Annotated in this window: 95 protein-coding genes and 8 pseudogenes (1 of these 103 only partly in view); 60 read left to right on the top strand and 43 right to left on the bottom strand. The window is 69.6% G+C overall.

The window, feature by feature from the left end; genetic code table 11:
- Window positions 1-279: 279 nt before the first annotated feature.
- Window positions 280-1,717, top strand: a pseudogene (locus tag ACZ4UV_RS32430) (MFS transporter); the annotation flags it as partial.
- Between the two features lie 216 nt (window positions 1,718-1,933).
- Here the strand turns inward: ACZ4UV_RS32430 and ACZ4UV_RS32435 are convergent.
- Together ACZ4UV_RS32435 and ACZ4UV_RS32440 are read right to left on the bottom strand one after the other, a co-directional pair.
- Window positions 1,934-3,517, bottom strand: a complete 1,584-nt coding sequence (locus tag ACZ4UV_RS32435; protein ID WP_467842672.1) for a serine/threonine-protein kinase — start codon at window positions 3,515-3,517, stop codon at window positions 1,934-1,936.
- Between the two features lie 212 nt (window positions 3,518-3,729).
- A complete protein-coding gene (locus ACZ4UV_RS32440) occupies window positions 3,730-5,250 on the bottom strand; it encodes a catalase (RefSeq protein ID WP_451017059.1) in 1,521 nt (506 codons plus the stop codon).
- Between the two features lie 311 nt (window positions 5,251-5,561).
- Here ACZ4UV_RS32440 and ACZ4UV_RS32445 point away from each other — a divergent pair, with 311 nt between their 5' ends.
- Window positions 5,562-5,768, top strand: coding sequence for a hypothetical protein (locus ACZ4UV_RS32445; RefSeq protein ID WP_451017058.1), 207 nt, complete (start codon window positions 5,562-5,564; stop codon window positions 5,766-5,768).
- Between the two features lie 129 nt (window positions 5,769-5,897).
- Here the strand turns inward: ACZ4UV_RS32445 and ACZ4UV_RS32450 are convergent, their stop codons facing one another.
- Together ACZ4UV_RS32450 and ACZ4UV_RS32455 are read right to left on the bottom strand one after the other, a co-directional pair.
- Window positions 5,898-7,514 carry a sodium/solute symporter gene (locus tag ACZ4UV_RS32450; RefSeq protein ID WP_451017057.1) on the bottom strand — a complete coding sequence of 539 codons (1,617 nt, stop codon included), beginning with the start codon at window positions 7,512-7,514 and terminating at the stop codon, window positions 5,898-5,900.
- A complete protein-coding gene (locus ACZ4UV_RS32455) occupies window positions 7,511-7,948 on the bottom strand; it encodes a DUF485 domain-containing protein (protein WP_467842676.1) in 438 nt (145 codons plus the stop codon). The genes ACZ4UV_RS32450 and ACZ4UV_RS32455 overlap by 4 nt, the downstream gene beginning before the upstream one ends.
- Window positions 7,949-8,620: 672 nt before the next feature.
- On the opposite strand from ACZ4UV_RS32455, the gene ACZ4UV_RS32460 reads away from it, so the two are divergent.
- Window positions 8,621-9,805: a beta-ketoacyl-[acyl-carrier-protein] synthase family protein gene (locus tag ACZ4UV_RS32460; RefSeq protein ID WP_451017055.1), complete on the top strand. Its 1,185-nt coding sequence runs from the start codon at window positions 8,621-8,623 to the stop codon at window positions 9,803-9,805.
- 33 nt (window positions 9,806-9,838) lie between these two features.
- Here ACZ4UV_RS32460 and ACZ4UV_RS32465 read toward each other — a convergent pair whose 3' ends face one another.
- On the bottom strand, window positions 9,839-11,980 hold the full coding sequence (locus ACZ4UV_RS32465) for a SpoIIE family protein phosphatase (protein WP_451017054.1): 2,142 nt from the start codon (window positions 11,978-11,980) through the stop codon (window positions 9,839-9,841).
- 390 nt (window positions 11,981-12,370) lie between these two features.
- Between ACZ4UV_RS32465 and ACZ4UV_RS32470 the strand changes: the two genes are divergently transcribed.
- The 3 genes from ACZ4UV_RS32470 to ACZ4UV_RS32480 all read left to right on the top strand — a co-directional run bounded on the left by ACZ4UV_RS32470 (window position 12,371) and on the right by ACZ4UV_RS32480 (window position 18,040).
- Window positions 12,371-12,874 carry a DUF1203 domain-containing protein gene (locus tag ACZ4UV_RS32470; RefSeq protein WP_451017053.1) on the top strand — a complete coding sequence of 168 codons (504 nt, stop codon included), beginning with the start codon at window positions 12,371-12,373 and terminating at the stop codon, window positions 12,872-12,874.
- Between the two features lie 108 nt (window positions 12,875-12,982).
- A complete protein-coding gene (locus ACZ4UV_RS32475; RefSeq protein ID WP_451017052.1) occupies window positions 12,983-13,198 on the top strand; it encodes a DUF4177 domain-containing protein in 216 nt (71 codons plus the stop codon).
- A 567-nt stretch (window positions 13,199-13,765) separates the two neighbouring features.
- Window positions 13,766-18,040 (top strand): galactose-binding domain-containing protein, encoded by a 4,275-nt coding sequence (locus ACZ4UV_RS32480; RefSeq protein WP_467842681.1) that lies wholly within the window; start codon window positions 13,766-13,768, stop codon window positions 18,038-18,040.
- 244 nt (window positions 18,041-18,284) lie between these two features.
- Here the strand turns inward: ACZ4UV_RS32480 and ACZ4UV_RS32485 are convergent, their stop codons facing one another.
- Window positions 18,285-19,859: a phosphodiester glycosidase family protein gene (locus ACZ4UV_RS32485; protein WP_451017050.1), complete on the bottom strand. Its 1,575-nt coding sequence runs from the start codon at window positions 19,857-19,859 to the stop codon at window positions 18,285-18,287.
- A 337-nt stretch (window positions 19,860-20,196) separates the two neighbouring features.
- Between ACZ4UV_RS32485 and ACZ4UV_RS32490 the strand changes: the two genes are divergently transcribed.
- Together ACZ4UV_RS32490 and ACZ4UV_RS32495 are read left to right on the top strand one after the other, a co-directional pair.
- The gene (locus ACZ4UV_RS32490) at window positions 20,197-20,937 is read left to right on the top strand and encodes an SDR family oxidoreductase (RefSeq protein WP_451017049.1); all 741 of its coding nucleotides are present in this window, start codon (window positions 20,197-20,199) and stop codon (window positions 20,935-20,937) included.
- Window positions 20,938-20,997: 60 nt separating this feature from the next.
- Window positions 20,998-21,906 (top strand): SDR family oxidoreductase, encoded by a 909-nt coding sequence (locus ACZ4UV_RS32495; protein WP_451017048.1) that lies wholly within the window; start codon window positions 20,998-21,000, stop codon window positions 21,904-21,906.
- A 121-nt stretch (window positions 21,907-22,027) separates the two neighbouring features.
- Here the strand turns inward: ACZ4UV_RS32495 and ACZ4UV_RS32500 are convergent, their stop codons facing one another.
- From ACZ4UV_RS32500 to ACZ4UV_RS32510, 3 genes and pseudogenes are all read right to left on the bottom strand, one after another.
- Window positions 22,028-23,755: a ricin-type beta-trefoil lectin domain protein gene (locus ACZ4UV_RS32500; protein ID WP_467842914.1), complete on the bottom strand. Its 1,728-nt coding sequence runs from the start codon at window positions 23,753-23,755 to the stop codon at window positions 22,028-22,030.
- A gap of 60 nt (window positions 23,756-23,815) precedes the next feature.
- Window positions 23,816-24,231 (bottom strand): annotated as a pseudogene (locus ACZ4UV_RS32505) (hypothetical protein); the annotation flags it as partial.
- A 269-nt stretch (window positions 24,232-24,500) separates the two neighbouring features.
- Window positions 24,501-27,116 (bottom strand): PA14 domain-containing protein, encoded by a 2,616-nt coding sequence (locus ACZ4UV_RS32510; RefSeq protein ID WP_467842687.1) that lies wholly within the window; start codon window positions 27,114-27,116, stop codon window positions 24,501-24,503.
- 158 nt (window positions 27,117-27,274) lie between these two features.
- Between ACZ4UV_RS32510 and ACZ4UV_RS32515 the strand changes: the two genes are divergently transcribed.
- The 7 genes and pseudogenes from ACZ4UV_RS32515 to ACZ4UV_RS32545 form a co-directional block, all read left to right on the top strand.
- Entirely contained in the window at window positions 27,275-28,288 is a 1,014-nt protein-coding gene (locus ACZ4UV_RS32515) for a LacI family DNA-binding transcriptional regulator (RefSeq protein WP_451016070.1), read from the top strand.
- Window positions 28,289-28,430: 142 nt separating this feature from the next.
- Window positions 28,431-29,528: an ABC transporter substrate-binding protein gene (locus ACZ4UV_RS32520; protein ID WP_451016069.1), complete on the top strand. Its 1,098-nt coding sequence runs from the start codon at window positions 28,431-28,433 to the stop codon at window positions 29,526-29,528.
- 1 nt (window position 29,529) lies between these two features.
- Window positions 29,530-31,047, top strand: a complete 1,518-nt coding sequence (locus ACZ4UV_RS32525; protein ID WP_467842691.1) for a sugar ABC transporter ATP-binding protein — start codon at window positions 29,530-29,532, stop codon at window positions 31,045-31,047.
- Window positions 31,040-32,002 carry an ABC transporter permease gene (locus ACZ4UV_RS32530; protein WP_451016067.1) on the top strand — a complete coding sequence of 321 codons (963 nt, stop codon included), beginning with the start codon at window positions 31,040-31,042 and terminating at the stop codon, window positions 32,000-32,002. Before ACZ4UV_RS32525 ends, ACZ4UV_RS32530 begins: the two co-directional genes overlap by 8 nt.
- Window positions 31,999-33,027 (top strand): ABC transporter permease, encoded by a 1,029-nt coding sequence (locus ACZ4UV_RS32535; protein WP_467842694.1) that lies wholly within the window; start codon window positions 31,999-32,001, stop codon window positions 33,025-33,027. The genes ACZ4UV_RS32530 and ACZ4UV_RS32535 overlap by 4 nt, the downstream gene beginning before the upstream one ends.
- 74 nt (window positions 33,028-33,101) lie before the next feature.
- Window positions 33,102-36,317, top strand: coding sequence for a TIM-barrel domain-containing protein (locus ACZ4UV_RS32540; RefSeq protein ID WP_467842917.1), 3,216 nt, complete (start codon window positions 33,102-33,104; stop codon window positions 36,315-36,317).
- Between the two features lie 609 nt (window positions 36,318-36,926).
- Window positions 36,927-37,253 (top strand): annotated as a pseudogene (locus ACZ4UV_RS32545) (carbohydrate ABC transporter permease); the annotation flags it as partial.
- On the opposite strand, the gene ACZ4UV_RS32550 reads toward ACZ4UV_RS32545, so the two are convergent.
- From ACZ4UV_RS32550 to ACZ4UV_RS32560, 3 genes are all read right to left on the bottom strand, one after another.
- Complete coding sequence (locus ACZ4UV_RS32550; RefSeq protein ID WP_451016077.1) at window positions 37,199-37,327, bottom strand: hypothetical protein; 129 nt, start codon at window positions 37,325-37,327, stop codon at window positions 37,199-37,201. The pseudogene ACZ4UV_RS32545 and the gene ACZ4UV_RS32550 overlap by 55 nt on opposite strands.
- Window positions 37,328-37,560: 233 nt before the next feature.
- A complete protein-coding gene (locus ACZ4UV_RS32555; RefSeq protein WP_451016065.1) occupies window positions 37,561-38,883 on the bottom strand; it encodes an epoxide hydrolase family protein in 1,323 nt (440 codons plus the stop codon).
- A 364-nt stretch (window positions 38,884-39,247) separates the two neighbouring features.
- The gene (locus ACZ4UV_RS32560; protein ID WP_467842698.1) at window positions 39,248-39,820 is read right to left on the bottom strand and encodes a TetR/AcrR family transcriptional regulator; all 573 of its coding nucleotides are present in this window, start codon (window positions 39,818-39,820) and stop codon (window positions 39,248-39,250) included.
- A 179-nt stretch (window positions 39,821-39,999) separates the two neighbouring features.
- On the opposite strand from ACZ4UV_RS32560, the gene ACZ4UV_RS32565 reads away from it, so the two are divergent.
- On the top strand, window positions 40,000-41,019 hold the full coding sequence (locus ACZ4UV_RS32565) for an alcohol dehydrogenase catalytic domain-containing protein (RefSeq protein WP_467842701.1): 1,020 nt from the start codon (window positions 40,000-40,002) through the stop codon (window positions 41,017-41,019).
- Window positions 41,020-41,182: 163 nt separating this feature from the next.
- Here ACZ4UV_RS32565 and ACZ4UV_RS32570 read toward each other — a convergent pair whose 3' ends face one another.
- Both ACZ4UV_RS32570 and ACZ4UV_RS32575 read right to left on the bottom strand, forming a co-directional pair.
- Entirely contained in the window at window positions 41,183-42,082 is a 900-nt protein-coding gene (locus ACZ4UV_RS32570; protein WP_467842703.1) for an NAD-dependent protein deacetylase, read from the bottom strand.
- A 217-nt stretch (window positions 42,083-42,299) separates the two neighbouring features.
- Window positions 42,300-42,941, bottom strand: a complete 642-nt coding sequence (locus tag ACZ4UV_RS32575) for a hypothetical protein (RefSeq protein WP_467842706.1) — start codon at window positions 42,939-42,941, stop codon at window positions 42,300-42,302.
- A gap of 846 nt (window positions 42,942-43,787) precedes the next feature.
- On the opposite strand from ACZ4UV_RS32575, the gene ACZ4UV_RS32580 reads away from it, so the two are divergent.
- From ACZ4UV_RS32580 to ACZ4UV_RS32605, 6 genes are all read left to right on the top strand, one after another.
- Complete coding sequence (locus ACZ4UV_RS32580) at window positions 43,788-45,860, top strand: glycosyl hydrolase family 28-related protein (protein WP_451016061.1); 2,073 nt, start codon at window positions 43,788-43,790, stop codon at window positions 45,858-45,860.
- A gap of 272 nt (window positions 45,861-46,132) precedes the next feature.
- Entirely contained in the window at window positions 46,133-46,663 is a 531-nt protein-coding gene (locus ACZ4UV_RS32585; protein ID WP_467842710.1) for a hypothetical protein, read from the top strand.
- 368 nt (window positions 46,664-47,031) lie between these two features.
- Window positions 47,032-48,021 (top strand): tyrosine-type recombinase/integrase, encoded by a 990-nt coding sequence (locus tag ACZ4UV_RS32590; protein ID WP_467842713.1) that lies wholly within the window; start codon window positions 47,032-47,034, stop codon window positions 48,019-48,021.
- The gene (locus ACZ4UV_RS32595; protein WP_467842716.1) at window positions 48,018-48,380 is read left to right on the top strand and encodes a helix-turn-helix domain-containing protein; all 363 of its coding nucleotides are present in this window, start codon (window positions 48,018-48,020) and stop codon (window positions 48,378-48,380) included. Before ACZ4UV_RS32590 ends, ACZ4UV_RS32595 begins: the two co-directional genes overlap by 4 nt.
- Entirely contained in the window at window positions 48,352-49,653 is a 1,302-nt protein-coding gene (locus ACZ4UV_RS32600) for a hypothetical protein (protein ID WP_467842719.1), read from the top strand. Before ACZ4UV_RS32595 ends, ACZ4UV_RS32600 begins: the two co-directional genes overlap by 29 nt.
- 15 nt (window positions 49,654-49,668) lie before the next feature.
- Window positions 49,669-50,766 carry a hypothetical protein gene (locus ACZ4UV_RS32605; RefSeq protein WP_467842722.1) on the top strand — a complete coding sequence of 366 codons (1,098 nt, stop codon included), beginning with the start codon at window positions 49,669-49,671 and terminating at the stop codon, window positions 50,764-50,766.
- Window positions 50,767-51,015: 249 nt separating this feature from the next.
- Here the strand turns inward: ACZ4UV_RS32605 and ACZ4UV_RS32610 are convergent, their stop codons facing one another.
- From ACZ4UV_RS32610 to ACZ4UV_RS32630, 5 genes are all read right to left on the bottom strand, one after another.
- Complete coding sequence (locus tag ACZ4UV_RS32610; RefSeq protein WP_467842725.1) at window positions 51,016-51,963, bottom strand: PDR/VanB family oxidoreductase; 948 nt, start codon at window positions 51,961-51,963, stop codon at window positions 51,016-51,018.
- Between the two features lie 176 nt (window positions 51,964-52,139).
- Complete coding sequence (locus tag ACZ4UV_RS32615) at window positions 52,140-53,051, bottom strand: metal-dependent hydrolase (protein ID WP_467842728.1); 912 nt, start codon at window positions 53,049-53,051, stop codon at window positions 52,140-52,142.
- A 91-nt stretch (window positions 53,052-53,142) separates the two neighbouring features.
- Window positions 53,143-54,075: an alpha/beta fold hydrolase gene (locus tag ACZ4UV_RS32620; RefSeq protein ID WP_467842731.1), complete on the bottom strand. Its 933-nt coding sequence runs from the start codon at window positions 54,073-54,075 to the stop codon at window positions 53,143-53,145.
- Window positions 54,072-55,208 (bottom strand): MBL fold metallo-hydrolase, encoded by a 1,137-nt coding sequence (locus tag ACZ4UV_RS32625; protein ID WP_467842734.1) that lies wholly within the window; start codon window positions 55,206-55,208, stop codon window positions 54,072-54,074. The genes ACZ4UV_RS32620 and ACZ4UV_RS32625 overlap by 4 nt, the downstream gene beginning before the upstream one ends.
- A gap of 4 nt (window positions 55,209-55,212) precedes the next feature.
- Window positions 55,213-56,124 carry an SDR family oxidoreductase gene (locus ACZ4UV_RS32630; RefSeq protein WP_467842736.1) on the bottom strand — a complete coding sequence of 304 codons (912 nt, stop codon included), beginning with the start codon at window positions 56,122-56,124 and terminating at the stop codon, window positions 55,213-55,215.
- Window positions 56,125-56,271: 147 nt separating this feature from the next.
- On the opposite strand from ACZ4UV_RS32630, the gene ACZ4UV_RS32635 reads away from it, so the two are divergent.
- The 4 genes from ACZ4UV_RS32635 (at window position 56,272) to ACZ4UV_RS32650 (ending at window position 60,028) form a co-directional block, all read left to right on the top strand.
- Window positions 56,272-56,913: a TetR/AcrR family transcriptional regulator gene (locus tag ACZ4UV_RS32635; RefSeq protein WP_467842739.1), complete on the top strand. Its 642-nt coding sequence runs from the start codon at window positions 56,272-56,274 to the stop codon at window positions 56,911-56,913.
- Window positions 56,914-57,701: 788 nt separating this feature from the next.
- Entirely contained in the window at window positions 57,702-58,514 is an 813-nt protein-coding gene (locus ACZ4UV_RS32640) for an oxidoreductase (RefSeq protein WP_467842742.1), read from the top strand.
- A 65-nt stretch (window positions 58,515-58,579) separates the two neighbouring features.
- Window positions 58,580-58,846: a nuclear transport factor 2 family protein gene (locus ACZ4UV_RS32645; RefSeq protein WP_467842747.1), complete on the top strand. Its 267-nt coding sequence runs from the start codon at window positions 58,580-58,582 to the stop codon at window positions 58,844-58,846.
- Between the two features lie 24 nt (window positions 58,847-58,870).
- Window positions 58,871-60,028 (top strand): L-dopachrome tautomerase-related protein, encoded by a 1,158-nt coding sequence (locus tag ACZ4UV_RS32650; protein ID WP_467842749.1) that lies wholly within the window; start codon window positions 58,871-58,873, stop codon window positions 60,026-60,028.
- Between the two features lie 398 nt (window positions 60,029-60,426).
- Here the strand turns inward: ACZ4UV_RS32650 and ACZ4UV_RS32655 are convergent, their stop codons facing one another.
- Window positions 60,427-61,260 carry a PIG-L family deacetylase gene (locus ACZ4UV_RS32655; RefSeq protein ID WP_467842919.1) on the bottom strand — a complete coding sequence of 278 codons (834 nt, stop codon included), beginning with the start codon at window positions 61,258-61,260 and terminating at the stop codon, window positions 60,427-60,429.
- Between the two features lie 288 nt (window positions 61,261-61,548).
- On the bottom strand, window positions 61,549-62,184 hold the full coding sequence (locus ACZ4UV_RS32660; RefSeq protein ID WP_467842752.1) for a TetR/AcrR family transcriptional regulator: 636 nt from the start codon (window positions 62,182-62,184) through the stop codon (window positions 61,549-61,551).
- Between the two features lie 265 nt (window positions 62,185-62,449).
- On the opposite strand from ACZ4UV_RS32660, the gene ACZ4UV_RS32665 reads away from it, so the two are divergent.
- On the top strand, window positions 62,450-64,627 hold the full coding sequence (locus ACZ4UV_RS32665; protein WP_467842756.1) for an MMPL family transporter: 2,178 nt from the start codon (window positions 62,450-62,452) through the stop codon (window positions 64,625-64,627).
- A gap of 91 nt (window positions 64,628-64,718) precedes the next feature.
- Here ACZ4UV_RS32665 and ACZ4UV_RS32670 read toward each other — a convergent pair whose 3' ends face one another.
- The gene (locus ACZ4UV_RS32670; protein WP_467842759.1) at window positions 64,719-65,429 is read right to left on the bottom strand and encodes a MerR family transcriptional regulator; all 711 of its coding nucleotides are present in this window, start codon (window positions 65,427-65,429) and stop codon (window positions 64,719-64,721) included.
- 272 nt (window positions 65,430-65,701) lie between these two features.
- Here ACZ4UV_RS32670 and ACZ4UV_RS32675 point away from each other — a divergent pair, with 272 nt between their 5' ends.
- The 6 genes from ACZ4UV_RS32675 to ACZ4UV_RS32700 all read left to right on the top strand — a co-directional run bounded on the left by ACZ4UV_RS32675 (window position 65,702) and on the right by ACZ4UV_RS32700 (window position 71,695).
- The gene (locus ACZ4UV_RS32675; RefSeq protein WP_467842762.1) at window positions 65,702-66,316 is read left to right on the top strand and encodes a DUF6230 family protein; all 615 of its coding nucleotides are present in this window, start codon (window positions 65,702-65,704) and stop codon (window positions 66,314-66,316) included.
- Between the two features lie 118 nt (window positions 66,317-66,434).
- Entirely contained in the window at window positions 66,435-66,920 is a 486-nt protein-coding gene (locus ACZ4UV_RS32680; protein WP_467842765.1) for a DUF6114 domain-containing protein, read from the top strand.
- 766 nt (window positions 66,921-67,686) lie between these two features.
- Window positions 67,687-68,130, top strand: coding sequence for a hypothetical protein (locus tag ACZ4UV_RS32685; protein ID WP_467842768.1), 444 nt, complete (start codon window positions 67,687-67,689; stop codon window positions 68,128-68,130).
- Between the two features lie 201 nt (window positions 68,131-68,331).
- Window positions 68,332-68,985, top strand: a complete 654-nt coding sequence (lipB, locus tag ACZ4UV_RS32690) for a lipoyl(octanoyl) transferase LipB (protein ID WP_467842771.1) — start codon at window positions 68,332-68,334, stop codon at window positions 68,983-68,985.
- Window positions 68,986-69,579: 594 nt separating this feature from the next.
- Complete coding sequence (locus tag ACZ4UV_RS32695; protein WP_467842774.1) at window positions 69,580-70,878, top strand: SNG1 family protein; 1,299 nt, start codon at window positions 69,580-69,582, stop codon at window positions 70,876-70,878.
- Between the two features lie 247 nt (window positions 70,879-71,125).
- Window positions 71,126-71,695: a TetR/AcrR family transcriptional regulator gene (locus tag ACZ4UV_RS32700; RefSeq protein ID WP_467842777.1), complete on the top strand. Its 570-nt coding sequence runs from the start codon at window positions 71,126-71,128 to the stop codon at window positions 71,693-71,695.
- Window positions 71,696-71,783: 88 nt separating this feature from the next.
- On the opposite strand, the gene ACZ4UV_RS32705 is transcribed toward ACZ4UV_RS32700, so the two are convergent.
- A complete protein-coding gene (locus ACZ4UV_RS32705; protein ID WP_467842780.1) occupies window positions 71,784-72,317 on the bottom strand; it encodes a TetR/AcrR family transcriptional regulator in 534 nt (177 codons plus the stop codon).
- Window positions 72,318-72,616: 299 nt separating this feature from the next.
- Between ACZ4UV_RS32705 and ACZ4UV_RS32710 the strand changes: the two genes are divergently transcribed.
- The 4 genes from ACZ4UV_RS32710 (at window position 72,617) to ACZ4UV_RS32725 (ending at window position 76,903) form a co-directional block, all read left to right on the top strand.
- The gene (locus ACZ4UV_RS32710) at window positions 72,617-73,432 is read left to right on the top strand and encodes an oxidoreductase (protein WP_467842922.1); all 816 of its coding nucleotides are present in this window, start codon (window positions 72,617-72,619) and stop codon (window positions 73,430-73,432) included.
- A 663-nt stretch (window positions 73,433-74,095) separates the two neighbouring features.
- Window positions 74,096-74,797, top strand: a complete 702-nt coding sequence (locus tag ACZ4UV_RS32715; protein WP_467842783.1) for an SDR family oxidoreductase — start codon at window positions 74,096-74,098, stop codon at window positions 74,795-74,797.
- Between the two features lie 29 nt (window positions 74,798-74,826).
- Window positions 74,827-75,861 (top strand): alpha/beta fold hydrolase, encoded by a 1,035-nt coding sequence (locus ACZ4UV_RS32720; RefSeq protein WP_467842786.1) that lies wholly within the window; start codon window positions 74,827-74,829, stop codon window positions 75,859-75,861.
- Window positions 75,862-75,928: 67 nt separating this feature from the next.
- A complete protein-coding gene (locus ACZ4UV_RS32725) occupies window positions 75,929-76,903 on the top strand; it encodes an NmrA family NAD(P)-binding protein (protein WP_467842789.1) in 975 nt (324 codons plus the stop codon).
- A 440-nt stretch (window positions 76,904-77,343) separates the two neighbouring features.
- On the opposite strand, the gene ACZ4UV_RS32730 is transcribed toward ACZ4UV_RS32725, so the two are convergent.
- Together ACZ4UV_RS32730 and ACZ4UV_RS32735 are read right to left on the bottom strand one after the other, a co-directional pair.
- Window positions 77,344-77,739: a hypothetical protein gene (locus ACZ4UV_RS32730; RefSeq protein ID WP_451016059.1), complete on the bottom strand. Its 396-nt coding sequence runs from the start codon at window positions 77,737-77,739 to the stop codon at window positions 77,344-77,346.
- Window positions 77,740-78,212: 473 nt separating this feature from the next.
- Window positions 78,213-78,863: a dihydrofolate reductase family protein gene (locus ACZ4UV_RS32735; protein ID WP_451016058.1), complete on the bottom strand. Its 651-nt coding sequence runs from the start codon at window positions 78,861-78,863 to the stop codon at window positions 78,213-78,215.
- A gap of 319 nt (window positions 78,864-79,182) precedes the next feature.
- Here ACZ4UV_RS32735 and ACZ4UV_RS32740 point away from each other — a divergent pair, with 319 nt between their 5' ends.
- The 5 genes from ACZ4UV_RS32740 to ACZ4UV_RS32760 all read left to right on the top strand — a co-directional run bounded on the left by ACZ4UV_RS32740 (window position 79,183) and on the right by ACZ4UV_RS32760 (window position 85,422).
- Window positions 79,183-81,198, top strand: a complete 2,016-nt coding sequence (locus tag ACZ4UV_RS32740; protein ID WP_467842925.1) for a galactose-binding domain-containing protein — start codon at window positions 79,183-79,185, stop codon at window positions 81,196-81,198.
- A 15-nt stretch (window positions 81,199-81,213) separates the two neighbouring features.
- On the top strand, window positions 81,214-81,804 hold the full coding sequence (locus ACZ4UV_RS32745; protein ID WP_467842793.1) for a TetR/AcrR family transcriptional regulator: 591 nt from the start codon (window positions 81,214-81,216) through the stop codon (window positions 81,802-81,804).
- Window positions 81,805-81,922: 118 nt separating this feature from the next.
- Window positions 81,923-82,555: a hypothetical protein gene (locus ACZ4UV_RS32750; RefSeq protein ID WP_451016056.1), complete on the top strand. Its 633-nt coding sequence runs from the start codon at window positions 81,923-81,925 to the stop codon at window positions 82,553-82,555.
- A gap of 184 nt (window positions 82,556-82,739) precedes the next feature.
- Window positions 82,740-83,915, top strand: a complete 1,176-nt coding sequence (locus ACZ4UV_RS32755; RefSeq protein WP_451016055.1) for a cytochrome P450 — start codon at window positions 82,740-82,742, stop codon at window positions 83,913-83,915.
- A gap of 79 nt (window positions 83,916-83,994) precedes the next feature.
- Entirely contained in the window at window positions 83,995-85,422 is a 1,428-nt protein-coding gene (locus ACZ4UV_RS32760) for an MFS transporter (protein ID WP_467842798.1), read from the top strand.
- Between the two features lie 12 nt (window positions 85,423-85,434).
- On the opposite strand, the gene ACZ4UV_RS32765 is transcribed toward ACZ4UV_RS32760, so the two are convergent.
- Both ACZ4UV_RS32765 and ACZ4UV_RS32770 read right to left on the bottom strand, forming a co-directional pair.
- On the bottom strand, window positions 85,435-86,853 hold the full coding sequence (locus ACZ4UV_RS32765) for a glutamate decarboxylase (RefSeq protein ID WP_467842801.1): 1,419 nt from the start codon (window positions 86,851-86,853) through the stop codon (window positions 85,435-85,437).
- A 187-nt stretch (window positions 86,854-87,040) separates the two neighbouring features.
- Complete coding sequence (locus ACZ4UV_RS32770; RefSeq protein WP_451016052.1) at window positions 87,041-87,841, bottom strand: DUF5995 family protein; 801 nt, start codon at window positions 87,839-87,841, stop codon at window positions 87,041-87,043.
- Between the two features lie 215 nt (window positions 87,842-88,056).
- Between ACZ4UV_RS32770 and ACZ4UV_RS32775 the strand changes: the two genes are divergently transcribed.
- Genes ACZ4UV_RS32775 through ACZ4UV_RS32785 form a run of 3 tightly spaced genes read left to right on the top strand, consistent with a single transcriptional unit; the run spans window position 88,057 to window position 88,885 of the window.
- Entirely contained in the window at window positions 88,057-88,302 is a 246-nt protein-coding gene (locus tag ACZ4UV_RS32775; protein ID WP_467842804.1) for a hypothetical protein, read from the top strand.
- 15 nt (window positions 88,303-88,317) lie between these two features.
- Entirely contained in the window at window positions 88,318-88,701 is a 384-nt protein-coding gene (locus ACZ4UV_RS32780; RefSeq protein ID WP_467842927.1) for a DsbA family oxidoreductase, read from the top strand.
- Window positions 88,694-88,885 (top strand): hypothetical protein, encoded by a 192-nt coding sequence (locus tag ACZ4UV_RS32785; protein WP_451016051.1) that lies wholly within the window; start codon window positions 88,694-88,696, stop codon window positions 88,883-88,885. The genes ACZ4UV_RS32780 and ACZ4UV_RS32785 overlap by 8 nt, the downstream gene beginning before the upstream one ends.
- Window positions 88,886-88,983: 98 nt before the next feature.
- Here ACZ4UV_RS32785 and ACZ4UV_RS32790 read toward each other — a convergent pair whose 3' ends face one another.
- Window positions 88,984-90,318: an NAD-dependent succinate-semialdehyde dehydrogenase gene (locus ACZ4UV_RS32790; RefSeq protein WP_467842808.1), complete on the bottom strand. Its 1,335-nt coding sequence runs from the start codon at window positions 90,316-90,318 to the stop codon at window positions 88,984-88,986.
- A 175-nt stretch (window positions 90,319-90,493) separates the two neighbouring features.
- On the opposite strand from ACZ4UV_RS32790, the gene ACZ4UV_RS32795 reads away from it, so the two are divergent.
- Window positions 90,494-91,117 (top strand): TetR/AcrR family transcriptional regulator, encoded by a 624-nt coding sequence (locus ACZ4UV_RS32795; RefSeq protein WP_467842811.1) that lies wholly within the window; start codon window positions 90,494-90,496, stop codon window positions 91,115-91,117.
- A gap of 73 nt (window positions 91,118-91,190) precedes the next feature.
- Here ACZ4UV_RS32795 and ACZ4UV_RS32800 read toward each other — a convergent pair whose 3' ends face one another.
- Entirely contained in the window at window positions 91,191-92,897 is a 1,707-nt protein-coding gene (locus tag ACZ4UV_RS32800; RefSeq protein ID WP_467842813.1) for an MFS transporter, read from the bottom strand.
- Window positions 92,898-93,075: 178 nt separating this feature from the next.
- Window positions 93,076-94,131 (bottom strand): MBL fold metallo-hydrolase, encoded by a 1,056-nt coding sequence (locus ACZ4UV_RS32805; RefSeq protein ID WP_451016047.1) that lies wholly within the window; start codon window positions 94,129-94,131, stop codon window positions 93,076-93,078.
- A 1,012-nt stretch (window positions 94,132-95,143) separates the two neighbouring features.
- Here ACZ4UV_RS32805 and ACZ4UV_RS32810 point away from each other — a divergent pair.
- Window positions 95,144-96,061, top strand: coding sequence for a class I SAM-dependent methyltransferase (locus tag ACZ4UV_RS32810; protein WP_467842816.1), 918 nt, complete (start codon window positions 95,144-95,146; stop codon window positions 96,059-96,061).
- A 14-nt stretch (window positions 96,062-96,075) separates the two neighbouring features.
- Here the strand turns inward: ACZ4UV_RS32810 and ACZ4UV_RS32815 are convergent, their stop codons facing one another.
- Window positions 96,076-96,519, bottom strand: a complete 444-nt coding sequence (locus ACZ4UV_RS32815) for a LysR family substrate-binding domain-containing protein (RefSeq protein ID WP_467842819.1) — start codon at window positions 96,517-96,519, stop codon at window positions 96,076-96,078.
- On the opposite strand from ACZ4UV_RS32815, the pseudogene ACZ4UV_RS32820 reads away from it, so the two are divergent.
- A pseudogene (locus tag ACZ4UV_RS32820) lies at window positions 96,442-96,898 on the top strand (CoA-transferase); the annotation flags it as partial. The gene ACZ4UV_RS32815 and the pseudogene ACZ4UV_RS32820 sit on opposite strands and share 78 nt — an antisense overlap.
- 57 nt (window positions 96,899-96,955) lie before the next feature.
- Here ACZ4UV_RS32820 and ACZ4UV_RS32825 read toward each other — a convergent pair.
- Window positions 96,956-97,363 carry a RidA family protein gene (locus ACZ4UV_RS32825; protein WP_451016045.1) on the bottom strand — a complete coding sequence of 136 codons (408 nt, stop codon included), beginning with the start codon at window positions 97,361-97,363 and terminating at the stop codon, window positions 96,956-96,958.
- A 146-nt stretch (window positions 97,364-97,509) separates the two neighbouring features.
- Here ACZ4UV_RS32825 and ACZ4UV_RS32830 point away from each other — a divergent pair, with 146 nt between their 5' ends.
- Together ACZ4UV_RS32830 and ACZ4UV_RS32835 are read left to right on the top strand one after the other, a co-directional pair.
- Window positions 97,510-97,890, top strand: coding sequence for a winged helix-turn-helix transcriptional regulator (locus ACZ4UV_RS32830; RefSeq protein WP_351496314.1), 381 nt, complete (start codon window positions 97,510-97,512; stop codon window positions 97,888-97,890).
- 268 nt (window positions 97,891-98,158) lie between these two features.
- Window positions 98,159-98,650: a GNAT family N-acetyltransferase gene (locus ACZ4UV_RS32835; RefSeq protein ID WP_451016044.1), complete on the top strand. Its 492-nt coding sequence runs from the start codon at window positions 98,159-98,161 to the stop codon at window positions 98,648-98,650.
- 211 nt (window positions 98,651-98,861) lie between these two features.
- On the opposite strand, the gene ACZ4UV_RS32840 is transcribed toward ACZ4UV_RS32835, so the two are convergent.
- Together ACZ4UV_RS32840 and ACZ4UV_RS32845 are read right to left on the bottom strand one after the other, a co-directional pair.
- Entirely contained in the window at window positions 98,862-99,200 is a 339-nt protein-coding gene (locus tag ACZ4UV_RS32840) for an alpha-L-rhamnosidase C-terminal domain-containing protein (protein WP_451016073.1), read from the bottom strand.
- A 27-nt stretch (window positions 99,201-99,227) separates the two neighbouring features.
- Window positions 99,228-99,673, bottom strand: a pseudogene (locus tag ACZ4UV_RS32845) (alpha-L-rhamnosidase-related protein); the annotation flags it as partial.
- 293 nt (window positions 99,674-99,966) lie between these two features.
- On the opposite strand from ACZ4UV_RS32845, the gene ACZ4UV_RS32850 reads away from it, so the two are divergent.
- Window positions 99,967-100,506, top strand: coding sequence for a hypothetical protein (locus tag ACZ4UV_RS32850; protein ID WP_390035387.1), 540 nt, complete (start codon window positions 99,967-99,969; stop codon window positions 100,504-100,506).
- Between the two features lie 69 nt (window positions 100,507-100,575).
- Here ACZ4UV_RS32850 and ACZ4UV_RS32855 read toward each other — a convergent pair whose 3' ends face one another.
- From ACZ4UV_RS32855 to ACZ4UV_RS32865, 3 genes and pseudogenes are all read right to left on the bottom strand, one after another.
- On the bottom strand, window positions 100,576-101,046 hold the full coding sequence (locus tag ACZ4UV_RS32855; RefSeq protein WP_467842825.1) for a fibronectin type III-like domain-contianing protein: 471 nt from the start codon (window positions 101,044-101,046) through the stop codon (window positions 100,576-100,578).
- Window positions 100,991-101,207: pseudogene (locus ACZ4UV_RS32860) on the bottom strand (IS701 family transposase); the annotation flags it as partial. The gene ACZ4UV_RS32855 and the pseudogene ACZ4UV_RS32860, both read right to left, overlap by 56 nt.
- Window positions 101,208-101,244: 37 nt before the next feature.
- Complete coding sequence (locus ACZ4UV_RS32865) at window positions 101,245-101,724, bottom strand: SRPBCC family protein (protein ID WP_451016043.1); 480 nt, start codon at window positions 101,722-101,724, stop codon at window positions 101,245-101,247.
- Between the two features lie 94 nt (window positions 101,725-101,818).
- Between ACZ4UV_RS32865 and ACZ4UV_RS32870 the strand changes: the two genes are divergently transcribed.
- The 4 genes from ACZ4UV_RS32870 to ACZ4UV_RS32885 all read left to right on the top strand — a co-directional run bounded on the left by ACZ4UV_RS32870 (window position 101,819) and on the right by ACZ4UV_RS32885 (window position 106,820).
- Complete coding sequence (locus ACZ4UV_RS32870; RefSeq protein WP_390035384.1) at window positions 101,819-102,526, top strand: TetR/AcrR family transcriptional regulator; 708 nt, start codon at window positions 101,819-101,821, stop codon at window positions 102,524-102,526.
- Window positions 102,527-102,787: 261 nt separating this feature from the next.
- The gene (locus tag ACZ4UV_RS32875; RefSeq protein WP_390035383.1) at window positions 102,788-103,651 is read left to right on the top strand and encodes an aminoglycoside phosphotransferase family protein; all 864 of its coding nucleotides are present in this window, start codon (window positions 102,788-102,790) and stop codon (window positions 103,649-103,651) included.
- 924 nt (window positions 103,652-104,575) lie between these two features.
- Window positions 104,576-104,902 (top strand): effector-associated constant component EACC1, encoded by a 327-nt coding sequence (locus tag ACZ4UV_RS32880; protein ID WP_351502426.1) that lies wholly within the window; start codon window positions 104,576-104,578, stop codon window positions 104,900-104,902.
- Window positions 104,892-106,820, top strand: coding sequence for a caspase, EACC1-associated type (locus ACZ4UV_RS32885; RefSeq protein ID WP_451016041.1), 1,929 nt, complete (start codon window positions 104,892-104,894; stop codon window positions 106,818-106,820). Before ACZ4UV_RS32880 ends, ACZ4UV_RS32885 begins: the two co-directional genes overlap by 11 nt.
- Before the next feature lie 148 nt (window positions 106,821-106,968).
- Here the strand turns inward: ACZ4UV_RS32885 and ACZ4UV_RS32890 are convergent, their stop codons facing one another.
- The gene (locus ACZ4UV_RS32890; RefSeq protein WP_451016040.1) at window positions 106,969-107,181 is read right to left on the bottom strand and encodes a hypothetical protein; all 213 of its coding nucleotides are present in this window, start codon (window positions 107,179-107,181) and stop codon (window positions 106,969-106,971) included.
- Between the two features lie 131 nt (window positions 107,182-107,312).
- Window positions 107,313-108,248, bottom strand: coding sequence for a glycoside hydrolase family 3 C-terminal domain-containing protein (locus ACZ4UV_RS32895; protein WP_467842832.1), 936 nt, complete (start codon window positions 108,246-108,248; stop codon window positions 107,313-107,315).
- A 101-nt stretch (window positions 108,249-108,349) separates the two neighbouring features.
- On the opposite strand from ACZ4UV_RS32895, the pseudogene ACZ4UV_RS32900 reads away from it, so the two are divergent.
- Together ACZ4UV_RS32900 and ACZ4UV_RS32905 are read left to right on the top strand one after the other, a co-directional pair.
- Window positions 108,350-108,712, top strand: a pseudogene (locus tag ACZ4UV_RS32900) (SDR family NAD(P)-dependent oxidoreductase); the annotation flags it as partial.
- Between the two features lie 40 nt (window positions 108,713-108,752).
- Window positions 108,753-109,289 carry an SDR family NAD(P)-dependent oxidoreductase gene (locus ACZ4UV_RS32905; protein WP_467842941.1) on the top strand — a complete coding sequence of 179 codons (537 nt, stop codon included), beginning with the start codon at window positions 108,753-108,755 and terminating at the stop codon, window positions 109,287-109,289.
- A 20-nt stretch (window positions 109,290-109,309) separates the two neighbouring features.
- Here ACZ4UV_RS32905 and ACZ4UV_RS32910 read toward each other — a convergent pair whose 3' ends face one another.
- Both ACZ4UV_RS32910 and ACZ4UV_RS32915 read right to left on the bottom strand, forming a co-directional pair.
- On the bottom strand, window positions 109,310-109,588 hold the full coding sequence (locus ACZ4UV_RS32910) for an alpha/beta fold hydrolase (protein ID WP_467842835.1): 279 nt from the start codon (window positions 109,586-109,588) through the stop codon (window positions 109,310-109,312).
- Between the two features lie 148 nt (window positions 109,589-109,736).
- Entirely contained in the window at window positions 109,737-110,102 is a 366-nt protein-coding gene (locus ACZ4UV_RS32915; RefSeq protein ID WP_467842837.1) for a VOC family protein, read from the bottom strand.
- A 92-nt stretch (window positions 110,103-110,194) separates the two neighbouring features.
- Here ACZ4UV_RS32915 and ACZ4UV_RS32920 point away from each other — a divergent pair, with 92 nt between their 5' ends.
- A complete protein-coding gene (locus ACZ4UV_RS32920) occupies window positions 110,195-111,088 on the top strand; it encodes a helix-turn-helix transcriptional regulator (protein ID WP_467842840.1) in 894 nt (297 codons plus the stop codon).
- Here ACZ4UV_RS32920 and ACZ4UV_RS32925 read toward each other — a convergent pair.
- Window positions 110,997-111,411 (bottom strand): annotated as a pseudogene (locus ACZ4UV_RS32925) (cytidine/deoxycytidylate deaminase family protein); the annotation flags it as partial. The gene ACZ4UV_RS32920 and the pseudogene ACZ4UV_RS32925 sit on opposite strands and share 92 nt — an antisense overlap.
- On the opposite strand from ACZ4UV_RS32925, the gene ACZ4UV_RS32930 reads away from it, so the two are divergent.
- Together ACZ4UV_RS32930 and ACZ4UV_RS32935 are read left to right on the top strand one after the other, a co-directional pair.
- Window positions 111,398-111,862 carry a hypothetical protein gene (locus ACZ4UV_RS32930; RefSeq protein ID WP_467842843.1) on the top strand — a complete coding sequence of 155 codons (465 nt, stop codon included), beginning with the start codon at window positions 111,398-111,400 and terminating at the stop codon, window positions 111,860-111,862. The pseudogene ACZ4UV_RS32925 and the gene ACZ4UV_RS32930 sit on opposite strands and share 14 nt — an antisense overlap.
- Window positions 111,859-112,140 (top strand): HU family DNA-binding protein, encoded by a 282-nt coding sequence (locus tag ACZ4UV_RS32935; protein WP_390035373.1) that lies wholly within the window; start codon window positions 111,859-111,861, stop codon window positions 112,138-112,140. Before ACZ4UV_RS32930 ends, ACZ4UV_RS32935 begins: the two co-directional genes overlap by 4 nt.
- A gap of 419 nt (window positions 112,141-112,559) precedes the next feature.
- Here the strand turns inward: ACZ4UV_RS32935 and ACZ4UV_RS32940 are convergent, their stop codons facing one another.
- A protein-coding gene (locus ACZ4UV_RS32940) for a type 1 glutamine amidotransferase domain-containing protein (protein WP_467842846.1) crosses the window boundary here: on the bottom strand, window positions 112,560-112,843 show its end. The gene runs 406 nt beyond the window's last position; the window shows 284 of its 690 coding nt (coding positions 407-690); its start codon lies beyond the right edge, outside the window; its stop codon occupies window positions 112,560-112,562.

Consider the following 112,843-nt stretch of genomic DNA (forward strand, 5'->3'; position numbering starts at 1 on the left):
CCTTCGAGGCTGGAGTGGGGGAGGCCGCACCGGGGTGCGGCGGCACAGCTCTCAGATCGGCTCGGCCCGGAACTTACGCACGCTGTTCGAGTGCGTCAATATTTGTTTCCTTTTTTGGTTCAGACCAAGCCTGCGGGGTGGCGGTTGCAGGAGCACAGAACGCCCGTGTGACAGCGCCGTTCCGGGGCAGCCGGTTGTGGTGGGAGGTGGTCACGTCCAGGAATTCGCTTCGGTGAATATCCGAGGGTGGAACCTCTGATTGCGGAACGGGGAGGCAGCGTGTCCAGAGCCGCACCTGACGGTCTCTGTGAACCCGCCCCGGCCACCCCGCCGGCGCCGGTCGTCGAACTTCCCCGGCAGGTCCGCGAGGAGCTCGTACGCCGGCTCCGGCGACGGCGACGTCCAGATCGTCGAACCCCCGCTGCTACCTGGCCGCCACCATCGGCAAGGTCTTCTTCCCCGGCGCCTCCCCCGCGGCCCAGGTGATCTCCTCGTTCGCCACCTTCGCGGCCGCTTTCGTCGTACGGCCCCTCGGCGGACTCTTCTTCGGGCCGCTCGGCGACCGGGTCGGCCGGCAGAAGGTGCTCGCCACCACCATGATCATGATGGCGCTGGGCACCTTCGCCATCGGACTGATCCCCGGCTACGCCACGATCGGCATCGCCGCGCCGGTCCTGCTCCTCGTCGCCCGCATGGTCCAGGGGCTCTCCACCGGCGGCGAGTACGGCGGCGCGACCACGTTCGTCGCGGAGTACTCACCGGACCGGCGCCGTGGCTTCCTGTCCGGCTGGCTCGACTTCGGCACGTTCGTCGGCTACGCCCTCGGCTCGGCCCTGGTCACCGTGCTGAACGTGCTCCTCACCGACCAGCAGATGCTCAGCTGGGGCTGGCGCCTGCCGTTCCTGATCGCCGGTCCGCTGGGCGTGATCGGCCTCTACATGCGGCTCAGGCTGGAGGAGTCCCCGGCCTTCCAGCAGCAGCTCGACGCACACGAGAAGAACCTCGCCCAGGAGTCGGCGCACGGCGAACTGCGGACCATCGTCACGCGGCACTGGCGCGGGCTGCTCGTCTGCATGGGCCTGGTGCTGCCGTACAACGTCACCAACTACATGGTCACCGGGTATCTGCCGACGTACCAGACCGAGACGCTGCACCGCTCCAGCGGCTCGGCCGACCTCCTGGTGCTGATCGGCATGGTCTGGATCGTCGTACTGATCACCTTCGTCGGGCGGCTCAGCGACCGGATCGGACGGCGTCCCGTCTACGGGGTCTCCGCGGCCGCCGTGATCCTGCTCGCGTGCCGTCCTCCCAGCTGATCGAGATGCACGGCACCTGGCCGCCCGTCCTCGGCGTGCTGCTCCTCGCCACCCTGCTGGCCTGCTTCGCCGCACCGAGCGCCGCCACCCTCCCGGCCCTGTTCCCCACGGCCGTCCGCTACGCCGCGATGGGCATCGGCTTCGCCATCGCGGTCGCGGACTTCGGCGGCACCACACCACTGGTGACCGCGGCCCTGGTCAACGTCACCGGCGACGACCTGATGCCCGCCTACTACCTGATGCCGGCCGGCGCGATCGGCCTGCTGACCGTCCGCTTCCTGCCGGAGAGCGCCCAGGTCCCGCTCGACGGCTCCCGCCCCATGGTCGGTTCACGCGCGGAACAGCGCCGGCTGATCAACACGTCGAGGGAGCTCTACGTCGCCTGCCTGCGGGACCGGGCGGGTGTCAGGAGCTCAGAAGGCGGTCCGGGCCGAGCGGGACCTCGTGGAGCAGCAGGCGGCTGCGCGCCTCCCCTGCCCCGAGGTCGGCCTTGAGCCGGTCGACGACGGTCTCGAACTCGCGAGCGTCGGCGCGGGCGACGCACGTACGGTCGACCCGCCGCGCTCGCCTTCCTGCTCCTGCTCTGCACGGCGCTGTGAACAAGCTGCGGCAGTCGGTCAGGTGACGCGCTCGAGGCGGGCCGGTGATCCCGCCGTCTGACTGCCTTCGTCTCCGAGCGCCAGGGTGTCCGCCCCGTCCATGGACAGGGTGTAGACGTTGCCGGGCCTGCACACCACACCCAGCGAAGAATCCGTGGGGGTACTGGTGACCGCCTGGAACACCATCGACGTCCCGTGTGTCTCCTGCAGCCGCAGCGTCTCGGTGCAGCCGATGTCGTCCCCGCTGCCCGCCTCGGTCACATGGCTGACCTGCCGGCCCACCAGATCTCCCCGCTCGGCGGCATGCAGGGTGAGGGTCACGGACACCTTCGTCGTACGGGCGTTGAACACGCCGTCGCCCGCGGTGCTGCCGGGGCCGGTGCCCTGCCAGGTCCCCACCCAGGACGCGGGCAGCGCGTTCGCCGCGGCCGGGCCGGACGAGGACGCGGACGGAGAAGCCGTTGCCGGCGGAGACGTACCGTCAGCGGCCTTACCGTCCCCGGATCCGCCCCACCAGACCGCCACGGCGACGGCCGCCGCGACGACCGGCACCCCGACGGCCACGATCGCCGTCCGGGAGCGCCCCGACCCGCTCCGGGGGGCACGGGGACGGGTGCCGGTCCCGGCCGGAGGACCGTATGCCGGCGGCGGACCGAACCCCGGCGGCGCGGGCGCGATCCGCGGCGGGACGGCGGCGGTCGACGCCTCCAGCAGGGCCCGCAGCTCGGCCTCCCGCGCGGCGAGGTCCTCGGCCAGACCCGGCGGCGGGACGGTGACCCACTCCGGGGAGCCGGTTCCGAGCCGCTCCAGCAACTCCTGCGCGGTGGGCCGGGACTGCGGTGCCTTGTGAAGACAGGCCGCCAGGACCGGCAGCAGGGACGGCGGCACGCCGTCGAGCCGGGGTTCCTCGTGCACGATCCGGTAGAGCAGCTGCGCCGCCGAGGGCTCCTCTCCACGGCGCAGGAAGGGCCCTGCACCCGTGGCCGCGTACACCAGGACCGCCGCCAGCGCGAAGACGTCGCCGGGCTCCGCCGCGGCCCCGCCCGTGACCTGCTCGGGAGCCATGTACCCGGGCGAGCCGATGACGCCGCCCGTGCGGGTGTGGCGGGTGTCGTCGGCGGCCCGGGCGATACCGAAGTCGATGAGCAGCGGACGGCGGCGCCCGAGCAGCACGTTGGACGGCTTCACGTCCCGGTGCGCGAGCCCCGCCCGGTGCACGGCCAGCAGACCCTCGGCGAGTTCGGCTCCCAGGGCCAGGACCGAGGCCTCGGGCAACGGTCCGTGCCGGTGCACCCGGTCGGCGAGGGTCGGCGCTGCGACGTACTCCGTGGCCAGCCACTGCGGCCGCTGCCCCGGCGCGCTGTAGTCGACGACCGCGACCGTCCACGGCGAACGGACCTGGTCGCTGCTGGCGATCTCACGCGCGAACCGCTCCTCGAACCCCGGATCCAGGCCGAGTTCGCTCCGCACGGTCTTCAGCGCCAGCGGCCGGCCGGAGGAGGTACGGGAGAGGAAGACCTGACCCATGCCCCCTTCCCCGAGCCGCGCCAGCAGCGGGTAGCCGCCGACGGCGGGCGGATCCGTGGGATCGAGACTTCTCATGAACGTCTCCGGGCGGTGAGCGCGTCGTGACCGGGCGGCCCACCACCTGCGCACGGAGCCCCCCTTGGCATCCGCGTGGACATGGCCTGCGGTGAGGTATTCATATCAGTCGGTGCGGTGCGTACGGGGAAGCCGGGCACGCGGAGGTGCCGTGCGAGCCCTGGGCCCGCACGGCACCCTTCCCGTGCGCCGTCCGCTGCTCGCGGACGGGGTCAGGCCTTGTCCTGCATGGAGCGTCGTGCCGGACTGCCCTGTTCGGCGGCCTTGGGGTCCTTCTCGTCACCCTTGGCGCGGACGCCGTCGGCGATGCGCTTGCCGATCGTCTCGTCGATGTTCGACCAGTACGTGAACGCGCGCTGGAGGACCGGGTCGGTGACGCCGTTGAGCAGATGCCCCACGACGTTGTCGACCAGACGGTCGCGGGCGGCGTCGTCCAGCACCTCCCGGACCATGGTGCCGGGCTGGCCCCAGTCGTCGTCCTCGGGATGGGAGACGTACGCGGCGCGGACGATCTCGCCGTCCGCCTCCCAGGTGGGCGGCGGGCCGAAGCGGGCGGGGTCGGCGACGGGGCCGCCCTTGGAGTTCGGGGCGTACACCGGGTCGGACGTCTTGCGGTAGGCCATCGCGCCGTCCTTGGAGTACGTGTGGACGTCGACGACGGGGGCGTTCACCGGGAGCTGCTGGTAGTTGGCGCCGATCCGGTGCCGGTGGGCGTCCGCGTAGGAGAACAGCCGGGCCAGCAGCATGCGGTCGGGGCTGGGGCCGATCCCGGGAACGAAGTTGTTCGGCTGGAACGCCGCCTGCTCGATCTCGGCGTGGTTGTCGGTCGGATTGCGGTCCAGGGTCATCCGTCCGACCGGGACGAGCGGATAGTCACCGTGCGGCCACACCTTGGTGAGGTCGAACGGGTTGAAGCGGTAACCCGCGGCATCCGCGTACGGCATGAGCTGCACGTACAGGGTCCAGCTGGGGAACTGGCCGTCACGGATGTGCTCGAACAGGTCGCGCATGTGGTAGTCCGTGTCGACGGCGGCCATCTGGTCCGCCTCGTGCTGGGTGAAGAACTCGATGCCCTGGTCGGTCTTGAAGTGGTACTTCACCCAGAACCGCTCGCCCTTGGCGTTGATCCACATGTACGTGTGCGAGGTGTAGCCGTTCATGTGGCGCCAGGTCCGGGGGATGCCTCGGTCGCCCATCAGCCAGGTCACCTGGTGGGCCGACTCCGGGGAGAGCGTCCAGAAGTCCCACTGCATGTCGTGGTCGCGCAGGTTGCTGTCCGCACGGCGTTTCTGGGACCGGATGAAGTGCTGGAATTTCATCGGGTCCTTCACGAAGAACACCGGCGTGTTGTTGCCGACCATGTCGTAGTTGCCCTGGCTGGTGTAGAACTTCACCGCGAAGCCGCGGGGGTCGCGCCAGGTGTCCGGACTGCCCCGCTCACCGGCGACCGTCGAGAAGCGAATGACCAGGTCGGTGCGGGTGCCGGGCTGGAAGAGGCCTGCCATGGTGTAGGCGCTGACGTCCTCGGTCACCTCGAAGTGACCGAACGCGCCGCTCCCCTTGGCGTGCGGCTGGCGCTCGGGGATCCGCTCCCGGTTGAACTGTGCCATCTGCTCGATCAGATAGGCGTCCTGCAGCAGGATCGGTCCCCCGGGCCCCACGGTCAGCGAGTGCTCGTCGCTCTCGACGGGGGCACCGGAGTCGGTCGTGGTGAGGGGTGGCTTCTGCGTCATGACTCTGCCTTTCTCCGCACGGAGCAGTGGGTGCCGGTCCTTGCGGGGCCTGGGGTCCTTGCGGGGGCCGCCGACCGGTCGGGACACCCGTGGCCGTGCCCCTGAGTGGCGGGTGACCCGGCGTGAGCGAGACAAACACCGAGCGCCCCGCGCCCGGTGCCCGAGCCGTGTGCCGAGGGCCGCCCGGCCCGGCTCTCCGGCATCCAGCCTGGTCCCGGCGGGCCGGAGCCGCCACTCGGGGCCGGGGACGCTTTTTCGGGGAGAGCGGCAGCCGGTCGTGTCCCCGGCTGGGGACGGTCGTTCCTCAGGGCATGAAGAGGATCATCACTGCCGCCGCGCTCGCCCTGACGGGCGTGGCTCTCGCCGCCCCTGCCCACGCGGACGGAACCGGCCCCGGTCCCTCCCGTGACCTTGCCACCAAGGTCGCCGGGGCGCTGCCCAAGGCCGCGGTGGCGGGTCTCAACGCGGCTGCCGCGTCCATGACCACCGGCCTCCAGGACCGGCCCCCGGCCACATAGGTCCGTCCGTCGAACGGGTCTGTCCCGTGGAACAGGCCCGTCCGTCCGGCCCCGGCCCGGTCGGTCTTTCTCGGCGGCCCGGGTCGGGGGGCGACCTCCCGCGCCCCTCCAGCCGTGCCTGACGACTCCCTACCGGGGCGAATGGCGCGGGGGTGCACCGGTGAGCAGGTGGCGCTCGTGGGACGCGTAGCGGCTGCGTTCACGGTCGGCGGACCGCCGGCCCGCCAGGACGGTGGTGAGCCAGCCGGTGAGGAATCCCGCCGGCACGGAGACGAGGGCGGGTGTGTTGTAGGGGAACCAGGCGAAATCGGCCTCCGGGAAGGCCGACAGCGGTGTCCCGGAGACCAGGGTGGTGCCCGGGGCCAGGGCGAGCACGGTCAGCGAGCCCACGACGAGGGTGGCCAGGAGCGCCGTGCGCGTGTAACGGCGCCAGAAGAGGGTGTAGAGGAGCGCGGGCGCGATGGCGGAGGCGCCCAGGGTGAAGGACACCGTCGCCAGGGGCTGGAGACTGCGGTGCTGGGCGAGGACGGCCAGGAGGATGGTCGGGATGCCCACGGCGAGGGCACTGCACCGGGCGAGGGCGAGTTCCCGGGCCGGTGCCGGGGGAGTGGCGCGGGACGCCGTCAGGTCGTGGGCGAGGGTGTTGGCGCAGGCCAGCGTCATGCTCGCGACGGAGGCGAGCAGGGTGAGGAAGACGGCGGTGGTGACGGTGGCGAAGAGCAGGCTCTCCGGCCGGGACAGGGCGGCTCCGAACGCGGCGCGGGCACCCAGCAGGTAGGCGGTCGTCCCGTGTGCGTCGGCGGCGGCGATGCGGTCGTGACCGACCAGCGCGGTCGCGCCGGCGCAGATCACCGTGAGCATCAGGATGAAGAGGGTCACCGAGGAGACCGCCCAGGACATCGCCCGGCGGACCTGGCGCGGCGTGCCCGCCGTGTACATCCGCATGGTGACGTGCGGCAGACAGGCGCCGCCCAGCACGATGGCGGCCTGGGTACTGGCCATGTCCAGGGCCGGATGCGGGCTGCTGGAGTACTGCAGACCCCAGGTCAGATAGGCGTCACCCGCCCCGCTCCGTCCGGCCGCCGCGTGGAACAGCGCCTGGGGCTGCCAGTCGAACGCGCGCAGGATCAGCACGCTCACGACCAGCCCCGAGCCGAGCAGCGCCACGGTCTTGATGATCTGGACCAGCGCGGTGCCGGGCATCCCGCCGAGCGCCGCGTAACTGATCATGAGGACACCGGCCCCGGCCACGCACCCGTTCTTCATGCCGGTGTCGGCGAACCCGAGGACGTACGCCAGGAGTTCGCCGACACCGGCGAGCTGGACGACCATCATCGGGACGAGTGCGGCGAGGGTGACCAGGCAGGCCGTGACGCGGACCGACCGGGCCGGGTGGCGGCGGGCCAGCGCGTCGCCCATGGTGTAGCGGCCGGTGTTGTGGAGGGGTTCGGCCAGCAGGAACATCAGCAACAGCAGGGACAGCAGGGCGCTGAGGGCGAGGACGACGCCGTCGTAGCCGCACAGGGCGATGATCCCCCCGATGGTGAGGACGGTGGCGGCGGAGATGTAGTCACCGGCGACGGCCAGCCCGTTGCGCAGCGGCGACAGGGACCGGTAGCCGGTGTAGAACTCGGCGAGGTCGTCCGCCTCCGGGCCGGTGAGCACGCACAGCAGCAGGGTGAGGGCGACGACCGAGCAGAACGCGACGAGGGACCAGGACTGGGCGGAGCCGCCCAACCCGGTCACGGCGCCTGCTCCCGGTCCGCGACGGCCACGCCCGTCTGACGTCGGGCGCGTCGCGCCAGGGGGTCCACGAAGCGGTGCGCGGCGGCTTCGTAGAGCAGGACCGCCAGCCAGGTCACGGGGATCTGGACGAGGGCCAGGAGCAGTCCGGTGGGCAGGCCGCCGGGGCCGGGGCGGGCCATCAGCGAAGGCGCCTTGACGGTCAGGGTCAGGAAGGCGGCGAAGTAGCCGAGTGCGGTGATGGTCGCCACCCGCCGGTGCCAGCGGTACGAGCGCCGCAACAGGCGCAGGGTGCGGTGGGCACCGGAGCGGGGGCTCGCGGGGAGGGTGTCGTACGGCACCTCGCCGGTCGACCAGGTCGGGGACGGGCGGTCGTACGGGGACGGGCGGCCGTACGGGGACCGGTCCGAGGGTAAATCGGGCACATCATAGGACATTTCGGCAACTCCTCGGTGGGGACCGGGTCCGGTCGTGACGGGCCGCGAGCGGGGAGGGAGGTTCGGCCGGCCGCACGGCGTGCGGCCGGGAGTTGATGGGAAGCCGTGTGCGCCGGTCGTCCAGGACGTCGTCTCATGGGGGAGCGGTCGGGTGAACAGGGCGCCATGGTCCCCGGCGTGGGCGCTGTCCGCCAGAGGTGCGGTCGGAGTCGATGGGAGCGATCCGCGGTGCGCGGGGCTGACGTCGGGATCTCCGCCAGGAGGTGCTGAAGCATGGGCGGAGTGCGCGGTGGCGCGATTGCTTCGAAAAGTGCGCCGTCGCACACCTCATGAGCCCTGGGGTGCCCGCCGGTTGACCCACCCGTGCGCGGCGCGGCTGTGACGCACTTCATGGGTGGCGTAGGTCTCGAACGCGGGCCCCGACCAGTGCGTCGTTCAACTTCCTGAAGCGGCAAGGAGTTTGCTCGGCAACGATCTCGCCCGGGCGGCCTCGCGTCTCCGCCGGACAGTCTCCGTAAGGAACCGCCATGACTCCGTTGGCACATGGAGCAGCTCGGAAGTTGTCGAATGCGAAGTACATTGCAATTACAGCGTCTTGGCCCCGCTCTGGATAACGGGGCAGATATCGGACACTTCGCACGATTTACAAGCTTTCTGCGAAAGATGCGTGCTATGAGCGCCTATCTGACTCCTCCAGCCGTAGTACAAGGTGAACATGCCGTGACGACCGGCGAGATCCTCGCGGAGGTCCGCGGCCGGCAGCCACAGGCGCCGTGGCTGCCGCGGATGGACGGCATCGCCGCGAGCACGGGGATCGACGACCGCGGCTGGATGCTGCCGCTGGAGACGGCCGCCGCGCCCGGCAGCGGCACGGGCCTGCGAACTCCGGGCGCAGGCCCGGCCCGTGCGGCACTGGCCGGCAACGGGTTCACCGAGCACGAGGTCGACCGCGCGATCGCCGCCCTGGAGGCGATACCGGCGCCGCAGACCATCCAGGAGCGCACCGCGCCGGCCTGGGCGGCCGTGCAGACGTACGGGGAACGCGCGGCCCGCGACGCCCTCCGGGCCGCCGGACTGGACACCGCCGACGTCGACTGCCTGATCACCAGTCACTCCACGACCCCGGCCCTGCCAGGGCTGGACCTCTCCCTCCTCAACCGCCTCGAACTGCGCGACGACGTACTGCTGCTGCCGGCCACCCAGTGGGCCTGCATCGCCGGCACCCGCTCGCTGGCCCTGGCGGCCGACCTGGTCGCCGCGGACCCCGACCGGGTCGTGCTGGTCGTGATATCGGAGGCGCTGAGCACCACCTACCAGCCCGCCGACGACACGCTGGAGTCACTGATCGTGCGGCTGCTCTTCGCGGACACCGCCGTCGCCGTGGCGGTCACCGGCCGCCCCCGGCCGGAGTCGGTCCTGCGGCTGGACGCGGCCTGGCACCACACCCTGCCCGGCACCACCGACCTGCACCGGCTGGAGACCCGGGAGGACGGCACGCATTTCGTGATGGACCGCCGGGGGCCACGCGCCGTGCAGGAGACGGTGGCCGCGATGTGGGAGTGGCTGCGCGCACGTCACGAGGGCGACGGGCACTCCTGGCATCCCGACCTGCTGCTCGCGCATCCCGGTGGGACGCGGGTGCTGGAGTACATGGAACAGACGATGCCCGACGGATGGCCGGAGGGGCTGCTGGCCTACAGCAGGGACAGCTACACCACGGGCAACCGTGGCGGTGCCGCCGTCCTCGACATCCTGCGCCGTGCGCACGACGCCGGCCAGAAGTCGGGCAGCCGTACGGTGCTGTACGCGGCCGCGCCCGGGCTGACGGCCACGGCGGTGGAAGGGGAGTGGCTGTAGCGGAAGCCCGCCGCTCTCAGCCCGGCGCAGGCGCTATCCCTCCAGTTCCGCCCAGACGGCTTTGCCGGTTTCCGTCCACCGCACCCCCCAGCGCGTGGTCAGCTTGTGGACGACGTACAGACCCCGCCCGTCGTCGTCGAGCGGGTCACCGCGGCGCAGGCGCGGCCGGCCGTTGCCGGTGTCGCCGACCTCGCAGGTCAGCCGGCTTCCGGCCCGCACCAGCCGCACCGTGACGGGCCCGGTGCCGAACCGGACGGCGTTGGTGACCAGTTCGCTCAGCACCAGCAGCGCGCTGCCCCTGGCCTGATCGCCGAGGTGCCAGCGCCGCAGGAGGGGCGCGGCCAGGGCGCGGACGCGGGCCGCGGTGTCGTCCCGGGCGGGCAGCCGCCAGGTGGCGGTGTCCCGGCTGCGCCGCCCGGCCATCCGGGCCAGCAGCAGGGTGACGTCGTCGCGCAGCGGCTCCTGCGGGCCCAGCCGGGCGACCACGCGACGCGCGGCCTGCTGCAGATCGTCCCAGGGATGCACCTCGCGCACGACGTCCGTCAGCCGGCCGATGCCGTCGTCGATCGAGGCCGCCGGATCCTCCACCAGGCCGTCGGTGTACAGGACGAGAAGCGAACCGGGCGGCGCGCGGAACTCGTGCACCTCGAACGGCTCCCGTACGACGAACTCCGCGCCGAGGGCCGGGTGCGGCTGTGCCGCGACGGTCTCGGCGGAACCGTCGGGATGCACCAGGACCGGTGGCAGGTGGCCGGCGTTGGAGATCAGCACCCGGTGGTCGACCGGGTCGTAGACCGCGATGCAGCACGTCGAGCCCAGCGCGCTGTATCCGGCGGCGAGGCCGGCGTCCGTGTCGTCCAGCAGGGTGACGGTCTCGTCCAGACGCTCCAGGACCTCCCCGGGGCCCAGCCCCGCCGACAGCAGCGCGCGTGCCTCCATGCTCAGCTGGCCCATGGCCGCAGCGGCCCCGAGACCGTGGCCCACGACGTCACCGACCACCAGCGCGGTGCGGTCCCCCGGCAGCGGAAAGCTGTTCACCCAGTCACCGCCGACGCCCGCACTGTCCGGCGTGGTGGGCTCGTAGACACTGGCGACCTCGATGGTGTCGCTGCCGGTCCGCGGCAGCAGCCGGCGCTGCAGCGCCAGGACCTGGGCGTGCTCACGCTGGTGCTGGCGGGCCAGGTCGACGTGCCGGGCGGTCTTGGCCACGAGCTCCTGCAGGTCGAGCAGTTCGCCGTCGCCGAAGAGGCACTCCGGCCGCCGCCAGACCTCCGTCACGCCCAGCACGATGGGCCCCGGCGTGCCCGCCGGTCCTTCCACCACCAGCGGTATGCAGGCGACACTCACCGGCCGGTTGCCGGGCACCAGGGCGCGCACCAGACGCGGATCGTCCAGCGCCTGCTCGATCGCCGCGCGGTCCGGAATGACGACGGCCTGCGGAACGTCGTCGCGCATGACCGCACCGGCCAGCAGACGGCTCGCCTCGAGGGGGAGGTTGTCCCCGGGCGTCAGGTATCCCTCGGGCCAGGCCCGGTCCGGCACCAGGGCCGCCCGCCGCAGCCGGATGCGCTCCTGCGCCTGCTCGGTGACCGCCTCGCCCGTCCACACGGCGTAGTCGAGGTTGACGGCGGCCACGTCCCCCCAGGCCAGCAGGGACTGGGCCAGGGACTGTGCGGTCTCCCCGATGTCCAGGGACGTCCCGATCGCGGTGGCCGAGGCGTACAGGTGCAGCCGCTTGGCCATGGCGATCAGCGAGACCGTCAGGCCCTCCTGCGGTGGGGCGGCCGGCAGGATGCTCATCGAGACCACCAGCTCCGACCTGTCGGCCCGCCGCAGGCGCTGGACCCGGGCGACATGCGCCTCCCGCGTCTCGAGGACCCGTCGCAGCCGCTGTGTGACCGTCGGTACGTCCTCGGGCGGCAGCAGGTCGGCGAAGGCGGCCCCCGGTGCGGCGCGGACCCCCGCGAACGGAGGGGCGTCCAGATTGGCGCCGCTGATCCTCAGGTCCTGGTCGAGAGTGACCACCCCGAGGATCCGTTCCCCGTCCTCGGAATCGCCGTCGGCCCCAGAGGCGCGCTTCTCACCCACCGCCGTTGCTCCGCCCTTCGGGATGTAGTCCCCCAGGGCGCCGCTGACCGTGTCGAACGGCGAAGCAGAGGAGGGTGTGGGGTCCATACAGCTCACACAGTTCGGTGACTCCGGCGCGTACCGGCAGACCTTCCCGAGTCCATGCGGGCAGGTCTCGAGCACCCTCTCCCGCACATCTCATGAGTAACACAAATACCCTGCTCACCGAAGGGGTAAAAGTGATCAAAACGACACAAGACGTGAGTGGCGCGGATGATGCTCCCGTGTAACCGACCCGCGCGCTCCGGGCGTGCGCCCATCCGTTTCGCCCGACGCTCGGCGGGCCGCTGCGCGGGGAGGGCGCGATGACCGCCACCAGGGCGGCCGAGCTGACGGGCGCATCCGTGGTCGGCTGCCCGTATCACCTGCGGATGCCGGCCGAGTACGGGGTCCGATACCCGCCAGCGACCCGCGTCGTACCGCGTCACGCTGGACGGCATGACCACCGCCTTCCCGCCCCTCCCCATCTCCTCCGTCGCCCTCAATGAGCTCCGGGTCCGTGACGACGCCGGGAATCCGCCGCGCCCGTACCCGGACGGCGAAGGCGGCGCGCCCCTGCGCTGCTGCCTGCGGTCCAGTACCTCGGGCGAGCGGATCGCCCTGCTCTCCTACGCCCCGCTGCGCCGCTGGGCGTCACGGACCGGTGCCGACCCCGGGGCCTACGACGAGCAGGGGCCGGTCTTCGTCCACGCCGAGGACTGCGGCGGCCCGGCCGGCGAGCACCTCGGCTATCCGTGGGCCCGCCCCGGCGCGCTGCGCGTCCTGCGCCGCTACGACAGCCGAGGGCACATCACGGGCGGCCGCCTCCTGGAGCTTCCCGACGACGCCCAGGCGGCGTTCGCACATGCCCTGGCCGAGGCCTTCGCCGACCCCGGCACCGCCCAAGTACACGTGCGTGCCGTTGAATACGGCTGCTACCACTTCCGCGTGGACCGCCCCTGAAGCAGAAAGACGGAGGCCCGGCGGTGCGCCACGGCACCCGGGGATGATTGGCTGGCCCCGGCCGATTCCACACCGACCCGGCTCCGCCGGCAGGAGGACCCCGCAGTCATGAGCAGTGCCTACGCCTACGAATACAAGGTCGCCACTTTCCGGGAGTCGCTGATCGGCGACGCGCTGGACAGCGACAAGCTGGAGAAGGTCCTCAACGAGCACGCCGAGGACGGCTGGGCCCTCAAGGCCATCACCTCCGCCGACGTCAAGGGCCGCATAGGTCCCGGAGCCGTCGAGGGCCTGCTCCTGACCTTCGAGCGTCCCCGCGGCTGACCGGAACGCAGCCGGCAGCAACCGAACGCCCCCGACCCACCGAGGTCCGGGGGCGTTCGCCGTCCTCCCCGACGTTGACTCGCGCGCAAGCGGCCGAAAGGCGACGTGATGATCGTCCAGACCCGGTGGGCCGCGGTCGGCCACCGGGCCCCCACCGGCAGGAACACGAGCGTGCCGGCGCTTTGCCCGTCGGGTGGTGCGGCATCCGAGGCGGCCCGTCCTTCGCTCTGAGCCGTTCTTGACTGTCGGACCGAGGCGTGCGGAAGCGCAATAATTTGCGCTCCTTGCGTTCACTTGCGCTGAGCGATGCACGTACAGCATGCACAGTCTCTTGGTCTCGGGCGCGGCGCGTACGCCGTCTTCACCCCCCGATGCATGCGTGCTTCTGGTGAAATTTGTGCAGTCCTGGTAGTAGACGGGTCCGCATCGCTCTGCAATATTTCGATGAAACAATGCAAAAGTCTGCGCGGCGCTGTTCCGTGCCGCACCTTTCTGCACCACTCCGCCAGGAACGAGCCGCCCTCGCCGCCCCATCGGCGCGCGAGCCTCCGCAGGAAGTGACCCCGCATGACTCGACACAAGCCGAGATCCTGGAGACGGCGCGCGGCGACCGCTGTGCTCGCCTCCGCCGTCATGGTTCTGGGCCTGCCGGCCGTCGGCGCACGCGCGGCCGGCGGCCCGAACGCCGCCGCGGACACCGCGACCACGGCAGGCAGCGCCCGCTCCGCACACGCGGCCGCCAACGTCACCGACGGCGACACCGACACCTACTGGCAGGCCGGAAAGAAGTCGGCCCAGTGGGTCCAGACCGACCTCGGGCGGACCAGGCGCGTCCGCGAGGTCGTGCTGCGGCTGCCCGAGCAGTGGCAGACCCGCAGGCAGACGCTGGCGCTCCAGGGCAGCGCCGACAGCAAGAGCTTCGCCACGCTCAAGTCGACGGCGCAGTACGTCTTCGGCCCGGGCAACGACAACACGGTCAAGGTCTCCTTCCCTGCCACCCTCGCCCGGTACGTACGGGCCGACTTCAGCGCCAACTCGGCCGCCGGCACCGCCCAGCTCGCCGAGATGCAGGTCCTCACGACCGCCGCCGCGACCCCGAACCTCGCCCTGGGCAAGCCCTTCAGCGAGAGCGGCCACGCCGACGTCTACGGCGCGGCCAACGCCGGTGACGGCAACCGCAACACCTACTGGGAGAGCACCAACAACGCCTTCCCGCAGTGGCTCAAGGTCGACCTCGGCTCCTCGGTCCAGGTGAACCAGGTGACGCTGCGCCTGCCCAGCGGCTGGCCGAGCCGCAACCAGACGCTCAAGATCCAGGGCTCCACCGACAACCAGAACTTCACCGACCTGACGGCGTCGAAAACGTACGCCTTCAACAGCTCCGACGACCAGTCGGCGACCATCACCTTCGACACGACCACCACGCGGTACGTACGGGCGCTGTTCACCGCCAACGACGGCTGGCCCGCCGGGCAGGCGTCCGAGCTGGAGGTCTACGGACCGGCCACCGGCGACACCCAGGCGCCCACCGCGCCCGCCGACCTGACCTGCAGCGAGCCGACCACCGGGCAGATCAAGCTGACCTGGAGCGCGGCGACCGACGACACGGGCGTGACCGGCTACGACGTCTACGCCAACGGCCAGTTGCGGGCGAGCGTCGCCGGGAACGTCCTGACCTACACCGACACCCAGCCGGCCGGCACCGACATCACGTACTTCGTGCGGGCCAAGGACGCCGCGGGCAACGTCTCCGCCAACAGCAACAGCGTCACCCGCAAGGGCGCGAGCGGCGACACCCAGGCCCCCACGGCGCCCGGCAACCTCGCCTACACGCAATCCGGCAGCGACGTGAAGCTCACCTGGCAGGCGTCCAGCGACAACGTGGCGGTCACCGGGTACGACGTCTATGCCAACGACCAGCTCGTGAAGACCCTGGCGGGCGACGTGACGACGTACACCGACACCCCGTCGGCGACGGCCACCGTCACCTACTACGTGAAGGCGAAGGACGCCGCCGGAAACGTGTCGGTGGCGAGCAACAGCGTCACCCGGCCCGGCTCCGGTGCAGGCTCCGACCTCGCCCAGGGCAAGCCCGTCGAGGCCTCCTCGTACACCTTCACCTACGTCGCCGCGAACGCCAACGACGGCCAGATCGGCACCTATTGGGAGAGCGCGGGCGGCGCCTACCCGGCCACCCTCACCACCAAGCTGGGCGCCAACGCCGACCTCGGCCAGGTCGTCGTCAAGCTCAACCCGGACCCGGCCTGGTCCACCCGCACCCAGAACATCCAGGTGCTCGGCCGCGACCAGGACGCGACCACCTTCACCAGCCTCGTCGCGGCGAAGGACTACACGTTCAACCCGGCCACCGGCAACACTGTGACCATCCCGGTCTCCGGCGCCGTCGCCGACATCCAGCTCAAGTTCGCCTCCAACACCGGCGCCCCCGGCGGACAGGTCGGCGAGCTCCAGGTGATCGGCACCCCGGCCGCCAACCCGGACCTCAAGGTCACCGGCATCACCAACTCGCCCGCCGCGCCCGTAGAGTCGGACGCCATCAGCCTCTCCGCGACCGTCACCAACAGCGGCAGCAAGGCGTCCAAGGCCACCGACCTGAACTTCACCCTCGGCGGTACCAAAGCGGCCACGGCCGACGTCCCCGCCCTCGCGGCCGGCGCCTCGGCGACGGTCACCGCGAGCATCGGCACCCGGGACGCGGGCAGTTACCCGGTCGGCGCCGAGGTGGACCCGTCCAACAAGGTCATCGAGCAGAACGAGGGCAACAACACCTTCACCCGCTCCGACGCCCTCGTCGTCAAGCCCGTCTCCAGCTCCGACCTGGTCGCCGCGCCGGTCGCCTGGACGCCCTCCAGCGCCTCCGCCGGTGACACCGTCGCGTTCACGGTCGCCCTGAAGAACCAGGGGACGGTGGCCTCGGCCTCCGGCGCCCACGGCGTCACCCTGACGGTCCAGGACGCCAACGGCGCCACCGTCAAGACGCTTTCGGGCTCCTACAACGGCACCATCGCCTCCGGCCAGACGACCGCACCGGTCAGCCTCGGCTCCTGGACGGCCGTCAACGGCAAGTACACCGTCAAGACGGTCATCTCCGACGACGCCAACGAACTCCCGGTGAAGCGCACCAACAACGCCACCACACAGAACCTGTTCGTCGGCCGCGGCGCCGACATGCCGTACGACATGTACGAGGCCGAGGACGGCACGGTCGGCGGCGGCGCCAAGGTCGTCGGCCCCAACCGCACCATCGGCGACTTCGCGGGCGAGGCGAGCGGCCGCAAGGCGGTCACGCTCGACGCCACCGGCCAGTACGTCGAGTGGACCACCCGCGCCGCCACCAACACCCTGGTCACCCGCTTCGCGATCCCCGACGGCACCGACGCCACCCTCGACGTCTACGTGGACGGCCAGTTCCTCAAGGCGATCGACCTCACCTCGAAGTACGCCTGGCTCTACGGCAGCGAGACCGCACCCGGCAACTCACCCGGCTCCGGCGCCCCGCGCCACATCTACGACGAGTCGAACCTGCTGCTCGGTAAGACCGTGCCCGCCGGTTCCAGGATTCGCCTCCAGAAGGACGCGGCGAACACGGCCGGTTACTACGCCGTCGACTTCATCAACACCGAACAGGCGACGGCGAACCCCAACCCCGACCCGGCCGCCTACACGGTCCCGGCCGGCTTCACCCAGCAGGACGTGCAGAACGCCCTCGACAAGGTCCGCATGGACACCACGGGCAAGCTCGTCGGCGTCTACCTGCCCGCCGGTGACTACGACACCTCCAGCAAGTTCCAGGTGTACGGCAAGGCGGTCAAGGTCGTCGGAGCCGGGCCGTGGTTCACCCGCTTCCACGCCCCCGCCTCGCAGGAGAACACCGACGTGGGCTTCCGCGCCGAGGCCACGGCCAACGGCTCGACGTTCGCCGGCTTCGCCTACTTCGGCAACTACACGTCCCGGATCGACGGCCCGGGCAAGGTGTTCGACTTCTCCAACGTCTCGAACGTCACCATCGACAACATCTGGGCCGAGCACATGGTGTGCCTCTACTGGGGCGCCAACACCGACAACATGACCATCTCCAACTCCCGTATCCGTGACACGTTCGCCGACGGCATCAACATGACGAACGGCTCCACGGACAACCACGTCGTCAACAACGACGCCCGCGCCACGGGCGACGACAGCTTCGCGCTCTTCTCGGCCATCGATGCCGGCGGCGCCGACGAGAAGAACAACCTCTACGAGAACCTGACCTCCACCCTCACCTGGCGGGCGGCCGGCATCGCCGTCTACGGCGGCTACGACAACACCTTCCGCAACATCCGCGTCGCCGACACTCTCGTCTACTCCGGCATCACGATCTCCTCGCTGGACTTCGGCTACCCGATGAACGGCTTCGGCACCGATCCCACGACGATCGAGAACGTCTCCCTGGACCGGACGGGCGGCCACTTCTGGGGCTCCCAGGTCTTCCCCGCCATCTGGGCGTTCTCCGCCTCGAAGGTCTTCCAGGGCATCCGGGTCAACGACGTCGACATCGACGACTCCACCTACGGAGGCGTCATGTTCCAGACCAACTACGTCGGCGGTCAGCCGCAGTTCCCGGTGAAGGACACCATCTTCACCGACATCTCCATCACCAACTCCAAGAAGAGCGGAGACACCTTCGACGCCAAGTCCGGCTTCGGCATCTGGGCCAACGAACTGCCCGAGCCCGGCCAGGGTCCTGCCGTCGGCGAGGCCACCTTCCGCAACCTGCGGATGAGTGGGAACGCCCAGGACATCAGGAACACGACCAGCACCTTCAAGATCAACATCGAGTAGGTCCCGAAGGGCGGTGAAGGGAAGGGGCGTCCCGGCGGGGAGGCCCCTTCCTGCCGTGTCCGGCACTACCCGATCGTCTGGCCGAAACGGGCGTCGGGGTCGGGGGCGTGCAGTGTGCCGCCGTCGAAGGACCACGAGCGGCAGGGTTGCGCGAGGTCGTCCGCGGCCCTACCGGAGCGCTCTATCTCCGGTGAGACGGGGCCGCCGACGGGCCCTCGGCGAAGAAGGTGCCGCGCTCGCGTGGTCAGTCCTGTCCGGCGCGCGGCAGGACCTGGACCGTGTCGCCGACGGCACGCTCGCCGGTGGCGTCGGACGTGGTGTTGACGAGGCTGCCGTCGACGGCCATGGCGGTGGAGCCGCCGCCGTCCAGGTTGAGCGCCTGTACCGCGCCCAGTGAGCGCATGAACCGGGCCGCCTCGGCGAGCGTGAAGCCCTCGCTCACACCGGGCTGCCGGCCGTCGATGGTCACCAGGAGCAGGCGCCCGCGAGCGTCGACGCCGGCCAGGGTGCGGGGCTGGCGCACGTTGGACCAGGCGAACCCGAAGGAGAGGTCGAGCGGGTCGAGTGTGCCCTCGGCGGCGGCGTCGATGTGGACGCGGCCGTCCTCGACCAGGGTCGGGGCCGCGCTGACGATGCTGTCGTCGGGGCCGAGCGGGACCTGCCTGCCCGAGGTGTCCCGGACCGTCTCCCGCAGCTCCAGCCGGCGGCCCGTCGCGGCGTGTTCGGCGAGCCAGGCGGCTGAGGTCCCGGTGCCCTGGAGGACCGAGCCGCCGGCGGGCACGGAGCCGCCGCGGTCGCCCTGGGAGAGGACGACGCCGTGCCGGTCGAGGACGACCTGGACACCAGGGCCGGTCGGCAGGGGCGCCCCGAACTCGGAGGTGAACCTCACCAGGTCGTCCGGGAGCGAGCAGGTGAGGTCCTGGCGGGGGAGTTCGGTGGGTACGGCGCCGGGGCGGCCGCAGTTGCGCACCTTGCCCGGGACCCGGTTGACGCCCTGCACCGCGTGGACGACGGAGCCGGAACGGACGGTCACGGTGGTGGACAGGTCGGCGACCCGGATGTGCCGTCCGCCGTCGGCGAGGATCAGCGCGGCACGGGAACCGGCCGCCATGGACTGCAACTCGCCGCGCACCGCGGACAGCCCGGCCGAGGTGCCCTGGACGCCGTCCGCGTCGGAGGTGACGAAGAATCCGCCGTTGACGCCGACCAGGGAGCCCAGACGGGCGGCCACGGTCGAGGTCTTCTCGCGGTCGGCGGCGTCCCCGCCGTCACTCACCTCGACCGTGCCGCGCAGCCGGGCCGGATCGACGACGGCGACGTGGACGCGCTCCGCGTCGGCGGGGCGGCGTCCGTCGTAGCCCGTCCACTCGACGGAGGCTCGGAAACCGGCTGCCGACATCGCCGAACCCAGCGTCCCCGCCTCGGCCTGCGTGGCGTACTCGCCGACCCTGACCTGCCAGCCCATCGTGCCGTGCGGCGTGTCGGCGTACTGGTCCCAGGTCACCCGCTCGACGCGCGGCGCGAACCCGGCGGCCCGCAACTGCCCGGCGGTGGTGTCGGCCCACCCGCGGTCACCCAGCGGGGCCCAGGTGGCGGCCCCCGTGAGGCGGTTGACGGCCGGGGCCTGGACGGTGACCGTCCACACACCGGCGGCCCGCGGGTCACTGAGCACCCCGGTACGGACCTCGACCCCGGGCGTCACGTGCCGAGTGGTCCACGCGACGGTGTTCGTGGCGGTGTTCGCGGCGGCGTTCCCGGTCAGGGTGCTCGCGCCGGCCGGCGGAACGAACGCGACCAGGGCCAGCACGGTCGCCGGCACGAGACCCCGTCCCGCCCTCCGGCGCCCACCCCGTATCGCGTGCCCGAACGTCTCGGCTCTGACAGACATGCCTCTCCCGACGTACGACTCGACGTGTGCGGCGCCACCCGTCATACCTGCACCGCCCCGCCATCCCAGGCCGGCTCCAAGACCCCTGCGTGAAGCGGCGGACACCTGGCGGAGAAGCCTGTACGACATTCGACGGGGTGGGGCCGGGTGGCCCGCCGCCGTGCGTCCGTGGCCCTGGAGAGATCCCCCAAAGATATGGACGGCACGTTCATTTCATGGTTATATGAACGTGTCGTTCATTTAGACGCGCCTGAAAAAGGAGACCCCCATGAGCACCCCCACCACCGTCCGTGTCGCGCTGGTCACCGGAGGCTCGGGCGGCATCGGCCGCGTCGCGGCCGAACGGCTCGCCGAGGACGGTTTCGCGGTCGCCGTGCAGTACGAGGGAAACAAGGCCAGGGCCGAGGACACCGTGGCCGCGATCACCGCCGCCGGCGGCAGGGCCCTGGCGGTGGGCGGCGACGTCGCCGACGAGAGTGCGATGAGCGCGGCCTTCGACGCCGTCGAGTCGGCCTTCGGCGGCATCGACGTGGTCGTGAACACCGCCGGCATCATGATCCTGTCCCCCGTCGCGGAGCTCGACCTCGCCGACCTGGACCGGATGCACCGCACGAACATCCGCGGCACCTTCGTCGTCTCCCAGCAGGCGGCACGCAGGGTCCGCCCGGGTGGCGCGATCATCAACGTCTCGACCTCGGTGGTCCGCACCCAGCTGCCGGGCTACGGCGCCTACGTAGCCAGCAAGGCCGCGGTCGAGGGCCTGACCCTCATCCTGGCCCGTGAGCTGCGCGGCCGGAACGTCACCGTCAACGCCGTCGCGCCCGGCCCCACCGCCACACCGCTGTTCCTGGACGGCAAGGACGACGCCACCATCGCGAACTTCGCCAAGGCGACCCCGCTGGAGCGGCTCGGCGGGCCCGAGGACATCGCCGAGGTCGTCTCGTTCCTGGCCGGTCCCGCGCGCTGGGTCAACGGACAGGTCCTCTACGCCAACGGAGGACTCGCCTGACCCCCGCCGCACACGCACCACCCCGCCCCTGCACCGTCATCGCGGAAAGGAACCACGTCCATGTCCACCACCGGCACCACCGGCACCATCGTCGTCATCACCGGCGCCTCCAGCGGTTTCGGAGCACTCACCGCCCGTGCGCTGGCGGACGCCGGCCACACCGTCTACGCCGGCATGCGCCGGACCACCGGCCGCAACGCGCCCCAGGTCCGGGCCGCCGCCCACTACGCCGACGAGCACCACGTCGACCTGCGGTCCATCGAGCTCGACGTGAACTCCCAGCTCTCGGTCGACACCGCCGTCGCGCAGATCGAAGCCGAGCACGGCCGCGTCGACGTGCTGATCCACAACGCCGGGCACATGGTGACCGGGCCGGCCGAAGCCTTCACTCCCGACCAGCTCGCCGAGCTCTACGACGTGAACGTCCTGTCCACCCAGCGCGTCAACCGCGCCGTGCTGCCGGGCATGCGTCGGCGCCGGCGAGGACTGGTGCTCTGGGTGTCCAGCACCAGCGTCAAAGGCGGTACCCCGCCCTACCTCGCCCCCTACTTCGCGGCCAAGGCCGCCATGGACTCCCTCGCGGTGTCCTACGCCGGTGAACTCGCCCGCTGGGGCGTGGAGACCTCGATCGTCGTCCCTGGCTCGTTCACCAGCGGTACCAACCACTTCGCGCACTCCGGCCACCCCGAGGACACCGCCGTCGAGGCCGAGTACGAGAGCCGGTACCCCGGCCTGATGGACCAGATGGCGACCAAGCTCGCCGCCCTCGCCCCCGAGGAGGCGCCCGCGTCGCTCGTCTCCGACGAGATCGCCCGCATCGTCGCCCTGCCCGCCGGAAAGCGCCCGTACCGCGTACACGTCGACCCCGCCGACGACGGATCCGAGGAGGTCTCCAAGACCGCCGACCGCATCCGCCGCGGCTTCCTCACCCGCATCGGCCTTGCCGACCTGCTCACCGTCCAGAGCTGAGACATCCACCATGAGCTGGACGGAGTCCGCCGGAAGCAGTCCGGTGGTGTCGGTCGGCGGTGTCCAGGATGGGGCGGGCAGGTGCGGGCCCCCGCCGGCTGCGGGGGTCCCGCACCTTCGGTCATGCCAGGGCGAACTTCTGGGCGCCGGAGCCGTTGCAGTCCCAGATCTGGAGGCGGGTGCCGTTCGCGGTGGCGCCCGAGGGGGAGTCGATGCACCGGCCGCTGGTCGGGTTGTACATCGAGCCGTCGGCGTTGACGACCCAGTTCTGGTACCCCCCGCCGTTGCACGTGGCGAGTTGCAGCTTCGTGCCGGCCACGCTGACACCGCCCGCTATGTCCAGGCACCTGCCCAGCGTGCGGAGGGTCTGGCCGTTCCAGGTCCACTTCTGGTCGAGCGACGTCGCCTGCTGGCAGTCCCACAGCTGGACCGCGGTGCCGTCGCCGCCGGTGTCGTCACCGGCCACGTCCACGCACTTGCCGCCGGGACCGTAGATCGGGGTGCCGATGGCGAAGTTCTGGGCGCCGGAGCCGTTGCAGTCCCAGATCTGGAGGCGGGTGCCGTTCGCGGTGGCGCCCGAGGGCGAGTCGATGCACCGGCCGCTCGTCGGGTTCCGCAGCGAACCGTCGGTCTGCCGCACCCATGACTGGTAGCCGCCGCTGTTGCACGTGGCGAGCTGCAACTTGGTCCCCGCGGCGCTGTTGCCGCCGGCGATGTCCAGGCACTTGCCGAGGGTCTGCAGGGTCTGGCCGCTCCAGGTCCAGTGCTGGTCCCTGGCCGCCGACTGGCAGTCCCACAGCTGGACCGCGGTGCCGTCGCCGCCGGTGTCGTCACCGGCCACGTCCACGCACTTGCCGCCCGGTCCGGTGATCGTCTGGCCGGTCACCGAACCGCCACCGCCGCCGGAGCCGGGACCCTTGTTGTACACGGCCACCGAGTCGACGACCAGCTTGCCGCCGGAGAGCGTGGCCGCGTTCGGGCCCCCGCCGAACGCGTCCGGGAATCCGCCGCCGATCGCGAGGTCGTAGATGATGAAGAAGGGGTGGTCGATCGCGTCGGACCAGGTCGTCGCGTCCACCTGGTTGGCGTTGACCGTGAAGAAGTTGTTCCCGTCCAGGTAGAACCGGATCTGTTCTGGCGACACCGAGCGGTCGATCTCCACCGCGTAGTCGTGGAAGCCGGTCTGGCAGCCCGCGCACGCGCGCTCACCCGAACCGATACCGGTCGACTCGTTGCACGGCCCGCCCGGGTTCACGCCGCAGTGGATGGTGCTGAAGTCGGAGCTGCGGCCGTTGATGTCCTCCATGACGTCGATCTCGCCCGACTTCGGCCAGACCACACCGTCGCGCAGCGGTGCGCCGAGCATCCAGAACGCCGGCCAGTAGCCCGCGCCGTTGGCGGTGGTGACGTTGGGCTGCTGCAGGACGGACTCGATGCGGACGACGCCGCCGGCCGGTGCGCCGAAGGAGGCCGACTGGGTCTCCACGCGCCCCGAGGTCCATCCGCTGCGCGGGTCGGAACCGGAGTGCAGGGCCTGGAGCACCAGATGGCCCTGGCCGTCGTAGTAGACGTTCGAGGTGCTGCTGGTCATGGTCTCGATCTCACCGGTGCCGAAGCTGCTGCCCGGCCCGGTGTCGTACTTCCACAGGCTCTGGTCGATGCCGGTGCCGGACGCACCGTTGAAGTCGTCGCTCCAGGTGAGCGAGAAGCCCGCCGGCGTCGGAGGCACGGCCGCCCGGGCGGTGAACGACGCGCTGACGGTGGCCGCCACCGTCAGCGCGACGACGGCAATCAGGTTGAGGGTTCTTCGCCATCCGCCGCGCAGTGGTCTTGTGGGACTCAATGACATGTACCTGACCTCCGAGTGAGGGGAATGACGGCAGCGGAACAGGGCGAGTACTCGGCCCTGGATCTTGTCGGCGAGGGCGAGAAGGAACGAGTCGCCGGTGCGGTTGTAGAGCCAGAAGACGCTGTCCAAGCCGTCGCCCCAGCGCACCGACACCCAGCTCTGGCATCACCAGGAAATGCGAGATCGCCGCGTACTGGCCGCACAGACCCGGCCAGTTGCTGCCGCAGCCGGTTGTCGAGCCAGCCGCGTGCGGTGACCGCGCCGGGCGGCAGGCGCAGAAAGGCGGTGGGGGAGAGGGGCGCCGCGTTGGGCGAGTAGAGGCCGCCGGGGGCGGGCGCCACGCGCGACGATGCCGCGGTGTGTGCGAGGCGGGTGCCGCGCGCCGCCCGGGCGGGACCGGCCATGGCGAGGGGGATACCGCTCGCCCCGGCCACGGTGAGGGCGCCGGCGACGAGGTGTCCGCGGTTCAGGGGCATGGGGGAGCCTCCTGGCACGATCCGGGGCGTGCGGGAACCAGGGCGCGCGAGCTGGTCACCGGGGCGCCTGGGGCATTTCAACGGTGGAAGGTACGGACCAATCGGCATGACGGCACGGTTCGGGGGCCGTGTCCAGGGGGTGTGCAGGGGCCGGGCGGTCCGTGCGGTCCGCCGCCGTCACTTGTACGGCGGCGGACCGCATCCTTTTCAGGGCCGGCGCAGGAGACTCGGCGTGGCGCGGGGAGGCGTTCGCCGGCTCCGGGCGGGCGTCAGGGAGTGCACCCGGCCGGGGTGGCCCGAGAGGCGTCCGAGATCAGCGCCTGCTGGGCCGTCCTGAGCCGCTGGACGTCGGGCTTGACGACCCTGCGGTCATACGTCAGCAGGCCGTTGAGCTCACCCTCGACGTCCGTGATCTGGGTGTACACCGCTCCGTTGCCACCCTGGCAGGCCAGCGCGTGGACCTCGGCGAGCTTGGCCAGGTAGTCGTCGGTGTAGGTCGCGGGGTCGACGTCGACGTACGACTGCTGTACCGACCAGGCGTGTCCCGGTACGGCCAGGCCGAGGCCGCCGTACTCACCGCTGACCAGGGCACGTCGGCCGTCGGGGTGGGGCGGCAGGGCCGGACTGGGATAGCCGTGCTCGTCCATGATGTCGCCGGTGCCGCCGTCCTCGCCGAGGTTGAGCCCGGACATGGAGTCGACCAGCCGGGTCGGGTCCCAGGACTTGGCCTGGTCGGCGATGCGGGCCATGTCGTACTGGCCCCAGCCCTCGTTGAAGGTGACCCACATGACGACCGACGGGCTGCTGTAGTGCTCGTCGATCATCTGCTTCATCTCGCGCTCGTACTCGGCGCGCGCCTGTGCGGACGGGTTCACCCCGGCCGTCATCGCGGGCATGTCCTGCCACACCATCAGCCCGAGCCGGTCGGCCCAGTAGAACCAGCGGTCGGGCTCGACCTTGATGTGCTTGCGCACCGCGTTGAAGCCCATGCTCTTGTGCATCTTCAGGTCGTGGGCGAGCGCCTCGTCCGTCGGGGCGGTGTACAGGCCGTCCGGCCAGAACCCCTGGTCCAGCGTGGCCATCATGAAGACCGGCTTGCCGTTGAGGAGGGTGCGCGGAACGCCGTTCACCTTCTCCACGCTGACCGACCGCATCCCGAAGTAGCTGCCGACGCGGTCGGCTCCGACGCTCACCTTCAGGTCGTAGAGGTACGGGTCGTCGGGCGACCACAGCCGCGGGTTCCGGATGTGCAGAGTCAGGGGCCCGCCGCTGCGCCCGGTGACGGTGGCCACCTTGCGCTTGCCCTCGTAGGCGGTCGCCGTGACCGGCAGGCCGTCGCGGACTCCCTGCGGCTCGACGGTGAGCGTGCCGGCGTCGACGTCCGGGGTGAGCTTGAGCCGGTCGACGTGGTCGGCGGCCACCGGCTCCATCCACACCGTCTGCCAGATCCCGGAGGTCGGCGTGTACCAGATGCCGCTCGGGTCCAGGCGCTGCTTGCCGACCGGCGGGTTCTCGCCGTCGGCCGCGTCGGTGGGGTCGTAGACGCCGACGATCAGCTCCTGGGTGCGGCCGGGCTTCAGCGCGTCGGTGACGTCGGCGCTGAACTTGTCGTACCCGCCCTGGTGTTCGGCCACCTTGGTGCCGTTGACGTACACCTCGGCCCGCCAGTCGACCGCGCCGAAGTTCAGCTGCAGCCGCTTGCCGGAGCCGATCTTCCAGCCGGCCGGGGCGGTGAAGGTACGCCGGTACCACATGCGGTCCTCGTGCCGTTCGAGCCCGGACAGCTGCGACTCCACGGGGTACGGGACGAGGATCTTCTCGCCCAGCTTCTTGCCCACCGGCGGTTGTTCGCCCGCCGTGGCGGCGGCGAACTGCCAGGTGCCGTTGAGGTTCTGCCAGTCACCGCGCGTGAGCTGGGGGCGCGGGTACTCGAGGTGGGCGTTGTCCGGCCCGACCTGGTCGGCCCACTTGGTGCGCAACTCGTACGTCGATTTGTTGGCACCGCTGCTCCAGAAAGGGCTGACAACGTTGCCATCGGTTCCGGCCAGGCCGCCTTGACCGTCGTAGCGCACGTCGGCGAGACCCGACGCGGTGCCGGTCTTGTTGCCGACGACGGGCTCCTTCAGTGCGATCAGCAGCTTCCGGGGGGCGGCGGGGTCCAGCCGGGCATCCGCCAGGGGCCAGGTGGCGCCCCCGATCACGGCGTCGAGATGCTCGCCGAGACCGGCCGGCGGCGCGCTGAGCGGCTGTGCGAACTCCAGGGCGAGGGTACGGCCGCTCGCCTGGACGGCGGTGGAGACGGCGCCGTCGTAGTCGAAGCCGTCGGGCAGGCGGAACGCGGACTGCGGTACGGCTGTCTTGGCGCCGCCGGGCGGGGTCCAGCGCAGGTGGAGGTTGGAGCCGCCGTAGTGCTCGAAGTACTCGACCTTGATGTCGTAGGCCGTGTTCGCCGTCAACTCGACGGGCTGGCCCGTCTGTTCGATGTCCCAGTCGTCCACCCAGTGGTCGATGACCAGCCGGCCGTCCACCCACAGCCGGAAGCCGTTGTCGCCGATGATCGAGAAGGTGGTGGGGCCGGTCTTCTCCGGGACGATCTTCCCGGTCCAGCGGACGCTGACGTCGTCCGACTGGCCGGTGGCGAAGTTCAGGCGCGGCTCCAGGGTGTCGAAGTCGAGGTTCGGGTCGAACCCGGTGGCCTTGAGCTCGTGGAAGTCGAAGGCGCCGGGGGCGGACTGGGTGTAGTAGTCGCCCTTGAGGCCATGGACTTCGACGGGATCGTCGGCCGCGGAGGCCGCGGAGGCGGCGGGTGGAGCGGTGAGGCCGGCCAGGCCCAGGGCCGCGGCGAGCAGTAGGGCGAGGCGTTGCCCGAGAGGTCTGATGCGCACGAATCCTCCTTGGGTGAGGAAGGGTGGCGGCTCGTTGCTTCTGTCTGTACAACGTTGGAAGGAACGGCAGTTGGCATGAGAGCACGGCTCTCGGCCTGTGTCCAGGGACATGACAAATCCCCGGGGCGCGGGGCACTCATCGACGCTGAGGAGATCCCTTGCGGGTCAGCCTGAGGGACGTGGCGGAACGCGCGGGCGTTTCGATCAAGACCGTGTCCAACGTGGTGAACAACTATCCGCACGTCACCCCGGCCATGCGCGCCCGGGTGCAGGCCGCGATCGACGAGCTCGGCTACCGGCCCAACCTGACCGCGCGACATCTGCGCAAGGGCCGGACGGGGATCATCGCGCTCGCCGTTCCCGAGCTCGGCAACCCGTACTTCGCGGAGCTGGCCGGCGCGGTGATCGACGCGGCCGCGGAGCACGAGTTCACCGTCCTGCTCGACCACACGCGGGGCGAGCGCGAACAGGAGATCCTGGTCAGCCAGGGCTTCCGCGGCGGGGTGATCGACGGACTGATCCTCAGCCCGCTGACCCTGGAGGCTTCGGACCTGCGGGGCCGGCCGGGAGATGTGCCGCTGGTGCTGCTCGGGGAGCGCGAGTACGGCCTGCCCTTCGACCACATCGCGATCGACAACGTGGCGGCGGCGCGGTGCGCGGTGCGTCATCTGCTGGGTCGCGGCCGGACCCGGATCGCCTACCTCGGCGTGCGCACCGACTCCGTCAACCAGCCCGCCCACCTGCGACTGGACGGATGGCGCGCGGAGCTGGCCGCGGCCGGGGTCCCCGCGCCGGACAGCCTGGTGGTGCCGGTCGGCGGCTGGGACCGGGACGACGGCGCGCGTGCCATGGCCGAGCTGCTGGACTCCGGCGTGCGTCCGGACGCCGTCTTCGCCTTCAACGACCTGATCGCGATCGGCGCGATGCGGGTGCTGCACGAGCGGGGTCTGCGGGTGCCCTGGGACGTGGCGGTGGTGGGTTTCGACGACATCGCGGAGGGGCGCTTCGGTGCCGTCACCCTGACGACGGTGTCACCGGACAAGCAGGCCATCGCGAAGATGGCCGTGGCCTCGCTGCTGCGCAGCCTGTCGGGCCGCGCGGAGCCCGGCGGCCGCGAACTGACCGCGGAATTCGAGCTGGTGGAGCGGGAGAGCACCTTGGGCCGACGGTGACGAGATTTCGGACGGAAGGCTTTACACGACCCTTCCAACGATGTAAAAACCTCCCCTGAACGACGAGCACGCCGAGTTGACGCAAGAGCAAGCCTCCCCGAGAGCGCTCTCAGCTCCGGGGCCGTGCCGTTTGGGGACACTCATGAAGCCCACCGCACTTGCCCGTCGCACCTCCGCTCGAACGCTTCTCGCCGCCGGCCTCGTGACGAGCCTCGCGCTCGCGACCGGATGCACCAAGTCCGAGGACGACTCGGACACGAAGCCCTCCGCCTCGCAGCAGGACGACGCCGGCCAGGTGGTCGCCTCGCCCGGCACCGCCTCCGGCCCGACCTGCACCATCGACGCCTACGGCGGCAGGAAACTCGACCTGAAGACCGCCACCGTCGGCTTCTCCCAGTCCGAGAAGGAAGCCAACCCCTTCCGGATCGCGGAGACCGCCTCCATCAAGGCCGAAGCCAAGGCACAGGGCGTCAGACTGCTCACCGCCAACGCCCAGTCGCAGTTCTCCAAGCAGATCAGCGACGTCCAGGACCTCCTCGCCAAGGGCGCGAACCTGCTGGTCATCGCACCGCTCAACTCCGACGGCTGGGAGCCGGTGCTGCGCACCGCGGCCGCCAGGCACATCCCGATCGTGACCGTCGACCGCAAGATCAACGCGACGGCCTGCAAGGACTACGTGAGCTTCATCGGCTCCGACTTCACCGAGCAGGGCAGACGGGCCGCCGACCAGATGATCGCGGCGACCGGCGGCAAGGGCGAGATCGCCGTCCTCCTCGGCGCCGCCGGCAACAACGTGACGACCGAGCGCACCAAGGGCTTCGAGGACCGCATCAAGGAGAAGGCACCCGGCCTGAAGATCGTGTTCCGCCAGACCGGCGAATTCGCCCGCGAGAAGGGCCAGTCGGTCACCGAGAACCTCATCCAGGCCAAGCCCGGCATCACCGGGATCTACGCCGAGAACGACGAGATGGGCCTCGGCGCCGTCAACGCCCTCAAGGGCGCGGGCAAGAAGCCCGGCGACGTCAAGATCGTCACCATCGACGGGACCCGCAACGCCGTACAGAGCATCGCGGACGGCTGGATCTACGCGGTGATCGAGTCCAATCCGCGCTTCGGGCCGCTCGCCTTCCAGACCCTGGACACCTTCACCAAGGGCGGAAAGGTCGGGCAGGACATCGTTATCAAGGACAGCGCCTACGACAGGGGCAACGCCCGGTCGGACCTCGGCAAGGCCTACTGACGTGCTCTCGGTCACCCGGCTGTCCAAGACTTTTCCCGGCGTGCGCGCGCTGTCCGACGTGGACTTCACCGCGCGCGCCGGACAGGTGCACGCGCTCGTCGGCGAGAACGGCGCCGGCAAGTCGACGCTCGTCAAGGTGCTCACCGGCGTGTACCCGCCCGACCACGGCGAGGTGACGTACGGCGGAGAACCGGTCCGCTTCACCACGCCGCTCCAGGCCCAGCAGGCGGGCATCTCCACCATCTACCAGGAGGTCAACCTCGTCCCGCTGATGAGCGTGGCCCGCAACCTGTTCCTCGGCCGCGAACCGCTCGGGCGGCTGGGCCTGATCGACTTCCGGCGCATGCACCGCGAGGCCGACGAGGCGCTCCGCGGACTCGGCATCCGGGTCGACGTCCACCGGCCGCTGCGCGAACTCGGCGTCGGCGCCCAGCAGATGGTCGCGCTCGCCCGCGCCGTCACGGTGGACTCCCGCGTCCTCATCATGGACGAGCCGACCTCCTCCCTCGAACCACGCGAGGTGCGGACCCTGTTCGAGGTGATCCGCATGCTGCGCGAGCGCGGTGTCGCGGTCGTCTTCGTCAGCCACCGCCTGGACGAGCTGTACGAGATCTGCGACACGATCACCGTCCTGCGCGACGGCCGCGTCGTGCACACCGGCCCGCTCGCCGACCTCGACCGGCTGCGGCTGGTGGCCATGATGCTCGGCCGGGAGATCGGCGCGGTGCGCGCGGAAGGGCTGACCAAGTTCTCCGGCTCGCACGACACCGACGCCGAAGCGGTCCTGACCGCAACCGGCCTGACGGCACGTCACCATCTGCGGAACGTGTCGCTGTCGGTCCGCCCCGGCGAGGTCGTCGGCCTGGGCGGGCTGCTCGGCTCCGGCCGCAGCGAGACCGCGAAGGCCATCGCCGGGGCCCTGCCCACCGACACCGGCCGGGTCGTCGTCGACGGCGTCCCGGTACGTCCGGGCTCGACCGCCGCAGCCATCCGCGCCGGCATCAGCCTGCTGCCGGAGGACCGCAAGAGCGAGGGCATCCTGCCGGGTCTGTCGGTCCGCGAGAACATCGCGCTCGCCGCACTGCCCGGGCTGTCCCGCTTCGGCCTCGTCGACGACGCCCGCGTCGACCGGATCGTGGAGACGTTCACGAAACGGCTTCGCATCAAGGCGGCGGGCCCGCACCAGAAGGTCGGCGAACTCTCCGGCGGCAACCAGCAGAAGGTCCTGCTGGCCCGCTGGCTCGCCCTGCACCCCAAGGTCATGCTCCTGGACGAGCCGACCCGCGGCATCGACGTCGGTGCCAAGGCCGAGGTGCAGGCGCTCATCGACGAACTCGCCGGGGACGGCCTCGCCGTACTGCTGATCTCCTCCGACACCGAGGAACTGATCGAGGGCAGCGACCGGGTGGTCGTCCTCAAGGACGGCGCCGTGGTCCGCGAGCTGACCGGTGACGCCGTCACCGAAGGCGAACTGATGCGTGCCATCGCCGCCGTACCCACTGGAGGGAGCGATGACTGAACTCACCCTGGCCCGCGGCACACTGGACCGCGCCCGGATGCTGCGCCTGCTGCAGGAGTACGGCGTGTACAGCGGCGTGCTGGTGCTGCTGCTGTTCAACTTCGCCTTCACCCCCCACTTCGCCTCCGCGGAGAACTTCCGTACCCAGGCCGTCCAGGTGGCCCCGGTGCTGATCGTCGCGCTGGGCATGGCACTGGCGATCGGCACCGAAGGCGTCGACCTGTCGGTGGGTTCGGTGATGGCACTGGCCACCTCCCTGCTCTCGCTCTACCTCGGCTACGGGCCCTGGATCGCCACGTTGACCGCGGTGATCGCGGGTGCCGCGGTCGGTGTCGCGAACGGCGCGCTGATCGCGTTCGTCGGCGTCCAGCCCATCGTCGCCACCCTCGCCCTGATGGTCGCCGGACGCGGCCTTGCCCTGGTCCTGCTGCCCCAGCTCAAGGACGTACGCGATCCGGGCCTTGCGGCACTCGGCTCCGGTGACGTCCTCGGCGTGCCCTACCTGGTCCTCATCGCCGCGGCGCTCGCGATGCTGGTCGCGTTCGTGATGCGCCGCACCACCTTCGGACGGCAGGTCCTGGCCATCGGCGACAGCCGCCCGGCGGCCCGGCTCGCCGGACTCCCGGTCCGGCGGGTGCTGGTCGTGGTCCACGTCTGCTCCGGCGCGCTCGCCGCGATCGCGGGCGTGCTGGCCACCGCCCGCCTCGCCGCGAGCGACCCCACCTCCCTCGGCACCCTGATGGAACTGTCCGCCATCACCGCGGTGGTCGTCGGCGGCACCCCGCTCAGCGGCGGGCGGGTGCGCATCGGCGGCACCGTCGCGGGTGCCGTCCTCATCCAGCTGCTCACCACCACGCTCATCAAGCACGATCTGCCGCCGTCGTGGACCCAGATCGCCCAGGCCGTGGTGATCGTCCTCGCCGTCTACGCGGCCCGGGAACGAGGCAGGCGATGACCACGCAGACCGAAGAGGCCGGAACCCCGGCCGACGTCGCGAGCCGCAAGAGCGCCGGTGCCGGGCGCACGAACCGCTCCGAGCGGCTGAGCGGGCTCGCGCAGCAACACGGTGCCCTGGTCACTCTCGTGATCGCCATGACCGTGGCGTCGCAGAGCTTCGACACCTTCCTGACGGGCGACAACCTGGAGAACATGGCGCTGTCCTCGGCGTTCCTCGCCGTGGTCGCCCTGGGCATGACGTTCGTGATCGTCACCGGCGGCATCGATCTGTCGGTGGGCTCGCTGTTCGCCCTCGGCGGTGTCCTCGCCGCCTGGGGCTCGCGGTACGGCACGGCGGTGGCCCTGCTGCTGCCGCTCGCCGTCTGCGGACTGATCGGCCTGGTCAACGGCGTGCTGATCGCACGGGTCCGGCTCGCGCCGTTCATCGTCACCCTGGCGGCGATGCTGGGCGCCCGGGGCCTCCTGCTGGCCGTCACCGACGAGGGCTCGACGACGTATCTGGTCGACAAGGACTCCTTCTTCGCCACCCTCGGACAAGGCTCCCTGCTCGGCATCGGTGTGCCCGTGTGGATCACCGTGGCGCTGTTCGTGCTCGGGGCCGTCGTGCTGCGCCGGACCCGATTCGGACAGTACGTGTACGCGGTCGGCGGGAACGAGGACGCGGGGGCCCTGATGGGCGCGCCGGTGGCCCGTACGAAGATCTCCGTGTACACGCTCTCGGGCCTGTGCGCCGGGCTCGCCGGCGCGCTCAACGCGGCCTGGCTGCTGTCCGTGACGATCCTCGGCAGCGGCATGGAGCTGGAGGCCATCTCGGCCGTGGTCATCGGCGGCACCCTGCTCAGCGGCGGTTCCGGCTTCCTCAGCGGCTCCCTCGTCGGGGTGCTGCTCCTGAAGGTCATCCAGAACGTGATCAATCAGATCGGCTCGCTCGACTCCGCCTACCAGCAGGTGGTCAGCGGGGCGTTCCTGGCCGTGGTGGTGGTCGCCCAGACGTGGCTGGGCCGGAGACGGAGAGTGCTGTGAAACCTTACGTGCCGAGATCCCGCCGCAGGCTGGGCACTCTCGCCGTGGTCCACCTGGCGGCTGTGGGGCTCTGCGTGGCCGGCCCTCGCACGGCAGCGGCGGACACCGGGAGCCGGCCGGCCCGCCACTCCGCCGTGACCGTGGGGGACGCCCGCTTCGAAGTCCTGTCCCCGACCCTGATCCGGACGGAATACGCGGGAGACGGCCACTTCGAGGACAGCCCCACCTTCAACGCCGTCGGCCGTGACTCCTTCACCCCGTCCCCCTACACCTCGTCCGTCAGCGGCGGCGTCCTGACCATCACCACCAGCGCCATGAGCCTGCGCTACCGCATCGGCTCCGGCCCCTTCGACGCCGACAACCTGGCGACGTCCTTCAAGGCGGGGCCGACGCCGGTGCTCGCGGCTCCCTGGCGCCACGACGTGTGCACCGTCGGCGCCGTGTGCGAGGCGGAGGACCAGCAGTACGACGGTCCCGGCCTGGCCACGGACCACAAAGACTTCACCGGCAAGGGCTTCCTCGCCGGGTTCGAGGTGGACGGCAACTCCCTCGCCGCGGACGTGCGGGCACCATCCGCCGCCACCTACGACCTCGCCGTGCGCTACGCCAACGCGGTGGGCAGCGACGGCCACCACGAGGCACGCACCCTGAGTCTCGGCGTGGACGGCGGCAGCGACCGGACGTTCACGCTTCCGGCGACCCCGGACTGGAACACCTGGGGTGTGGCCCGCCTGCCGCTGACGCTCGGCGCCGGCCCTCACACCGTCAGGCTCCATCGCGCCGCCCCCGACTCCGGAAGCGTCAACATCGACAGCCTCGCCCTCCTCGATTCCGGTGCCGCTTATCCCGACAGGGCCGCGACCGTGGTCAACGGCTGCCGTTTCGGCACCGGTTGCGAGGCCGAGGACGCCCTCCTGTCGGGCTCCGCCGTCATTGCCACGGATCACCGGGGCCATGCCGGCTACGGCTTCACCGCCGAACTCAACCAGGGGTCCGGTGTCTCGGACCGCATCACCGGCGTGCCCGCCGACGGTACCTACCTGCTGAACCTGCGCTACGCCAACGGCACCGGCGGCGACGGCCTGCACCGGCCCCGCACGATCGACGTCGGCACCGGCGACGGGACCTCCCACACCACCCTCACGCTCCCGGCCACCGACAACTGGGACACCTGGCAGACGGCCTCCGTGCCCGTCGAGCTGAAGGCGGGCACCGACCAGGTCACCCTGGCCTGCCCGGAGTCCGTCAGCTGCCACGTCAACCTGGACACCCTGGCCGTGAGCCGTCCAGGAGAGCCCGCCCCCGCACCCCACCTCGCCCTCGGCGGCTACCGCCGCAGCCTCGACGGACTCAACGGGGACAACGACCCCACCCCCTGGACCACGCCCGGTCTCCTGCACCGCGACGGCTGGTACCTCCTCGACGACACCCCCTCCGCGGTCTACGACCCCAGCACCGAGAAGGCCACTCCACGCCCCACCCACGGCGGCCGGGCCTACCAGGACGGCTACCTCTTCGCCTTCGGACACGACTACCGGCAGGGCCTGTCCGACCTCGCCACCCTGACCGGCCCGTCACAGCTGCTGCCCCGCTGGGCCTACGGCGTCTGGTACTCCGAATACATCGACCGCACCGCGAGCGACTACGAGAACACCATCCTGCCCGCGTTCCGCGCCGCGGACGTCCCCCTGGACGTGCTGGTGACGGACACCGACTTCAAGTCGCCCAACACCTGGAGCGGCTGGAACTTCGACCCGGCCAAGTTCCCCGATCCCAAAGCCTTCTTCGACTGGTCCACCGGACAGGGGCTGCACAACACCCTGAACGTGCACCCGAGCATCCTCGGCACCGACCCGCAGTTCGCGCAGGCCCAGAGCACGGCCAAGGGCAAGCTGCGCAAGGGCGGTTGCGCGGGCAGTGCCGGCTCGGACTGCTACACCTTCGACTTCGGCGACCCCGACCAGCTCAAGGCCTACCTCGACCTGCACCGGCCGATGGACCAGGCCGGCAACGACTTCTGGTGGCTCGACTGGTGCTGCGACGCCTCCCGCTCCTCCCGGTCCGGAACCACCCCGGACGCATGGATCAACCAGCAGTACGCCGACCTCACCTCCTCCGAGACCGGCGACCGAGGCTTCGTCCTGTCCCGGGCCTACGGCTCCCTCCAGGCCGGCGGCTACAGCGGCGGCGTGGGCCTGCCCACCGGGCCCTGGGCCGACAAGCGCAGCACCCTCCACTTCACCGGTGACACCACCTCGAACTGGGGCACCCTGCGCGCCGAGGTCGGCTACACGCCGGGGGAGTCGGCCGCCACCGGCCTCGCCGCCGTCAGCCATGACATCGGCGGTCACAACGACGGGTACGGCATCCCCGGAGCCGAGACATACACGTCGAACGGCGAGACCCACCGCACCACCAGACTGCCCGACGACCTGTACGCACGGTGGGTGCAGTTCGGCACCTTCCAGCCCGTCGACCGGCTGCACAGCAACCACAGCGACCGCCTGCCGTGGCAGTACGGCCCCGAAGCACAGAGGTCCGCCGAGCAGTTCCTCCGGCTCCGCGAGGCGCTCGTGCCGTACACGTACACCCTGGCGCACGAGGCCGAGACCACCGGCACCCCGATCGTCCGCCCGCTGTACCTCCAGTACCCGGAGGAGGAGAACGCCTACACCGAGGCGGACAGCGAGTACCTCTACGGCCCCGACATGCTGGTCGCCCCCGTCACCACCCCCGGCACCGACACGACCACGCGGGTGTGGTTCCCCCAGGGCCGGTGGACGGACTACTTCACCGGCCGCACCTACACCGCATCCGCCGGCGGAGCCACGTACGACATCACGACCACCCTGGACACCATGCCGGTCTTCGTCCGGGCGGGCGGCATCGTCACCACCCGGTCGGGCAACGTGCCGAACGACAGCCAGAGCCCGCTCGACAAGGTCACCGTCACCGTGGCCCCCGGAGCATCCGGTGCGTTCTCCCTCTACGAGGACGACGGCACGACCGCGCACCCTGGACGTACGGCAACCACCCGGATCCGCTACGCCGAGCACAAGGGCACCCGTCTGCTGAAGATCGCACCCGCCAGGGGAACCTTCCCCGGACAGGCGAGCCGCCGCACCTGGACCGTGTCCTTCCTCGGCGTCGGCGCAGAACCGAGCCGAGTGAGCGCGAGCGGTGCCCGGTTGGCGGCCTCGGCCTGGCACTGGGACGCCGACACCCACGTACTGCGGATCACCATGCCCCCGCAGAGCATCCGAACCGCCACGGCCATCTCGTACAGATAGGCGGGCCGGCCCGGCAGACCTCGGCGCGGCCGGCGTGCCGAGGTCTGCCGCCGGTCACTGCTCCTCGTCGGCCGGGGCCGGGGACTCGGGCTTCTCCTCGGGGCGGCCGCGGTGCCGGTGACGATACGGCGGATCGTCTCCAGCGGCAGCTTCGGCGAACCGTCCGCGTAGAGGAGGCCGTTGGTCTCCTGGGCGGTGTCCATGAACTGCGTGTAGCAGAGGCCGGCGACGACCGGGCTCCGGTGCAGCACCCCGAAGACGTCGTCGAGCAGGGCGGCGTACTGCGTGTCCGAGCTGGTCCGTGTGTAGGAGAACTCGTCCTCCTCGGCGCCCACGGACAGTCCGCCGAACTCGGTGACCATCAGGGGGACTTCGCTGGCGCGGTAGCGCTCCGTCTGCCGTGCGTTCAGGGAGAGGGTCCGCCCGGCCGGGCCCGGCGAGGCCAGCAGCGCCTCGAACCCCGCGGCGTCGCCGTAGCGGCGGTCGAGCAGTCCGGGGTCGGAGGAGTAGTCGCGCGACCGCCTGGGACAACCATCCGATCGGCACCTGGTACCTCAACAGCCTGGTGATCTCGGCACTCGCCGTGATCTTCACGTGGCCTTCTGCTCGATGGCCGGATTCGCCCTGGCCTTCCTGCGCTTCCGTGGCCGGGCCCAGGTCTTGGCCGTCGTCACGGCCGGCCTGATGCTGCCGACCGAGGCGCTGGTGCTGCCCCAGTTCATCGAGTACCGGTCGTTCCACCTGCTCGGCACGTTCTGGGCGCTGGTCCTGCCGTCGGTCGCGGCACCGATCTCGGTGTTCGTCTTCCACTCCTTCTTCCGCGGCATCCCCACGGCGCTGATCGAGGCGGCCCGCATCGACGGCGCGAGCTGGTGGCGCGTCTACGCCACCGTCTGCACGCCGATGTGCCGCCCGGCGGTGTCCACGGTCGCGATCCTCACCTTCATCGGCTCCTGGAACTCCTTCCTGTGGCCGCTGCTGGTCCTCAGCCAGACCAGGTCCCAGACCATCCCGGTCGGCCTCGCCTCACTGGTGGACCCACCAGCCCACAGTGCGCCGAGATCATGGCCTCCTCGGTCCTCGGCTTCATCCCGCTCATCGCGGTCTTCCTGGTCTTCCAGCGCCAGATCGTCCAGGGAATCGCCACGACGGGCATCAAGTGACCCACCCTCGGGGGGCGCCGCGGGCAGCTGCCTCGTCCGGCGGTCCGCAAGGCGGTGTCCGCTCTGTGCCGGGCGGGCGCCTACTTGCCGGCGGACTGCCGCGAGGCACGCAGCGGTGAGAACGCGGTCCGTAGTTCGTCCGTGAAGATGCCCGGGACTTCCCAGGCCGCGAAGTGGCCCCCGCTGCGGGCACGGTGGTAGTAGAAGAGGTCGTGGTATGCGCGTGACGCCCAGCTGCGTGGGGCCTGGTAGATCTCGCCGGGGAACACCGTGACGGCGGCCGGGACGGACACGGACACGGCGTTGAAGTTGTTGGCGTTGTTCTCCCAGTAGAGACGCGACGAGGAGACCGCGGTGTTCGTCACCCAGTAGAGGGTGATGTCGTCGAGCATCTCGTCCCTGGTGAGGACGCGCTCGGGGTGGCCGCCGCTGTATGTCCATGCCGCGAACTTGTCGTACATCCAGGCGGCCAGTCCGACGGGCGAGTCCGTCAGTCCGTATCCCTCGGTCTGCGGACGGGTGACCATCATGGCCGAGTAGCCGGATCCCGTCTTGTAGAAGGCGGCCAGTTGGCCGTAGGCCGCCTTCTCGTCCGGGCTGAGGCCGGCGGGTACCGGGTCACCGCAGGCGAGCTTCTTCGCGATGTCCGGCGGGACGGTGGCCGGGAAGTTGACGTGGATTCCGAGCAGTCCGGGGGGCTTCTGCACGGCCATCCTGTCGGAAATCACAGCACCCCAGTCCCCGCCTTGGGAGACGTAGTGCCGGTATCCCAGGCGCTCCATCAGCACGGCCCAGGCACGCGCGATCCGGTCGGGATTCCAGCCGGTGGCCGTCGGCCGTTCCGAGAAGCCGTATCCGGGCATCGACGGTATGACGAGGTGAAACGCGTCCTCGGCACGCCCCCCGTGGGCGGTGGGGTCACTGAGTGGCCCGATGACCTTCAGGAACTCCAGAATGGAGCCCGGCCAGCCGTGGGTCAGGATGACCGGGAGGGCGTCGCTGTGGCGAGAGCGGACATGGATGAACTGTATGTCGAGTCCGTCGATCTCTGTTATGTACATCGGCAGGGAATTGAGCGTCTTCTCGATCTTCCGCCAGTCGTATGCCGTTTCCCAGTAGTGGGCGAGCTCCTTCATCGTGGCCAGCTGGACACCCTGGGACTGATCATGGACGGTTTCGCGGTCGGGCCATCGTGTCGCCTTGATACGCCGACGGAGATCGACCAGATCCCGCTCCGGGACGTTCACGTGAAAGGGGCGGATGCTCTGCCTCTCGCTCGGCGACTCAGGCTTTGCGGAATTGCTCCAGGCTCGCAGACCGAAAGCCCCTGTCGCGGCGGTCACCGCGGTCGCGGATGTGGAGATGAACTTCCTGCGGGAGTACGAACGAAGAAATTCGGACATAATGGATCTCCCTGAAGAATTTCCTGGGCGGGTCCGTAGTCGCGAGCGTGCGACGGGAGTTCTGCTTCAGTGAGCGAGCCGTCGGCACGGAGATGAAATGCGCGCATCCGCGATAGTGCGTCACAGGTGGAGCGGAGCGACTCCCGGGCTCTGGAACGACATCGCGCGCCGCCGGGCCGTGGGGCGTCGGCGTCATTTCGCTGCCAGAAACGCTATCTATCTGTGTGTGACCGTGCAACTCGTGAGAGTGACGACGTATACGCCGTTTGCAGCGCCGCGGCCGCTTTCTCGAACGCAGGTCTCGGCCGGGTGGCGGACGACCCTGTCGACCCCCGACGGGCGGCCGTACCGGTCACGGGCGGGCTCAGCGCAGCACGACGTCGAACACCGTGCGGAAGAACGCGTCGATGGGGGCGGAGGACTTGTCGGCGCGGGCTGCGATCAGGGCGCCTTCCCAGGCGCTGAGGATGAAGAGCGCCGTCGCCGACATGTCGAGCGAGGCGCTTACTTCGCCCGATTCCTGGGCTTCGGTGAGTACGCGCTCGATGCGCGAGGCCCACTGCCGGAAGCCGCGCTGGACTGCCGAGCGGATCTCCTCGGAGTGGTCGGCCACCTCGGCGCCGAAATTGCCGACCAGGCAGCCGCGGGCGAGGCCGCTGTCCACCGTGTCCGAGCCCATGAACTCGAAGTGCGCCCTGAGGCGTTCCAGTGGAGGACGCCCGGCCGCGTCGAGCATGTCGAAGCGCAGGCCGGCGGCATAGCGGTCGAGCGCCTCCAGGGCGCTGCCCTCCTTGCTGGCGAAGTGGTTGTAGAAAGAACCCTTCGGGGCGCCGGCGGCCGAGGTGATGTCGCTTATGCCGGTGGCGTTGAAGCCCCGGGTGCGGAACTGCTCCAGTGCCGCCTGCGCGATCTCCTCGCGCTTCGACGCACGTGCCATTCGGATCACCTCTCCTTCAATATGTCCGGTCGTCTTGGATGCTGTCAAAGCCTGGGACGCGGGCCAGGGCACCCTCGGCAGCCGTGCTTGACGCCAATTAAGACGACTGGTCATGTTGATTACACCGTCACACCGAACTCCGTCGGCGCACACGCGACGGGCGGTACCTAGGAGCCACCATGTCCACCACCTACCGAGCCTTCGAAGCCACCGGAGTCCGCAACCTGCGGCTGGTCGAGCGCGAGCTGGCCGACCCGGCGCCCGGACACGTCCGCCTCCGGGTGGAGACCTGCGGCGTCTGCCACTCCGACGTCCTCGCCGTGGAGGGCCTGCGCGCCGACCCGTCGAGTCCGATCGTGCCGGGCCACGAGATCGTCGGAGTCATCGACGCCGTGGGGCCGGGCGTCACCGCCTGGCACCCCGGCGACCGCGTCGGTGTCGGCTTCCTGAACGGGCACTGCGGGGAGTGTGAGCAGTGCCGCCGAGGCGACTTCGTCAACTGCCTCGACCAGGGGCAGACCGGCACGGACGTCGACGGCGGCTACGCCGAGGTGACCTGCGCGCGCGCCAGCGGACTGGTCCGCATCCCCGACGGCATGTCCGCGGCCGAGGCCGCACCGCTGCTGTGTGCCGGACTGACCACCTTCTCCGCCCTCCAGCAGGACTCCGTCAGGGCGGGCAGCCTGGTGGCCGTGCAGGGCATCGGCGGGCTGGGACACCTCGCCCTCCAGTACGCGCGCAGCCTCGGCTACCGGGTCGCCGCCGTCGCCCGCGGCAAGGACAAGGAGCCGCTCGCCCGTGAGCTGGGCGCTCACGAGTACATCGACAGCTCGGAGACGGACCCCGGCGCGGCGCTGGCCGGCCTCGGCGGCGCCTCGCTCGTCGTCGCCACGGCGTCGAGCGGAGCGTCCATGAACCCGCTGCTGCGCGGCCTGGCGCCCGGCGGGAAGCTCGTCGTCGTGGGTGCGGCGCCCGACCCGTTGTCGGTGGCCACCGCCGACCTGATCTTCGGCACCCGGAGCATCGTCGGCAGCCTGACCGGTTCGTCGATCGAGAACGAGGACAACCTCGGCTTCAGCCTGGCCCACGGCATCCGCCCCTCCATCGAGACGATGCCCTTCGAGCGGGCCATGGACGCCTACGAGCGGATGCTCTCCGGCAAGGCGCGGTTCCGCGTCGTCCTCGACGTCGCCGCCTGATCGTCCGCGCTCTCGCCACCCCTCCGCCGGCCGGACACCGGCCTCGCGGCGCGTGGCCGTGAGAAGACGGGACCCGCGGCAGGCGTGTGCGGACACCGCAGGGTGCGCGACTTCGCCTTCCTTCCACGGCAAACGGCTGTGGCGCCCAGCGGTGGGCGCCGCCTCAGTCCGCGGACCCGCCGCCCACCGCAATGCCCAACCGGTGGGCCACGGTGGTCAGGGCCGACCCGAGGGGGAGCGCGACCCTGGTGAGGGCGAGTGGGTCGCCCCGGGTCGGGTCCTGGTTGACGATCAGCACCGGCTTGCCCTCCTGGTGCGCCTGGCGGACGAACCGGAGCCCGGACATCACCGTCAGCGAGGAGCCCAGGACCAGCAGAGAGGACGCTTCACGGACCAGCCGCCGGCAGTGCTCGACGCGCTGCGACGGAACCGCCTCGCCGAAGAACACCACGTCCGGTTTGAGGACGCCGCCGCAGTGGGCGCAGGGCACGACGCGGAAATCCCCGACCTGCGCGTCGGTGAGGTCGGCGTCACCGTCCGGGTTGATCCCCGCGGCCACCGGGTCGAAGCCCGGGTTCTCGGCCTCCAGCCGCCGGGCGAGTTCGCTGCGCGGGCTGAAGACACCGCAGGAGAGGCAGACGACCCGGTCGAGGCTGCCGTGGAGTTCCACGACGCCCTCGCTGCCGGCGGCCTGGTGCAGGCCGTCGACGTTCTGGGTGATCACAGCCGAGACATGGGCGTGCCGCGCGTAGGCAGCCACGGCCAGGTGCCCGGCGTTGGGGGTGGCGCGGCCGAAGGTACGCCGCCCGAGGTGGCTGCGCGCCCAGTAGCGGCGCCGCGCGTGGGCGCTGCCGGTGAAGTCCTGGTAGGTCATCGGGGTGTGCCGGCTCAGACTCCCGCCCTTGCCCCGGTAGTCCGGGATACCCGACTCCGTGGAGATTCCCGCGCCGCTGAGCACCAGCACACCGCCGGTGCTCAGCGCGTGGACGACCGGTTCCAGGTCGGTGGTGCCCGGCGGCAGATCGGCGGCAGGGGTCCAGCTCAGGGTGGGGCGCATGCGCATGCCGCCAGGGTACGGAGTCGACGGCGCTCCACGGCGTCGGTGTACGTCGGCTGCTCACAAGAGACGCCGCGGTCTTCCAGACGGGGCACCACCCAGGAGCGCGGACGTTACGCCTCGGGCCCGGCCCAGGAACTTGTGGAATGCGGCGGCAGCCGACTGGCCGTCCGGGCGCTTTCGAAGTCGGCGCGGTGCGCCGGGACTTTCGCAGAGCGCATCGTCAGCAGTGTCTGCTGGTGAGCCAGAAGCAGGTGCCGGCCCCCAGTCCGAACACGAGGTGTGCGCTCAGGTCTTCGGCCAATGTCTTCGGGCTGTACTTCCAGATCGGCTGATAGAGCCCGGCCTGCGGCAGGGTCAGATACGCACTGGCCCACACGGCCGCGCCGAAGGGAATGCCGAGCAACGGGTTCGGACGCCGCACCGATCCGGCAGCGATTCCGTACAGCGCACCCCAGGCGGAGCCGTACGACCAGTGCATCGCGGTGCTCGTGAGCCACGCCCACCGGTCAGGGATCTCGCGCTGGGTGAACCCTTCCAGCACCCGCTTCGCCACCTTGCCCGGATCCGGGGCTTCGTCCCAGCCTTCGACCGGTGCGAACTCCCACTCCTTGGGGTTTTCGGTGCCTCCCGTGCGGCGATATCGCAGGTAGCGCGTGGCATCCATGCAAACCGTCCCCGCGGCGCCGGCGACGATGCCGTCGATAACGGCGGCCACCGGCGTGAGAGGCCGTCGTCGTGGACGTCCAGTTCTCATGATGCCCATCACCTCGACCACCTCGGGCAGCTGCCGGTGCCTAGGGTCGCGCTCTCGCGTGTTGGCTTCCAGGAAGTACAGAATCCCACTCGCCACCTGCGCCCGCACCCCAGGAACGCACCACCGCGGCGCCTCGGCCCCGGGCAGCCAGGCCCGACGTCAGATGTCGTCCATGCTCGCCGGGCCTGCGACACACGTCCCGGTTCTGTCCACTACGTAGATGACGTCCCGGGTACCGAGTGCGCCGTCTGCTTTGACGGGCTCCGGGTCGATGACCGGGCAGACCGACTCGACTCCGCGGACGATCACCTTGTACGTCACAGGCCATGCGCGTTCTTCGGTCCACCCGACGTAGGCACCGCCGCCCCCGTCCGACGTTCGGTCAGGGTCGCCCTGGACCGTGGCACCGCGCTCTCCGCATGACGGACAGCCGAGCACGTGAGCACCCCAGGCCGACTCGTTGACCAACCGCACCGGCAGTCCTTCATCGCCGGAACGTCCGCACCCCGTAAGGAAGACGGTGATGATGCCCAGTGCCGCCAGGAGCGCGATACGTGGTCGTCCCACGCTCCGACAGGACACGGAGTTGTGACTGGCCGGTCTCAAAGGTCGCATGCTCGGACTCCCCCGTGATCACGACTGGCGATTGGATCATCGCAGGTCACAGGCCGATGAGCAATGTTCCGGGGCCGCCTGCTGCTTCTGCCGCCGGCGGGGGAGGGGAACACTGACCGGCGACCTCTGGACGTGCTCCGGACTGGATGGCTGGCTGCAAGTAATCGACGATCTATTGCAGAATCCATACTGGAAGGCGAAAAGAAGCGTCCACTGTCTTGTCCGGCTGTGCTGTCGCGCCCTAATGTCCCGGTACGCAGCAACACGGCCCGCTCCCGTCGTGCTGCCGCGCGCCGAGCTGCCCTCGGTGACCTCCGCTCCCAGAGAAACGAGAAGCCGATGGCGCGGCACACCGACCACGTGACTGCGGAGCGGCTGAGAGGCCGCGCGCGAAGGCCGGCTCGGACCCTGGTGGCGCTGACCGCGGTCACCGCCGGACTCGTGCTCGGCCTCGGGGCCCCCGCCCCGGCGGCAGCGTGGCACGGTGGCCGTGCGGGCTCCCCGGCGGTGACCCGGGCCGGGCTCGACCCCGCCCTCGTCGCGGGGCGGGGCGCCGCGGTGGACTTCGACGAACAGGAGGCGGAGAAGGCGGCGACGGACGGCACCGTCATCGGCCCCGACCGCACCGCCTACACGCTGCCCTCGGAGGCGTCCGGCCGCGCGGCGGTGCGCCTGAAGCCGGGCCAGTACGTCGAGTTCACCCTGCCGCGCGCGGCCAACGCTCTCACTGTGCGGTACAGCATCCCCGACGCTCCCGGAGGCGGCGGCATCACGGCCCCCCTCGATGTCTCCGTGGACGGCCGGCACCGCACCACGATGACCCTCACCTCGCGGTACTCCTGGCTCTACAACCAGTACCCGTTCAGCAACGACCCTCAAGGCGACCTGCTGCACCCCGACTGGTGGATCACCGAATGCGGTTGCGTTCCCGCCGCCACCACGCCGGTGCCCACCATCGACAAGCCGTTCAGGCCGAGCCACTTCTACGACGAGCAGAGACTGCTGCTCGGCAAGCGGTACGCGGCCGGTGACACCGTCCGCCTCACCGCGCCCGGGAACACCACGGCCGCCTGGACCGTCATCGACCTGCTCGACACGCAACTCGTCGGCGCGCCCCACGTCGAGACCCATGCCGTGAACGTCATCGCGTTCGGCGCCGACCCCACCGGCCGGCGTGACGCGGGCGACGCCTTCGACCGGGCCATCGCCTACGCCGAGAAGCGGCATCTCAAGGTGTACCTGCCGCCGGGAACGTACCAGGTGAACCGTCACATCACCGTCGACGACGTGAGGATCGTCGGGGCCGGCAGCTGGTACACGATCGTCAAGGGCCACGAGGTCACCCTCGCCACCCCTGCCCCCGACGGCTCGGTCCACACCGGGGTGGGCTTCTACGGCAAGGACACGGCGGACGGCGGCAGCCACGACGTCCACCTGTCGGGCTTCGCCGTCGAGGGCGACGTACGCGAACGCATCGACACCGACCAGGTCAACGCCCTCGGCGGGGCGCTCAGCGACTCGACGATCGACGGCCTCTACCTCCATCACACCAAGGTCGGCATGTGGTTCGACGGCCCGATGACCCGTCTGCGCGTCACCCGTACCCAGATCGCCGACCAGATCGCCGACGGCCTCAACTTCCATACCGGTGTGACAGATTCGAGTGTCTCCGACACTTTCGTCCGCAACACCGGCGACGACGGTCTGGCCATGTGGTCGGAGAAGACGGGCGACGCACGCAACGTCTTCGCCCACAACACCGTGCAGACCCCGGTCCTCGCCAACGGCATCGCCCTGTACGGCGGCACCGACAACACGGTCACCGGCAACCTCATAGCCGACCCGATCAGAGAGGGCAGCGCCATCCAGGTCGGCTCCCGGTTCGGCGCGCAGCCGTTCACCGGACATCTGAGGATCTCGGACAACACCACAGTGCGTTCAGGGCCGTTCGAGCTCAACTGGAAGATCGGCCTGGGAGCCATCTGGTTCTACGCCCTGGAACGGGACATCGACGCCGACATCCAGGTCACCGGCGACCACTTCCTCGACAACACCTACAACGCGATCATGCTGGTCTCGGACTTCCCGGTGAAGGACATGTACGCGATCCGGGGCGTCCGCTTCAAGGACATCCGCGTGGACGGCACCGGCACGTCCGTGCTCAGCGCCCGCTCCGCCGGATCGGCGTCCTTCGAGAACGTGGATGCCCGTAACGTCGGCGCGGTCGGCATCGACAACTGCGGATCCTTCAACTTTCCCCCCTCCGGCTCCGAGTTCGCGGTCGACGACCTCGGCGGCAACGACGGAGGGGGCACGACCGGCCCCTGGCTGGCGTCCTGGGAACTGCCGAACACCATCACCTGCGAGGACCGGCCCCCGGTGGTCCCGCCACCCGCCCCGGCACCTTGGTGAGGCACGACGTATGAACTGGCCGTGCCGTCGTGGCGCCCGCGCACGGGGGAGCGGCCCCGTCTCCCTGCGGGACATCTGCCGTACAACCCTCTGAGCGTCCAACGGGTCTCACCTTGCGTCCGAAGTGCTCCGGGAAGTCCGGAGGTGGCCGCTTCGCGCTACGGGGAACTGCGCTGACCACGCACGCCTCTTGGGGGTCCCCTGCTTCGGAGCACGTCTCAGCACGTGTCATGACACGTGGCTCAACCACGACGATCAGGGGGAAACGTCAGATGAGGCATCTCAAGACCGCCACTGCGGCGCTGGCCTGCGCCTTCGCTCTCGTCCCGGCCGGAGTGGCGACCGCCGGGACCGGCCCGGCGCCCGCGCCGGCCGCACGCACGGCCACTGCGGCGGCCTCCACCGCGCCGTCCGCCGACGGTAACCCGGCGAGCCTGCGGGCTCAGGCGGCCGGGGTGTGCGCGGACGCCTACCAGATCGGAACCACCGGGTACATCACGCGCGCAGGCAGGACCGCCGCCTCCGTCAAGCAGTTCTACTCGCCGTCCTGCGGCAGGAACTACGGCTACGTCTGGGTGTGGCAGAGCTTCCGAGACGCCGTCGGAGACTACGACGTGACGTCGGCCGTCTACAGCTACTCTCAGGACGAGGTCCTCGGCAAGCGCTCCTGGACCAACACCACCGCCCAGGAGTTCTGGTCCAACGGCACCAGCACCGTGAGCGAATGCACGGCCGGGTCGGGCACCGTACGGGCCGCCGGTGACCCCGCACCGGTGGGGGGCTACTCCGGCAAGCGCTGCTGAACCCATGCCCACGGTGGGGGAGTGACCAACGGATCCTCCCCCAAGCGCCGGAAGTTGCATCAGATGAGTGATCCAGATGTCCGCTACGTCGTCTGCCAGTGCATCTGCTGACGCTCCCCTTCGCTTCGAGCTCGCAGGATGGAGCCCGCTGACCTGCAGGACTAGCGTCACCCTCCCGTTTACTGCAAGATACTTGCGTTCTGCGGGAGGGGTTTGTGGCCAGGGACGTAGAAGCACCCATCGGGTCCGCGCGACTTGAGTTGGTCGAGGGCGTACGTCTCCTGCACCCGGCGGATGCGGTGCTTGAGGCGATGCTCACGGGGTGGGGCCGCCAGCAGCGAGGCGGCCGGCACCTGCAGGAGAAGACGGTGAACGACCGGATCGCTACCATCCGCAGGTTCGTGAAGTTCGCCGACGCCTTCCCATGGACGTGGGGTGCCGCGGACATGGATGAATGGACGACGCATCTGGTCGCAGAGAAGCACTTGCAGCCGTCGACGATCAGGGCGACGCAGGGGGCCGTCAGGCTGTTCTGCGACTACCTCCTCGATCCTCGCTACGACTGGGCCGTGGAGTGCGAGAGGCGGTTCGGCACCCATCCCATCCAGGTCTGCCACGAGTGGAACACCCTCGATCACCTGCTGGACTACGAGGGTGATCCCGACCGCCGGCCGATGACGCGGGGCGAACTGCAGCAGTTGTTCGACCACATCGACGAACGCGTCGACTTGGCGATCCGACGCGGCCGCAAGGGAGCCCTGACCGCCTACCGCGACGCGACCCTGTTCAAGGTGATCTATGGCTGGGGCCTGCGGCGGACGGAGACTGCCCGGCTGGACACCTTCGACTGGTATCGCAATCCCAAGGCCAAGGAGTTCGGACGGTTCGGCATGCTTGAGGTTCGCTATGGCAAGTCGTCCCGGGGCCAGCCACCGAAACGGCGGAGCGTCTGCAGCACGATGCCGTGGGCTGTCGAGGCGGTTGAGGACTACACCACCAACATCCGGCCGCGGTTCAAGGGGCACGACCGGAGCAAAGCCTTGTGGCTGAGTGAACGGGGCACCCGCCTGTCCGCGAAGGAGATCGACGAGCGATTCTCCGTCTATCGCAAGGCCCTCAAGCTCGACGAGGACCTGGTGCCGCACTGCTTGCGGCACTCGTACGTCACGCACAGCATCGAGGACGGGGCCGACCCGGTCTTCATCCAGCAGCAGGTCGGCCACGAGTATGCGTCCACGACTGCTCTCTACACCGGCGTGTCCGGCGACTTCGCGAACACCATGATGCGGAAGGCAATCGACTCAGCGCTCCAGCGCGATCTGCAGGACTTTGGCCCCGGCGGCAGGAGCAGACGATGACGGCAAAGCTCGACTACCGGTGGAAACTGCGCGAGGTCATGGCGACCCGCGGCATGTTTTCCACGATCTCCCTGCAACCTCTGCTGGCCGAACGCGGCATCGACTTGTCCTCCAGCCAGGTCTACCGGCTGGTGACTGAGCGACCCGAGCGACTGAGCCTGAAAGTTCTCATGGCCTTGCTGGACATCCTGGACTGCTCGATGGACGACCTCATCGAGCCAGTAGCCTCGGCCTCCTCGGCTGCCAAGCCGAAGCGTGCAGTCGGCGACGCCGACACCAGCGTCGGGTCGTTCCCCCCAAGCGGGCCCGGATCGTCCCCCGGTCAGAGCCGTGACCCAGCCCGACCGGATCCTCTCTGATCCCTGCGGCACCATCGTGGACATCGTCGCGCGGGTCGAGCCTGATCTGACTGTGGAGCAAATCCGGGATGCGGTGAAGCAAGCCGCCCGCAGCCGGACCGCACGCCGGAGCCTGGCAAAAACATTGACGGCCGATCCCGCACTGCTGACGTCCAGGCGCCCCGAAGGCTCTCGTTCCGTCGAACGGCTGATCCACAAGCTCCTGGCACACGGCGCCCGCCAAGTCGCCGTTCCCCTCTGCGCCGGCTGCGGCAAGCCCGAACCCCTCCCGCAGCGACGAGGGAAACTCCGCGTCTGCGCCTACTGCGACGCCACCGCACGAGCCCAGCAACAGCCCTGCGCCGACTGCGGATTGCCCCGGGTCATCCGTTACACGGGCCGCAATGGCGAAGGACTCTGCAGCAGCTGCCAGCCGAAGGACAATATCGACTGGGCTCAGCGGATCTGCGATCACATTGCCGCTGTCGACCCCACGGTCCCGGCAGAGACCGTCCGCCAGATCATCACCACCATTACCCGCGGCCGTCCCCACTACGTCCGGCGGCTGGCCTGGGACCTGGAGGACCGGCCCGGAATGCTGACCGGGAACGCCGCCCACGGAACCCCCAAGGTCATCGCGCTGATCGATGCCCTCCGGGACGCCGGAGCGCAAGCCATCGTCCGCCCGCCCTGCCCCCACTGCGGCCGCACCAGCGTAACGCTCCGCAACACCCTGGGAGATGTCAGGGTCTGCCCGACCTGCTACAACACCCGCAAGGCCGTCAACTGCTCTCGTTGTAAGCGCCGCTCTCCCGTCGCCCGCCGCAGCCCCGACGGACAATCCATCTGCAAACACTGTGACCGGACCGACCCGATCAACCATGAAGAATGCTCCGGATGCGGCCGACTCCGGCCGATCATCAGACGAAACAGCCCGACCGGCCCCCTCTGTGACACCTGCTACCGGCCACCCGTCGCAATCTGCCTGCTCTGCGGGCACGCCCGCCCGTGCTTCGGCGTCGCCGGCGGCATGCCACGCTGCGAAAACTGCACGCGTTTGCGAGAACCCTGCCTGGACTGCGGCCGCACCATGCCCGTCAAGGCCCGAACCGCCAACGGCCCCCTTTGCGAGACCTGCTTCAAGAAGAACCCCGTCTCCTTCAAGGCCTGCACCCGCTGCGGCACGGTCGAACGACTCCGGCACCACGGCCTCTGCCATCGATGCGCCTGCGATGAGGAACTCACCGCGTTGCTGGCAGGCCCTGACGGAGCCGTCGCAGCCCCACTCATGTAACTTCACTCGACCCTGATGGCCAGCAATCACGTCCGCGTCCTGGACTGGCTACAAAAGCAGAACACAGCAGTCTCGGTACTCCGCGAGATAGCCACCGCAGAATGCTCCCTCGACCATGAATCACTCGATGCCCGAACAGACAAGGCCGTCGAACACCTTCGGGCCATCCTCGTCGCTGCCGGCGCCCTGCCGCGACGCGACGAACAACTGGTCGCGGCAGAGCGATGGATCGCCGCCGCTGTCGCTGCCATTGCAGATCTCTCCGACCGCCACACCATCCAGGCATTTGCCACCTGGACCCACCTGACTCGTCTGCGTAAGTACTCCCGTCGCAAGCCCATCACCGCTGGCCAGGCGGTGTCCGCCCGCCGCAGCGTCAAGGCAGCGGTCGGCTTCCTGGCCTGGCTGCGAGCCGAGGGCCTGAATCTTGAGGCTGTCGGCCAGCGTGATCTCGACCGCTGGCTGGAAGGCGGCCCCACTACACGGCAATATGCTCGTGACCTGGTTCTCTGGGCCGTCCGCACCAAGCGAGCGACAAACATCAGCATCCCGGCGCGTCTCAAGAACTCTCCGACCCAAGCTCTCGACGAGGACGAACGAAGAGAGATCGCCCACCGGCTCCTCGGCGACGACCAGCTCGACGCACGCGACCGTGTTGCCGGCCTGCTGAGTCTTCTCTACGCGCAGCCTCTCAGCGTGATCATCCGTCTCACTGCCGATCACGTCGTCGTGCGCGAGAAGAGCGTCCTCTTACGCCTCGGCAAGGAGCCCCTTGAACTATCTCCCGAACTGGGCAACCTTATTCAGCAGATCGCGGCTGATCGCCGCCGTGACGGCCAGATCGGGCAGATCGACGCTCATTGGCTGTTCCCCGGAATCCGTCCGGGCCAGCACCTCAGCCATATCACTCTCGCTGCCCGACTCAAGCGGCTGGGTATCCGGTCCTTGCCCAGCCGCACGGCGGCTATCCGCGACCTGACCGCCGAAGTCCCGGCCGCAGTCGTCAACCGCCTTCTCGGCCTCAGCACCTCAACCGCTACCAGCTGGGCCAAGAGATCGGCTAAGACTTCATACGCTGCTGAAATTGCCCGCCGAAGTGTATCGGACAGGTGACGACTGGCATGGTGGGAGGACACCGCGCGGGAGTGTGGTGATCCGCTGCCGTAGACGATGGCGGCGGAGGCTTGAGCGGACCCGGCAGCGGGTGGCTGCGATGCAGCGGGGAGAGCATGCGGAGTGCCCGGTGTGCGGGCGGTCGTTGACGGTAGTCCAGGCGGTGGGTCGCGCCAAGGGTCGGGTATGAACGCTGCCGCTGAGGCTCCTCGCGGCGACGGCTGCGTTCTACGGGCGCTCGGCCATCGCTCACAGCTCCAGCACCAACCGCTCTCCTTCCGGTGCGCGCGAGACGCAGGGCAGCATGGTGCCGGCCGCACGTTCGGTGGCCGTGAGCCGGCGGTCACGGTGATCGACGTGGCCATGGGCCACCCGTACCCGGCAGGTGCCGCAGAACCCTTGGCGGCAGGAGAACGGCATGTCGGGCAGGGCGTCGTGGAGAACATCCAGGGCGGAGCGGTCGCAGGGCACTGGCAGAATTCTTCCGGTGTCGCCCAGCTGAAGTTCGAAGGGACGGCCGTCCGTGATGGGGGCCGGGGCGAACCGTTCGAAGTGCAGGGCTGACGCGGGGCTTCTACCGAACGCGCGCCGAACGGCGTCGATCATGGGGGCGGGCCCGCAGCAGTAGACCGCACCCGCCGCCGGGCTCAGGCTCAATAGATCGGCTGCTTCGGGCACGTCGGACTCGTCGTCAGGACGGATGGAGACCCGGTCAGGGGCTGCGGCTGCGAGTTCGGCCAGCTCTGCCGCGAAGGGCATCGAGTCGCGGCTGCGGCCGGTGTGCACGAGCCTCCAGTCCAGGCCGCGTCGGGCGGCTTCCCGGGCCATCGGCAGGATCGGGGTGATTCCGATGCCGCCCGCGATGAGCAGGATGGACGCTTCGGCGGCGAAGGGGAAGGCGTTCCGGGGCGCGGTGATGGCGACGCGCATTCCGTCTTCGAGGGTGTCGTGTACCTCGGCCGAACCGCCTGCGCCGTTGGCGATGCGGCGCACCGCGATGCGGTACCGGTACCGGTCGGCGGGGTCGCCGCACAGCGAGTACTGCCGCTTGCGGCCGGAGGGCAGGCGCAGTTCGATGTGCGCGCCGGGCTGCCAGGGCAGGAGTATTCCCCCGTCGGGTGCTGCCAGCCGCAGGGAGACGACATCCTCGGCCTCTTGGTGCCTGGCGGCGACCACCAGTTCCCGGATCACGGGCATCTCGGTGTCCTGCGGGCGCCTGGGGGGAGTGGTGCGCCGCGCGAGGCGCGTAACCGCGTGGTCGCTGAAAGCCGCCAGCTTCCGCATGAAGGAGTCGCCGCGCGGTCGGCCGTACAGATCCGGCGGCCGAGTGACAGGTGTGCTGATGTCCATGGGAGGCCTCACTGGTTGCCGGGTCATTGGGCAGCCGCTCGGGCAGCGGGGGACGCCGCCAGATAGGCGACCGCCTGCTGGGTCGAGCCCTCCTGGGTCGGGTGGTAGCCGGGGCGGAAGTAGCGCAGTACCGAGCGGGCGAACGCGCCTGGTGGCGGCAACAGGTCCTTGCGGGCGGCGGCCAGGTAGTCGCGGAAGCGGACCTTGACCCGATCGTCGAGTTCGGGGTCGGCGCTCATCAGGAAGCGGACTCCGCGGATCCACAGCCGGGTCAGCACCGGAGCGGTGACGAGCATGCCGACCACTCGGCGCCGGTACCGGGGATCGAGGTGCACCAGCAGGTCGAACGCGACCGAGCGGTGTTCGACCTCCTCCGCGCCGTGCCAGCGGAACAGATCGAGCATCGCGGGGTCCGCGCCGGCCTGGTCCAGGTGCCGGTTGCTGAGAATCCAGTGACCCATGTACGCGGTGAAGTGCTCGAAGGCTGCTATGAGGGCGAGCCGTTGGAGGAGGTGCGCGTGGGTGGCGGCCGGCGTCAGTTCCGGCCGGTCTCCGAGCACCCTTCGGAAGATCCATTCGGACTGGCGGGTGTACGGGGCCGGGTCCAGCCCTTTGGCGAGCAGGTGCTCCAGGACCTCCTGGTGCGCCTCGGCGTGCATTGCTTCCTGGCCGATGAAGCCGCGTACGTCCTCGCGCAGCCGGTCGTCGGTGATCAGTGGCAGTGCCTGCTCGAAGGTGCGCACGAACCAGCGTTCGAGTTCGGGGAGCATGAGGTGGAGCACATCGAAGGTGTGGGTGGCGAAGGGCTCACCGGGCAGCCAGTGCAGCGGGGTGGTGCTCCAGTCGAAGGTGACGTCCCGGGGTTGCAGCACCAGGTCGTGGTGGTCGATGGGCTCGGACGGCCTCTCCGGGTGGGCATGTGCGGCTCGGAACATGACAGGTTCCTCCTCCGTCGGTGATCGGTGTGTGCGGAAGGGCGGTCAGGCAGTCGTCCAGTACTGCCGGCCCTGCCGGTCTGTTGGGCTGTCAGATCGGGTGCGCGGTGTGGTCCGGAGTGCGGCGGGAGCCGTCTTCGATGCGGTGGGCGAATTCCGCGATCCGGGACGCGACCTCCTCGGGGTGGCTGAGCTGTACCCAGTGCCCGGCGTCGATCGGGCGCCGTTGTATCTGGCCCGTCCAGTGCTCCACTCCGTACGACAGCACTGGGGTGACGCAGAAGTCGCGCGTGGGGATGATGAGCTGAACCGGGACGGTGGTCTGCCGGTCCCGGGGACGCAGCAGGCGGGGCAGCATGTTGGCGCGGTACAGCGCGGTGCCGACCACGGCGTCGCGGGCCAGCGTCGGCGCGGGGTAGGGGGTGTGCCCGGGCACGCCTTGAGAGCCGGTGAGGAAGGCGCGCCAGCGGTGTCCCAGCGCTCTCCAGGTCAGGGCGGGCAGGAGCGGAAGATGGAAGTAGGCGATGTACCAGGACCGTGCGGCCTGCCGCAGCATCTTCGGCAGATCCGGATGCCGCGGCCGGAGGCGGGCCCGGATCAGGTGGCCGACGTGGTCCAGGCAGGGTCCGGAGATGGAGGTGAACGAGGCGATCCGCCCGGCCAGGCGGGTGCCGGTGACCGACTCCCAGGAGTGGATCGATCCCCAGTCGTGTCCGACCAGGTGCACCGGGCGGTCGGGGCTCACTGCGTCGAGAACCGCCTCCAGGTCGGCCTCCAGGCGGGACATCCGGTAGGCGCGCGGACCCCTGGGCCGGTCGGAGGCGCCAGCTCCCCGCACGTCGAAGGCGGTGACGTGGAAGCGGTCGGCCAGGCGCTCGGCGACCGGGCGCCACACGGCGCTGGTGTCCGGATAGCCGTGGACCAGCACCACCGCAGGAGCCGTGGACGCTCCCCATTGATAGGCGGCCAACTCCACGCCGTCCGCGGCGATCCGGCGCTGCCGCAGGGCGGCCGGGGCCGTCATCGGCCACCGCCGGCAGGGGTCAGTTCGCCGTAGTTCAGACCGCCGTGGAAGAAGCTGGGCCGCACCGGCCAGTGCCGCTTGAAGGGGGCCAGCTCGGAGGAGGGCAGGATCTGCAGCCAGCGCGGATCGCGTCGGCTGGGGTCGGCGAGGGTCTTCTCCTTGACCATGGAGTCGTACTGGTCGAGGGAGTCCTCCAGGGTGTTGGCGTTGGGCACCACCTCATGGCCGTAGAACGCGGCGTGGCGGCGCACCCCGGGGATGCGGGAGAGCTCGGGCTGCCAGTTGTCGGCGGAGATGCCGTTCTCGGAGGAGACCCACACCCCGTCAGGGGTGTTCAGCACCAGGGAGTGGTTGCCGTCCGTGTGGCCGGGGGTCCACAACAGGCTGACGCCGACGCCGAGTTCGACATCTCCGTCGAAGGCGGTGACGCGCTCGGGTGGTACTCCGTCCATGCCTCCGTCGACGTACCAGGCCCACTGCATCGGATGCGTCGATTCGAAGGTGCCCAGCTCCCTGCGGTGCACCAGCAGCCGGGCGCGCGGGAACAGTGCTTCGCGGGGCGCCCGTTCGCCGGGAATGGTGCTGGTGCTTCCCATGATCATGCGCACGTCCTGGACGTGCAGGTGGTCGAAGCTGACGAAGTCCACGTCCTCGGGTCGCAGACCGCAGGAGGGCAGGACGGTGTTCGGGTCCTGATAGAAGCGGGCGAAGACGTGCTCGGTGAGAAAGTCCCCCGCCAGCCGCTTGAGCTGGGCGTAGAACGGCGCTTGAGCCGTTCCGGCGGCGACGGTCGGCTCCCACACCAGTGTTTTCGGCTCACCGTCGAAGCCGTCGAACTGCACGACGAGCATCCGGTTGACGATGCTCACGAACGGGTTGACGGCGAGCGCGGCGCCGTGGAAGCCGAACCGGGTCGGGTACGGGGCGGCGGCGATGTCGAAACTGCGGACGGCGTGGATGCGGCCCTGCTGGACGAACCGCTCACGGTAGGTGGCCGCGGCGCTGCGCACGGCGCGCAGCCGGTCACCGCGGGGCCATACGTCGTGGACGCCCTCGAATTCGGGGATGGGGCGCGGGGCGGCGGCGTCCTGGGCCTTTGTCGCGCTGGGCGCCGGCTTGGGCGTGGTGGTCACGGGCTCAACTTTCGGGATGGCGGGCGGTCCGGGTGCGCTGCTCGTAGGCCGCGCGGACCGACCGGTCGGACAGGGCGGCGAGCTGGTCGGGGACGAGGAGGCGATGCAGGGCGTCGCGGGCTCGGCCCGGCAGCACCGCGGCCAACCGGGTCAGGGCGGCCACCTGGCGTGGAACGAAGACCTCGAACCGCGGGCGCAGCACGACGTCGAGCACCGCGTCGGCCACCTGATCCGTCGTCAGGCGTCGGGTGGGTCCGGTCGCGGTGCCCACGGCCAGCTCGGTGTCCACGACGCCGGGCATCACCAGGGACACGTGCACGCCGGTGCCGCGCAGTTCGGCGCGGACGGCTGTGCTGTAGCCGTGGAGTGCGTGCTTCGTCGCCGCGTAGGTCGCCTCGCCGGCCGGGGCGACCTTGCTGGCGGCGGAGGCGATGTTCACCACGTGGCCGCGACCGCGTTTCCGCATCCCCGGGATCACGAGTTTCATCCCGCGCAGTACGCCGTGGACGTTGACGTCGAACTGGCGCAGGGCGGCTTCCTCCGGTTCCTGCTCGAAGGGGCCCACCCACATGATTCCGGCGTTGTTGATCAGTACGTCGATCGGCCCCAGCCGGGTCTCGACGGTGCGCAGGAAGTCATCGAAGGAATGGGTGTCGGTGACGTCGAGAGACAGCCCGAGCAGCTGGCCACCGGGATGCGCGCCGATGGCACCAGCCGCCTCCATGGCTAGCTCCGCGTCGAGATCGCCGATCGCCACGGCCGCTCCGGCCGCGGCGAGCCGGGCCGCGACGGCACGCCCGATTCCGCGGCCCGCCCCGGTGACCGCGATCACCCGGCCGGTCAGCGGTTGTGCGCGGGGGAGCCTGTCGCGGTCTCTCCGGCTGGACGCGTACGAGTTTTTGGGCGGTGCTGCCACGATCGAGCCCCTTTCTTGCCCTGAGCATGAGCGCCGAGCGGCCGGCGGACCTCGCGCTCGTCTGACACGACGCCATGTCAGATGAACTGACAAGCTAGAGTGTCAGTTCGGAGCACACCGGTGTCAACACCTCTGCGAAGGGGAGAAATGACCGGCACACAGACCGCCGGGCGGCGCTACGGCGGACGCGACGCGGCGCAGCGACAGCAGGAGCGCCGCACCCGCCTCATCCAGGCGGGCCTCGACCTGTTCGGCACAGCCGGATATGCCTCGGTCTCCGTCAAGCAGGTGTGCTCGCACGCCGGACTGACCGAGCGCTACTTCTACGAGTCGTTCCGCGACCGCGAAGACCTTCTCGCCGGGGTCTACGACGAGCTGATCACTACGATCATCGCCGAGACCGCGCAGGCCGCAGCCGCTGCCGCACCCGATGTCGACGCCCAGCTGCGCGCCGGACTCGAGGTCTTCATCCGCACACTGGCCGGCGACGCCCGCAAGGCCCGCCTGGTGCTCATCGAGGTCGTGGGCGCAAGCCCCCGCCTCGAAGTGCGGCGCCGTGACGTCTTGCACGAATTCGCCGCGATGGTCGCCGCCGTCGTCGGACCGCCATCTGACCCGGAAGCCTCCTCCAGCCGGCTCACCATGACCGCGATGAGTCTGGTCGGCGGAGTCAACGAACTGCTCGTGGACTGGACGCTCGGCCACCAGAGGGCCACCGTCGAAGAACTGATCGACCTGTGCCACACCCTGTACATCGCGGCCTACCGAGCCATCAGCGATCAGCTCTGATCAGGCAGGCCGGATTCCCTCAGGAGCTTCTGCACCGGACGGCAGCCCACACCCCCTGCTCACCGGACAGGCCCTGCCACTGTCGCTGGGCGCCCGCAGCTGCCCAAACCCGCTAGGTGCCTGCGTCCTCGACCGCAGCCACTGTCCATTCGCGCGGTGGACGCATTCGCCAGAATCGAGCACTGCGCCCAGCTGGTGATCATCGTCGACGGCGTCGGGCTCGTGCCTGTCCCACCCGACGCCGCCGAGGGCTTCTGCTGCTTGGTGTGCCTGGCGGCTGCCGCGACCAGGCATCCCCGCATCTGCGTCTGCAGCGTTTTCGGGGTGTGCCGAGACCAGCCGCAAGTATCCGATCGCCATTGAGCTGCTCATGGCGCGTGAGGCCCGCTCGTGCCGCCCGTCCTTGGCCACCTGTCGAACGCCAGGAGGGCGTTCTTCCGTGCTCCGCGTCAAGGTGGCGGCGATCGCCTTCTCGCCCGGGAAGAGTCGGAAGAGGTACGGCTGCGTGGCACCGGTCTGCCTGGCAATCGCCTCGGCGGAAATGCCGTAGCAGCCCTTGGGCCCGAACTCGCGATCGCAGCGCGCTGATGGTGCTGTCGCGTCTCTCCCGCCTGCTCATCCGGCGCGTGCCGCCATGCCGGCGGGCGTCAGTCAGCTCGACTTGAAGCCGGCCGGCGACGCGACCCGGGATCAGTTCCGTGCTTGAGCTTGCGCACTGGAAACCGATCGGTTTACAGTGAGACCAAGGGGAAACCGACCGGTTTCCCAGATGGCTTCGGGAGTGCGTGATGACGACAAATCGGCCGGTGGCCCTGGTGACGGGTGCGTCCTCCGGTATCGGCAAGCAGACTGCGCTCGCGCTGGTCGCGGCGGGTTTCGAGGTGGCCGGCACGGGCCGCGACACCTCACACGTCACCCCGCTCCAGGGTGTGACGTTCTTCGACCTCGACGTGGTCAGTGACAAGTCGGTCACCGCCGTGGTCCAGCAGGTGATCGAGCGGTTCGGGCGGATCGACGTCCTGGTCAACAATGCCGGCATCGGCTCGATCGGCGCGGCGGAGGAAACCTCACTCGCGCAGGCCCAGGGCGTCTTCGACATCAACGTCTTCGGGGTCATGCGCATGGTGAGAGAGGTTCTGCCGCACATGCGTGCCCAGGGACGCGGACGCATCATCAACCTCTCGTCCGTGCAGGGCTTCATCCCCGCTCCCTACATGGCCGTCTACGGCGCGTCCAAGCACGCGATCGAGGGCTACTCCCAGTCCCTGGACCACGAGGTCCGCCCGTACGGGGTTCGCTCGCTCCTGGTCGAACCCGCCTACACCAACACCGGATTCGAGGCCAACAGCACCAAGCCCGACACCCCCCTGCAGACCTACGCCGACCAGCGGCACGTCTTCGACCGCCTGATGACAGAGGCGATCAAGGCCGGTGACGACCCGGCCGTGGTCGCCAAGGCGATCGTCACGGCAGCCACCGACGCGAAGCCGAAACTGCGCTACGCCGCCGGTCCCATGGCCGCACGCGCACGCATGCTCCGCTTCGTTCCTGCCTGGGTCCTGGACAAGCAGATCCGCACGATGAACAAGCTCAACGGCTGACATCTGCCACCCGCGCATCCCGCCACCCACAAACCCGTTCGTGCCGTTGATACCGGGAGAGACCCGTGTCCGAGACCCTGCACTCCGCCGCCACTACCATCGCACGCTGGCGCTCCGCCGAGGAACGCGGTGATGTCGACGCCGCGGTCGCGTGCCTGAGCCCGGACGTCGTGCTCAGCTCGCCGCTCACCGACCAGTTCCGCTTCGAGGGATCTGACCAGCTGCGCGACTTCCTGACCGTGGCGTTCGCGGCGGTCAAGGACGTCGGTGTCCTCGGCGGACAGCACTCCTGGTGGCGGCCGCCACTTGCGACTCGCCGCGCCTTCCAGTGACTTGACCCAACAGGAGACGCTTCCATGAACCGACGTACGTTCCTTACGGCGACCACCGCTTCGCTGGCCGCCACCCAACTCGCCGGACCCGCCTACGCCTCCGCATCCCCCTCCGGTTCAACAGCCGGTCACTACGAGGTCGTTGCCCGCTTCTGGGGCGCGATGCCGACGGGGGTCACCGTCTCGTGCCGCGGCCGCATCTTCGTGAACTTTCCCCGCTGGGGCGACGACGTCCCGTTCACCGTCGCCGAACTGCGGGGCGGGAAGCCGGTGGCCTACCCCGACGCCGAGGTGAACCGCCAGGACGCCTCCGACCTGGCCGGGCACTTCCAGTCGGTGCAGAGCGTCGTCGTCGACGGGGCCGACCGACTGTGGATCCTCGACACCGGAAGCCCGCTGTTCGCCGGGTCCTCCTACGGCGGCCCCAAGCTCGTGGCCGTCGACCTGCGCACCAACCGGATCGTACGGAAGATCCTCTTCCCGCCCGAGGTGGTGCCGGCGAACAGCTACCCCAACGACGTGCGCTTCGACCTGCGGCGCGGCGCCCAGGGCACGGCGTTCATCACCGACTCGGGCGGCTCCAACGGCATCATCGTGGTCGACCTCGCCACCGGCCGCTCCTGGCGGCGACTGGACGGACATCCCTCGACGCTCCCGGACGAGCAGTTCCTTCCGGTCATCGATGGCCAGCCCTTCATGGTCCGCCCCGCGGGCGGCGAGCCCACGTACTACGAGACCGGCTCCGACGGCATCGCTCTCAGCGCCGACGGCACGCGCCTCTACTACTGCCCGCTGTCCAGCCGCCGACTGCACAGCGTGTCCACCGACGCCCTCGCCGACCCGGACGCCACGGACGCCGAGGTCGCGGCGACAGTCGAAAACCTCGGGTTCAAGCCGATGGCCGACGGCCTGGAGAGCGACGACAAGGGACGGCTCTACGGCGGCGACCTGGAACACAACGCTATCTGGCGCAGAAACCCGAACGGCACCTACCGGACCCTCGCCCAGGGCACCGACCTGAACTGGATCGACACTCTGTCGGTCGCCTCGGACCGGCACCTGTACGCCACCGCAAACCAACTCGACCGGCTGGCGCCCTTCCACGAGGGCCAGGACCTGCGCCGCAAGCCCTACCTCCTGGTCCGCCTGCCGATCGACGCCGGGCCGGTCAGGCTCGTGTGACCTCTCCGGCCGGCGTCAGGCAGCCTCCTGGTCGGAGGAGAGGGCTCCACAAGGCGGGGTTATCAGCCCGACGCTGTTGAACGTCGCCCTGCATGGGCTGGATGAAGCCGCCGGGGGGATACCATCCCTGATGGGATGAGGCACGCCAGTAGGTTGGAGCCGGGCACCCCGTGGCGATCCGCTATGCCGACGATCTGGTGGCTTTGTGCGTCAGCGAGGAACAGGCCCGACAGGTCAAGCAGCAGCTCGCGGTGTGGCTGGCGCCGAGGGGCCTGGCCTTCAACGAGGACAGCACGCGCGTCGTCCGCCTTGAGGAAGGCTCCGACAACGTCGCTCGGGGTGCAGCGTGTGCAGGCTGCGGTTGTCCGTGTGTCCGAAGGGCGGCCGCCGACTGGAGCTCAGCGCAGGCCGGCGAAGAGGTCGTTCTCGGGCAAGGGCGCGCCGGTGGTGTCGTGGACCCGGACGAACGTCTCCACGCCCATGAGCTGCGTGAACCTCTCCTTGCCCATCCGCAGGAAGGAGATGTTCTCACCCTGGCTGGCATGCGCGGCCAGCGCGTCGAACTTCTGGCTGCCGAAGTCGGTGGTGTCCACCCACGTGGTGATCTCCTCGTCGGGCAGGCCGATTTCAGGCCCCTCTCCGGCCTCGGACGGACCTGGCTCCTCCCACTCCGCGCCGAACTCGCGCATGATCTGCCCGAACTCCTTCATCATGGAGCGCGGCGCCGTCGTCCAGTACACCTTCGACGCCAGTCCGGTCAGCGACAGCGCTGCCATCGTGATCCGGTTCGCCTGGATGTGATCGGGGTGGCCGTAGAACCCGTTCTCGTCGTAGGTCACGACGACATCGGGCTGGTAATGCAGCATCAGTTCGGCCAGCCGCGCGGCTGCCTCATCGACGGGCGTACTCCAGAACGATCCGGGCGCGGTGTTGGCCGCCCAGCCCATCATCCCGGAGTCGGCGTACCCGAGCAGCTCAAGATGCCCGACCCCCAGGACGTCACAGCTCGCTTCGAGCTCGCCTCGACGCATCGTGGCAACGGCAGCCGGATCATGCCCGGGGTCGCCCGGCTTGGCTCCCCTCGGACCGTCACCGCAGCTACCGTCGGTGCACGTGACAAGCACCGTGCGGATGCCCTCCGCCGCATAACGCCCCAGGACACCGCCTGTGCCCGTAGCCTCGTCGTCCGGGTTGGCGTGCACTGCCATCAGCGTCAAAGGCCGGTCAGCCATGAAATCCATCCCCTGGTCGGTCAAGCAATCGGCGCCAGTCTGCGGCACTGAGGTACGTGACCGCCCGCAACCCGCCGAGTCCGTCCGGTGTCCCCTAGGATTCGACCGGCCTGGGTTCACCCGCTGCCGTCCTTCAACTAATCATTTCACAACTGATCATCTCGGAACGGGCCCAAACCGGATGGACCGGCCACGGCGGCGGGGACTCGCGTACCACCTCGCGGGACGCGACCCGAAAGAGCCCCACTGGACCGTACGTTCAGGTCCGAAGCGGTACCGGCTCCGGACTCACGGCACGTCCGCGAACCCCTGAACCTTCGCCTCGCTCACTTGCCACCCCGCTACCAATACCCCCAGGGCCCGCTCATAGCAGTCGGCGACCGCGAGCCCGGGCGGCTCGTTCCCCGACAGCACCAGGGACACCAGGCCATGGGCCGTTCCCCAGACCGACAGCGCGATGACCTCCGGGTCGGACTCCGAACTGAACTGCCCTGCCTGCTGTCCGCGCCGCACGGCGTCGACGAGGGGCCGGTAGGTCTCGATGGCCTCACGGGGCCCCTCCGACTCCGACTCGGACGGGCAATGGACGCTGCGGTCGGAGAAGAGGATCGCGTAAAGATGCGGGTTGGCGATGGCGTATTCGCGATAGATGAGCCCAAGTCGGATCACGTCGCCAGCCGGGTCGTCTGTGGGACGGATGGCTGCCAGGCGTGCGACGAAGAGCCGCGCGGCCTCCTCGTACAGGCTGCTGAGCAGCCCTGCCTTGTTGCCGAACAGCGAGTAGACCGCCGTGGTCGAGGTCTTCGCGTCCGCAGCGAGCTGTCGCAGGCTCAGCGCGGCAGTGCCGCGGTCGAAGACCGTGGCGGCCGCGCGGTGCAGGAGCCGGAGCCGGAGTGCTTCGTTATGTGTCTTGAGCCTGGCCATGGCGCCATCGTATGACAACGCCGTTACGAATGCTTCCCGGTATCTCCTTGGCTTGTTGTCGTCCGCTCAGCCCCGCGTCAGGACCCGCCGCCTCCGCACGAGCTTCTCTTGCATACCAGCAGGTCAGAGCAGAGAGGCTCGACCCCTCTCCGAATGAGAGACGTGCAACAGCGTTGCGGCGAGCAATAAAAACGCTGTTACGGTTTGCTCGGCGCCGACCTCCAGATGGTCCTGCGCGGCGCTGGCTAACGATCTAGGAGAAGTCATGTCTGAGGGGTTTGGGCGTCTGCTGTACCGCAGGCGAAAGCCGGTGCTGATACTGACCCTGCTGTTCGCCGTCCTGTCCGGGGCCTACGGTGCCGGAGTCTTCGGCTCGCTGACACCGCTCGGCTTCCAGGACCCCGGCTCGGACAGCGTGCGCGCGGCCCACATCGCCGAGAAGGCGTTCCCGCAGCGGACACCCGACGCGGTGATCGTCTACCGGGACGAGGACCGCACCGTCGACGACCCGTCCTTTCAGCAGGCGGTCGTCCAGCAGTTGGAGTCCCTGCCGAAGTCGGAGGTTACCGGCTACCTGGACTTCTGGACGACCAAGATGCCGGCGCAGGTCAGCCACGACCGGCACGCCACCTACGTCGCCCTGAACCTCCACGGCAGCAGCGAGAAGGCCAAGGAGGACGCGTACAAGGCGGTCAAGGACAAGATCCCGGCACCCGGCCTTCAGACGCTGCAGGGCGGAACGGTGCCCACCGGCCACCAGGCCAGTGAGAAGATCGAACACGACCTGAGAACCGCGGAAATCATCTCGGCCCCCGTGCTCTTCCTGCTCCTGCTGGTCGTGTTCGGCGGTCTGACCGCCGCCTTCCTCCCGCTGCTCGTCGGCGTGCTCTCCATCCTCGGTTCGATGGCCGTCCTGCGCACCATCGCCAACATCACCGACGTGTCCGTGTTCTCCATGAGCCTGGTCACGATCCTGGGTCTCGCGGTCGCCATCGACTACGGCCTGCTGATCGTCAGCCGCTACCGCGAGGAACTGGCGGCCGGCTACACCGGCGAAGCGGCGATCGGGCGCACTCTCGCCACGGCCGGGCGCACCGTGATGGTCTCCGGCACCACGGTCGCGGCGGCGCTGGCCGGCCTGACCCTCTTCCCGTCGACGTTCCTGAAGTCGATGTCGTACGGCGGTGTGGCCGCGGTCCTGCTGGCGGTGCTTTTCTCACTGGTCGCGCTGCCCGCGCTGCTTGCCGTCATGGGACCGAAGGTCAACGCCTTCCCGCTGCGCCGTAAGAAGGCAGGGCGGTCGGCGGCGGCAGGGGAGGGTGCCTGGTACCGGTTCGGGCACGGTCTGATGCGGCGGCGGTGGGTCGTGGTGGTGGGCGCGGTGGGCCTGCTGCTGACGCTCGCGCTGCCCTTCTCGAAGATCGAGTTCGGCTCCATCAACGCGCAGCAGCTGCCGAGCAGTTCCGAGGGCCGCCAGGTCTTCGACGCCATGGAGCACGACTTCGACGGTGACGCGGTGAAGTCCATCGACTCGCTGCTCGTGCTGAAGTCCGACGGGACCTCGAAGGAGCAGGGCGCGGCGCTGAAGGCGTACGCCGAGCGGCTCGGCGCCACCGAGGGCGCCACGAGCGCCCGGATCACCGGAGTCGAGGGCACCACGGCCCGGGTGTCGGTCACCTACGACGGCAATCCCGTCTCGACCCACGCGCGCGACCTGGTGAACCGGCTCAAGGACGTCCCCGAACCGCCGGGCGCCCGGGCGTACTTCGGTGGCGAGTCGGCGGTCTACGACGACACCCTGGACGCACTGGGCGAGACCCTGCCGTGGATGCTGCTCTACATCGCGGTGATGACGTACCTCCTGCTGTTCCTCGCGTTCGGCTCGGTGCTGCTGCCGCTGAAGGCCATCGCGATGAACATGCTGTCGCTGACCGCGACCTTCGGCGTCCTGGTCCGGATCTTCCAGGACGGCCATCTGCACAACCTGCTCGGCTTCGATCCGACGGGCAACATCGAGCCCAACATGCCGATCATGCTGTTCGCGCTGATCTTCGGGCTCTCCATGGACTACGAGGTGTTCCTGGTGTCCCGGATGCGGGAGCAGTACGACAAGCAGGGCGACAGCACGGAGGCCGTGGCGACCGGGCTGCAGTCCATCGGCCGCCTGGTCGTGAGCGCGGCGCTGCTGATGTGCGTGCCGCTTGCCGCGATCGGGATGAGCGATGTGCTGACCATCAAGCTCTTCGGCGTCGGCATGGTGTTCGCGGTCCTGGTGGACGTGCTGGTGGTGCGCATCTTGCTGGGAACGGCCGTCATGAGACTGCTGGGCAGAGCGGCCTGGTGGGCTCCGGGCCCACTCGCCCGCTTCTACGACCGGTTCGGCATCAAGGAGACCGACATGCCGGAGGACACCGATGAGCGGGTCCCCGTCGCCACGGGCTGAACCCTCCCGAGAGGCCGAAGTGCCTTCACCTGGGCACTTCGGCGCTCGCTGCCGTCGCGAGCGGGGGTGTCAGCGGGGCACTGCTGGGGACTCACTCCTCCGGATGCTCGCCCCGCCCGCACGCACGGCGATCATGGCGACGGTGGTTCGCGTCCTCCTGGGCGAGGCGCCGTAGCAGCCGGACGACCGGCTCGAACAGCACGGTGAGGACCACCGCCCGCTCGGCGAGGGCGATGCGGTCCTCGATCCCCTCGAACTGCGCGAAGTCCAAATCGGCGGTGGAGGTGGCGAGTCGTGCGTAGGGGATGAGGTCGTCGGCCGTGTAGTCGGTGCCGAGGCGGCTCAGCGCGGCGAGACTTTCGGCGAGTGCCGGGCGGTGGGGTGACGCGTCGGAGATCCGCCAGCCCATGTTCTCGATGAGAGCGTCGACCCTCGCGGCGGTTCCGCCCGGTACCGCCTCGCCGGCGGCCCTCTCCACTCCGGGACCGTCCTCGTTGTCGGCGCTGTTCTTCCCGTCCGTCTCCGCGGAGGGCACGGGCAGTGCATGGTGGACGACGCCCAGGGTCTCGAACGCATCCAGTGGACGGTCGACGGCTTCGAGTACTTCCCGGGTGCGGGCGACGGAGAGCCCGCCGAGCTGGATGAGGGAACGGATCAGGCGGAGCCGCTGGATGTGCTCCTCGCCGTACTCGACCGTGGTCGGGTTCAGCGCGCGGCCCTCGGGCAGCAGCCCTTCCCGTCGGTAGTACTTGATGGTCGCGGCCGGTACCCCGGACCGGCGACTGAGCTCTGAAATCCTCATGCGCTCCCTCACGCTCAACTGTCCCACCAGTATCGCGTTACCGGGGGTTGCCCCGACGGGATCGATAGTGCCACTATCGAGCACTCGGTAGTAACGCTATCGAGTGCTTCTTCGGTGTGCCACTTCCTCCGTGCGTGTGGACGACATGCGCCCGCGGAAGCCGCCTGCACCGCCACGGCCACACCCAGCCGTAGTTCTTCCCCAGCTCCGGGCCCGGCCAGTCAGTTCTGGGTCCGGTCGTCTCGTACGCCTCGACAACGGAGAACCACACCATGTCCCAGCGAATCGGCAAGACCCACTGGAAGCGCTTCGCCATCGGTGCGGTCCCGACGGTGGCTGCCACCGCGGCGGTCGCCGTCTCCATGGCCCAGGGCGCACTGGCCGCGTCGTTCAGCATCTCCGGTTCCGACTTCCAGGTCTCGGCCGGCAAGCTGAGCGGCACCGGATTCGGCAACTACGCCACGGTCGACGTCGCCAAGAACGGCAAGCACGTGCCCGTCTCCGTCTCGTCCATCAAGAACGCGACGGTCACCGACATGTGCCAGTCCGTCCCGGTGGACATACCTGTCCTCGGGACCTACACCATGACGCTCAAGGCCGGCGGGGACGGTACGCCGGCCAAGGCCAAGGACCTGTACATCGACATGACCGATCTCCAGGCGAAGAAGGGCACCTTCACCAACGTCGACATCGGCGTCGCCACCGGTTCCATGAGCAAGGGCCAGGTCAACCCGAAGGACCACGTCGATCCCGACGGCTACGCCCAGCAGGCGGACGCGGTCGAGATCATCGACGCCCACCAGAAGGTCTGGGCCACGACTGCGGGAACGTTCGAACTGGCGGGCCTGCACATGAACGTCGCGGCCGGCCGCCACGACTGCTTCTGACCTCGCTCCCGCCCCCTCGTCTCCCGTGCGCGCAAACGGCCGGCGACTGCCCAGGGGGCGGCAGCGCCCCATCGTCCTCGCGGACACCCTCACCCACTCACGACTTGGGAGCTACCACATGACGAGTGCCGGTGCACCCGCGCACCCCCGCAGTGACAGCGGCTTCACCCGCGCTCGCCGGGACTTCCGGGCCTGGCGGCGCACCCGCCCCTTCTGGGCGGGCCTGCTGGTGCTCCTTGCCGCCGCGCCCATCATCTACTTCCCGTATTTCAACCTTTCCCTGGGCGCCCTGTCCGTGGCGATGTCCACCACCGCGGGGGCCGGGTCCCTGGTCATCGGCCTGACTCTGATCGTCCTCGGCGGACTCCTCTGGTTCCAGCCGATCATCAGGTTCTTCGCCGGCTGCGTCGCGGTGTTCCTCGGCGTGCTGTCGCTTCCCATCTCCAACTTCGGCGGATTCTTCGTCGGCACCCTGCTCGCGGCGTCGGGCGGACTCCTGGCTCTGGCGTGGGGCCCGGTGGACGGGCACCCGGAGGACATACCCGACGGCGTCGAGGAGCCGTCGGCCGCCGCCGGCCGGGCGGGAGGGCAGGGGAGTGAGTGACCAGTCGCCCGACACCCGCAACGAGGCCGCAGCCCTCCGCTTCGCTCGACCACCGAGGGGCCGGCACGCCATCCCCCGTACGTCCGCGCTGACGCGCCTGCGTCTGCCGGTCGGGAGGGCACTCGCGCTGACCGCGCTGCCGACCGCCCTCATCCTGGGAAGCCAACGCCTGCCCGAGTCCGCCGACACGAGCGCCACCGCGGCGCTCTCCGTTTCCGAAGAGGGGTCAGGCGCGCCTGGAACCAGCGGTGTCGACTGCGCCCGTCCCGACGACACCTCAGCCTCTGCGACGGAGAGTCCCGCAAACCCCACCCGGTCCGCGGACCCGCGCACGGCCGGCACTCACCCGAGTGGGGAGCCCGTCAAGCCACCGTCGCACGCGGACGACGAGGGAGCGGGCCCGACCCCAGCACCGACCGCCACTCCCACCCCCTCGCCCAGCGCAACCTCCGCAACAACGAGCCTTGCGGACATCCTGGGTCCCCTCTTCCGCGACGAGGCCGAGCAGCAAAGCCCGTCACCCGACGCGAGCCCCTCACTCCACGCGAGCCCTGCACCAAGCTCGGCCACTTCGCGGCCAGAGGCCACAGCACCGCCCGAGCCCCGGCTGTCCACCACGCCTGCATCACCTACCCCCAGCCACCGGACCGCCGAGCCGTCGCCCCGACCGGAGTCGCCCCAAGGAACTCCCCGCACCTGTGACATCAGCGACCTCAAGGCCCCCGAGGAACATGAGGCCGGCCGATTCTCCGCCGAGGCGTGGAACATGAAGGGGAGACGCCTCGAACTGCACGACCTCGTCTTCGGCGGCGTGGTGACCGTGGAGACAGCCGCCGGGCCCAAGCGAGTGCTCAAGTTCACTGCGGCGGCGGTCACGATCCGCGACCTGAAGATGGCGGTGCCCGTCGGCCCGCAGATCCAGCACATCGACGGGGCACCCGGTTCCACCTCCACGCTCCGGGGAGGAGACATCACCATGTACGTCGAAAGCCTGACAGGCACCCTCTCCAGCATCGAAAACCTTCCCGCACCACCCGTCCTCCGCCTGCACCTCACCCCGGACACCATTCCGGAGTGGCTCTACGACACGGTCGGGAAGCTCGACCTCAAGCTCCAACTCGGCCTGGACAACGCCGACATCGACCAGGCCGGCCAGACAGGCGGAAAACTCGCCATCCCGGGGATCCATGGGTACGGAACGCCACGCTGAAGCCAGCCCCAAGCGGCTGTGGTTGGTCGTGGTCATGGGTGACGACACCTGACCGCGGGACTGTGTCGCACGCACGGTGGTCTGCTGGTGCAGCGGCGAGAGCCACGGCCGTGGTCTGTTCGTCGGGGGCGGGTTTTCGCAGGCGCGGCGCGAGGCGACGTCGTCTCAAAGGGCACAGGAGAGGTAATGCAAGCAAGGGATATGGAGCGGGTCGATCTGGGTGAGGTGCCGTATGAGGTGGCGCAGGCCGACATGGCCGGTTGGGTGGCCGAGCGGAAGCAGGGGCGTACCGGGGATCGGCTGTTTCTGCTCACCCACCCTCCCGTGATCACCTACACGGCGCGGACACCGGCCGACCAACTGCCGGAACGGGCTTCACCGATCAGCCTGGTCGAAGTCGACCGGGGAGGTCACGCGACCTATCACGGGCCAGGGCAGCTGATCGGGTATCTCGTGCTGAACGTACGCGAGCTGGGCCCGCGCGGCTTGATACGACGGATCGAAAACGCCCTGATCCGTGCGCTGGGATCACTGGGATTCGAGGCGATACGCCGGGACACACCCCGAGGCGCCGAGAGCCTGGTCGGCGTGTGGACCCCCGGCCACCGCAAAATCGCCTCCATAGGGATGCGCATCAGCGGCGGCGTCACCAGCCATGGATTCGCGCTCAACGTCGACCCGGACCTCGACGTCTACAGCACGTTCACGGCCTGCGCCCTGCCCGGTGTCCGGATGACCTCGTTGGCTCAACTCGCTGCCGAACTCGGCCGGCCCACGCCCACGGAGGCGCAAGTGAGGGACGCTGTAGCCGACGCCGTAACAGCCGAGCTGGCGCCAACGCGCACACCCTCCTGAGCCGGGGCAGGTGCTTGCCTGGTGCCGCCGCTCATTTTCCAGTCCCCGCCTCTCGCAGACCGTCGGCCACGGGCCGAACCGGCCCGGCGTTTCCCGCCACAGACGCCACCGGAGAACTGGCCGTGAACCTCCAGCTCGGCAGGGAGCCGGTGTCGATCGAGCGGGTAGAGCACGGAATCGGCTTCATCCGGGCCCAGGCAGATCGAGGCCATCATCTGGAGCCGGGAAGGTCACCGGGAGCCGGCAATGGCGACTGCTGGGCGGGACGGACCTGGACCGCTTGTGTGACCTGAAGCGAGCCGCTCCACTCGCGGCTCGAAGCGACCCGATGCCAGGGGTGGCGCCGCATGCGGCTTCCTGGCGCTGCTGGGATATGGGCCAGCGCCGCGACTTGGAATTTGTAAACTGATCGGTTTACGATGGGCCTGAAACCGACCGGTTTCACCAGTCGGAGTCCGGTGGGAGTGCTGCATGCCCGGTTCCGTGTCGACGGCCGTGTATGCCGGGATTGAACGTTCCGAGGGTCGCCGGACCGCAATGAAGCTGTCCGCCCTTCTCCGGATATCAGTGTGTTGTCCGAGACCGGAGTAAGTCATGAGTGGGATTCACCCGTTCCGCGTCCTGCGTGCCAGACCCCTGTGGATCGCCAACGGCGTCATCACGGGCGTACTCGCGCTGCTGTTCACCGTGTTCTACGTCGGGGCCAATATCGATCCCGTCGACCACATGAAGAATCTGCCCGTCGGTCTGGTCAACGCAGACAAGGGAGCCGCTGTCGGCGGCAAGCAGGTCGACCTGGGGAAACAGATCACCGAGTCGATCAAGAAATCCACCGCGAGCGGGGACAAGATCGACTGGAAGGTGATGGATGAAAAGGAGATGAAGGAGGAGATCGGCAAGGGCAAGCTGTACGGCGCGCTCGTCGTCCCCGCCGACTTCACCTCCGCCACCACCGCACTCACCGGCGCCGCGACCACCGGGACCCCGACCCGTCCGACGCTGACGGTGCTGACCAATCAGTCCGCCGGCAGTGTGGGCTCCAGTCTGGCCCGGATGGCGACGACGCAGGCGGCCGAGCACGCCTCGCTCCAGGTGGGCAAGGAGCTGACGGCCCAAGGTGGGACTGGGCGGGAGAAGCTGCCCGCCGCGGTGCGCGTCCTCCTGGCCGACCCGGCCGCCGTCATCGTTGAGGACGGTCATCCGCTCGACTCGCACAGCGGCCTGGGGCTGACGGCGTTCTACTACGCGCTCGTCCTGGTGGTCTGCGGCATGCTCTCCGCAAACGTCATCAGCGGCCAGGTGGACCACGCCCTCGGCTACACCCACAACGACATGGGCCCGCTGCGCCTGCACCGCCCGCTGATCCGGGCGACCCGCGTGCAGACCCTCGCCATCAGCAGCACCCTCATGGCCGGCCTGTCCCTGCTGATGGGGAGCTTGGTCATGGCGGGCGCGGTCGGCCTCATGGGGATGCACGCCGCCCATCTGCCCCTGCTGTGGCTGTACTCGGTGTGCGCCATCGCGGTCTCCGGGATCGGCGCGCTCACCCTGCTCGCCGTCTTCGGCACGCCCGGCATGCTGGTGGTCACTCTGGTCTTCATCGGGATGGCGGTGCCGACGGCCAACGCCACCACGCCGCTGCAGGCGCTGCCCGGCTTCTACCGCTTCCTGGCGGAGTTCGAGCCGCTGCGGCAGATCACCGGCGGCATCCGCTCGATCCTCTACTACGACGCCCAGGCCGACGCCGGCCTGACCCGGGGCTGGGTCATGATGGCCGTCGGCCTCGCGGCGGCCGCCCTCTTCGGCTTCGGCGTGACGGGCTGGTACGACCGCAAGGGGCTGCACCGCATCCCCGCCGAGAAGGAGCCCGCGAAGACGGCTGCCCCGGCGTAGCGGAAGGCGGCTCACCCAAGACGGGGCCATTACTCGGAGTGGCCCCGGTGTGCGGCGCCCCCGTGGGGACGAGAGGCGCACGCACCATCAGGGCTCGGCGACGGCCTCTCCCCCGAGACTGTCGCCGAGCCTCTGACTGGGCTTCAGGCGTCCGCACGGCGGCGGGCATCTCCCCGGCATCCTATGGAAACCTCGGCATGGAAACCGATCGGTTTCTATTTCGTCCGATTCGAGTTACCCTCGCGGTATGACTACCGAAGTGAAGCAAAGTCCCCGGGAGCGGCTGCTGGAGGCCGCGGCCACGCTCACCTACCGCGACGGTGTCGGCGTCGGCGTCGAGGCGCTGTGCAAGGCGGCGGGGGTGTCGAAGCGGTCCATGTACCAGCTGTTCGAGAGCAAGGATGAACTGCTGGCGGCGAGCCTGAAGGAGCGTTCCGCTGCCTTCGTGGCGATGGCCCTGCCTCCGGCGGACGATGGTCGTTCCCCCCGTGAGCGGATCCTGTACGTCTTCGAGCGGGTGGAGTCGCAGGCGGGTGCGGCCGAGTTCCGAGGCTGCCGCTACCTGGCTGTGCAGATCGAGCTCAAGGATCAGACCCACCCCGCGAGCCGGGTGGCCTACCAGATCAAAGCGGACCTGACGGCCTTTTTCCGTGCCGAGGCCGAACAGGGTGGGGCGAGCAACCCTGACCTGCTGGCCCGGCAGCTCATCCTGCTCTTCGACGGCGCCAGCGCCCGCGCGGGGATCGGCGCCGACAATCTGGCCGGGCTCATCGCGCCCACTGTGGTCACCCTGCTCGATGCGGCAGACATGCACTGATCCGCCCCGTCTTCGAGCAGGATCGGCGACCGAAGCGGTCTTTCGGGTTGATGTCCGATTCCGGCAGGCCGGAGCAGCGCCCATGGCCTCAGGCCCCTGCTTCCCTGTAATCGGACGGAAGCCCGATGGCCGTAAGAGTGTTGCCGGGCATGCCACAGGCGAAGAAGCTTGTGGTCTCGTGGGTGTCGGCCCCGAGCGACAGGTGCACGGTTTCCCACAGTCTCATCCAGCCGGCCCGAACGAGCTCCCCCGTCTGGTCATCGCCCTCTGCCTCGGCGGCCGCGACGACGGCGTATCCCTGCATCTGCATCAGGAGTGTTTCGGGGTGCGCCGAGATCAGCCGCGCGTACGCGTCCGCCAAGGCGCCCGGGGCCTGCTCGCTGCCTTCCATACCGTCGGTCGCCCGCTCGAAAGCCAGGCGGGTGTCTTCCATGCTCCCCACCAAGGTGGCGACGAAGATCGCCTTCTTGCCCGGGAAGAGCTGGAAGAGGTACGGCTGCGTGACGCCGACGCGTTTGGCGATCGCCTCGGTGGAGGTGCCGTGGTAGCCCTTGAGCGCGAACTCGGCGATCGCTGCGCTGACGACGCTTTCGCGTCTCTCCTGCGCGCTGATCCTGGCCATGCCGTCATTGTGGCAGGCGCCGGTCGGTTTGCGTCTGCCGGCAAGGCGCCTGACCGGGCGCTGGTCCGCAGGACCCTTGTTCCGGACGGCCGCCATGAGTCGGACTCCAGCCTGCCGCGCGTCACCAACAGTGCTCCGTCCCACCTTGGGCGGGACGCAGCCGCCGCGCAGTCCGATCGGCCTCAGCGTGCAGACGGTGGCTGCAGCCCGGATCGGGTCGACGCTTGAGCTTGCGCATGAAAACCGATCGGTTTACCGTAAATGAAACTGATCGGTTTCTGGCGAGTGAGGCATCCATGATGACGACGAACCGGCCGGTGGCACTCGTGACGGGTGCGTCATCCGGCATCGGGAAGGAAACCGCGCTCGCCCTGGTCGCAGCCGGATTCAACGTGGTCGGCACAAGCCGTGACACCTCACGCGTCACCCCGCTCGACGGCGTGACGTTCCTCGGGCTCGACGTGGCCAGGGACACCTCGGTCTCCGCAGCCGTCCAGGAGGAGAGCGAGCGGTTCGGGCGGATCGACGTCCTGGTCAACAACGCCGGCGTCGGCTCGATGGGTGCGGCCGAGGAAACCTCCGTCGAGCACGCCCGGTCCGTCTTCGACGCCAACGTCTTCGGGGTCATGCGCATGGTGAACGAGGTCCTGCCGCACATGCGCGCCCAGCGGCGCGGGCGCGTCATCAACATCTCGTCCGTGCTCGGGTTCCTGCCCCAGCCCTACATGGCCGCCTACGCCGCCTCCAAGCACGCGATCGAGGGCTACACCGAGTCCCTCGACCACGAGGTCCGCGACCACGGCATCCGGGCGCTCACCGTCGAACCCGCCTACACCAGGACGGGATTCGAGGCCAACAGCGCGAAGCCTGACACCCCCCTGCACGCCTACGCGAAGCAGCGGCTCACCGTCGACCGCGTGATGGCGGAGGCGATCAGGAGCGGCGACGCCCCCGCCACCGTCGCCAAGGCGATCGTCGCGGCGGCGATCGACCCGAAGCCGAAACTGCGCTACACCGCCGGGCCCCTGGCCGGACGCGCGCGCATGCTTCGCCGCGTTGCTCCCGCCCAGGTCTTCGACAAGCAGATCCGCAAGATGAACCGGCTGGTCGGCTGACCTCTTCCCGTACTCAAGCACCCCGCAAGAAAAGAGACGCAATGGAGCGGCACATGGCGGAGATACAGATCGAGTGCGACGTTCCGGCAGAGATGCGTGACGGCACGGTGCTGCGCGCGGATGTCTACCAGGCGGAGTTCAGCGCAGTGGCTTGAGGAGTGGCGGCCGTACGGCTCGGCGTCGTCGGCGTGCTCGGCCGGCGCGCGCCCTTGCGAGCCCGCCCGGGGTCTGCGACCAAGGGCGGGGGACTGCGGGCGGCGCATGGACCGCTCAAGTACGGCGGGCGGGTCGGCGAGGCGTGCGATGACAGGGAAGACAGGCCCGACGGCCCCGACGAACTTTGTGGCGACGCTCCCTCGCGACGAGAGGCCCAAGTCCGGGGGCCGGCGCGCGGCCCCGTACAGACGGATCACGCCTTCTGTGTGAGCTGGAGCCCACGGACCTATGGTCCAGCCAGGCCACGTCGATCGCTGTCGGCGGGCTCGCGGCTTCACCGCCCTGAGGTCGAGGTGGAGTCGGGCGGGCCTCGTGTCCATCGGCGAAGTCCGTACTCGCCGTGGCGCAGCGTGCCGTAGTCACCCGGTGCTCAACCCGACTTGCATGACGAAACCGATCGGTTTACGGTGGTGAAACCGATCGGTTTTCATTTTCGTGGAGGTAGTCATGACAGCAATCAAGGGTGCCAACGTCTTCGTCACCGGAGGCAGCCGTGGCATCGGCAAGAAGCTGGTCGAGGAGCTTTACACGCGCGGCGCCGGCAAGGTCTACGCCACGGCCCGTGACCCGCGCACGGTGACCCACCCCGATGCCGTTCCGCTGGCGCTCGAGGCCACTGACCCGGCATCTGTGGCGGCGGCCGCCGAGCAGGCCCAGGACGTCACCATTCTGATCAACAACGCCGGGGCCTCCGTCCGCGCCTCGTATCTCAACTCCCCGATGGACGACGTGCGCCGGGATCTGGAGACCAACTTCTACGGGCCGCTGCTGGTCGCCCGGGCCTTCGTGCCGGTCATCGAGCGCAACGGCGGGGGTCACATCCTCAACGCCCACTCCGCTCTGTCCTGGCTGGCGGACGGCACGCCCTACGGCGCCTCCAAGGCCGCTTTGTGGTCGCAGACCAACTCCCTGCGCCTGGAGTTGCAGCCGCGCGGCATCGCAGTGACCGGGCTCCACATGGCTTACGTGGACACCGAGATGACCTCGGGCGTCGACGCGCCCAAGGCCGACCCCCGCGACATAGCCGTGGCCGCGCTCGACGGCATCGAGGCAGGGGCGCACGAGGTGCTGGCCGACGACATCACCCGCTGGGTCAAGTCGCAGCTGTCCTCCGACCTGGAAGCCATGTACGCCCAGCTGAAGCAGTAGCACGCACTCACGCATTCAAGGAGGTTGCTGTGGACGGTTCGCTCACCCACCGTTTCGTCGACGTGAACGGGGTCAGGCTGCACATCGCCGAGCAGGGGCAGGGGCCGCTGGTCCTGCTGCTGCACGGCTGGCCGGAGAGCTGGTACTCCTGGCGCCACCAGTTCGGGGCGCTGGCGGCGGCCGGATACCGGGTTGTCGCCCCCGACCAGCGCGGCTACGCCCGTAGCGAGCAGCCGCCGGACGTGGCGTCGTACACCCTGCTCCACCTCGTCGGCGATGTGATCGGCCTGATCGAGGAGCTGGGGGAGGAGCAGGCGGTCGTCGTGGGTCATGACTGGGGTGCACCCGTTGCCTGGACCACGGCGATGCTGCGCCCGGACAAGGTCCGCGCGGTGGCCGGGCTCAGCATTCCGCCCATTCTGCCCGGCGGGCTGGTCCCGCCCTCGATCACCCGCACCCAGTACGGCGAGGGCTTCTACCAGGTCTACTTCCAGCAGCCGGGAGTTGCCGACGCCGAGTTCGCCAAGGACATCCCGAACTCCTTCCGCCGCCTCCTGGTCGGTGCCTCGGGCGACAACCCGCTCGGCAGTGAGCCCCGCCCGTTGGTCATACCCGACGGTCTGGGCCTCCTGGGCATAATGCCGGAATCGCCCGCTCTTCCGGCATGGCTGACGGAGGAGGACATCCAGGCGTACGCCGAGGACTTCGCTCTGCACGGCGAGCGGGCGTTCACCGGAGCCTTCAACTGGTACCGGAACATCGAACGCAACAACGAACTGCTCGCGCCGTTCCGGGGGCGCGGAATCGACGTCCCCGCGCTGTACGTCGTGGGAGACCGCGACATGGTCACCTCATTGCGCGGCCAGGACGGGGGTCCCTCGCTGAGCGAGATCTTCCGCGGCCAGGGCGGCCCGGGCAACCCGCTGAGCGCTGTCGCGCCTCAGTTGCAGGGCCCGGTGGTCCTGCCGGGCTGCGGCCACTGGACACAGCAGGAACGTCCCGCCGAGGTCAACGCCGCACTCCTGGACTTCCTCACCCGCATCGACGGCTCCGCGTCCCGATGACGTTACGCGGCATCCGCCTCGTGGCTTTCTCAACGCTGACTCCCCCCACCAGACAGAGGACACATTGATGTCAGAGCGCAACCCCATCCTGATCACCGGTGCCGCTGGCGAAGTCGGCGGTGTGAGCCGAACGATGGTCGACATGCTGCTCGAACAAGGGCACCCGGTGCGCGCGTTCGTGCGCCAGGACGACGAACGCGCGCACTCGCTCCGCCAGGCCGGGGCCGAGGTCTTCGTCGGTGACCTGCTCACCATCGCCGACGTGAGCGCCGCGCTGAAGGGCGTCCGCCGCATCTACTTCAGCATGAGCCTGTCGCCGTACTACACCGACGCCGTCAGCCTGATGGCCGCCGCGGCACGGGCCCAGGGCGACATCGAGGTGTTCGTCAACATCTCCGAGTACGAGCAGTCGTTCATGACGTTGGAGAAGATGACAGCGCCGGAGGAAGAGCGGCGTGCGTGGCTCGGCGGACTCGTCGCCAACTGGTCGCCGCAGCAGCGCGCCCACTGGGTCGCCGAGCAGGTGCTGGACTGGTCCGGCCTCCCGACCGTCAACATACGGGCGGCCATGTTCGTTGAGAACCCCCTGATGACCTGGCTGGCGCTGGAGCCGCTGGCCAACGGTGAACTGCGCTTGCCCTTCGGCCACCACCGGCTCGCGCCCATCGCGGGTTACGACGTGGCGGAGCTGTGCGTGAAGATCCTGGCGGACCCGGCTCCGCACATCTCGAAGTCCTATGACCTCAACGGCCCGGAGCTGAAGGACATGCACGGGTTCGCGGAGGACTACGCGGCCGCGCTGGGACGCCAGGTCACCTACGTTCCCGAAGACGTCGAAACCTGGAACGAGACCTACGTGGACACCGCCCTGGGCGCGCTCCCGCACATCGCGGAGCACCTGAAGACTCTGACCCGGCTGATGGGCGGCGGCGGATACCGCGGCGTCACCGACCAGCTGGAAACCCTGCTCGGACGCCCACCGAAGACCGTGCGGTGGGCGTTGGAGAACCATCCGCGCATCCGGAAACTGGCGTCTGCCTGAGCCGCTGAGCGATCCGGCCCACCTCTCCATGCAGTTCGTCGGACCGCAGGGCCAAGACGGCTGACCAAGGACGGGCAGCGCCTCACTGGGCGCCTCCGGGGGGCGCCGCCCGGCAAACGGCCGACATCGTCATCGCCTGGCAGGTTCCGTTCCTGCTCCGGTACGCCATGTAGAGGCCCAGCAGCCCGACCAGCGCCGCCCTTCTGGTGCCGCCAGACCCTCAGTTCGGCAGAGTGGCTAGCCGGGTTCTGTTCCGGCACTACTTCCGACTCCTGTATATCGGTCCCTGCCAATAACCGGAGGGGAAGCACCGCCTCGGAGCGCGGCGGCGGCCCTTGCCAAGGAAGGCGGGCCGGGTCGACCGTCGCTCAGCGCTGGTCCACGCTGTTCGCCTTCAGGCACAGAGGCCTCGCTTCTCCTGCACGCCTCGTGCCATCCGGTCAGGACGTGGGAGCGCCCGGCTTCGGCTTCCGCCTCACATCGGTCACGTTCACGCCCTCCGTCTCCGGAGCCCCGAACGCGTCGGCGACCACCCGGCCGCCGGCGCCGGTGACCTCCAGAGCCAGGTGGCTGCCGATCATGCGCAGGTCCAGCCGTGCCCGGGGCGCGCCCGTCTGGTTCGGCATCCGGTGAATCCGCGACGCCGGGTAGTCCAGTTCCGTCAGCCTCTTGCGCATGGCCTGGTAACTGGCCGTGTCCGCGTCCTTGAACGCCTCGCTGATGCGCTGCACGTGCGCGCTGCCGGTGCACTTCTCGGCACCGGTCAGCGGCACCTCCTCGACCGGCTTGGCCTGGGTGGCGTCAGGAGCCGTGTTCGGTGGCGTCGGGTCGTCCACGGGAACCGGTATGTCTCCTCCGGCGTTCGGAATACCCGACGGGGTCTCACCCGCCCCGTATCTCGGGGAGGGCGCCCCCTCCCAACCCGGCAGATCCTCGGGCTCGGGCAAGCCTCCACCGCTCGTGCCGGTGGAGGCGTCGGGAGCGCAGTCCCGCGCGATGCGGGTCAGCAGGGAGAAGAAGCGTGTCTCCCGAGTGTTGACGCTCGGCGGGGCACCCAGCGGGGCTGCCGTCGAGACGGCGCCCTCTGCCGGGGTCTGATCGGTGGTGCTGTTCCGAGTGCCACAGCCGGACAGGACCACGCAGGCGAGGGCAGCCACGAGCACGTGACTCGGGAGGGATGTTGATCGCATGCACGCACCATGCGGGATGCTGATGACCGCACACATGAGTGCACATACTCATCACCCCCTGAGTCACACTCCGAGCACTCCGCCTGGTGCCGCACGACGAACTCGATCGGGTGCTTGCCTCACCTCCGCCAGAACAGGTGGTGGGTGACGCCGCTCGGGCTGGGGATCACCTCCAGGTGGAACCGGTCGAGGAGTTCGTCGGGGGAGTCCCAGAGCCGTAGTCCGGACCCGAACTTCACCGGCGAGACCGCCACGTGCAGGGTGTCGACGAGGTCGGCGTCGAGGAACTGCCGGACGGTGGTGACTCCGCCGCCGAGCCGGACGTCCTTGCCCTGCGCGGCTTCCCGCGCCTGGGCGAGGACCGTGGCCGGGTCGCCGTCGACGAAGTGGAAGGTGGTGTCGGAGAGCGTGAACGACGGACGTTCGTGGTGGGTCATGACGAACACCGGGGTGCGGAACGGGGGCTCCTCGCCCCACCAGCCGCGCCACTCGTGGTCCTGCCAGGGCCCGCGCTGGGGCCCGAACTTGTTGCGGCCCATGATCTCGGCACCGATGTTGCGCGGGAAGTCCCGGGTGAAGTAGTCGTCGAGGCCCCGGCTCCCGCCGGGATCCGTGCGGTTGGGCCAGCTCGCCGTGGCCCCGGCCCAGGCGAACAGCCGCTCGGCACGGTCGAGGCCGAACGGATTCTCGAGACTCTGGTCCGCACTGGCACCGGCGGCGACGCCGTCGCTCGAGATGACGAAGTTCATGACTCTCAGTAGTTGATCCACTGTTTCTCACCACATACTGTCGCGTCCTCGTGGAGCCGGGCGCCCCACATCATGACGTCGAACGGGATATGGCCAGATCGACAGCGGGACAGAAGATTCTTTCGCGGCGCACCAGGGACCGGCCCCTTCACCGGGCACGGGCACTCCAGGTCAAGCGTCCCGGACACTTGACTCGATAGGTGCGCGGCCCGATCCTCGTCCCAGGTATTGCGCGGTTCATGACAATCTCATGGGTTCGTCAACCGCGCCCTCCCGCCGACCGAGGGACGTGGCCGTGACGCCGACTCGACGCTCGTACCGCAGACGCAAGAACGTCACCATGCTGTCGCTGCTGCTCCTGGTACTGGCCATGGCCCTCGGGCCCACCCCGAGTTCGGCGGCCGGCGGCGAGTGGTGGATCCCGACCGCACGCCCAGCCCCGGACGTCCAGATCGACGTCACCGGCGAGCCGTTCACCGGCACCAACTCGGCAGGAGAGGTGAAGGGGTTCGTCGACGCGCACAACCACCTCTTCGGCAACGAGGCCTTCGGCGGCCGGCTCATCTGCGGCAAGGTCTTCTCCGACGCCGGTGTGGCCGACGCCCTGAAGGACTGCCCCGAGCACTACCCCGACGGCACCCTCGCGATCTTCGACTACATCACCCACGGTGGCGACGGCAAGCACGACCCGGTCGGCTGGCCGACCTTCAAGGACTGGCCCGCGTTCGACTCGATGACCCACCAGGCCGACTACTACGCCTGGGTGGAGCGGGCCTGGCGCGGCGGTCAGCGCGTGCTCGTCAACGACCTCGTCACCAACGGCATGATCTGCTCCATCTACCCCTTCAAGGACCGCAGTTGCGACGAGATGACGTCGATCCGGCTGCAGGCGAGGATGACCTACGCGCTCCAGGCGTACATCGACACGATGTACGGCGGCACCGGCAAGGGCTGGTTCCGCATCGTCACCGACAGCGCACAGGCGCGGCAGGTCGTCGAGGAGGGCAAACTCGCCGTCGTCCTCGGGGTGGAGACCTCCGAACCCTTCGGCTGCAAGCAGATCCTCGACATCCCGCAGTGCAGCAAGGAGGACATCGACAAGGGCCTCGACGAGCTCTACGCGCTGGGCGTCCGCTCCATGTTCCTCTGCCACAAGTTCGACAACGCCCTGTGCGGCGTCCGCTTCGACTCCGGCGGCCTCGGAACGGCCATCAACGTCGGCCAGTTCCTGTCCACCGGTACCTTCTGGCAGACCGAGAGGTGCACCGGCCCGCAACACGACAACCCCATCGGGAGCGCCTCATCGGAGGCGGAGTCGGACCTGCCGGCGGGTGTGGACGTCCCCGCGTACGACTCGGACGCGCAGTGCAACAAGCGCGGCCTCACCGATCTCGGTGAGTACGCGGTGCGCGGCATGATGAAACGCAAGATGATGCTGGAGATCGACCACATGAGCGTCAAGGCCGTCGGCCAGGCGCTGGACATCCTGGAGTCGGCGTCCTACCCCGGCGTGATCTCCTCGCACAGCTGGATGGACCTGAACTGGACCGAGCGGGTCTACTCGCTCGGCGGCTTCGTCGCCCAGTACATGCACGGCTCCGAGGGCTTCGTCGCGGAAGCCGCCCGGACCAAGGCGCTGCGCGACAAGTACGGCGTGGGCTACGGCTACGGCACCGACTTCAACGGCATCGGCGACCATCCCGCCCCGCGCGGTGCGGACGCCGCGAACAAGGTGACGTACCCCTTCAGGAGCGTCGACGGCGGCTCCGTCATCGACAGGCAGACCTCCGGCGAGCGCACCTTCGACATCAACACCGACGGCGCGGCCCACGCCGGCATGATCCCCGACTGGATCGAGGACATCCGGAAGGTCGGCGGGCAGGACGTGGTGAAAGACCTGTTCCGGGGCGCCGAGTCCTACCTCGACACCTGGAGGGCCACCGAACAGCACCAGGCCTCGGTCAACCTCGCCAAGGGGCAGCCGGCGACGGCCAGTTCGTCCGAGTCGAACCCGTTCACCAGCTACCAGCCGGGCCGTGCCGTCGATGGCGACGACGGCACCCGCTGGGCCAGTGACTGGAGCGACGACCAGTGGTGGCAGGTCGACCTGGGCTCCACCCACCTGGTCTCCCGGGTGACGCTGGACTGGGAGCGCGCGTACGGCAAGTCGTACCGCATCGAACTCTCCACCGACGGTACCGACTGGCGGACCGCCTGGTCCACCACGAGCGGCGACGGCGGCCTGGACACGGCCAGGTTCACCGGCACTCCGGCCCGCTACGTCCGGGTCCACGGCCTCGACCGCGGCACGGACTGGGGATACTCGCTCTACGAGGTCGGGGTCCACAGCGCCTGAGGCGGAGGTTCACGGATGGCACGCATGCCGTCGGCACAGCGGCGCGAACAGCTGACGGAAGCGGCGATCAGGACGATGGCCCGGGACGGCGTCGCCAAGGCGACGACCCGGGCCATCGCCGCCGAGGCCGGCGTGTCGCTGAGCGTCTTCCACTACTGCTTCGACTCCAAGCAGGCCCTGATCGAGTCCGTCATCACCACCCTCACCGATCACTCGGTGAGCGTGGTGCGGGAAGCGCTGCGGCCCAGGGCCACACTGGAGGAGACCGTCCGGGCCGGCTTCGCGGCGTACTGGGACCACGTCCGCGACCGCCCCGACGAACACATGCTCACCTACGAACTGACTCAGTACGCGCTGCGCGAGCCGGGATTCGAGCACCTCGCCCGCCGTCAGTACGAGCTGTACGGCACCGCCTACACCGAACTGATCGAGCAGCTGCACCGCAGCCGCGACCTGCAACTCCGCGTCCCCGTCTCCGTGCTGGCCCGCTATCTCGCCGCCGTGACCGACGGCCTGACCCTCAACTACCTCGTCCTGGGCGACGAGTCGGCCTGGAACGACATCCTCGACACGGTCACCGCCCACATCGCGGGGCTCGTGGCCTGACGGCCACTCGGCGCGGCGGCTTCACGTGCGCACACCATGTGCGGTCAAACTGACCCCACCACCACCGAGGTCCGGCCGTGTGCCACCTCCACCGGGATGACGAGGGACAGGCGGACGTATGAGGCAGGTGTTCCGGCCGGGCGCCCGACGTCCCCGGCTGCGCTTCGACGGCTGGATCGCGGGCCTCGGCACCACCTCCGGCACCCGCGTCGTACTGGGCCACTGGCCTCGCTCGCCGTTCGGCCCGTTCAGCGACGTGATGCTGGAGCGAAGCGACGGGGAACGGCTGTTGCTCGCTCCGACCCGGAGGACGGCGGAATTCGTCGGCGGCACCTACCACTTCGACGCCGTACGCGTCGTACCGGTCGACGTCGCCGTCGTCGCGGACACCTGGACCGTCACGGCAGGATCGCTCCGCCTGCACTTCACCACCGGCCGCCGTACCCCCCTCGGCCGCCTGCTGCACGCCGTCCCGGGCCCGCTCGCCCGCCGCCCGGCCTGGGCCGTCGTCACGGACGGCGTCGCCCGCGTACTGCTGCCCGGCGTACGGACCCGGGGCAGCGCGGGCGGCGGCCGCAGGGAGTGGTACGGCGCGCGGGATCTGCTCGCGATCCGTGAACTGTCCGGCGCCTTCGACGGTGAGAACCTGGGTGCGCTCGCCCCGGTCGAACCTCCCGTCCGCTTCGGGTTCGGCTCGGTACCGCGCAACCCCGCTCTCACCCGGGTCACCACGACGGTCGAGGCGGAGTGACCCCTCGGCGGAGGAGTGCCACGTGGTCCTGCCCTCCGCGCCCACGGCCAGGCGACGGGAACGGGACGCGGACCGGTCGCCCGGAGGCGGCGGATCCGCGCGCCGGAGCCGGTGAACGGGCGGTCGGCGCGCCGTGGTTACGATGACGCGTGAACCGTTTCCCTCCGCCCGGCCGGACCCCGTGATGAGCACCGCCGTGTCGTTCCCTCTCGGCGCCTCGACCACGCTCGCCGAACTCGCCCGGGATCCGCACCCGCGCCTCGCACTGCTGCGCGCCCACGAGCCGGTGTCGTGGCTGCCCGAGCTGAACGGCTGGCTGGTCACGCGTCGCGATCTCGCGCTGGACGTGATGCGGGACGCCACCACCTTCACCGTCGACGACCCCCGCTTCACCACCGCCCAGGTCGTCGGGCCGAGCATGCTGTCCCTGGACGGCGCCGCGCACACCCGCCACCGGGACCCCTTCGCGGCACCCTTCCGGCCCCGAAGGGTGCACGAAGGCTTCGCCGCGTTCATAGAGCAGGAGACCGACCGTCTCCTCACCGCCCTGGAACCGGCGGGCGCCGCCGAACTGCGCCGGTCCTTCGCCGGACCGCTCGCCGTGGCCGTCGTGACCGAGGCTCTCGGGCTGGTCGGGACCACCACCGACACCGTGCTGTCCTGGTACGACGCCATCGTACGGTCGGTCTCGGACATCACCGCGGGCCTGGAGGCGGGCCCGGCGGGCCCCGCCGCGTACGCACAGCTGCGATCCGCCGTCGCGGCCACCGTCACCGACCGGGACGCCTCCTCGCTCCTCGTCTCTGCCGCGGAGCAACTGGAACTGCCCGAAGTCGCCTCCAACGCGGCGGTCCTGATGTTCGGCGGCATCGAGACGACCGAGGCGATGATCACCAACGCGCTGCTCCACCTGCTCGACAACCCCGGCCAACTCGCCCTCGTGCAGGCCGATTCCAGCCTGCTGGACGGCGCCGTCGAGGAGTCGCTGCGCCTGGAGCCCGGTGCGGCGGTGGTGGACCGTTACGCCACCCGCGACACCGTCCTCGGCCCGGCCACCATCCACCGAGGCGACCTGGTCAGCGTCTCCCTGACGGGCGCCAACCGTGACCCGGCCGTCTTCGCCGACCCGGACCGCTTCGACGTCCGCCGCGCCGAGGCCCGCCTGCAGCTGGCCTTCGCCCACGGCCCGCACCACTGCCTGGCCGCCCACCTCGCCCGACTGGAGACCCGTATCGCGCTCCAGCGCCTGCTCGAACGCCTCCCCGGCCTCCGTCCCGACCCGCAGCGCCCTGCCACACCGTACGGCCTGGTCTTCCGCAAGCCGGACGCCCTGCACGTGCTGTGGAACGCCCCGGCCTGACAGCTCCCCGTAGTTCCGCATATCTACCCTATTGTGGCTTTTGGTGGCGTGTCTCGGCGGATGGGATGGAGTTGGGGCCGTGGCGTTCGCGGAGTCGGCCGACGGTGGTGAGGCGAAACCCTCTTCCGATGCGGCCCCGGCGCCCGGACAGCGGTCCTGGGCGCCGCTGCTCGCGGTGTGCGCCGGGTATTTCATGGTGATCCTGGACGTGACGGCCATCAACGTCGCCGTGCCGGTGATCGGCCGGGAACTGTCGGCCTCGCTCACCGGCATCCAGTGGATCACCGACGGGTACACCCTGGTCTTCGCCGGGTTCCTGCTGACCGGCGGCGCGCTGGGTGACCGGCTGGGCAACCGGCGGGTCTTCTGCGCGGGCGTGGCGGTGTTCACGCTGTCCTCGGCCGCCTGCGCGCTCGCGGCGAGCGCCCCGTTCCTGGTCGCGGCCCGGCTGGTGGAGGGGCTCGGCGCGGCCCTGATCGTGCCCGGCTCCCTGGCCCTGCTCCAACAGGCCTACCCGGCGACGGCCGCCCGCTCACGGGCCTTCGGACTGTGGGGTTCGATGGCGGGTGTCGCGGCCGCCGCCGGCCCGCTCCTCGGCGGACTGCTCGTCTCCACGCTGGGCTGGCGCTGGGTGTTCCTCATCAACCTGCCCGTCGGCGTGGCCTGCCTGGTACTGACGCTGCGGCACGTGGCACGCTCGCCCCGGCGCGCCGACCGGGCCCTGGACTGGCCGGCGCAGTGCGCGGTGATCGCGACGGCGGCGCTGCTCACCGCGGCGCTCAACGAGGCCGGACGGCGAGGCTGGTCCGATCCCGCCGTACTCGCCGGGGTGGGCCTGGCCGCCCTGGCCGCCGCGGCGTTCGCCGTGCGCGAGCGGCTCGCCCGCTCTCCGGTCCTGCCCCCGAGCCTGCTGCGCTCTCGGGCCATGAGCGGAGGAGCCGTCCTCGGCCTGCTGTTCAACTTCGGCTTCTACGGCATGGTGTTCACCGCCAGCCTGGAATTCCAGCACCAGCGCCACTTCAGCGCCCTCGGCACGGGCCTGGCGCTGTTCCCCGCGGTGGCGATGACCATGTTCGCCTCCGTCCTGTCCGGGCGGCTGGCCCGCAGAACCGGCGATCGTCCACTGGTGATCTCCGGCATGCTCCTGGCCGCCCTGGGCCTGGCCGGCTGGGCCGCCGCGGGCGCCGACCCCGCCTACCCGCTGCTGGTGGCCCCGATGATGGCCGCGGGATTCGGTACCTCCTTCGCCCTCACCGGCTCCACGGCCACGGTGATGGGTGCCGCGCCCTCGGCGTACTCGGGCGCCGCCTCCGCCCTGTTCAACACCACCCGCCAGATCGGCAGCGCCACCGGCGTCGCGCTCGGCGGCAGCCTGCTCGCCGCGGCCGCCGACTACAACACCGGCCTGCGCACCAGCATGGCCGTCGGCGCCCTGGCCTACCTGACCGCCGCGGGCCTCGCGTGGCTGTGCGTACCAGCGCTGTCGACCAGACCCACGACGTCCTGAGGAGTTCCGGGGCTATGCGGTGGTCCCGGCGTGGGCCGGCTCCGGGGTGCCGGCCGGTGGCTTGACGGTCGGTGCGGGCATGGACCGGCGGGGCTGGAGTTGCCGGGTGACTTCCGTCAGGTCGGCGATGAACGAGCTCGCGAGCTCGGCGGTGAACCCGGTGCGGACGACGAGGCGCAGGACGGAGACGTCCTGGCAGGGTGCGGGGAAGGTGTAGGCGGGCAGATGCCAGCCGCGTGCGTGCATGGCGTGCGAGACGTCGAAGACGGAGAAGCCGTGCGTTCCCTGCGCGAGGCGGAAGGCGAGGGCGGGGAGTTCGGATCCGTCGGTGAGGAGTTCATAGGGCGGAGTGGCCCGGATGCGGGTCGCGAGGGCACGGGCCGTCGTACGGCTCTGGACCGCGAGGTGGCGCAGACCCTCGTAGCCGTACCGCAGGAAGCTGTAGTACTGCGCGACGACGTGGGCGCCCGGACGGGAGAAGTTGAGGGTGAAGCTGGGGGAGCGGCCGCCGAGGTAGTCCACCTCGAAGACCAGGTCGTCCGGAAGGGCCTCGGCGTCGCGCCACAGGGCCCAGCCGAGACCGGGGAAGACGTGCCCGTACTTGTGCCCCGAGGTGTTGATGGAGGCGACGCGTTCGAGCTGGAAGTCCCACATCAGACCCGGGTCGAGGAACGGGGCCACCATCGCGCCGGAGGCGCCGTCGACGTGCACGGGGATGTCGGTGCCGGTGGCGGCCTGGTAGCCGTCCAGGGCCATGCAGATGTCGGCGACGGGCTCGTAGGAACCGTCGTAGGTGGAGCCGAGGACGGTGACGACGCCGATGGTGTTGTCGTCGCAGTACGCGGTCAGGGTGTCGGGCGTGAGGTGGAAGCGGCCGGGCTCCATCGGGACGTACCGCGGCTCGACCTCGAAGTAGTTGGCGAACTTCTTCCAGCACACCTGGACGTTCGCACCCATCACCAGGTTGGGGCGGGCGGTGTCCTTCCCCTGCGCGCGCCGGCGCTGCTGCCAACGGCGCTTGAGTGCCAGGCCGCCCAGCATCCCCGCCTCGCTGGAGCCGGTGGTGGAGCAGCCGCGGACCTGCTCCGGGTGCGGTGCGTGCCACAGCCGGGCGAGCATTCGCACACAGCGCTCCTCCATGGCGGTGATCTTCGGGTACTCGGCGCGGTCCGCGAGGTTCTTCTCCGCGGTGTCGGCCATCAGCTGCCGTGCCTGCGGTTCCATCCAGGTGGTCACGAAGGTGGCGAGGTTGCGCTGCGCGTCGCCGTCGAGCGCGAGTTCGTCGCGCACCTGCTGCAGTACGAGGTCGGGCGGGGACGCGGCCGGCGGCAGTTCGTCGGCGGGTCCGTGAAGGTGGGTGGCGGCGGGCGGGGTGAGGGTGTCGAGGTCGGTCGCGGAGAGGGAGATGACGTCGGTATCCGGGATGGGCATGTGCGTCTCGGTGCTTTCTGGTCCGTGTGGCCCCCGTGCACTTTCGACGCTAGATCGCTGCGCGGCGCGGCATCTGTGCGGATTACACCGATCCAGCGACCGGTTTGCGGACCGATGAACTGAATTTTCCCTCGCGTATACGGGCGGGCGACTGCGCATGGGGTGCCCATGGGAGGAGTGGCGAGGGTCAGTCTCCCGGTTGGCGTCCGGTGTCCTGCTGGGCGAGCGGCTGGTGCATGGCGTTGTCGAGGTGGGTGATGACGGCGGGTATGTCGTTGTTCTCGGTGTGCCGGATGAGTTCCAGGGCGGGGCGGAGGAGGCCGCCCGGCCGTGCGATGAGCCGTGCGAGTACGGCGGCCCGGATGTCGAGCCGTTCGATGGTGGCGGCGCGCTCGGTGTCGTTCTGACCGGCGAGGAGCAGGGCGTTGCACCAGGCTTCCTGGCGGGACTGGCGGATGCTGAAGTCGAGGATCTGTTCGTCGGTGCGGCCTCCGATCCTGTCCAGCAGGGACATGAGGGGGGACAGGTCGTCGAGGGAGTCCTGCACGCCCAGCACCACTCGCGCGAGGATGTCGTTGATCAGCTCGAAGTCGTGCTGGAGAGCGTGGATCTCGCCGCCCGGGCTGGTGCGGGCGGCGGCGACGGCCAGGTCGAGGTTGATGTGCGCGTTCACGCCGAGAAGCAGGTGCTGGACGATGACGGTGTCGGCGTCGTCCAGGAGCCCGAAGGCCTCGCGCCAGCAGCGGGGCCCGCTCCGGTCGCGGCGCCAGGCGTCGTACGCCTCGAAGTAGCGGTTGCCGAAGTGGGTGTCGAAGCGGTCCATCCGGGGGCCGTCGTCGAACAGTCCGCTGTGGATGGCGGTGCGGATCTCGACGGTCACCTGCCGGTACAGCGCCGCGAAGTATCCGGCCCGGTCACGGGTGCGGCCGGCTTCCTGCACGATCCCGGCAAGCCCGTCCACGACATCGTCGATGTTCCCTGCGGTCATGTCCCGTCCCCCTCCACGGTGTTGTGTCCGCCCCGCATGCGGTCCGCGCTCCGCGGTCCGTGTGCGGGTGGTTGTCATGTCCTACCACCGCGCGCCGGGCGGAGGCTGTCGCTCCGGGGAAAAGGGGACGCGGGCCGTGGTCTGCCCGCTGCTGCCGTGCCCAGACTCGGGATCACCCCACCGCGACCGGCGTTCGACCGCTCCGACACAACTTGATGGTGCCCTCGACGGTCGACGTCTGTGCGGACGTGCTCTGGCCCCGGTGCTACCTGGGCGAACAGCGGCTGAGCCGGGTGATCGAGATGTCCCCGCACGCCGAGCACATCGAGCTGAGGGTGCACACCTTCCAGCTGGACCCACAGGCCCCGACCACCGTCATGCCGACGCTGAGGTACCTCGCGGAGAAGTACGGCGCGGCTCCCGCGCAGGCCCGTGCGATGGAAGAGGGCATGGCACAGTAGGCCGCGGCCGAGGGCCTGCGCTACGAGGCCGACCGCCCGGCGAGCAACACCTCCGACATGCTGCGCCTGGTCGACCTCGGGGCCGAGCACGACGTCGCCTTCGACTACCTGCGCGCCATGCAGAGTGAGGTCTTCGGCGGCAACGACGCCGCCTTCGCCCCGGACACCCTCGTCCGTCTCGGTGAAGAGCTCGGCATCCCCGCCCGCGCCGTCCGAGAGGTGCTGGCCACCGACCGCTACGTCGAGGCGGTGCGCGCTGACCACGACCAGGCCGTGCGGCTGGGCGCCACCGGCGTCCCCTTCACCGTCCTCGGCGAGCGGCTCGGCATCCCCGGTGCCGTCAGCACCGCTCAGTACGCCACCGCCCTCGACCAGGCATGGGAGCAGATCCATGGATGACCCCGGACCCCGCACACCTGGGCCGCTGCGGTTCCTGGACGGCGACGCCGACGGCCTGTGCGACCCGGCCACCGGCGTCTTTGCCGTCCCCGTGGCCCCGTCGCCGGGCACTGCCCCCACCGGCAGCACCGGCCCCACCGCCCGTTCCGACGGCGAGACGGCCAACACCGCGACCGGCTGCTGACCAGCCGCGACGCCACCCGGGGAGGTGGCGAGGCCCCCGTGCGCCGTGCCGTCCGGCACCGCCCGCCCGGGGCCCGTCCGCGGATTCCGCCGTGTCGCTCAGGCCACCGTGCGGATCAGCTTCTTGTTGGTGAACTCCTCCATGCCGAGCCGGCCGAGTTCCCGGCCGAAGCCGGAGCGCTTCACCCCGCCGAACGGCAGCTCGGCACCCTCCGCGCCGACACCGTTCACGAAGACCATGCCGGCCTCGATGCGGTCGGCGACCCGGGCGGCCTGCTCGGGGTCGGTGGTGAAGACGTAGGAACCGAGGCCGTACGGGGTGTCGTTGGCGATCCGTACGGCGTCGTCCTCGTCGGCGGCCGGGAAGACCATCGCGACCGGTCCGAACAGCTCCTGGCGGGCCGCCGTGTGCTCGGTGGTCAGGCCGGTGAGCACGCCCGCCGGGAAGAAGGCGCCCTGTCGCTCCGTGGAGCCGTGCAGGGTGGCGCCCTCCGCCACCGCCTCGCCGACCTGCCGCGCCAGTGTCTCGGCGGCGGCCGCCGAGGAGAGCGGTGCGCCGGTGGCGGAGTCGAGCAGCCGGGCCGTGAACTTCTCGACGAACGCGTCGTACAGGTCCGCCACGACCACGAACCGCTTGGCGGCGTTGCACGCCTGGCCGGTGTTGTCGAGACGGGCGGCGACCGCGGCCTCGACGACGGCGTCCAGGTCGTCGGTGGACAGCACCAGGAACGGGTCCGAGCCGCCGAGTTCCAGGACGACCTTCTTCAGGTGCCGTCCGGCGATCTCGGCGACGGCGGCCCCGGCCCGCTCGGAGCCGGTGAGGGAGACGCCGTGCACCCGGGGGTCGGCGATCACGTCCGCGATCTGCTCGTTGGTGGCGTACACGTTGACGTACGCGCCCGCCGGAAAGCCCGCCTCGGCGAACAGCCGCTCCAGCAGCGCCGCCGTACCGGGACACTGCGGGGCGTGCTTGAGGACGATGGTGTTGCCGACGGCCAGGTTGGGGGCCGCGAACCTGGCGACCTGGTAGGCCGGGAAGTTCCACGGCATGATGCCGAGCAGGACGCCCACCGGACCGCGCCGTACGACCGCGGTTCCGGGGCCGGAGGTGACGTCGAGGGGCTCGTCGGCGAGGAACTCCTCGGCGTGGTCGGCGTAGTAGTGGTAGATGTCGACGCAGAAGCCGATCTCGCCCTCCGCCTCGGCGAGGGGCTTGCCCATCTCCCGCACGATGCTCGCGGCGAGTTCGGCGCTGTGCTCGGCGTGCAGGTCGCCCAGGCGGCGCAGCAGCGCGGCGCGTTCGGCCACGGAGCCGGACCGGGCCCAGCCGCCGGCGGCGTGCGCGGCGTCGACGGCCGCGGCGACCTCGGCGTCGGTGGCGGTCGGGTAGGTCTCCACGACCTCGCCGGTGGTCGGGTCGGTGACGGCGTACATGGTGCCTCCAGGCGGCAGTGGACAAACGGCAGTGAGCCCGTGGCGACCGCCGATACCGGACGGATGCCGGCTGCGGCGTCCCCGCACCGCTGTGAGCTGCGACTTCCTGCCGATCCAGCTTATTGGTCGCGCAACCAATTGCTTTATTGGCTGCCCACTCAATAGCATTCGGCGTATGACGTCAAGAGCGACGGGCAAGCGCGTCCGCAAGGCGCCCGGTGAACGCCGCAGCGAGCTCGTCGCCACGGCGGCACGGATCGGGCTCACCGAAGGCCTGGAGTGCGTCACCCTGCGCCGGGTCGCCGACGAGCTGAGTGTTCAGCCCGGACTCGTGGGCCACTACTTCCCCGCCGCGGACGAGCTGGTCGCCGAGGCGTTCACCCATGCCACGATGAAGGAACTCGACGGCCTGCTGCCGCCGGAGCCGGACGACCCCCTGCACACCTTCCGGAGGTTCTTCGGTCTCACGACGAGTGCCGAGTTCGACGACGTCAGCAAGCTCTGGCTCAACGCGCGGCACCTGTCGCGCTACCGTCAGGTGCTGCGCGAGCACGTCATCAAGCAGGAACTGCTGTGGTGCCGGCGCCTGGAGGAGCTGATCACCGCCGGGACGGCGGCCGGGCTCTTCGCCTGCGCGGATCCCTGGGGCGCCGCCACCCGTATCCTCGTTGCGATCGACGGCGCCAGCGCGTACGTCAACACCACCGCCGACCACCGCAGGACGCCCACGGCGGACATGCCGCGCACCGTGGCCGAATCAGAACTGGGCCTGCGGCGCGGCATGTTGCTCACCGACTGAACTGTTCGCGGGCACGGGGTGCAGCGCCCGGCTGTGCGGTGCACCCCGCCTGGTGGCGCATCCGATCGTCTGGTCACTCCTTGGCGGCGGCGAGAGCGGCCAGCTCGCGGTTGACCGCGGCCTGGTGCGCCTCGGCGTCCGAGCGCGCCTTCTTCGGGCTCCAACGCCCCGCCATCACGAAGGCGAAGGGCAGGAAGAGCACTTGGCCGCTGACGCAGATCCACCACCACGTGCGCCACTCGCCGGGCCCGTCCTTCGACGCCTTCTGGACCCGGGCGCCGTACTCCTGCAACACCTTCAGCTGCGGCCCCGCCTTCTGGACGACGGCGAGGTCCGCCACGCCGACTTCCCGGACGGCGCGGGCGTTGAGCGCGGGCGGCACGGTGGTCGGGGTGTACTTGTTCAGCTCGGCGAAGAGCTCGGGGTGCGCGTTGACGACGGCCAGCGCGGGCGCCGCCTGCGCGGAGGCGGCCTTGACCTCGGCGCCGTGCTCCACGAGCGGGGTCACGGAGGTGACCAGTACCGGGATGAAGGCCGCGGAGACGGCGACCACAATGCGTACCGTCCAGCCCCACACGGCCAGACCTGCCGCGGTCGCCGCCGGGTTGTGCTTCTCCACCGTCTCGGTGAAGCTCGCCATCCAGGGCGCGTAGGCGATGCCACTGAAGACGCCGATGCCGACGAAAAGCCAGGCGAAGGTGTAGTAGCCGGTCGTCAGGTGGGTGGCGCGGGTGGCGAAGACCGCGGTCACCACGACGGAGCCGACCGCGCCGACGATCATGAAGGGCTTGCGTACCTTGAGCCGGTCCGAGAGCAGGCCGACCAGTACCAAGGCGATGGCGTTCGCTCCCCAGTACCAGTTGGCCAGCGCGTTGGTGCGCTGCTCGCTGTAGCCGAAGACGGTCGAGAAGTAGACGACGAAGTTGCCGACCGCCGCGTAGTACAGCAGCAGGAACACGGCGATGGCGAAGGCTGAGCCCAGCACGTCCAGGTGCATCATCTGCCGCCACTCGCCGCGGCGCAGTGCCTCGGTGTCGAGCCCCTGGGCACGCGCCTCGACCAGCGCCCGGTCGCGCAGCGTCACCATGATCTGGTCGCGCAGCGCCGGGGACAGCTCGCGCAGCGCGAAGACCGCGGCGATGAAGACGACGAACCCGGCGATCGCCGAATAGCGCAGTTCGTCCTGCCAGGTGGCGGTGTCGAGGGTGTTGCTGGTGACGGTGGTGACCACCAGGGAGCCGATGACCGGGCCCATCGTCCAGTACCCCATCGCGGTGGCCCGGCCCAGCTGCGGGGAGAAGTCCCTGATCAGCGCCGGGGTGGCGACCAGAACGATGCCCTCGATGAAGCTGACGAGCGCGAAGAGCACCAGGTAGGTGGTCTTGTTCGCCGCGTTCGGCAGCCCGAAGAAGACCAGCAGCGCGGCGATCAGTAGCCCGTAGACCACCAGATTCGCCCGGCCCCAGCGGTCCGCCAGGCCGGCCACGAGCGAGGCGAAGGCCCCGATCGCGTTGCCGATCACCGAGACCCAGATGAAGTAGCGGTACGTCATGCCGAAGTGCGTGATGATCGACGTCGCCACCGCGTACTGGATGTACAGCATGTAGTACAGGACGACCGTGGTGACGACCACGATCGCGAGGTACGCCATACGGCGACCCGTGGGCGGATAGACCGCCAGTTCGCGGCGGTACAGCCGGGCCAGCGGGGAGCGGGTGTCCGTGGTGGGCGCATCGGGGGCGGGTCTGTCGGCGTCGAACGGCGTCGTACTGGCGGACATACGGCTCCTCCCAGGGATACCCGGAATCAGGATGCTCGCGCCGGTGTGACGAGGGTGCGCGGAGCCCCGGCTCCGAGAGCGTGGCCAGAGGCTAGTACCGACTAGTCGGTACGCCTAGGGGTCTGCACAAGGTCGTTCACCGGACGCAGCGCCGCAGGAGGTCGTCGGTCTCGCGATCTCACCTCCTGCGCTTCACGGGGAGCCGCATCAGGTCGGCGCCGAGGATCATGCGGCCGCCGTAACCGGCGCTTGTGGCGCTGGCGCGCAACAGGCGGCGCCAGGTCGCGGCGGGGACGACTGCGGGGTCGCCGGGGCCGAGGTGGGTGGCGACCAGTGTCCCGGCGCCGGCCTCGGCGGCTATTTCCCCGAGTTTCGCGACGTCGGTGTGGGTGGTGAGGATGTGGTCGATGAGGGTCTGCGGCAGCCCCAGGCCGGCCAGCCCGGCGGGGTAGACGGCCTCGTGGACCAGTACGTCCGCGTCCCGTGCCAGCGTGACGATGTTGGGGGTGGGGGCGGTGTCGCCGGAGAAGACGACGCTGCCGTGGTCGGTGTCGAAGCGGTAGGCGTAGGCGGGGAACACCGCGCCGTGCGGTACGAGGACGGCCGTGACCTTGACGTCGTCGTTCTCCAAGACGGTGAACGGCTGCATGGCGGGTGCGGTGTTCGCCGCGGAGGCACCAGTCGCAGCCGGTGGCAGCACGTCGTGGACGTCCAGCATGGTGGCCGGGTCGATGCCTGCGTGCTCGGTCATGAAGAACGTGGGCGAGGCGGCGTAGGTCTGCCCGGCCTGTTTCGTCATCTCGACGGTGCCCGGCACGGGGCCCGGCGCGCCGGCCACCGTGGAGGACATCCCGGCGGGGCCCGGGCCGTGGACGGACACCGCCTTCTGGAATCCCTGGTCCCCGGCCGCTCCCGCCGCCAGCAGGGGGAAGGCGTAGTAGTCGACGATGTGGTCGGCGTGCAGGTGCGTGAGGAAGATCCCGGTCAGTGACGGCATCGACAGGCCCGCACGCATGTACTGCGTCACCGCACCACGGCCGCAGTCGACCAGGTATGTCCTGCCGTTCACGACCAGGGCGGAGGCGATGCCGTACCGGTCCGCCAACGGCGGTGGTCCCGCGTTCGTACCGAGCAGCACCAGGGACAGGTCCGCGTAAGGGGCGCTCGACGATGTCGCGGCGGCGGCCCGTGAGGCGGAGACCAGCGGCGTGGCTGCCAGAGCCGAAGCCGTCACGGCACCCAGCAGGGCCCGGCGGGAGGTGTGTTGTGACTGCCCATCCGTCGGTGAACATGCCGTCAGGTCCGGGACGGACTGTTCGTTCGCTTCAGTTCTGCACATGGTGGGCGACTCCTCTGTGGTCCTGCCGCAACCGCGATCAGTCCGCGGAATGCTGCCCATGCTCCTGGGGCGAGGAGAAGCGCACGGTGCGCAATCTATGGTGTTGATCTGTGGCCGTGTCCCCGGTCCGGAGCGCCGCCCAGCAGGGACGACTTGTGTGTCCGGCCAGCCCCGGGTGACTGACGGCAGGCGTGTCTCCGGTGGTCGGGGAGAGCCGCAGCGGATTCGATCGCTCCTGGTCCGGCAGGCCGCACCGGCGACGTCGGCGTCCGAAGACTTCGCCGGTTGTAGGGTGATGGCGAGGCAATTACTAGATCGATATACCTGACTCACACTCACATATTCTTCGCAAGCTGAAGCATCTCGCCCCATCGAGCGGACCGTAACGCGTCCGTCACTCCGAGCACGCTGGGGACATCCGTGGCAGTGCATGCACGCCCGTCGAAGAGGCAGAGTCGTACTGACGGCGGTCGACCGGCGGACGTCCTCGCAACACACGTTGCCACGTTCCTATACCACTCAGAATTCAAACTCGACCTGGATAGGCTTCAATGTCCGGCTGAGCTCGGCCCTGGGCGCTACCGCCCTCACCCGATGGCTGCGAAGGCCGACCGTCATCCTTGGTCCTGCATGGCTGGGGCCCTTCTCGTGTGCGACGGCTGGTTCGACTTCATGACCAGCACGGCTCCCGGAGATCACCCGGGAGCGGTCGCGTCACCGTGCATCGAACTCCACTTGGCGGCCATGCTCTTCTGGAACGCCCATCATGTGCTTTCACGCAAACTTTTCGGGCTTACTCGTCACAAGGCTGCTTGACGGCCATGACGTCCGGCGGCTCGGTGCTGCTCCTGCCCGTCGACACCTCGGCGATACCCCCGATCTGGCAGGCTGCTGTTGAATCGGTCCTATGAACCAGAGCGGACGTGCGGCGAGTCAGACGGCGGTGTTGGTCTGCCAGGGGCGAGCGGCTGCGGACGGCAGGGCTGCTCCAGGTGGGTTCTCCGATCCTGTGGCGGTACGACTGCTGCGTGCCTCCGAGCGTCTGCCCGTCGACGAGGTGCGCGCGAGCACTCCGCCGGAAGGCTGGCGGGCGCGCACCACGTACGAGAGCGTACGGGCGTGTGCTGAATTGGTCGTGCCGCGGACGGTCGCGATCGACGAGGCCCTGCGCGCCCGTGTCACCGGCCAGTTGGTGATCCTCGGAGCCGGTCTCGACACGCGCGCGTGGCGTCTGCCCGAGCTCGCGCAGACGGATGTGTGGGAGGTCGACCATCCAGCTTCCCAGCAGGACAAGCGCGCTCGTCTCGCCGACGCCGCGCAGGCGGTACGGGGGTCGGGCGAGAGCGGTCGCACCGCTGCTGCACTGCCGACCACGGCCCGTCGCGTCCGGTTCACACCCGTGGATTTTGCCGTCGACGATCTCGGTACGGCATTGGAAGCCGCCGGGCACGACCCGTCCGCGCCCACGACCTGGCTGTGGGAAGGCGTCGTTCCATATCTGACCCGCGGCCAGGTGAGCGCCACCGTGGCTGCGCTCGCCGCCCGGACGGTCCCGGGCAGTGCACTCGTCGTCAACTATCAGACGCCGTCGGTGAAGGCGGCAGCGGGGCGACTACTGACCCGCGCGCTCGGGAACTCGGTCACGTCGGGCGAGCCGTGGCGGTCGCTGTGGAAGCCGCAGCGGATGGCGGAACTGCTTGCGGGGCACGGGATGCGGGTGGTGTCGGACGATCCACTCCTCGCCTTCGCACACACCCTCGGCAGCCCGGTACGAGGGCGGACCTCCCTGCGATCGGGGCGCGTGGCTGTCGCGGAGAGCCACTGACACGAGGACGCGCATCAGAGAGGGGAACGGGCTGTCGGCCGCGGCGTCGACTGCTGCTTCATGCACTGCCCGACGATCGCCGCGACCTGTTCCACGGCCCGCGACTCGGCACGTGCTCGGCGGGCGAGCCCGAGGTCGACGGTTTCGGTCTCGGCGAGTGGGACGTAGACGACACCGTCGAGGCGGAGGCTCTGCACCGATTCCGGGACGAGGGCGACGCCGTGGCCTGCCGCGACGAAGGCGACGAGGGTCGAGGTCTCGCCCACCTCGATCATGGGCGAGGTTTCGAATCCGGCGCGGGCGCAGGCGGCGAGCACGCGGCCGTGCTTACTCGACCGTTCCTGCGAGGGATGGACGAGGAACGGCTCACCGGCCAGGAGGACGAGGTCGACCCGGACCTCACCAACGCGGGGAAGATCCCCGTCACCGAACTGCCCGGAGCCGCCTACTTCCACCACGCCGACCCCTTCGCCGTGACGCGCGGCACACCTCGACATCTGTGTGCTGGGCGCCTACCAGGTGTCGGCCGCCGGCGACCTGGCCAACTGGCACACCGACGCCCCCGACGCCCCCGACGCCATCCCCGCCGTCGGCGGAGCGATGGATCTGGCGATCGGCGCCAAGCGGGTGTTCGTGATGACGACGCTGTTCACCGAGGACGGCGTCTCCAAGCTGGTGCCGGAGTGCACCTACCCGGTCACGGGACTCGGCTGCGTCGACCGGGTGTACACGGACCTCGCGACCTGTCAGACGGGTCCTGGCGGCGTGACGGTGCTGGAGACCTTCGGCATCACCTACGACCGCCTGACCGAGCGACTCGAAGTACCGCTGGCCTGACCGCACTCACGCACAACGCCAAGCCATTTTCGTGCTCGGCGGCCCCAGAGCATCTGTTCAGTCGAGGATCGCGGTGGCTTCGATCTCGACCAGGTGGTCGGGGATGTCAAGTGCCGCGACGCCGATCAGCGTGGTCGGCGGGACCGGGGTGACCCCCAGCTTCACGGCGGCCCGGGAGATGCCCTCCAGGAGCGGGGGCATCTTGTCGGGGGTCCAGTCGACGACGTAGAAGGTCAGTTTCGCAACGTCGTCGAAGGAGCCGCCGGCCTCGGCCAGGGCGGTGGCGATGTTGAGGTAGCACTGCTCGACCTGAGCGGCGAGGTCGCCTTCGCCAACCGTGACCCCGTCGGCGTCCCAGGCGACCTGCCCGGCGACGAAGACCAGCTTCGACCCGGATGCGATCGACACCTGCCGGTAGACATCGATCTTGGGCAGTCCGCTGGGGTTCACCAGGGTGATGGCCATGGTGCCTGTCTCCTTGTCATGAATGCCCATGGCTCGCGTCCACGCGATCCGATCAGGGCGCTCTCACTCTCTTGTGGTTACTCGGAAACCGTAGGAGAGTAAACGCTGACGTGGAAGAACGCACTTTTCAGTGACTGGGGAACCTGATGGTGACCAAGCAGTTCAGGAGCTCACCCGAGGAAGCGGACCTCCGGCGCGCGGATTCCCTGGCGCGGGAGATCTTCTCCGACGTCGCCAACAAGTGGGCGTTCCTGATCATCGAGACCCTCGGTGAGCACACCCTGCGCTTCAGCGAACTGCGGAACGAGATCGAGGGCATCAGCCACAAGATGCTCACCCAGAACCTGCGCATGCTGGAGCGCAACGGCCTGGTCGAGCGCACCGTGCACCCCACGGTGCCACCCCGGGTCGAGTACACCCTCACCGAACCGGGCCAGGGCCTGCGCGCAACCGTCGACGGAATGTGCGACTGGACCCACACCTACCTCGGCCACATCGAGACCGCCCGCCGCCGCTTCGATGCCTGACGCCTGCAGCGCGCACCGACGGAGCCATCTGCTGCTTCGACGAGCCGGCCGAGTTCGAAGCGGGGTCCGGCGCGGACGAGGGCGACGAGGTGGGGCGCGTTCACAGCCCGCCACCGCTGCTGGTGCGGCCCCTGGGTGCGCTGGCCCTGAGTTGCATTCTCCTCCGAACCTCATGCGGCACAGTGCCGTCCGTCATGTCGCCCGTGGGTGATGGGCGGCCATGGAAATCCGGTAGCGGCCGCGCAGGGCTGTGGTTACCGTCCCATGGATGGAAATTCAGGTCAGGGAAGTCCTGGGCGGCCACGTCGAGGACGACCCGGTGTGGGCACTGATCGATGAACTCGGGCAGAGCGACTGGGTACGGTTCACCGCGGGATTCCACCTGAGCTCCCATGTGCTCGCCGCGTACTCGGCGGGCCCACTGCCACTGGGCTTCTGCCGCTACGTCGTCCAGCCCGTAGGCCCTGACACCGGCTGCCCGCCCTTCACCCTCCAAGGACAGGCGGTGCACGAGGCGAAAATCCTCGCCTTCGGCGTTCCCGAGCGATGGCGTCGACAGGGTGTGGGCACCGCCCTGCAGCGGGCGGTCACCGCGGCGGCCGGCACGAAGGGCTGCCACCAGGTCAGGTCGCACAGTTCGGGTGAGAACGTCGAGAACCACCAGCTCAAACTGCGGCTCGGCTTCGCCGTTCACCCGATCGTGCGGGACGACGACGTCAGGGGCTGCTACTTCATCCTCCCGTTGCCCCCGCGCGGTTAGCGGTGCTTCGTTTCATCGAGTGATCGGTGGCCGAGCGCCGACATACAGACCCTGCAGCAGTCAAGGCGGTCCGCCGGTACCGCGGAGTGCTGGGCAAGCGGGACTGCCAGGCCGCGGTCAGCGTGCGCATGCGGCCACCGACATGGCCTCCTGCTGGGGGAGAGGGCGGACGATCAGGCCGGGCGGACGAGTCCGAAGTCGTAGGCGGAGATCACGGCTTGGACCCGGTCACGGGCGCCTCTCTCAACGTCCCTTTGCCCCTGGGGCGGGTCGTGCTGAAGACGCCGGGCGGGACAGTCGTGGCCGTGCCGTCGGGGAAGACGACGCGGCCGGTGGTGGCGGGCGGGGCCTCGACCGTGATGGTGAGGTGGTCGTCGGTCAGCCGCCACTCGACGGCGATCGTGCCCTGCGGGGACTCGTGGGTGCCCCGGGCCCAGGACAGCGACGGATGCGGGACGGGCGCGACCTCGAAGGACTCCCAGGCGACCGAGCCCGGCGCCTGTCGCAGGCCGAGGGCGTGGGTGTGCAGGAAGCGGACCACCGCGCCCATGCTGTAGTGGTTCAGGGAGTCGTGGGCTGTGCCGTGTGCGTCGACGCCCTCCCAGTCCTCCCAGATCGTGGTGGCACACGGTCGAGCATGCACCGCCAGGACGGGGCGGTGCGCTGGAAGAGCAGTTCGTAGGCGACGGTGGCGTGGCCGGTGTCGGCCAGGACGGGGAGCAGGTCGCCGGTGGAGAGGAAGCCGGTGCCCAGGTGGGTGCCGGCGAGGCGGATCAGTTCGACGAGCCGGGCGGCGGCGGCCGCACGCAACGCGTCGGGGACGAGACCGAGAGCCAGCGCTCGCACATAGCCCGCCTGGGTGTCCTCGCTGGTACGGCCGTCGGGGGAGAGGAACTCGGTGCGCCAGGCGTCGCGGAAGCGCTCGGCGAGCACGGTGTAGCGGGCGGCGTCCCGTCGTCGCCGATGTCCCGCTCCAGCGGGGTGAGCGGGATGCCCCGCACGTCCGCCGGACGGGTGCCGCACGCGGCCGCTGCACGGCGTCGTACAGCACGATGTCCACGCCCAGGTCGTAGGAGTTGAGCTTGAGCTCGTAGCCGGGAACCAGGCCGCCCTGCTCGTCGACGTCCAGCTCCAGCCAGGCGAGCGGCCCGTCCGTGCTCAGCCGCCAGTGACGGTACGTCTGCGGGCTCCGGTCGAAGGACACCATCACCATGCCGAGCGTCTTCTCGGGCGAGCACGGGTACCAGTGAGAGAAATCCCCCACACGAATCCTCAACTACGTCAAGGTTCTGTAGAACATCAATCGCCGGGCAGCCATGGGGCACACCTGGTGCCGCGCCGCGGTATGGCGCAAGCTGGCCCGCATGGTTTGGTTGCCGCTGCTCTCCACCCTCGCCGGGGCCGCGATCGGTATCGTCGCCACGCTCATCGCGGATCGGAATCGCTGGAAGAGGGAGGATGCGAAGGACGCTCTTCGGCTGCGGCTCGACGTCTACACGCAATACACCACCGCCGTGAAGGCCCTCGGTGACACCCTCCGGGCCCTGGCGGCGCGAGAGCACCCATCCGACGACGAGCGGGCGTTCGCGCTGCGCGAAGCCTTCCGGGAATCAGGCATCGCCACGGCATCCGAACGCATGTGGCTCATCGCACCCGACCCCGTAGTGAGCGCCTCCAACAGCGTCTTCCACTGTCTGCGGCGCATCTGCGACGGCTATGTCGACGGCGATGCGGTCAGCAGTCCGGAGGATCGCGCGCGTTGGGAGGCACGCGGCAAAGCAGCCGCCGGTATGCGCAAGTTGATGCGCGAAGACCTCGGTGTCGGACCGCTCACCGAACGTCACGGAACCTCGTAGTGCCTCGTTGGCCGAGTAAGGCTCTTCAGCGTTGCCGCTCCAAGGTGCGGTCGACTTCGACGATTGACGTCATACGAACGCTTCGTCAGGCATCCATGGGCGGGGGAGCAGGCGGCGAAGTGCCATCGCGGCTTGCCGCACCTCAGGTGACTGTTGATCATTGCAGAGCTTGGTCAAGCCGAGCGGAGAACATACGTGCCTCGCTTTGAGAGGAGTCCGCCTGCCCTTCGTGCGGCGTGTCAACTGGGGTGTCACTGGCCTTGGAGACCGTGAACGTGATCCGCCGCCGCTCGCCCCCGCGAGCACGATCCGCTCGAACCCGGCGAGCTGCTGGGTCGGCCGGGTCAGGCCCGGCGTGCGCAGCCCCACGTACAGCTGGGCGACCGTCGCGGCCGCCCGCGCACCGGAGTTGGCGGCGACGGCCGACACGGTGAGCCGTCCGTCCGTGGCCACCTCCGTGCCGTACGACACCCCGCTCAGGTCGAAGGGCGTGCAAAGACACCGGAGCCGGCGACCAGCAGCGGTAGTAAGCCAGTTCACCGGTGGCGCGGTTGCGGCGGATCAGCAGCCAATGCTGCCGGGGCGGGGCTTGACCAGGCCGATGACGGCCCAGTCACGGCCCAGTCGCAGAAGCGGTGACCCTTGGCGCCGGCCCCTGCCGACAGGTTCTGCCGGGGCCGCTTCGGCACCATGATGGCCAGCCCTCGTCCTCACCTGATGGCAGGCTCGACGAGAGAGTCAGGTCTTGGGCTTGAGAGTGCTTCCGGGACGGAGTTCGCCGTCCTTGTTCAGGTCGTTCAGTACGGCGGGCAGGCCGACGCTCAGCATCTTCCTCCGGACGTGACCCAGGATCTGGGTCATCAGAAGCCCGCCCACACCCGTGAAGCCCGTGTGGTCGTAGGTGAATCGCGTTCCTTTGCCATGGGGTTCGATGCGGTAGGCGACCTCGGTGGTCTCGCTACTGCCGGGGTCGGTCCACGAGTAGCGCAGCAGCCGTGGCTCGTCCACCTCCAGCACGACGCAGTCGACGATGCCGCTCCAGCCGGGCTTGGGCTTGGCGATGAACTGGAACCGGGCGCCCTCGGTGGTGGTGAATCCTTCCGGGTGCGCCCCGGCTCCGGTCGCGGTCCATAGCGGTATGAGGCCGGGGTCGGTGACGGCGTGCCAGACCTTGGCGGGGGAATGTGGGTAGTCGCGGACGATGCGGATGGCGCTCATGGTGCTCCTGTAGCGGTCACGAAGAAGCAGAAATTACAGCCACTGAAAATTTACAGTAGCAGTAAATGTTCTGCTGCTGTACTACTCTGACGGCATGAGCACGGTGGACTGGACGGCATGGCATCCGGAGGTCGCGGAGCCTGGGACGGAAGGCTTGCGGGAGCAGAAGAAGCGCCGGTTGCGGCAACGCCTGTCCGACACCGCGACCGAAATGTTCCTGGAGCGCGGCTTCGACGCTGTCCGCGTGTCAGAGATCGCCCAGGCATGCGGAGTCTCGGAGAAGACGGTATTCAACTACTTCCCCACCAAGGAATCGCTCATCCTGGACCGAGGCGAGACCACCATGGCCGCCCTGCGTGCCGGCCTGGGTGACACGGACCACTCTCCGGTCGAGGCTGTACTGCGGATCCTCTCCGACGAGTTGCGCGCCATGACGTCCTGGATCGCCGCGCAGGACGACCCCGGCCACGCCGCCGCCATGATCAGGCGCTTCGGCACGCTGACCAGGTCCACGCCCTCGCTGCGGGCCTACCACCGAGACATGACCGACCGCCTCGTCACCGCCGCGGCCGAGGCACTGGCCCAGCGCACCAGCAGCAACCCGGCCGATCCGGAACCTCAGATCGCGGCAACAGCCCTGCTCGGACTGTGGTCCATCCAGTTCCAAAGCCTCGGGAAACACCTGGACGGCGCCCGCACGCCGACACAGATCCATGAGGCAGTCACCGCCGACGTCCGCCGCGCAGCCACCCTCATCGACACCGGCCTGACCTCTTTCGAAGGCACAGCACCGACCCGCTGACGTGCTCAGCCATGGAACGCATGGGCAGGGGGAACGGGTGTGCTCGCGCACATCCGGGAACCCCCAGACACGGGCAAGGTTCTCCACAACCCGGCCGACAGCTCCTCCCCACGCGGGACTCGCGTGGTCGCCCTTCGATGGTGCGACCAGGGTCTGTCCGGCGGATCATGTGATCGCCCTGCGTAGCCAAGCCACTTTCCTTTCCGGCCTCCAAGCGCGCCGGGCCGCCGCCGTAGAGTTCTGGCTGTGACAATTCACCGCATGCCCGCCGCGGAGGTTTCAGTCTCTGTCGACCTGGTGCGCCGTCTACTCGACGAGCAGCACCCCGACCTGGCGCACCTGCCCGTCGAGGTGCTGGCCAACGGCTGGGACAACCTTGTGTGTCGGCTGGGCGAGGAGTTCCTCGTCCGGTTGCCGCGGCGCGCCCTGGCCGCTGAGCTCGTCGCGCACGAGCAACGGTGGTTGCCGGAGTTGGCCGGCCGCCTGCCGTTGCCTGTGCCGGCGCCGGTGCGTGTCGGGCGGCCGACGGCTGAGTACCCGTGGGCCTGGAGCGTCGTGCCGTTCTTCCCGGGCCTGGTCGCAGCGCGGTCGGAGCCCGAGGACCCCTGGTCGGCCGCGGCAGCGCTGGGCGGTTTTCTTGATGCGCTGCACGTCCCGGCTCCCTCGCAGGCGCCCGTCAACTCGTTTCGCGGGATTCCGCTGGCCGGCCGCACCGAAGGCGTCCTGAACGGGCTGGCGCACGTCGACCGGGCCGACCGCGCCACCGCACTGCAGATCTGGGAAGCGGCTGCCGCTGCACGTGCTTGGGACGGGCCGCCGGTGTGGCTGCACGGGGACCTGCACCCGGCCAACATCCTGGTCGACCGTGGCCGGATCAGCGCCGTGATCGACTTCGGTGACATCACCTCCGGCGATCCCGCCGCTGACCTGTCCGTGGCCTGGATGCTGTTCACGGCGGAGCAGCGTGCCGCCCTGCGCCAGGCGTACGGCCGCGCGGACGACGCCACCTGGGAGCGGGCCCGCGGGTGGGCGCTCGCCCTGTCCCTGGTCTTCTTGTCGCACTCGGCGGACAACCCGCTGATGCGCGGCATCGGCGAGCGCGCCTTCCGATCGGTACTGGAGTAGCGGACGGCTTCCAGGTTCGGCCTGGCAGAGCCTGGCGTGGTGCGCTCCGGGGCGCCTGACTTGAAGTAGTGGCCGTGGTCTCGACGGTGCGATGAACAGGACTTGATTTAGAGGCGGACCGAGAGGAACGGCACGAACTCGGCCCGGTGATGGTGGAGACGGTCTGCTTGGACACCTCGGCGCCGTAGACCTCGGTACTCGGACACGGCCGCGCCACCTGCCGAAGATCACGAGCCGTCACGGGGCGTTACCGAGAAGAGTTCACTGCCTGACGCGGTAGAGGCCCCAACTGTCCGGGCAACTGCGGACGACGGCAGCGGGCCCTCAAGGGCCGCAAGAACTTGGGGGCGTTGAGGCCTCGGCGCCGTGTTGCGGCCAGCCGGGTCCGTGCCGACTCCAGAGGGAAAACTGCACGTCGGGACAGATCTCGCCGCTCTTCACAAGCCATCGGTGGACGGCGGCAATAGCGTCTTCGCCGGCAGTGTCACCCCGCGGGCGCCGCCGGTGGCGTCGAATGCGCCGGTCAGGCAGGAGCCGTAAACGCGGCCTTCGGTGTGGTCTGCCCGCTGGACAACCTGACGCGGATGGCAGGTGATCTGTGCGGCTTCACGAGGGGGTCCAGGCCAGCCGAAGCCTCACGCACCGTGTCCCCCGTAGCAAAAACAAGCCGCCGCCTCGCATGTACGACTGGATCCCGGTCATGTGCGGGCAGTTCCTGCATGGTTCCGCTCTTGTGCAGGTACAACGGTCACGACGGTTCTACAGTCGGTTCGACTCGTCCGCGCAATGTCGCAGACCTCGCTGGACGCACACGAACCGCCGGTGAAGACGTCGGCCTTGTGCACCACAACACGGCCGGTATCCGTCAGCCGCGGTTACCGGCCTTCCGCAATCAGGCACAGGCCAGGCACGAAGGGGGCGCGGGTGGGCACGGTCGGGGTCTCGACCGAGGATCCGGACGACTTCGACGTCTTGTACGGCGAGTTGCAAGGCCTCAGCGGGGTCGTGGTGAAGGCAGTTCCCGCGCTGTTGGAGCCCGGATACCAGGGCTCGGTCGTGGATCTGCTGACCGTGGCCTGCGCTTCGGGCGGCGCTGTCGCGGTGTTCATGGAGATCGTCAAATCGCTGCTGGAGTCCAGGGGACCGGGTTTCGTCCTGAAGATCCAGCAGGGAAACGTCCGGCTGGAGATCACCGCCGACACCTTCGAAGAGGCACGGCCGGTCCTGGAGGATTTGCTGGGTGGACCGTGACCTGACGTGGGCCCGCGCCATCCTGATCGGCAACGGCGTATACGAGGACTCCGGCATCCCGAATCTGCCCGCGGCCGAGTGTGTCAACGCGATGGCGAAGCTCCTTACCAGCAAGCGGTGCGGATGGCCGACCGAATGCGTCACGTCTCTGGTGGACGTGGCGTCCCCGGACGACCTGGCCCGCAAGGTGCTCGATGCGGTCCGTAACACCCGGGAAGTGCTGCTGGTGTATTACGTCGGCCACGGGGTGCGCACCCACGAGGGCCAACTCGCCCTGACACTCGGCAAAACCGACTCGGACTGGGATGCGTTGCCGCACACCGCAATGCTCTACGAGAACCTCGCCAAGATCCTCCGCCGTCACCAGCCGCCCACCACACTGATCATCCTGGACTGCTGCCACGCCGAACTCGCCAACAGGTCCAACGGCACGTTCCAGGCACTGGACTTCGTCGGCGTCGATGAAACCGACCCGGACGAAGACGCCGACGCAGACGACGGCCTGTATGTCATCGGGGCCAGCGGCAGTACCAAGAAGGCCAGGACGACCGAGACCCTGACCTGTTTCACCGACGCGTTCTTGCGGGTCGTACGCAACGGCGTCCGTACCGTTGCCAAGCCGGATCTGAGCATGGAGCAGGTCTTCTTCGCGGTGCGGGCCCAGTTGCGAAGGGCCGGTCTGCCCGAGCCGGTGGACAGCGGAACCCGCGGAGCACGCCGGTTCCTCTTCTGTCTCAATGCTGCCCACCCGAGCAATGCCAAGGTGCTCTGCGAGGATGTCCTGGAAACCGCCGTTCCCGGACAACTGCCGATGCTGGACCGGCGCATGTTGCTGACCGCCGCGGGTGCCGTCGGGCTGACCGTTGCCGACAGCTTCATGACCCTCAAAAGCCGTTTCAGCGGCCCTGGGACAGCTGGGGAAGCCGATGCGCCGGGCAGCGGGGCCTCGAACGCGGTGACGGCGGCGATGACCTCGCTGGGGCAGCCGATCCTCGGCCACACGGATGCCGTCTACTCGGTGGCCTTCCAACGAGGCGGGCGTTTCCTGGCCAGCGGCAGCGCCGACCAGACGGTCAGGTTCTGGGACCTCGCCGATCCCACGCATCCCAAACCCATCGGTGCGCCCTTGTCCGGTCATACGGACACGGTCTATTCCGTGGTCTTCAGCCCCGACGGAAGCCTTCTGGCCGACGCCAGCGCCGACCAGAAGGCACGGCTGCTGAAAGTGACCGACCCTGCGAAACCGGTACTTCTCAGCCGACCGGCCACCGGCCACACGGACGCCGTCTTCTCGGTCGCCTTCAGCCCCAGTGGAGAACTGCTGGCCGGCGGCAGCGGCGACCGTACGATCCGCCTGTGGAAGGTCACCGACCCCACGCACCCCGAACTCGTCGGCAAACCCGTCTTCGGACATACCGATGCCGTCCTGTCGGTAGCGTTCAGCCACGACGAGAGCGTCATGGGCAGCGGCGGCTCCGACCACGCCGTCCGGCTGTGGAACGTAGCCGACCCCCTGGCGGCCATCGGCGCGGCCCTGCCCGGCCACACCGACCGGGTCTACTGTGTGACGTTCAGCCCGAATGGGCACCTGCTGGCCAGCGGCAGCGGTGACCGGACCATCCGCCTGTGGAAGGTGACCGATCCCGCGAACCCGGTGCTCCTCGGAACCGCCACCGGCCACAAGGACGCCGTCAACTCCGTCGCGTTCAGCCCCGACGGACAGGTCCTGGCCAGCGGCAGCAGCGATCACACCATCCGCCTCTGGCATGTGACCCAATCCGCGCGCCCGGTACCCCTCGGCCGCGCCCTCGCCGGTCACCGCGGCGCCGTCTACTCGGTGGCCTTCAGCCCGGACGGCAACCTGCTGGCCAGCGGCAGCGCCGACCAGACCGTCCGCCTGTGGAAGCCGACCCGCTGAACGGCTGCCGACCTCCTGCTTCGCACACGGCAAGATCCTGAAGCGAACCAGGCAGCTCGCCTCGGCGACCCAGGCGGGCTGCCGGCACGCTCACGAGGCGCTGGTTTGGGAAGCAATAGCCAGCCGATTATGCGCCGGGGGCTCCGGGTCAGCTGCGGATACTGCTGTCGTCGAGGAGGCTGAAGCACATACCGACCGTGTCGCGGCTGAACCAGGCGGTTACGGGGTGCTGTTCGAGGATGTCCTGGATGTGGACGGTGGCCTTGGCCCAGTCGCGGACGTGGCCGTGGCAGGCGGCGTCGTTGATGCATATCAGGTCGTCCGGGGCGACGTTCAGCCACGAGGCGCAATACGTCGGCATCAGGGCCAGGGCTCCGTCAGGGGGGGGGCGGCGTGAGGACGTCAAGGACGGTGACGCGGGCGGATGTTGGCGTGACTGAGGGCATCGTGCTACTCCTGTGATGGCGAGGGTGGGTAAGTAACGGGATGGGCTCAGCCGGGGAGAGGCGTGACGGTGGTCGTCATGGTCCGGGTGTGGCCGACGAAGCGTGTCTCACCGAGCAGTTCCACCTCCACGGACCGGCCGGGGTCGCCGGCCGACTGGGCGACGGTCAGCACGATGCGGCCGGGTTCGACGCGGCGGCGCAGGTCCCGCCCGGTGAAGCTGGTCAGGTCGGCGTGGACCTCGAATTCCACGGTGCGGCTCTCACCGGCGGCCAGTTCGACCCGGGTGAAGCCGATCAGCCGGCGGACAGGCCGGGTGACCGAGGCGACCGGGTCGGTGAGATACAGCTGCGGGACCGAAGTCCCGCCGCGCAAACTGGTGTTGGCGATCGTGGTGCGGACGGTCACCGACCCGTCGACCGCAATGGTCTCCGCGTCCGCATCGATGTCCTCGATGGCGAAGGTGGAGTAGGACAGGCCGTGTCCGAACGGGACGGCCGGCGTGGGGTCGATGTTGCTCACGCCGTCGCTCTTGAGTGCGAGCGGGGGTGCGAGGTAGGTGCCCGGCTGGCCGGCCGTGTCCCCCGGGATCTGTACGGGCAGGCGTCCAGAGGGGTTGACGCGGCCGGAGAGGACACCGGCGAGCGCTGCAGCGCCCTCCTCGCCGGGGAAGAAGGCCTGAAGGGTCGCGTCCGCCGCCCCGGCATGCCGGCCGATGGCGTACGGCCGACCCGAGACGGCGACTAGGACGCTACGACGAGCTGCGCCGAGGACGGCCTCCACCAGTTCCTCCTGCACTCCGGGAAGCGTGAGCGTGCCGACATCGCAGCCTTCGCCGGAGGTGCCCCCTCCGAACATGCCGGACCGGTCGCCGACGACCAGGATCGTCAGGTCGGCCGCCGAGGCTGCCGTCACCGCTCCCTGGATGCCTTCGCGGTCGTCTCCGGTGGAAGCCGCATCACCTCCAGGACGCGATCGGCTCACTCAGCCTACGCCTGACGGATGCGGAGGCGGCACGCCTCGAAGCCCCTTGCCGCCGCAGCCCCTGGCCGGTTTCTGAGCCCTCTTGACCACAGGAAGACGACATGACGCACGATCTCATCACCAGCTCCTTCAACGCAGTCTCCACCGCAGCCGAAGTGGTCGACGGGAACGACCTCCACGGCAAACGGTTGATCGTCACCGGCGGTTCCTCCGGCATCGGCATCGAGACCGCACGCGCACTGGCCGGTGCCGGTGCCGATGTCCTCATCGCCGTGCGCAACCCGCAGGCCGGCCACAGCGTGGCCGAGGACATCAACACCGGCCTCAACTCCCCCCGGGTCACGGTCGCGCAGCTCGACCTCGCAGACCTTTCCTCGGTGCGACGTTTCGCTGCCGAGTGGGACACGAGGCCTCTGCACGCTCTGATCCACAACGCCGGCATCATGGCGACCCCGTTGACGCGGACCGTGTCCGGCTGGGAGCTCCAGTTCGCCACCAACCACCTTGGCCATTTTCGCACTCGCCAACGCCCTCCACGACGCCCTGGCGGCCGCGAACGGTGCCCGGATCGTCTCGGTCGGTTCCCGCGGCCATCTGCGCTCGCCCGTCGTGTTCGACGACATCAGCTTCCTCGAGCGCGACTACGATCCGTGGCTGGCCTACGGACAGTCCAAAACCGCCAATGTGCTCTTCGCCGTTGAGGCGAACCGGCACCGGGCCGACGACGGGATCACCGCGAACGCCCTGCACCCGGGAGGGATCACGACAAACCTGGTTCGCCACCTGCCCGAGAACGTGATCGAGGGCTTTCGTACGGACCCGACGGCTGTGTACGAAACACCTGCGCAAGGAGCCGCTACCTCTGTGTTCGTGGCCACGTCACCCCTGCTCGACGGAATTGGCGGGCGTTACTTCGAGGACTGCAACCAGGCTCTGCCCTACGACGGCGGCCCGGAGCCTGTCGGCGTGGTCGACCATGCCCTCGACCCCGAGGCGGCACTGCGCCTCTGGGACGTCTCGGAGCACGCCATCAGCAGGTGAGGCGCTCGGCCCGCGAGATCTCACATGCGGTCAGCGTTCAGGACCGCGCGGATGTACGCCTCGGGCGCCTCGCGCGGCACGTTGTGGCCGATGCCCTGCGGCGTGCGGTGGAAGCAGGGACCGGTGAACCTGCTGCGGTAGGCGGCTCCGTTTCCGGGAGGGGTGAAGGGGGCCAGCGCGCCGTCGAGGGTGACGGTGGGCACGTGAACGGGCCGCCCTTCGGGGAGCTTCGCGTCGAGGCCGTCATAGCGCGGGTCGCCCGGTGCGAGGCCGGGACGCCGGCGGTAGTTGTGGAACACGATGGGAACATGTCCGGGTCGTCGAAGGCCTGGGCGATACAGCCGTCGACGCTCAGGGGCGCATTCGCGCGGGGTACTCGTCGTCCTCTCGAAGTCGGACGACGGCAGGCGCGACACCTGTCGTGCGCGACTGCCGCATTGCGGCCTTTCAGCCCCGCGGTGCGACGCGGATACGGTTCCCGTCAGGATCGGCTGCGAGGAAGGTCAGCCCGAACCCCATATCATGAGGCTCGCGCAGGATCGTGACCCCCTTGGACTTCCACTGCTCAAAGGTCGCGTTGAGCTCGTCGGGTCCACCGTCGATGGCCAGGCAGACCTCACTGGTGCGCGGGACGTCCGGTGACAGATCCTCGAACTGGCCAGACCACACAGCGAGGTCAGCGCCTGGCCCGAGTTCGAAGGTGATGTATCCCGGGGTCTCGAACGAGGGGCTCATGCCGAGGAGGTCGCCGTAGAAGTGAGCTGCGGCGGGAGCGTCGTTCACGTAGACGATGGACACGACGGATGCGGTCATGATCTTTCCTTCTCACAGGTCGTAGGTACGCATTCACCAGCCTGACCGGGATATGCGCCGCATCGTGTCGCAATTCCTGAAAAAATTGGTGTGTGACCCCAGATCGCTTCTTCGCCCTGATGCTGCTCCTCACATCGAGGGATGCCGTGACCACACAGGAACTTGCCTCAGCGCTCGGGGTGTCCCTTCGAACCATCACCCGAGACCTGAACTGGCTCCGCGACGCCGGTTTGCCGGTGACCGCACAGCGGGGCCGCCTCGGAGGCGTGACCATGCTGCCCGGGTCCGGGCCCGACCTCACGCGACTCACACCGGGCGAGCGTGATCATCTGTCGCTCACCGGGCTGGATGAGAAGCAACGTGCGGAGCTCAACGCATCGGCCGAAAGCCGGCGCGCGCTCTCCAAGATCCTCGCTACACAGCCACGTCGAGTTCATGAGCTCCTGCCGCTCACCGACGTAGTGCACGTGGACAGCCGTCCCTGGCATCAGGCACGAACTTCCGGCCCGACTCCGGCTTCGCTGATCGGCGCAGTGCGGCGAGGTCGCCGGCTACGGATCGAGTACGACAGCCCACGCGAGTCATGCCCACGCGACGTGGTCGTGGATCCCTACGGGCTGTTCGCCAAGGCCGGCACCTGGTACCTCGTCGCCGACTGTGCCCGAGTGCCACGGATGTACCGACTCGAACGGATCACGACGTGGAAAGAAGTCGACCAGCCACGACGGATCCGCGAGAGCCAGACCCTGGCCACCGTCGCTGCCGCGCTCATTGATCAGTGGGAACACAACCATGCGATAGAGGTCAGCGCCACCATCGACCAGACCCAGATCGCAACGTTCGCCCTGTTGCCGGCCGACGGTGCCAGCTCGTGCCGAGTGGCGCGGTCGACTCGGCGTCGAGCTGGTGATCGGCCCAGACGTGGCCTTCAGGCAGCAAGTCGGCGACAAGGACGGCTCGGAGACGGTCGTCGTCGCCGACGATGACCTGGAGGGCGGGAAAGTAGTCGAGAAGGTCCTGACGGCACCGGACGCACGGGGAAACAACCCCCCGGTCGGGGTCGCCCACAGCGACAATCGTGTCCGGCTCGTACGCGCCCTGGGCGGCTGCCGCGCCAATGACGACCAGCTCGGCGCAGGGGGACTCCCGTGAAGTGGTGGGCGTTCACCGCAGTGACGATCCGGCCGTCCCGGGCACGGGCCGCGGCCGCCATGGCGTGGTTGTCGCCGCGGCAGCGAGTGCGCGCGACGTGCGCCGCGGCCTGGATGAGTTCGTGGTCGACGGGGTAGGTCTTCGTGGTCGTCTTCAAGGCCGGAAAGTCCCCCGCTGCGGCAGCCGCCGCAGCAACCGTCGCACCTGCGGTCGAGCTGGTCGACTGGTGCTACGACAAACCCGCTGGCAAGGACTACATGACCTGCACCGATGCGTGCCTGAAGAACATCGGATCGGGGAAGCTGGTGTTCGTCGACACGGACGAGGCGGAGATCGGCTTCGCCACCTGCGACTTCAAGCAGCGGATCAAGGCCTACCCGAACAAGGGCGCATCCGGCCCGAGCGTCCGCGGGCGCTCGGGCCGAGCGCGCAGGGCTACCGCACCCCGCGAAATCCCCGGCGGGGCCTCCCAGATCCCGCCCCGCTGCCAAGATCCGGCCCCCGGCACCACGGCGCTGTCAGACCCCGGTGGCAGGATGTCGAGGACGTGCCCTGGGCGGTTCGCACATGGCCAGGGTGATCCACAGAACTGGAGAGCAGGATCATGAATCGCAGTGAGCTGGTGGCCGCGCTGGCCGACCGTGCCGAGGTGACTCGCAAAGACGCCGACGCCGTGCTGGCCGCGTTCGCCGATGTCGTCGGCGACATCGTCTCCAAGGGCGACGAGAAGGTCACCATCCCCGGCTTCCTGACCTTCGAGCGCACCCACCGTGCCGCACGCACCGCGCGCAACCCGCAGACCGGCGAGCCGATCGACATCCCCGCCGGCTACAGCGTGAAGGTCTCCGCGGGCTCGAAGCTCAAGGAATCCGCCAAGGGCAAGTAGACCCACCGGTGGCAGCCCCGGGCCGCCGCCCGAGTGCGGCGGCCCGCCGGCAGCCCCCCGGGCGGGCCCCTGCAGTGGTGCAGATCCGTATGGGGAAGCCATCGCTGCGACCCGGCGCCGCTATCTCATCGGACCCGGGTGTCGTCGACTCCTTCGACGATGAACACGCGGTGGTCCGCACCGGGCCGGCGGTGGAGCAGCGCTGCCTGGTAGGCCGGGCTCTCATATCAGGCCCGCGCGTCCGCAACGCTGGGGAAGCCATGAATCAGCACATCGTCGAACGGCCCACCCTCCAGGGTTTCGATCGCCCCCGTATCCGACGAGGGGTGTCACGTAGTGGCCTGCCCGGGCCGAGCCAGCGTAGAGGGCCGGCTCGGCCGGGGCGGTCACGCGCTCGCGGAACATGACGACGCAGGCATTCACACGCCGCCGTTGTTGACCAGCTCGATCAGGGCGTCGGCCGCGGGAGCCGAGGACGCCGGGTTCTGCCCGGTGATCAGCAGACCGTCCTGCAGGACATAGGGCTGCCAGTCGTCGGTCTTGGAGTAGAAGCCTCCGAGGTTGGTGAGTTCGTCCTCGACCAGGAAGGGGACGATGTCGGTGAGCTGGACGGCCGCCTCCTCGGAGTTGGCGAATCCGGTGACCTTCTTACCCGAGACCAACGGGGTGCCGTCCTCGTGGACGGTGTGCCGCAGGACGCCGG

The sequence above is a fragment of the Streptomyces sp. NPDC028289 genome (genome assembly GCF_055565975.1).

What these genes read in the sequence shown, in the direction of transcription:
- ACZ4UV_RS32445 (WP_451017058.1), top strand. Translation starts at nt 5,562, where the DNA reads ATGAAGAGGATCATCACTGCCGCCGCGCTCGCCCTGACGGGCGTGGCT.
- ACZ4UV_RS32585 (WP_467842710.1), top strand. Translation starts at nt 46,133, where the DNA reads ATGAGGCATCTCAAGACCGCCACTGCGGCGCTGGCCTGCGCCTTCGCT.
- ACZ4UV_RS32580 (WP_451016061.1), top strand. Translation starts at nt 43,788, where the DNA reads ATGGCGCGGCACACCGACCACGTGACTGCGGAGCGGCTGAGAGGCCGC.
- ACZ4UV_RS32435 (WP_467842672.1), bottom strand. Translation starts at nt 3,517, where the DNA reads ATGAGAAGTCTCGATCCCACGGATCCGCCCGCCGTCGGCGGCTACCCG.
- ACZ4UV_RS32835 (WP_451016044.1), top strand. Translation starts at nt 98,159, where the DNA reads ATGGAAATTCAGGTCAGGGAAGTCCTGGGCGGCCACGTCGAGGACGAC.
- ACZ4UV_RS32655 (WP_467842919.1), bottom strand. Translation starts at nt 61,260, where the DNA reads ATGGCTGACCGGCCTTTGACGCTGATGGCAGTGCACGCCAACCCGGAC.
- ACZ4UV_RS32455 (WP_467842676.1), bottom strand. Translation starts at nt 7,948, where the DNA reads ATGTCCTATGATGTGCCCGATTTACCCTCGGACCGGTCCCCGTACGGC.
- ACZ4UV_RS32915 (WP_467842837.1), bottom strand. Translation starts at nt 110,102, where the DNA reads ATGACCGCATCCGTCGTGTCCATCGTCTACGTGAACGACGCTCCCGCC.
- ACZ4UV_RS32790 (WP_467842808.1), bottom strand. Translation starts at nt 90,318, where the DNA reads ATGTACGCCGTCACCGACCCGACCACCGGCGAGGTCGTGGAGACCTAC.
- ACZ4UV_RS32685 (WP_467842768.1), top strand. Translation starts at nt 67,687, where the DNA reads ATGAAGGGGAGACGCCTCGAACTGCACGACCTCGTCTTCGGCGGCGTG.
- ACZ4UV_RS32870 (WP_390035384.1), top strand. Translation starts at nt 101,819, where the DNA reads ATGAGCACGGTGGACTGGACGGCATGGCATCCGGAGGTCGCGGAGCCT.
- ACZ4UV_RS32650 (WP_467842749.1), top strand. Translation starts at nt 58,871, where the DNA reads ATGAACCGACGTACGTTCCTTACGGCGACCACCGCTTCGCTGGCCGCC.
- ACZ4UV_RS32725 (WP_467842789.1), top strand. Translation starts at nt 75,929, where the DNA reads ATGTCAGAGCGCAACCCCATCCTGATCACCGGTGCCGCTGGCGAAGTC.
- ACZ4UV_RS32535 (WP_467842694.1), top strand. Translation starts at nt 31,999, where the DNA reads ATGACCACGCAGACCGAAGAGGCCGGAACCCCGGCCGACGTCGCGAGC.
- ACZ4UV_RS32765 (WP_467842801.1), bottom strand. Translation starts at nt 86,853, where the DNA reads ATGCCCATCCCGGATACCGACGTCATCTCCCTCTCCGCGACCGACCTC.
- ACZ4UV_RS32875 (WP_390035383.1), top strand. Translation starts at nt 102,788, where the DNA reads ATGCCCGCCGCGGAGGTTTCAGTCTCTGTCGACCTGGTGCGCCGTCTA.
- ACZ4UV_RS32740 (WP_467842925.1), top strand. Translation starts at nt 79,183, where the DNA reads ATGCTGTCGCTGCTGCTCCTGGTACTGGCCATGGCCCTCGGGCCCACC.
- ACZ4UV_RS32460 (WP_451017055.1), top strand. Translation starts at nt 8,621, where the DNA reads ATGAGCGCCTATCTGACTCCTCCAGCCGTAGTACAAGGTGAACATGCC.
- ACZ4UV_RS32670 (WP_467842759.1), bottom strand. Translation starts at nt 65,429, where the DNA reads ATGAGGATTTCAGAGCTCAGTCGCCGGTCCGGGGTACCGGCCGCGACC.
- ACZ4UV_RS32890 (WP_451016040.1), bottom strand. Translation starts at nt 107,181, where the DNA reads ATGCCGACGTATTGCGCCTCGTGGCTGAACGTCGCCCCGGACGACCTG.
- ACZ4UV_RS32595 (WP_467842716.1), top strand. Translation starts at nt 48,018, where the DNA reads ATGACGGCAAAGCTCGACTACCGGTGGAAACTGCGCGAGGTCATGGCG.
- lipB (WP_467842771.1), top strand. Translation starts at nt 68,332, where the DNA reads ATGGAGCGGGTCGATCTGGGTGAGGTGCCGTATGAGGTGGCGCAGGCC.
- ACZ4UV_RS32785 (WP_451016051.1), top strand. Translation starts at nt 88,694, where the DNA reads ATGGATGACCCCGGACCCCGCACACCTGGGCCGCTGCGGTTCCTGGAC.
- ACZ4UV_RS32615 (WP_467842728.1), bottom strand. Translation starts at nt 53,051, where the DNA reads ATGTTCCGAGCCGCACATGCCCACCCGGAGAGGCCGTCCGAGCCCATC.
- ACZ4UV_RS32825 (WP_451016045.1), bottom strand. Translation starts at nt 97,363, where the DNA reads ATGGCCATCACCCTGGTGAACCCCAGCGGACTGCCCAAGATCGATGTC.
- ACZ4UV_RS32715 (WP_467842783.1), top strand. Translation starts at nt 74,096, where the DNA reads ATGACAGCAATCAAGGGTGCCAACGTCTTCGTCACCGGAGGCAGCCGT.
- ACZ4UV_RS32470 (WP_451017053.1), top strand. Translation starts at nt 12,371, where the DNA reads ATGACCACCGCCTTCCCGCCCCTCCCCATCTCCTCCGTCGCCCTCAAT.
- ACZ4UV_RS32490 (WP_451017049.1), top strand. Translation starts at nt 20,197, where the DNA reads ATGAGCACCCCCACCACCGTCCGTGTCGCGCTGGTCACCGGAGGCTCG.
- ACZ4UV_RS32605 (WP_467842722.1), top strand. Translation starts at nt 49,669, where the DNA reads ATGGCCAGCAATCACGTCCGCGTCCTGGACTGGCTACAAAAGCAGAAC.
- ACZ4UV_RS32475 (WP_451017052.1), top strand. Translation starts at nt 12,983, where the DNA reads ATGAGCAGTGCCTACGCCTACGAATACAAGGTCGCCACTTTCCGGGAG.
- ACZ4UV_RS32495 (WP_451017048.1), top strand. Translation starts at nt 20,998, where the DNA reads ATGTCCACCACCGGCACCACCGGCACCATCGTCGTCATCACCGGCGCC.
- ACZ4UV_RS32700 (WP_467842777.1), top strand. Translation starts at nt 71,126, where the DNA reads ATGACTACCGAAGTGAAGCAAAGTCCCCGGGAGCGGCTGCTGGAGGCC.
- ACZ4UV_RS32675 (WP_467842762.1), top strand. Translation starts at nt 65,702, where the DNA reads ATGTCCCAGCGAATCGGCAAGACCCACTGGAAGCGCTTCGCCATCGGT.
- ACZ4UV_RS32570 (WP_467842703.1), bottom strand. Translation starts at nt 42,082, where the DNA reads ATGCGCATGCGCCCCACCCTGAGCTGGACCCCTGCCGCCGATCTGCCG.
- ACZ4UV_RS32755 (WP_451016055.1), top strand. Translation starts at nt 82,740, where the DNA reads ATGAGCACCGCCGTGTCGTTCCCTCTCGGCGCCTCGACCACGCTCGCC.
- ACZ4UV_RS32520 (WP_451016069.1), top strand. Translation starts at nt 28,431, where the DNA reads ATGAAGCCCACCGCACTTGCCCGTCGCACCTCCGCTCGAACGCTTCTC.
- ACZ4UV_RS32555 (WP_451016065.1), bottom strand. Translation starts at nt 38,883, where the DNA reads ATGTCCGAATTTCTTCGTTCGTACTCCCGCAGGAAGTTCATCTCCACA.
- ACZ4UV_RS32810 (WP_467842816.1), top strand. Translation starts at nt 95,144, where the DNA reads ATGAACCAGAGCGGACGTGCGGCGAGTCAGACGGCGGTGTTGGTCTGC.
- ACZ4UV_RS32465 (WP_451017054.1), bottom strand. Translation starts at nt 11,980, where the DNA reads ATGGACCCCACACCCTCCTCTGCTTCGCCGTTCGACACGGTCAGCGGC.
- ACZ4UV_RS32530 (WP_451016067.1), top strand. Translation starts at nt 31,040, where the DNA reads ATGACTGAACTCACCCTGGCCCGCGGCACACTGGACCGCGCCCGGATG.
- ACZ4UV_RS32830 (WP_351496314.1), top strand. Translation starts at nt 97,510, where the DNA reads ATGGTGACCAAGCAGTTCAGGAGCTCACCCGAGGAAGCGGACCTCCGG.
- ACZ4UV_RS32745 (WP_467842793.1), top strand. Translation starts at nt 81,214, where the DNA reads ATGGCACGCATGCCGTCGGCACAGCGGCGCGAACAGCTGACGGAAGCG.
- ACZ4UV_RS32565 (WP_467842701.1), top strand. Translation starts at nt 40,000, where the DNA reads ATGTCCACCACCTACCGAGCCTTCGAAGCCACCGGAGTCCGCAACCTG.
- ACZ4UV_RS32935 (WP_390035373.1), top strand. Translation starts at nt 111,859, where the DNA reads ATGAATCGCAGTGAGCTGGTGGCCGCGCTGGCCGACCGTGCCGAGGTG.
- ACZ4UV_RS32850 (WP_390035387.1), top strand. Translation starts at nt 99,967, where the DNA reads ATGGGGCACACCTGGTGCCGCGCCGCGGTATGGCGCAAGCTGGCCCGC.
- ACZ4UV_RS32710 (WP_467842922.1), top strand. Translation starts at nt 72,617, where the DNA reads ATGACGACGAACCGGCCGGTGGCACTCGTGACGGGTGCGTCATCCGGC.
- ACZ4UV_RS32550 (WP_451016077.1), bottom strand. Translation starts at nt 37,327, where the DNA reads ATGGTCTGGGACCTGGTCTGGCTGAGGACCAGCAGCGGCCACAGGAAG.
- ACZ4UV_RS32640 (WP_467842742.1), top strand. Translation starts at nt 57,702, where the DNA reads ATGACGACAAATCGGCCGGTGGCCCTGGTGACGGGTGCGTCCTCCGGT.
- ACZ4UV_RS32705 (WP_467842780.1), bottom strand. Translation starts at nt 72,317, where the DNA reads ATGGCCAGGATCAGCGCGCAGGAGAGACGCGAAAGCGTCGTCAGCGCA.
- ACZ4UV_RS32750 (WP_451016056.1), top strand. Translation starts at nt 81,923, where the DNA reads ATGAGGCAGGTGTTCCGGCCGGGCGCCCGACGTCCCCGGCTGCGCTTC.
- ACZ4UV_RS32665 (WP_467842756.1), top strand. Translation starts at nt 62,450, where the DNA reads ATGTCTGAGGGGTTTGGGCGTCTGCTGTACCGCAGGCGAAAGCCGGTG.
- ACZ4UV_RS32795 (WP_467842811.1), top strand. Translation starts at nt 90,494, where the DNA reads ATGACGTCAAGAGCGACGGGCAAGCGCGTCCGCAAGGCGCCCGGTGAA.
- ACZ4UV_RS32865 (WP_451016043.1), bottom strand. Translation starts at nt 101,724, where the DNA reads ATGAGCGCCATCCGCATCGTCCGCGACTACCCACATTCCCCCGCCAAG.
- ACZ4UV_RS32775 (WP_467842804.1), top strand. Translation starts at nt 88,057, where the DNA reads ATGGTGCCCTCGACGGTCGACGTCTGTGCGGACGTGCTCTGGCCCCGG.
- ACZ4UV_RS32840 (WP_451016073.1), bottom strand. Translation starts at nt 99,200, where the DNA reads ATGGGCGCGGTGGTCCGCTTCCTGCACACCCACGCCCTCGGCCTGCGA.
- ACZ4UV_RS32620 (WP_467842731.1), bottom strand. Translation starts at nt 54,075, where the DNA reads ATGACGGCCCCGGCCGCCCTGCGGCAGCGCCGGATCGCCGCGGACGGC.
- ACZ4UV_RS32635 (WP_467842739.1), top strand. Translation starts at nt 56,272, where the DNA reads ATGACCGGCACACAGACCGCCGGGCGGCGCTACGGCGGACGCGACGCG.
- ACZ4UV_RS32480 (WP_467842681.1), top strand. Translation starts at nt 13,766, where the DNA reads ATGACTCGACACAAGCCGAGATCCTGGAGACGGCGCGCGGCGACCGCT.
- ACZ4UV_RS32800 (WP_467842813.1), bottom strand. Translation starts at nt 92,897, where the DNA reads ATGTCCGCCAGTACGACGCCGTTCGACGCCGACAGACCCGCCCCCGAT.
- ACZ4UV_RS32680 (WP_467842765.1), top strand. Translation starts at nt 66,435, where the DNA reads ATGACGAGTGCCGGTGCACCCGCGCACCCCCGCAGTGACAGCGGCTTC.
- ACZ4UV_RS32660 (WP_467842752.1), bottom strand. Translation starts at nt 62,184, where the DNA reads ATGGCCAGGCTCAAGACACATAACGAAGCACTCCGGCTCCGGCTCCTG.
- ACZ4UV_RS32695 (WP_467842774.1), top strand. Translation starts at nt 69,580, where the DNA reads ATGAGTGGGATTCACCCGTTCCGCGTCCTGCGTGCCAGACCCCTGTGG.
- ACZ4UV_RS32440 (WP_451017059.1), bottom strand. Translation starts at nt 5,250, where the DNA reads ATGACGCAGAAGCCACCCCTCACCACGACCGACTCCGGTGCCCCCGTC.
- ACZ4UV_RS32500 (WP_467842914.1), bottom strand. Translation starts at nt 23,755, where the DNA reads ATGTCATTGAGTCCCACAAGACCACTGCGCGGCGGATGGCGAAGAACC.
- ACZ4UV_RS32560 (WP_467842698.1), bottom strand. Translation starts at nt 39,820, where the DNA reads ATGGCACGTGCGTCGAAGCGCGAGGAGATCGCGCAGGCGGCACTGGAG.
- ACZ4UV_RS32610 (WP_467842725.1), bottom strand. Translation starts at nt 51,963, where the DNA reads ATGCCCGTGATCCGGGAACTGGTGGTCGCCGCCAGGCACCAAGAGGCC.
- ACZ4UV_RS32770 (WP_451016052.1), bottom strand. Translation starts at nt 87,841, where the DNA reads ATGACCGCAGGGAACATCGACGATGTCGTGGACGGGCTTGCCGGGATC.